This window comes from Nonomuraea sp. NPDC049421 (genome assembly GCF_040677005.1).
Taxonomy (GTDB): domain Bacteria; phylum Actinomycetota; class Actinomycetes; order Streptosporangiales; family Streptosporangiaceae; genus Nonomuraea; species Nonomuraea salmonea.
In genome coordinates this window covers 54,150-164,745 of record NZ_JBFAQA010000027.1, presented here as the reverse complement: position 1 = coordinate 164,745, position 110,596 = coordinate 54,150, and the positions used below count along the sequence as shown (strand labels likewise).

The 110,596-nt window shown below is 72.4% G+C and carries 100 protein-coding genes and 2 pseudogenes (1 of these 102 running past the window's edge); 50 read left to right on the top strand and 52 right to left on the bottom strand.

Annotated features, from left to right (window positions below):
- Window positions 1–104: 104 nt before the first annotated feature.
- The 10 genes and pseudogenes from AB0K18_RS36895 to AB0K18_RS36850 all read right to left on the bottom strand — a co-directional run.
- A pseudogene (locus tag AB0K18_RS36895) lies at window positions 105–393 on the bottom strand (UDP binding domain-containing protein); the annotation flags it as partial.
- On the bottom strand, window positions 375–680 hold the full coding sequence (locus AB0K18_RS36890) for a hypothetical protein (RefSeq protein WP_364924152.1): 306 nt from the start codon (window positions 678–680) through the stop codon (window positions 375–377). The gene AB0K18_RS36890 and the pseudogene AB0K18_RS36895, both read right to left, overlap by 19 nt.
- 21 nt (window positions 681–701) lie before the next feature.
- Window positions 702–1,151: a VOC family protein gene (locus tag AB0K18_RS36885; RefSeq protein WP_364924149.1), complete on the bottom strand. Its 450-nt coding sequence runs from the start codon at window positions 1,149–1,151 to the stop codon at window positions 702–704.
- Between the two features lie 35 nt (window positions 1,152–1,186).
- Window positions 1,187–2,137 (bottom strand): NADP-dependent oxidoreductase, encoded by a 951-nt coding sequence (locus tag AB0K18_RS36880; protein ID WP_364924146.1) that lies wholly within the window; start codon window positions 2,135–2,137, stop codon window positions 1,187–1,189.
- 80 nt (window positions 2,138–2,217) lie between these two features.
- Window positions 2,218–3,597, bottom strand: coding sequence for an alpha/beta fold hydrolase (locus AB0K18_RS36875; protein ID WP_364924143.1), 1,380 nt, complete (start codon window positions 3,595–3,597; stop codon window positions 2,218–2,220).
- Window positions 3,594–4,508, bottom strand: a complete 915-nt coding sequence (locus AB0K18_RS36870) for a hypothetical protein (RefSeq protein WP_364924139.1) — start codon at window positions 4,506–4,508, stop codon at window positions 3,594–3,596. Before AB0K18_RS36870 ends, AB0K18_RS36875 begins: the two co-directional genes overlap by 4 nt.
- A gap of 104 nt (window positions 4,509–4,612) precedes the next feature.
- Window positions 4,613–5,815: a cytochrome P450 gene (locus tag AB0K18_RS36865; RefSeq protein WP_364924136.1), complete on the bottom strand. Its 1,203-nt coding sequence runs from the start codon at window positions 5,813–5,815 to the stop codon at window positions 4,613–4,615.
- Window positions 5,816–5,851: 36 nt separating this feature from the next.
- Entirely contained in the window at window positions 5,852–7,402 is a 1,551-nt protein-coding gene (gene phnE / locus AB0K18_RS36860; protein WP_364924133.1) for a phosphonate ABC transporter, permease protein PhnE, read from the bottom strand.
- A gap of 109 nt (window positions 7,403–7,511) precedes the next feature.
- Window positions 7,512–8,345, bottom strand: coding sequence for a phosphonate ABC transporter ATP-binding protein (locus tag AB0K18_RS36855; protein WP_364924130.1), 834 nt, complete (start codon window positions 8,343–8,345; stop codon window positions 7,512–7,514).
- Complete coding sequence (locus AB0K18_RS36850; RefSeq protein WP_364924127.1) at window positions 8,338–9,330, bottom strand: phosphate/phosphite/phosphonate ABC transporter substrate-binding protein; 993 nt, start codon at window positions 9,328–9,330, stop codon at window positions 8,338–8,340. Before AB0K18_RS36850 ends, AB0K18_RS36855 begins: the two co-directional genes overlap by 8 nt.
- Window positions 9,331–9,545: 215 nt before the next feature.
- On the opposite strand from AB0K18_RS36850, the gene AB0K18_RS36845 reads away from it, so the two are divergent.
- From AB0K18_RS36845 to AB0K18_RS36795, 11 genes are all read left to right on the top strand, one after another.
- The gene (locus AB0K18_RS36845) at window positions 9,546–10,883 is read left to right on the top strand and encodes an alpha/beta hydrolase (RefSeq protein WP_364924124.1); all 1,338 of its coding nucleotides are present in this window, start codon (window positions 9,546–9,548) and stop codon (window positions 10,881–10,883) included.
- An 8-nt stretch (window positions 10,884–10,891) separates the two neighbouring features.
- Window positions 10,892–11,053, top strand: a complete 162-nt coding sequence (locus tag AB0K18_RS36840; protein WP_364924121.1) for a hypothetical protein — start codon at window positions 10,892–10,894, stop codon at window positions 11,051–11,053.
- Between the two features lie 2 nt (window positions 11,054–11,055).
- Entirely contained in the window at window positions 11,056–12,060 is a 1,005-nt protein-coding gene (locus AB0K18_RS36835) for a PaaX family transcriptional regulator C-terminal domain-containing protein (protein WP_364924118.1), read from the top strand.
- A gap of 76 nt (window positions 12,061–12,136) precedes the next feature.
- On the top strand, window positions 12,137–13,060 hold the full coding sequence (locus AB0K18_RS36830) for a PaaX family transcriptional regulator C-terminal domain-containing protein (protein ID WP_364924115.1): 924 nt from the start codon (window positions 12,137–12,139) through the stop codon (window positions 13,058–13,060).
- 110 nt (window positions 13,061–13,170) lie between these two features.
- Window positions 13,171–14,064 carry a transporter substrate-binding domain-containing protein gene (locus AB0K18_RS36825; protein ID WP_364924112.1) on the top strand — a complete coding sequence of 298 codons (894 nt, stop codon included), beginning with the start codon at window positions 13,171–13,173 and terminating at the stop codon, window positions 14,062–14,064.
- 35 nt (window positions 14,065–14,099) lie between these two features.
- Entirely contained in the window at window positions 14,100–14,924 is an 825-nt protein-coding gene (locus AB0K18_RS36820) for an amino acid ABC transporter permease (RefSeq protein WP_364924109.1), read from the top strand.
- Complete coding sequence (locus AB0K18_RS36815) at window positions 14,921–15,727, top strand: amino acid ABC transporter ATP-binding protein (RefSeq protein ID WP_364563470.1); 807 nt, start codon at window positions 14,921–14,923, stop codon at window positions 15,725–15,727. The genes AB0K18_RS36820 and AB0K18_RS36815 overlap by 4 nt, the downstream gene beginning before the upstream one ends.
- On the top strand, window positions 15,724–16,845 hold the full coding sequence (locus AB0K18_RS36810; RefSeq protein ID WP_364924105.1) for a CapA family protein: 1,122 nt from the start codon (window positions 15,724–15,726) through the stop codon (window positions 16,843–16,845). Before AB0K18_RS36815 ends, AB0K18_RS36810 begins: the two co-directional genes overlap by 4 nt.
- On the top strand, window positions 16,838–18,076 hold the full coding sequence (locus tag AB0K18_RS36805; protein WP_364924102.1) for a CoA transferase: 1,239 nt from the start codon (window positions 16,838–16,840) through the stop codon (window positions 18,074–18,076). The genes AB0K18_RS36810 and AB0K18_RS36805 overlap by 8 nt, the downstream gene beginning before the upstream one ends.
- Window position 18,077: 1 nt before the next feature.
- Window positions 18,078–19,142, top strand: coding sequence for a 2-hydroxyacyl-CoA dehydratase family protein (locus AB0K18_RS36800; protein WP_364924099.1), 1,065 nt, complete (start codon window positions 18,078–18,080; stop codon window positions 19,140–19,142).
- On the top strand, window positions 19,130–20,452 hold the full coding sequence (locus tag AB0K18_RS36795; RefSeq protein WP_364924096.1) for a 2-hydroxyacyl-CoA dehydratase family protein: 1,323 nt from the start codon (window positions 19,130–19,132) through the stop codon (window positions 20,450–20,452). Before AB0K18_RS36800 ends, AB0K18_RS36795 begins: the two co-directional genes overlap by 13 nt.
- Here AB0K18_RS36795 and AB0K18_RS36790 read toward each other — a convergent pair.
- Window positions 20,362–21,237, bottom strand: a complete 876-nt coding sequence (locus tag AB0K18_RS36790) for a PaaX family transcriptional regulator C-terminal domain-containing protein (protein ID WP_364924094.1) — start codon at window positions 21,235–21,237, stop codon at window positions 20,362–20,364. The two genes, AB0K18_RS36795 and AB0K18_RS36790, sit on opposite strands and share 91 nt — an antisense overlap.
- Window positions 21,238–21,342: 105 nt before the next feature.
- Here AB0K18_RS36790 and AB0K18_RS36785 point away from each other — a divergent pair, with 105 nt between their 5' ends.
- From AB0K18_RS36785 to AB0K18_RS36770, 4 genes are read left to right on the top strand one after another with little or no spacing between them, the layout of a single operon-like run.
- Window positions 21,343–22,269, top strand: a complete 927-nt coding sequence (locus AB0K18_RS36785; RefSeq protein ID WP_364924091.1) for an SDR family NAD(P)-dependent oxidoreductase — start codon at window positions 21,343–21,345, stop codon at window positions 22,267–22,269.
- A 10-nt stretch (window positions 22,270–22,279) separates the two neighbouring features.
- The gene (locus AB0K18_RS36780) at window positions 22,280–23,158 is read left to right on the top strand and encodes an amidohydrolase family protein (protein WP_364924169.1); all 879 of its coding nucleotides are present in this window, start codon (window positions 22,280–22,282) and stop codon (window positions 23,156–23,158) included.
- Window positions 23,155–23,613 carry a MaoC family dehydratase gene (locus tag AB0K18_RS36775; RefSeq protein WP_364924089.1) on the top strand — a complete coding sequence of 153 codons (459 nt, stop codon included), beginning with the start codon at window positions 23,155–23,157 and terminating at the stop codon, window positions 23,611–23,613. The genes AB0K18_RS36780 and AB0K18_RS36775 overlap by 4 nt, the downstream gene beginning before the upstream one ends.
- Before the next feature lie 43 nt (window positions 23,614–23,656).
- Entirely contained in the window at window positions 23,657–25,201 is a 1,545-nt protein-coding gene (locus AB0K18_RS36770) for a long-chain fatty acid--CoA ligase (protein WP_364924086.1), read from the top strand.
- On the opposite strand, the gene AB0K18_RS36765 is transcribed toward AB0K18_RS36770, so the two are convergent.
- On the bottom strand, window positions 25,161–25,733 hold the full coding sequence (locus tag AB0K18_RS36765; RefSeq protein ID WP_364924084.1) for a TetR family transcriptional regulator: 573 nt from the start codon (window positions 25,731–25,733) through the stop codon (window positions 25,161–25,163). The two genes, AB0K18_RS36770 and AB0K18_RS36765, sit on opposite strands and share 41 nt — an antisense overlap.
- A gap of 84 nt (window positions 25,734–25,817) precedes the next feature.
- Between AB0K18_RS36765 and AB0K18_RS36760 the strand changes: the two genes are divergently transcribed.
- Window positions 25,818–26,615, top strand: a complete 798-nt coding sequence (locus AB0K18_RS36760; RefSeq protein ID WP_364924081.1) for an SDR family NAD(P)-dependent oxidoreductase — start codon at window positions 25,818–25,820, stop codon at window positions 26,613–26,615.
- A gap of 6 nt (window positions 26,616–26,621) precedes the next feature.
- On the opposite strand, the gene AB0K18_RS36755 is transcribed toward AB0K18_RS36760, so the two are convergent.
- Window positions 26,622–27,581 carry a hypothetical protein gene (locus tag AB0K18_RS36755; protein WP_364924078.1) on the bottom strand — a complete coding sequence of 320 codons (960 nt, stop codon included), beginning with the start codon at window positions 27,579–27,581 and terminating at the stop codon, window positions 26,622–26,624.
- Between the two features lie 151 nt (window positions 27,582–27,732).
- Between AB0K18_RS36755 and AB0K18_RS36750 the strand changes: the two genes are divergently transcribed.
- On the top strand, window positions 27,733–28,251 hold the full coding sequence (locus AB0K18_RS36750) for a pyridoxamine 5'-phosphate oxidase family protein (protein ID WP_364924076.1): 519 nt from the start codon (window positions 27,733–27,735) through the stop codon (window positions 28,249–28,251).
- A gap of 52 nt (window positions 28,252–28,303) precedes the next feature.
- Window positions 28,304–29,242, top strand: coding sequence for a hypothetical protein (locus AB0K18_RS36745; RefSeq protein ID WP_364924073.1), 939 nt, complete (start codon window positions 28,304–28,306; stop codon window positions 29,240–29,242).
- Between the two features lie 7 nt (window positions 29,243–29,249).
- Here the strand turns inward: AB0K18_RS36745 and AB0K18_RS36740 are convergent, their stop codons facing one another.
- The 3 genes from AB0K18_RS36740 to AB0K18_RS36730 form a co-directional block, all read right to left on the bottom strand.
- Window positions 29,250–30,080 (bottom strand): ChbG/HpnK family deacetylase, encoded by an 831-nt coding sequence (locus tag AB0K18_RS36740; protein ID WP_364924070.1) that lies wholly within the window; start codon window positions 30,078–30,080, stop codon window positions 29,250–29,252.
- Window positions 30,077–31,450: an MFS transporter gene (locus AB0K18_RS36735; protein ID WP_364924067.1), complete on the bottom strand. Its 1,374-nt coding sequence runs from the start codon at window positions 31,448–31,450 to the stop codon at window positions 30,077–30,079. Before AB0K18_RS36735 ends, AB0K18_RS36740 begins: the two co-directional genes overlap by 4 nt.
- A gap of 312 nt (window positions 31,451–31,762) precedes the next feature.
- Window positions 31,763–32,158, bottom strand: a complete 396-nt coding sequence (locus tag AB0K18_RS36730; protein WP_364381526.1) for a hypothetical protein — start codon at window positions 32,156–32,158, stop codon at window positions 31,763–31,765.
- 376 nt (window positions 32,159–32,534) lie between these two features.
- Here AB0K18_RS36730 and AB0K18_RS36725 point away from each other — a divergent pair, with 376 nt between their 5' ends.
- Window positions 32,535–32,924, top strand: a complete 390-nt coding sequence (locus AB0K18_RS36725) for an STAS domain-containing protein (RefSeq protein ID WP_364924064.1) — start codon at window positions 32,535–32,537, stop codon at window positions 32,922–32,924.
- A gap of 15 nt (window positions 32,925–32,939) precedes the next feature.
- Here AB0K18_RS36725 and AB0K18_RS36720 read toward each other — a convergent pair whose 3' ends face one another.
- The gene (locus AB0K18_RS36720) at window positions 32,940–33,272 is read right to left on the bottom strand and encodes a helix-turn-helix domain-containing protein (protein WP_364924061.1); all 333 of its coding nucleotides are present in this window, start codon (window positions 33,270–33,272) and stop codon (window positions 32,940–32,942) included.
- Between the two features lie 145 nt (window positions 33,273–33,417).
- Here AB0K18_RS36720 and AB0K18_RS36715 point away from each other — a divergent pair, with 145 nt between their 5' ends.
- Entirely contained in the window at window positions 33,418–33,840 is a 423-nt protein-coding gene (locus tag AB0K18_RS36715; RefSeq protein ID WP_364924059.1) for an STAS domain-containing protein, read from the top strand.
- Between the two features lie 120 nt (window positions 33,841–33,960).
- Here AB0K18_RS36715 and AB0K18_RS36710 read toward each other — a convergent pair whose 3' ends face one another.
- Window positions 33,961–35,259, bottom strand: a complete 1,299-nt coding sequence (locus AB0K18_RS36710; protein WP_364924056.1) for a lysine N(6)-hydroxylase/L-ornithine N(5)-oxygenase family protein — start codon at window positions 35,257–35,259, stop codon at window positions 33,961–33,963.
- A 112-nt stretch (window positions 35,260–35,371) separates the two neighbouring features.
- Here AB0K18_RS36710 and AB0K18_RS36705 point away from each other — a divergent pair, with 112 nt between their 5' ends.
- The gene (locus AB0K18_RS36705; RefSeq protein ID WP_364924053.1) at window positions 35,372–36,319 is read left to right on the top strand and encodes a methionyl-tRNA formyltransferase; all 948 of its coding nucleotides are present in this window, start codon (window positions 35,372–35,374) and stop codon (window positions 36,317–36,319) included.
- On the opposite strand, the gene AB0K18_RS36700 is transcribed toward AB0K18_RS36705, so the two are convergent.
- Window positions 36,316–37,404 (bottom strand): alpha/beta hydrolase-fold protein, encoded by a 1,089-nt coding sequence (locus tag AB0K18_RS36700; protein ID WP_364924050.1) that lies wholly within the window; start codon window positions 37,402–37,404, stop codon window positions 36,316–36,318. The two genes, AB0K18_RS36705 and AB0K18_RS36700, sit on opposite strands and share 4 nt — an antisense overlap.
- Window positions 37,405–37,473: 69 nt before the next feature.
- On the opposite strand from AB0K18_RS36700, the gene AB0K18_RS36695 reads away from it, so the two are divergent.
- The 11 genes from AB0K18_RS36695 (at window position 37,474) to AB0K18_RS36645 (ending at window position 59,083) form a co-directional block, all read left to right on the top strand.
- Window positions 37,474–38,508: an iron ABC transporter permease gene (locus tag AB0K18_RS36695; protein ID WP_364924047.1), complete on the top strand. Its 1,035-nt coding sequence runs from the start codon at window positions 37,474–37,476 to the stop codon at window positions 38,506–38,508.
- A complete protein-coding gene (locus AB0K18_RS36690) occupies window positions 38,505–39,566 on the top strand; it encodes an iron chelate uptake ABC transporter family permease subunit (protein ID WP_364924044.1) in 1,062 nt (353 codons plus the stop codon). Before AB0K18_RS36695 ends, AB0K18_RS36690 begins: the two co-directional genes overlap by 4 nt.
- Window positions 39,567–39,707: 141 nt before the next feature.
- Complete coding sequence (locus AB0K18_RS36685; protein WP_364924165.1) at window positions 39,708–40,724, top strand: iron-siderophore ABC transporter substrate-binding protein; 1,017 nt, start codon at window positions 39,708–39,710, stop codon at window positions 40,722–40,724.
- 37 nt (window positions 40,725–40,761) lie between these two features.
- Window positions 40,762–42,549, top strand: a complete 1,788-nt coding sequence (locus AB0K18_RS36680; protein WP_364924041.1) for an ABC transporter ATP-binding protein — start codon at window positions 40,762–40,764, stop codon at window positions 42,547–42,549.
- 59 nt (window positions 42,550–42,608) lie between these two features.
- Window positions 42,609–53,504 carry an amino acid adenylation domain-containing protein gene (locus AB0K18_RS36675; protein ID WP_364924038.1) on the top strand — a complete coding sequence of 3,632 codons (10,896 nt, stop codon included), beginning with the start codon at window positions 42,609–42,611 and terminating at the stop codon, window positions 53,502–53,504.
- Window position 53,505: 1 nt separating this feature from the next.
- Window positions 53,506–55,200 (top strand): ABC transporter ATP-binding protein, encoded by a 1,695-nt coding sequence (locus AB0K18_RS36670; protein WP_364924036.1) that lies wholly within the window; start codon window positions 53,506–53,508, stop codon window positions 55,198–55,200.
- 21 nt (window positions 55,201–55,221) lie between these two features.
- On the top strand, window positions 55,222–55,431 hold the full coding sequence (locus tag AB0K18_RS36665; RefSeq protein ID WP_364924033.1) for an MbtH family protein: 210 nt from the start codon (window positions 55,222–55,224) through the stop codon (window positions 55,429–55,431).
- A 37-nt stretch (window positions 55,432–55,468) separates the two neighbouring features.
- Window positions 55,469–56,740, top strand: coding sequence for a cytochrome P450 (locus AB0K18_RS36660; protein ID WP_364924030.1), 1,272 nt, complete (start codon window positions 55,469–55,471; stop codon window positions 56,738–56,740).
- A 42-nt stretch (window positions 56,741–56,782) separates the two neighbouring features.
- Window positions 56,783–57,511 carry a peptidase E gene (locus AB0K18_RS36655; RefSeq protein ID WP_364924027.1) on the top strand — a complete coding sequence of 243 codons (729 nt, stop codon included), beginning with the start codon at window positions 56,783–56,785 and terminating at the stop codon, window positions 57,509–57,511.
- Window positions 57,512–57,597: 86 nt separating this feature from the next.
- Window positions 57,598–58,656 (top strand): LLM class flavin-dependent oxidoreductase, encoded by a 1,059-nt coding sequence (locus tag AB0K18_RS36650; RefSeq protein ID WP_364924024.1) that lies wholly within the window; start codon window positions 57,598–57,600, stop codon window positions 58,654–58,656.
- Between the two features lie 31 nt (window positions 58,657–58,687).
- Complete coding sequence (locus AB0K18_RS36645) at window positions 58,688–59,083, top strand: VOC family protein (RefSeq protein ID WP_364924021.1); 396 nt, start codon at window positions 58,688–58,690, stop codon at window positions 59,081–59,083.
- 4 nt (window positions 59,084–59,087) lie between these two features.
- Here the strand turns inward: AB0K18_RS36645 and AB0K18_RS36640 are convergent, their stop codons facing one another.
- A complete protein-coding gene (locus AB0K18_RS36640; RefSeq protein ID WP_364924018.1) occupies window positions 59,088–59,348 on the bottom strand; it encodes a hypothetical protein in 261 nt (86 codons plus the stop codon).
- Window positions 59,349–59,607: 259 nt separating this feature from the next.
- Here AB0K18_RS36640 and AB0K18_RS36635 point away from each other — a divergent pair, with 259 nt between their 5' ends.
- A complete protein-coding gene (locus AB0K18_RS36635; RefSeq protein ID WP_364924015.1) occupies window positions 59,608–59,874 on the top strand; it encodes a pentapeptide repeat-containing protein in 267 nt (88 codons plus the stop codon).
- Window positions 59,875–60,727: 853 nt separating this feature from the next.
- Here AB0K18_RS36635 and AB0K18_RS36630 read toward each other — a convergent pair.
- From AB0K18_RS36630 to AB0K18_RS36620, 3 genes are all read right to left on the bottom strand, one after another.
- Entirely contained in the window at window positions 60,728–62,065 is a 1,338-nt protein-coding gene (locus AB0K18_RS36630) for a hypothetical protein (RefSeq protein WP_364924013.1), read from the bottom strand.
- 170 nt (window positions 62,066–62,235) lie between these two features.
- Complete coding sequence (locus AB0K18_RS36625; protein WP_364924011.1) at window positions 62,236–63,186, bottom strand: hypothetical protein; 951 nt, start codon at window positions 63,184–63,186, stop codon at window positions 62,236–62,238.
- A gap of 417 nt (window positions 63,187–63,603) precedes the next feature.
- Entirely contained in the window at window positions 63,604–64,743 is a 1,140-nt protein-coding gene (locus AB0K18_RS36620; protein ID WP_364924009.1) for a hypothetical protein, read from the bottom strand.
- Between the two features lie 228 nt (window positions 64,744–64,971).
- On the opposite strand from AB0K18_RS36620, the gene AB0K18_RS36615 reads away from it, so the two are divergent.
- Genes AB0K18_RS36615 through AB0K18_RS36605 form a run of 3 tightly spaced genes read left to right on the top strand, consistent with a single transcriptional unit; the run spans window position 64,972 to window position 67,777 of the window.
- Window positions 64,972–65,970 (top strand): ABC transporter substrate-binding protein, encoded by a 999-nt coding sequence (locus AB0K18_RS36615; protein WP_364924007.1) that lies wholly within the window; start codon window positions 64,972–64,974, stop codon window positions 65,968–65,970.
- Window positions 65,967–67,010 carry an iron ABC transporter permease gene (locus AB0K18_RS36610; RefSeq protein WP_364924004.1) on the top strand — a complete coding sequence of 348 codons (1,044 nt, stop codon included), beginning with the start codon at window positions 65,967–65,969 and terminating at the stop codon, window positions 67,008–67,010. The genes AB0K18_RS36615 and AB0K18_RS36610 overlap by 4 nt, the downstream gene beginning before the upstream one ends.
- Complete coding sequence (locus AB0K18_RS36605) at window positions 67,007–67,777, top strand: ABC transporter ATP-binding protein (RefSeq protein ID WP_364924001.1); 771 nt, start codon at window positions 67,007–67,009, stop codon at window positions 67,775–67,777. The genes AB0K18_RS36610 and AB0K18_RS36605 overlap by 4 nt, the downstream gene beginning before the upstream one ends.
- Here the strand turns inward: AB0K18_RS36605 and AB0K18_RS36600 are convergent.
- From AB0K18_RS36600 to AB0K18_RS36580, 5 genes are all read right to left on the bottom strand, one after another.
- A complete protein-coding gene (locus AB0K18_RS36600; protein ID WP_364923999.1) occupies window positions 67,733–68,608 on the bottom strand; it encodes an alpha/beta fold hydrolase in 876 nt (291 codons plus the stop codon). The two genes, AB0K18_RS36605 and AB0K18_RS36600, sit on opposite strands and share 45 nt — an antisense overlap.
- Window positions 68,609–68,665: 57 nt before the next feature.
- Entirely contained in the window at window positions 68,666–69,175 is a 510-nt protein-coding gene (locus tag AB0K18_RS36595; RefSeq protein ID WP_364923996.1) for a hypothetical protein, read from the bottom strand.
- 46 nt (window positions 69,176–69,221) lie between these two features.
- Window positions 69,222–69,740, bottom strand: coding sequence for a hypothetical protein (locus AB0K18_RS36590; protein WP_364923993.1), 519 nt, complete (start codon window positions 69,738–69,740; stop codon window positions 69,222–69,224).
- 160 nt (window positions 69,741–69,900) lie between these two features.
- Window positions 69,901–70,227: a hypothetical protein gene (locus AB0K18_RS36585; RefSeq protein ID WP_364923991.1), complete on the bottom strand. Its 327-nt coding sequence runs from the start codon at window positions 70,225–70,227 to the stop codon at window positions 69,901–69,903.
- 14 nt (window positions 70,228–70,241) lie between these two features.
- Complete coding sequence (locus AB0K18_RS36580; RefSeq protein ID WP_364923989.1) at window positions 70,242–70,619, bottom strand: hypothetical protein; 378 nt, start codon at window positions 70,617–70,619, stop codon at window positions 70,242–70,244.
- 159 nt (window positions 70,620–70,778) lie between these two features.
- Between AB0K18_RS36580 and AB0K18_RS36575 the strand changes: the two genes are divergently transcribed.
- Entirely contained in the window at window positions 70,779–72,047 is a 1,269-nt protein-coding gene (locus AB0K18_RS36575; protein WP_364923986.1) for a hypothetical protein, read from the top strand.
- Here AB0K18_RS36575 and AB0K18_RS36570 read toward each other — a convergent pair.
- Complete coding sequence (locus AB0K18_RS36570) at window positions 72,037–72,651, bottom strand: TetR/AcrR family transcriptional regulator (protein WP_364923984.1); 615 nt, start codon at window positions 72,649–72,651, stop codon at window positions 72,037–72,039. The two genes, AB0K18_RS36575 and AB0K18_RS36570, sit on opposite strands and share 11 nt — an antisense overlap.
- Window positions 72,652–72,708: 57 nt before the next feature.
- Here AB0K18_RS36570 and AB0K18_RS36565 point away from each other — a divergent pair, with 57 nt between their 5' ends.
- On the top strand, window positions 72,709–73,365 hold the full coding sequence (locus AB0K18_RS36565) for a CatB-related O-acetyltransferase (RefSeq protein ID WP_364923981.1): 657 nt from the start codon (window positions 72,709–72,711) through the stop codon (window positions 73,363–73,365).
- Window positions 73,362–74,519 carry a macrolide family glycosyltransferase gene (locus AB0K18_RS36560; RefSeq protein WP_364923977.1) on the top strand — a complete coding sequence of 386 codons (1,158 nt, stop codon included), beginning with the start codon at window positions 73,362–73,364 and terminating at the stop codon, window positions 74,517–74,519. The genes AB0K18_RS36565 and AB0K18_RS36560 overlap by 4 nt, the downstream gene beginning before the upstream one ends.
- Before the next feature lie 7 nt (window positions 74,520–74,526).
- Here AB0K18_RS36560 and AB0K18_RS36555 read toward each other — a convergent pair whose 3' ends face one another.
- From AB0K18_RS36555 to AB0K18_RS36515, 9 genes are all read right to left on the bottom strand, one after another.
- Window positions 74,527–74,994, bottom strand: coding sequence for a VOC family protein (locus AB0K18_RS36555; RefSeq protein ID WP_364923974.1), 468 nt, complete (start codon window positions 74,992–74,994; stop codon window positions 74,527–74,529).
- Window positions 74,995–75,052: 58 nt separating this feature from the next.
- Window positions 75,053–75,832 (bottom strand): integrase, encoded by a 780-nt coding sequence (locus AB0K18_RS36550; RefSeq protein ID WP_364923971.1) that lies wholly within the window; start codon window positions 75,830–75,832, stop codon window positions 75,053–75,055.
- Between the two features lie 101 nt (window positions 75,833–75,933).
- Window positions 75,934–76,167, bottom strand: coding sequence for a hypothetical protein (locus AB0K18_RS36545; protein WP_364563614.1), 234 nt, complete (start codon window positions 76,165–76,167; stop codon window positions 75,934–75,936).
- Between the two features lie 181 nt (window positions 76,168–76,348).
- Complete coding sequence (fxsT, locus tag AB0K18_RS36540) at window positions 76,349–81,499, bottom strand: FxSxx-COOH system tetratricopeptide repeat protein (RefSeq protein WP_364923968.1); 5,151 nt, start codon at window positions 81,497–81,499, stop codon at window positions 76,349–76,351.
- A gap of 71 nt (window positions 81,500–81,570) precedes the next feature.
- On the bottom strand, window positions 81,571–81,936 hold the full coding sequence (locus tag AB0K18_RS36535; RefSeq protein ID WP_364923965.1) for a VOC family protein: 366 nt from the start codon (window positions 81,934–81,936) through the stop codon (window positions 81,571–81,573).
- Between the two features lie 40 nt (window positions 81,937–81,976).
- Window positions 81,977–82,600 carry a DUF6461 domain-containing protein gene (locus AB0K18_RS36530; RefSeq protein ID WP_364923962.1) on the bottom strand — a complete coding sequence of 208 codons (624 nt, stop codon included), beginning with the start codon at window positions 82,598–82,600 and terminating at the stop codon, window positions 81,977–81,979.
- A 6-nt stretch (window positions 82,601–82,606) separates the two neighbouring features.
- A complete protein-coding gene (locus AB0K18_RS36525; protein WP_364923960.1) occupies window positions 82,607–82,729 on the bottom strand; it encodes a hypothetical protein in 123 nt (40 codons plus the stop codon).
- A 335-nt stretch (window positions 82,730–83,064) separates the two neighbouring features.
- Window positions 83,065–84,291 carry an MFS transporter gene (locus tag AB0K18_RS36520; RefSeq protein ID WP_364923957.1) on the bottom strand — a complete coding sequence of 409 codons (1,227 nt, stop codon included), beginning with the start codon at window positions 84,289–84,291 and terminating at the stop codon, window positions 83,065–83,067.
- Window positions 84,291–85,376 carry an alkene reductase gene (locus tag AB0K18_RS36515; RefSeq protein WP_364923955.1) on the bottom strand — a complete coding sequence of 362 codons (1,086 nt, stop codon included), beginning with the start codon at window positions 85,374–85,376 and terminating at the stop codon, window positions 84,291–84,293. Before AB0K18_RS36515 ends, AB0K18_RS36520 begins: the two co-directional genes overlap by 1 nt.
- 158 nt (window positions 85,377–85,534) lie before the next feature.
- On the opposite strand from AB0K18_RS36515, the gene AB0K18_RS36510 reads away from it, so the two are divergent.
- Window positions 85,535–88,195 (top strand): AAA family ATPase, encoded by a 2,661-nt coding sequence (locus AB0K18_RS36510; protein WP_364923952.1) that lies wholly within the window; start codon window positions 85,535–85,537, stop codon window positions 88,193–88,195.
- Window positions 88,196–88,245: 50 nt separating this feature from the next.
- Here the strand turns inward: AB0K18_RS36510 and AB0K18_RS36505 are convergent, their stop codons facing one another.
- Entirely contained in the window at window positions 88,246–88,893 is a 648-nt protein-coding gene (locus AB0K18_RS36505) for a TetR family transcriptional regulator C-terminal domain-containing protein (RefSeq protein ID WP_364923949.1), read from the bottom strand.
- Between the two features lie 63 nt (window positions 88,894–88,956).
- Here AB0K18_RS36505 and AB0K18_RS36500 point away from each other — a divergent pair, with 63 nt between their 5' ends.
- Window positions 88,957–89,625, top strand: a complete 669-nt coding sequence (locus AB0K18_RS36500) for a GAP family protein (RefSeq protein ID WP_364923946.1) — start codon at window positions 88,957–88,959, stop codon at window positions 89,623–89,625.
- Here the strand turns inward: AB0K18_RS36500 and AB0K18_RS36495 are convergent.
- The 3 genes and pseudogenes from AB0K18_RS36495 to AB0K18_RS36485 all read right to left on the bottom strand — a co-directional run.
- Entirely contained in the window at window positions 89,606–90,484 is an 879-nt protein-coding gene (locus tag AB0K18_RS36495; RefSeq protein ID WP_364923943.1) for a YceI family protein, read from the bottom strand. The two genes, AB0K18_RS36500 and AB0K18_RS36495, sit on opposite strands and share 20 nt — an antisense overlap.
- Before the next feature lie 120 nt (window positions 90,485–90,604).
- A complete protein-coding gene (locus AB0K18_RS36490; RefSeq protein WP_364924162.1) occupies window positions 90,605–91,258 on the bottom strand; it encodes a carboxypeptidase-like regulatory domain-containing protein in 654 nt (217 codons plus the stop codon).
- Window positions 91,259–91,426: 168 nt separating this feature from the next.
- Window positions 91,427–92,854: pseudogene (locus tag AB0K18_RS36485) on the bottom strand (MFS transporter); the annotation flags it as partial.
- Between the two features lie 181 nt (window positions 92,855–93,035).
- Between AB0K18_RS36485 and AB0K18_RS36480 the strand changes: the two are divergent.
- From AB0K18_RS36480 to AB0K18_RS36470, 3 genes are all read left to right on the top strand, one after another.
- Window positions 93,036–93,680 carry a TetR family transcriptional regulator gene (locus tag AB0K18_RS36480; RefSeq protein ID WP_364923941.1) on the top strand — a complete coding sequence of 215 codons (645 nt, stop codon included), beginning with the start codon at window positions 93,036–93,038 and terminating at the stop codon, window positions 93,678–93,680.
- A 53-nt stretch (window positions 93,681–93,733) separates the two neighbouring features.
- Window positions 93,734–94,219 carry an Rrf2 family transcriptional regulator gene (locus tag AB0K18_RS36475; RefSeq protein WP_364923939.1) on the top strand — a complete coding sequence of 162 codons (486 nt, stop codon included), beginning with the start codon at window positions 93,734–93,736 and terminating at the stop codon, window positions 94,217–94,219.
- A gap of 66 nt (window positions 94,220–94,285) precedes the next feature.
- On the top strand, window positions 94,286–94,726 hold the full coding sequence (locus tag AB0K18_RS36470; RefSeq protein WP_364923936.1) for a carboxymuconolactone decarboxylase family protein: 441 nt from the start codon (window positions 94,286–94,288) through the stop codon (window positions 94,724–94,726).
- A gap of 9 nt (window positions 94,727–94,735) precedes the next feature.
- Here AB0K18_RS36470 and AB0K18_RS36465 read toward each other — a convergent pair whose 3' ends face one another.
- A complete protein-coding gene (locus AB0K18_RS36465) occupies window positions 94,736–95,647 on the bottom strand; it encodes an alpha/beta hydrolase (protein ID WP_364923933.1) in 912 nt (303 codons plus the stop codon).
- 150 nt (window positions 95,648–95,797) lie between these two features.
- Between AB0K18_RS36465 and AB0K18_RS36460 the strand changes: the two genes are divergently transcribed.
- Both AB0K18_RS36460 and AB0K18_RS36455 read left to right on the top strand, forming a co-directional pair.
- Complete coding sequence (locus AB0K18_RS36460; protein WP_364923930.1) at window positions 95,798–96,658, top strand: helix-turn-helix domain-containing protein; 861 nt, start codon at window positions 95,798–95,800, stop codon at window positions 96,656–96,658.
- A 65-nt stretch (window positions 96,659–96,723) separates the two neighbouring features.
- Window positions 96,724–97,023: a hypothetical protein gene (locus tag AB0K18_RS36455; protein WP_364923927.1), complete on the top strand. Its 300-nt coding sequence runs from the start codon at window positions 96,724–96,726 to the stop codon at window positions 97,021–97,023.
- A 110-nt stretch (window positions 97,024–97,133) separates the two neighbouring features.
- On the opposite strand, the gene AB0K18_RS36450 is transcribed toward AB0K18_RS36455, so the two are convergent.
- Window positions 97,134–98,099 carry an AraC family transcriptional regulator gene (locus tag AB0K18_RS36450; protein ID WP_364923924.1) on the bottom strand — a complete coding sequence of 322 codons (966 nt, stop codon included), beginning with the start codon at window positions 98,097–98,099 and terminating at the stop codon, window positions 97,134–97,136.
- A gap of 60 nt (window positions 98,100–98,159) precedes the next feature.
- Between AB0K18_RS36450 and AB0K18_RS36445 the strand changes: the two genes are divergently transcribed.
- Together AB0K18_RS36445 and AB0K18_RS36440 are read left to right on the top strand one after the other, a co-directional pair.
- Window positions 98,160–99,068, top strand: coding sequence for an SDR family NAD(P)-dependent oxidoreductase (locus AB0K18_RS36445; RefSeq protein WP_364923921.1), 909 nt, complete (start codon window positions 98,160–98,162; stop codon window positions 99,066–99,068).
- 37 nt (window positions 99,069–99,105) lie between these two features.
- A complete protein-coding gene (locus AB0K18_RS36440; RefSeq protein ID WP_364923919.1) occupies window positions 99,106–100,266 on the top strand; it encodes an erythromycin esterase family protein in 1,161 nt (386 codons plus the stop codon).
- A 1-nt stretch (window position 100,267) separates the two neighbouring features.
- Here the strand turns inward: AB0K18_RS36440 and AB0K18_RS36435 are convergent, their stop codons facing one another.
- The 4 genes from AB0K18_RS36435 to AB0K18_RS36420 all read right to left on the bottom strand — a co-directional run bounded on the left by AB0K18_RS36435 (window position 100,268) and on the right by AB0K18_RS36420 (window position 104,226).
- Window positions 100,268–101,581, bottom strand: coding sequence for a M23 family metallopeptidase (locus tag AB0K18_RS36435; RefSeq protein ID WP_364923917.1), 1,314 nt, complete (start codon window positions 101,579–101,581; stop codon window positions 100,268–100,270).
- 102 nt (window positions 101,582–101,683) lie between these two features.
- Entirely contained in the window at window positions 101,684–102,331 is a 648-nt protein-coding gene (locus tag AB0K18_RS36430; RefSeq protein ID WP_345404590.1) for a response regulator transcription factor, read from the bottom strand.
- Complete coding sequence (locus AB0K18_RS36425) at window positions 102,322–103,554, bottom strand: histidine kinase (protein ID WP_364923913.1); 1,233 nt, start codon at window positions 103,552–103,554, stop codon at window positions 102,322–102,324. The genes AB0K18_RS36430 and AB0K18_RS36425 overlap by 10 nt, the downstream gene beginning before the upstream one ends.
- A gap of 126 nt (window positions 103,555–103,680) precedes the next feature.
- A complete protein-coding gene (locus AB0K18_RS36420) occupies window positions 103,681–104,226 on the bottom strand; it encodes a TetR/AcrR family transcriptional regulator (RefSeq protein WP_364923910.1) in 546 nt (181 codons plus the stop codon).
- Window positions 104,227–104,331: 105 nt separating this feature from the next.
- Between AB0K18_RS36420 and AB0K18_RS36415 the strand changes: the two genes are divergently transcribed.
- Window positions 104,332–106,836, top strand: a complete 2,505-nt coding sequence (locus tag AB0K18_RS36415) for a molybdopterin-dependent oxidoreductase (protein WP_364924159.1) — start codon at window positions 104,332–104,334, stop codon at window positions 106,834–106,836.
- Window positions 106,837–106,894: 58 nt separating this feature from the next.
- Window positions 106,895–107,815 carry an FAD binding domain-containing protein gene (locus tag AB0K18_RS36410; RefSeq protein ID WP_364923907.1) on the top strand — a complete coding sequence of 307 codons (921 nt, stop codon included), beginning with the start codon at window positions 106,895–106,897 and terminating at the stop codon, window positions 107,813–107,815.
- A gap of 4 nt (window positions 107,816–107,819) precedes the next feature.
- On the opposite strand, the gene AB0K18_RS36405 is transcribed toward AB0K18_RS36410, so the two are convergent.
- The 4 genes from AB0K18_RS36405 to AB0K18_RS36390 all read right to left on the bottom strand — a co-directional run.
- A complete protein-coding gene (locus AB0K18_RS36405) occupies window positions 107,820–108,620 on the bottom strand; it encodes a glycerophosphodiester phosphodiesterase family protein (protein WP_364923904.1) in 801 nt (266 codons plus the stop codon).
- A 75-nt stretch (window positions 108,621–108,695) separates the two neighbouring features.
- The gene (locus AB0K18_RS36400; RefSeq protein WP_364923901.1) at window positions 108,696–109,424 is read right to left on the bottom strand and encodes a nucleotidyltransferase domain-containing protein; all 729 of its coding nucleotides are present in this window, start codon (window positions 109,422–109,424) and stop codon (window positions 108,696–108,698) included.
- Window positions 109,421–109,993: a TetR family transcriptional regulator gene (locus AB0K18_RS36395; protein ID WP_364923899.1), complete on the bottom strand. Its 573-nt coding sequence runs from the start codon at window positions 109,991–109,993 to the stop codon at window positions 109,421–109,423. The genes AB0K18_RS36400 and AB0K18_RS36395 overlap by 4 nt, the downstream gene beginning before the upstream one ends.
- Before the next feature lie 53 nt (window positions 109,994–110,046).
- On the bottom strand, window positions 110,047–110,596 hold the 3' portion of the coding sequence (locus AB0K18_RS36390) for a TetR/AcrR family transcriptional regulator (protein ID WP_364923896.1). 44 nt of this gene lie beyond the right edge of the window; 550 of the gene's 594 nt are visible here — the last part of the coding sequence; its start codon lies beyond the right edge, outside the window; the stop codon is at window positions 110,047–110,049.

Genomic DNA, 110,596 nt, shown 5'->3' with positions numbered 1-110,596 from the left:
GTCAGAAGGGCGTCCAGCTCAGTCTTCACAAACCGATCTTGGACGCCCTTCGCTGTGCCCGCAGACGATCAGCGAATTTCACATCAACGATCTAGGGGCGGCCCACGGAACTCGCGCCACTCGGTGAGCAGCAGCACGACGTCGGCGTCGCGTACCGCGTCCCGCATCGACCAGGCGTAGCCCAGGCGCGGGTGTGCGGCGGGCGTTGCCGAGCGCCGCGGGGTCGTACACGGTGACCGTTCCGCCCTGGCCGCCGAGGGTGGCGGCGACGTCCGGTGCGGGTGCGTCGCGGATGTCGTCGGAGCCTGGCTTGAACGACGCGCCGAGCACGCCGATCGCCTTGCCCGCGAGCGTGCCCCCGAGCAGCTCGTGGGTCAGGGCAACGGTGCGGGCACCGGCTCGAAGAGCTCAGGCGCCGACGCCTCGGTGAAGAAGTCGCGCAGCCCCTCATCGATGTCGACGTCGTCCCGAATCTCCAGGGCGTCGGCCCACGCGGTGACGGTGTCCGCGGTGACGGCTCCCGCCAGGTACGCCCGCAGCAGCCGGACCACGTCCTCGGCTCGCACCCGCACCAGCGGACGCTCGACGTCCCACGGGAACGAGCGGAGCGCGCCCACGACCTCATCCACCGGCCGGCGCAGCTCCACGAGGTCGGCGAGGAGCCGGCGGCGTCCGCTCACGCACGAGCCTCCCCATCGAAGCTAGACGACGTCGAACTCGTTCCCCTCGGGGTCGAGCATCGCCACCGCGTAGTGATCCATCCCGGGCTGCGCGAGCACCAACACGACGGACGCCCCCGCCTCGACGAGCCGCTCCACCTCAGCGTCCACGCGCGCCCTCCGGACCTCCAGCGGCGCCTCCGCCCGCCTGCCGCCCACCTGCACATCCAGGTGGAACCGGTTCTTGACGACCTTGCCCTCAGGCACCTGCTGGAACCAGATCCGCGGCCCGCGCCCCTCGGGATCGACGATGCTGTCGGCGCAGTCTCCCTCCCCCAGCTCTTCCTCCGGCACCCCGAGCCGGAGCCAATGCTCCCGCCACGTGCCGGCCCCACCGGGCGGCGGCTCCACGACGTACCGCAACGCCCCCGCCCAGAACCGCACCATCCGCTCAGGCTCCGCACAGTCGATGACCAGTTGGTAGGAAACCATGCCCGCCATCCTGCCGGACCCGGCCGACAATCCGGTCAGGCGACGGTGAGGACGAGTTTGCCGCGGGTGCGGCCCTGTTCGCCGTGGCGGTGGGCTTCGGCGGCCTCCGCGAGTGGGTACGTGCGTTCCACCTCGACGTGCAGGTTACCCTCGTCGATCAGGGTGGCGAGCTGGGTGAGGGCGGCGCCGTCGGGCTCTACCAGGATGCCGGTGGCTCGGATGCCTTCCTCGCGGGCGCGGCCGATCAGATCGGGGGCGACGCCTGAGGGGACCGCCACCAGCAGGCCGCCTGGGCGGAGGGTTTGCAGGGAGCGGGTGCTGGTCCGGTCAACGGCGTCGCCTATCAGGTCCAGGACCACGTCCACGTCGCGTACGGCGGTCTCGAAGCTTGTGGTGGTGTAGTCGATCAGTTCGTCGGCGCCCAGGTCCCGGAGCCAGTCGTGTTTCTCCGAGCGGGCGGTGCCGATGACGTGCGCGCCCGTGTGCTTGGCAAGCTGCACCGCCAGGTGGCCGACGCCGCCGGCCGCCGCGTGGATGAGCACGCGGTGGCCGGTGCCGATGTGGGCGGTGTCGATCAGGGCCTGCCAGGCGGTCAAGGCGGCCAGTGGGGTGGCGGCGGCGGTCTCGTGACTGGTCGAGCGGGGTTTGCGGGCGAAGTGGCGGGAGGGCGCGGTGACGTACTCGGCGTACGCGCCCGCCTGGCGCGGGAACCACGGCATGCCGAACACCTCGTCGCCCGGCTGGAAGAGGGTCACCCCGAAGCCGGTCTCCTCGACCACGCCGGAGACGTCCCAGCCCAGCACGAACGGCGGGTCGCCGAGCACCGCCGCCATGCCGGAGCCCTGGCGGGTCTTCCAGTCGACGGGGTTGACGCCGGCGGCGTGCACCCGTACCAGGATCTCGGTGGGCAGCGGCGCCGGTCGCGGCACCTCGGCCAGGCGCAGCACCTCCGGGCCGCCGAAGGTGTCCTGAATGATCGCTTGCATGGGCATGGGTCCTTGCTCGGTTCGTACGGCACCTGCCCGGAGAGGGGTAGGGGCAAGAGCAAGAACCCGTAAGCAACTGGTTACGGACGGTTGAAGCGGGGTGGGGTGAAGGGGATGTAGCGGGCGGCGGGGTCGGCGGTGCGGGCGTTCATCGCGGGCGCGGACGTCGCCGGCCACCTTCCCGTGCGCAGGCGGTCGAACATGGTGGTCAGCGCGGCGTGCTGCTCCGCCGGTGTGAAGTCGCAGTGGCCGGCGCTGCGCGTGTACGTCTGGCGCAGCAGGGACGCCGATCCCGCCCGGCGGGCCTTCTCCTCGTACGCCTGCTGCTGGGCGACGGTCGAGATCTGGTCACCGATGTTCGACAGGGTGAGGACGGGGATGCGCAGCTTGCCGTCCAGGACGATGCCGCGGGCGAATCGGTCCACGGCGTCTGGGTCGGCGGCGATGCGGGGTGCCTTGGCCAGGGTCTTCAGGTCGTCCGTCAGCTTCAGGCCCGCCTGCTCGTACAGCTTGCCGACCGCGCGCCGCAGCGCGGGGTCGGCCTCGCGAAGCTGTCCGGCGTAGTCCACGCCGGTGTTCCAGGACGGGTTGCCGCCCACCACCTGCATGATCTGGCGGCGGCTGCTCATGGCCTGCCCGACGTACGGCAGGGGGCCGCCGGCCAGCGCGAGGTAGGCGCCCTGTTCCAGGCCGGCGGCGTCGCCGGCGGCGGGAGGCGGCGGGGTGGTGCCGTCGGGGTTCCTGCCCCAGGCGGGGAGCTGGCCGATCGCGGCGGCCAGCGCTATCCGGGCCCGGCCCTCGGGGGTGCGCTGGGCGGCGGCGAGGGCGTCGATCCACGCCTGGCGGGCCGACTCGACGTCCTCCGGGATGTCGATGACCGGCAGGCCCGGCGCGACCAGGCGTTCGAGGACGAAGATCGTGTCGAGCTTCTGGTTCCACTGGGCGACGGAGCCGCTCAGACCGCCGCACATGGGGACGGCGGCGTCGAACTTCCCGGGGTGGACCTGGGCGGCGCCGGCGGAGACGAAGCCGCCCATCGACGTCCCGGAGGCGATGGCTCTGCGGGCCTTGCCGTACGCCTGCTCGAACCGGGACAGGGCCTCGGCCTGGTTGTCGATGGCGGCGCGGATGTTCCAGCCGGTGACCACCCGGCTCGTGCCGCCCCGGGCCACGCCGTCGGCCAGCAGGCGCGCGGTCAGCTGCTCGGTGCGGCCGGGGCCGGCGAAGTCGAGGGCGACGACCACGGTGCCGTTCCAGCGGGCGGGGACGACGAACTCGTACGGTGTGCCGTCCTTGAGCGTGCCGCTGATGCAGGTGGGACGGGACGGCGAGTCCGGCAGGCAGGGCGTGCCACCGGGGGCGACGGCCGGGGTGGGACCGCTCTCGGCCATGGCGGGAAGGCCGGCGGCGGCGGTCGTCACCGCGATGGCCAGGGAGACGATGGTGGCGCGGCGGATCACAGCGACAGTCCCTTCGACTCGACGGTCCAGCCGTCCTCGGCGCACAGCCCGCAGTCGGGGCCGATGAAGCGCGCCCCGGCGGTACGGTCACCGCGCAGGACGTAGTCGAACCAGTCCGCGGCCACCTGCCAGCCCTTCGTCGCCTGGAGGCCCGCGATGAGGCCGACGTGCCCGGCCGTCGCGTCGGAGGCCAGCACGGCGGGGACGTCGAGGAGGGCGTAGTTGTCGATGCTGTTCTGGTACGCCACGTCGTCCGGGCCGCCGTTCACCAGGAGCGTCGGGGTGTGCAGGCCGGCGAGGCGGTCGCGCCCGAAGCCGCCGAAGAAGGGTTCGGGGAGATAGCCGGTGTTGAAGCCGGCGACCGCATCGATCATCGGGTCGGTTCCTGCGGCGAGGGCCTCGACGCCGCCGCAGCTGTGCCCGAGCACGCCGACGCGGGTCGTGTCGGCGCGTCCGTCGAACTGCTTGCGGGCCCGCCTCGACTCGGTGGCCCAATGGGCGGCGGCGAGCAGCGCCTCCGGGTGCGCGATGGTCTGCTCAGGGGTGCTCGGGACGGGGAAGTCGGCCACGCCGCCGTTGGCCACCACGATGTATCCCTGGGAGGCCAGGCCGGTGAGGAAGGTGATGCCTTCGAGGTTGCTCGCCGCGCAGGCGCCGTTGCCGTGGACGATCACGGGGAGGCTGTCCTTACGCAGTTTCTTCAGGTCGGCGGGACGGTAGACGGTGTGGCCCGGGAGGCCGTCGGCGGCCTCGCGGACGGTGGGCAGGATGGCCGCAGCCGGGGCCGCCGGTGGTTCGGGCGGCGGCGGGTTCTCGGGGGACGAGGCCGTCGCGGTGCCGGAGCCGGCCAGGACGACCGCTCCCAGGGTCGCCGCCAGCAGGATCCGGGCGGTCTTGAAGGGGGCCGACATGGGTGGTTGCCTCCACAATCGATGGACGAAGCCGGCAAGAGGGTGCCGGAACGGGGGGTGGGAACGAAGGGCGTGGCGGACGACCGCGGGCCGGCGTGCCGGGGTCAGGTGCGGGGGACGAGGCGGAGCGGTGCGGACTTGGGGCCGAACTCGAGCCAGTTGAACATCTCCACCTCGCCATCCGGTTCGACCCGATCGGTGCCCGCGAGCAGCTCTCCGAGCGCGGCTGCCAGCTCCATGCGGGCCATCGCCGCGCCCGGGCAGCGGTGCGGGCCGCGGCCGAAGGCGAGGTGGCGGTTGGGCCGCCGGTCGAGGTCGAGCCGGTCGGCGTCATCGAAGACCGTCTCGTCCCTGTTCGCCGAGGGGAAGATCATCGCGATCGGCTCTCCTGCGCGTACCGTCCGTCCTCCCAGCTCGACGTCGCGGAGTGCGGTGCGGGCGAACACGCGGTACGGGGCGTACAGCCGCAGGAGCTCCTCCATGGCCGCCGGCAGCAGGGTGGGGTCGGCGCGCAGCCGGTCCTGGAGCTCGGGGTCGCGGGACAGGTGGACGGCGGCGCTGCCCAGCACGGCGTGCGGCGCGCCGATGCCGGCCACGACCGTCTGCCGTACGGTGGCCACGACCAGGTCGGGCGGGATCGGCCGCTCGGGGTCACCGGACGCCTCCAGCAGGCTGGACACCAGGTCCTCGTCCGGGTCCTTGGGGTCGGCGCGGCGGTCAGCGACGATGGTCCTGGCGATGGCGTACAGCTCCTCGCTGGCCGTCATGATCCGGGCCCGGTCCATCTCCTGGATGGCGAAGCTGTACTCGACGCCGATCCGGCGGATCTCCAGCACCTGCTCCACCGGCAGGCCGAGGAAGATCGCGAAGCACTGCGCCGCGTACGGCAGCGCGAACTCCTTGGCGTAGTCGCCGCCGCCACGCGCCAGCAGCGGTTCCAGCAGTTCGCGGGCCGCCTGGGCGAAGGCCGGTTCGAGGCGCCTGAGCACGGCGCGGCGCAGCACCCGGTCCATGGGGGCGCGGTAGATCCCGTGCTCGGGCGGGTCGTAGTGCAGCGGCGGCCGGCGCTGGGCGCGCGGCACGTGCGGGACGACGTTCTGCGTGGCGGTGCTGAACGTCGCGCTGTCGCGGGCCACGCGCACGACGTCCGCGTAGCGGGTGGCCGCCCAGAAGCCGCCGAAGGCGTCGCTCCACGGCACCGGGCAGCGTCGCCGCAGGTCGGCGTAGACGCCGTGGGAGCTGTCGAAGGTCTCGGGCGCGGTGGGGTCCCAGTCGGAGGCGCGTTCGGGGCCCGCGGGGGCGGTCATGGTGAGGTCCCTTCGTATGGGCTCGTCCGGGGGCGGTCACAGCAGGTGGCGGCGGGCGGTGCGGGCGAGGGTCTCGATGGCGTACACGACGACGGCGATCGCGATGATGATCGCGGCGGTGGTGTCGTAGCGGAGGGTGGCGATCGACTCCTGCATGAAGTAGCCGACGCCGCCCGCACCCGCGATGCCGAGCACGACGGACTCACGCAGCGCCAGGTCGGCGACGAACAGGCCGTTGCCGGTGAAGGCGGGCACGAACTGCGGCCACGTCCCGGCGGTGAACGCCTGCCACCTGCCGGCGCCGACCGAGGTCAGCGCCTCACGCGGCAGCGGGTCGAGCTGTTCCAGGGAGTCGGTGAAAAACTTGGCGGCCAGCGCCGTGGAGGAGATCCACAGGGCCAGGAAACCCGCGAACGGTCCCAGGCCCAGCGCGGCCACGAAGAGCAGCGCGTACACGAGGTCGGGGATGCCTCTGACGACCACGAGCAGCACTCTGAGTGCGGCGGCCGGCGGGCGCCAAGGGGCGGTGCCGGTGGCGGTGAGCAGGGCCGCCACCAGGCCGCATGCCGCGCCGGCGGCTGCCGCGCCGAGCGCCATGAGCAGGCTCTCCAGCACCGCCATGAGCAGGTCGGTGGAGAAGGCGGGCGGCCACATGCCGGTGAGGACGCTCTGCAGGTTGGGCCAGGCGCTGGACAGCCGTCCGGGGTCGGGGCTGAGGGACCACAGCGACGCCAGGAAGATCACGCCGGTGATGGTCGCGCCGGCCACGCGCAGCACGCGGGCGCGGTCCCAGCCGACGTCGTACGGGGTCCGGCCGGCGGGCAGCGCCGTGCCCTCCGTCTTTCCGCCGGATCGGCGGCGCAGGGCCACCGACAGCAGTTCGAGCAGCAGGACGAGGGCGACGATCACGCAGATGATGCCGGCCGCGCGGTGGTAGTTGAGGCTGCCGAGCGCGGTCTGCAGCGCCACGCCGATGCCGCCGGCTCCGACGATGCCGAGCACGGCGGAGGCCCTGATGTTGATGTCGAGCCGGTAGAGCACGATGGCGACCAGCGCCGGGAACACGCGGGGCAGGACGGTGGCGGCGGCCACCTGCGCCTCGCGGGCGCCGCACGCGCGGGCCGCCTCGGCGGGTGCGGGGTCGGCCTCCTCGATGGCGTCGGCGAGCAGTTTGGCGATCATGCCGACCGAGTGCACGGCGACGGCGAGCGCGCCCGCCAGGGGGCCGAGGCCGAAGATCCGTACGAACAGGATCGCGAACGCCAGCGTCGGCACGGCCCTGGTCAGCACGATCACCGCCCGGGCGACCGGCCGCAGCCACGGGGTTCCCTGGTGGGTACGTGCGGCGATGAACGCCAACGGCACCGACGCCAACGTGGCGAGCCCGGTCCCGGCGACCGCGATGAGCAACGTCTCGACGATCATCGCCGCGACGTCACCGGCGGCGGGCAGGGTGGGCGGCCACATCCGCCCCAGCAACCGCGCGGTGTCATCAAGCCCGGCGGCGAGCGTGACCGGCGACAACCCGATCCACCAGAAGGCCACCCAGGTAACGCCCACCGCCGAGGCGATCAACCCACCCGCCACGACCCCCCGGACACCAACGGGCGGCCGGAGAGGGCCGGGGTCCTTGGGGGTGGGAGAAGGCGGGACGGCGCCGGCGACCGCACTCCCCTGCGCGGACGGCGCCGATACGTCAGGCATCGTGCTCACCTGCCGGGGTGTAGATGTCGTGGAGGCGGGCTGGGGTGAGGGTGGTGGCGGGTTCGTTCAGGATCAGGTGGCCGTTGCGGAGGGCCACGATCTGGTCGGCGGTGCTGAGGGCGAGTTCTACCTGGTGCAGGCTGCACAGGACGGAGATGCCGTCCTCGGTGCCGATGCGCTTGAGGGTGTCGAGGACGAGGACGCTCGCGGCCGGGTCGAGGGAGGCGACCGGCTCGTCGGCGAGGATCAGTTCCGGGCTCTGCAGCAGGGTGCGGGCCACCGCGACGCGCTGCTGCTGGCCGCCGGAGAGCGTGTCGCAGCGTTGGAAGCGCTGGTCGGCCAGGCCGACGCGGTCGAGTTGCTCGACCGCGCGGACGCGCAGGGCACGCGGGTAGCTCATCACCCCGTAGCGGGGCAGGCGCAGCGTGGCGAGGGCGCCCATCAGGACGTTCTCCATCGCGGACAGGCGTCCGACGAGGCCGAACTGCTGGAAGACGAACCCGACCCTGGCCCGCAGCGCGCGCAGGCGGCTGCGGGAGCAGGCGGCCGGGTTCTCCCCCAGCGTGCTGACGGTGCCGCGGTCCGGCAGGTGCATGCCGTTGGCCAGCCGCAGCAGGGTGGACTTTCCGGCTCCCGAGGGGCCGGTCAGGGCGACGAAGCGGCCGCGCGGCACCTCAAGGGAGACGCCGTCGAGGACGGTGACGCCGTTGAAGCTCTTCCCGACGCCGGACAATCGGAGGACGGGCTCGCCCTTCACCGGGCCGCCGCTCACAGGGCCGGTCGCCGAGCCGGTCTCAGGGCCGTTCACAGAGATTTGCTCAGCCACCGGACGTGCACACCTCGGCCTCGGTGATCTCGCAGATGCGGGTGATCGGCTCGTACGTCGCGTCCGTGGCCTTGACGAACGTCCACGCGGTGGAGGTGCCGAGGGTGCAGGCGGGGACGCCGGCGTGCTCACCCCAGTCCTTCGACCCCTTGATCTCGCTGCCCTTGCACAGCCCGGCCGATGCGGCGCCGGTGGCGGTCAGGCCGGTCACGGCGGTGGTGATCTTGTCGCGCATGTCCTGCGGCAGCCAGGTGCCGACCACGATCGGCGGGCCGGGGATGAGGGGTGAGGTCCAGACCTTGGTCACCTGGCCGGGCTTGAGCTGCCCGCGGGCGGGGAGCAGCTGGTCGATGAAGACGTCGCCGACGAACGCGATGTCGCAGTCGCCGGCCAGCAGCGAGGCGACGGCGGTGTCGTGGCCGTGGGTGAACACGGTCTTGACGTCCTTGTCCACGTCCACGCCGGCCTCCCGCAGCGAGGCGAGGGGCTGCAGGTAGCCGGTGGTGGAGCCCGGGTCGGTGAAGCAGACGTCCTTGCCGGCGACGTCCTTGAGCGAGGCGATGCCGCTGTCGCCGCCCCGGGTGACGCCGTAGGCGTAGGCGCCGGGCTCGCCGTCGGGTGCGGCGAGCGGGACGGCGACGGGCTCGACGTCGGCGCGGGTGCGGGCCAGGTAGTAGCTGAAGGCGCCGTAGACGGCGACGTCCACCCGCTTGGCGACCTGCGCCTCGACGACGGCCGCGTTGCTGGTGACGGCCTGGAAGCGCACCGGGATGCCGAGCTCCTTGCCGAGCGCGGAGATGATCGGGGCGAACGACGCCTCCAGGTTGTCGCTCTGCTCGGAAGGGATGGCGGCGAAGACCAGCTCGGTGGGCCGGCCGCCGTCGCCGGACGCGCTGCGGGTGCTTCCGGGGCCGGCGCCGCAGGCGGGCAGGAGTGCGATCGCGGCACATGCCGCGACGGCGCCCAGAGCTGACTTGCGGAACATCGAGGCTCCTCACATGCAGGTGGTCGGGCCAAAGTAAGCAGCACCGGCACCATTGTCAACACTTATATGACGACCGTAGGATTTGTGTCTAATAACATCGGCGGCTCATTTCGGACGAGCGTCCATCGATGTGTTGTCTTTCTCGCGTTGGCAGCTTCCCACCCTTGGAGGCGGACATCAATCCCCGTACAGTGATCAAACGGGCATCTCGCGCCATGACCGTGGCCTCGGTCGCGGCGACCGCGCTCGCCCTCACGCCACCGGCGTCGGCCGAGACGGGTGCGCTCAGCCTCTCCGGCGTGCACCCGAGCGGCGCCACGTACGCCATCGAGGTCCCACGCGGCTGGAACGGCACCGTGCTGACGTTCACCCCCGGCTACGGCCAGGGCGCCGGCCCTGACCACCTGCCGGCCGACCTCGGCGGCGACGCCGCCTCGCGCTCGTGGCTGCTGGCCCACGGCTACGCGCTCGCCGGCTCCCGGCCCTACGGGGACGGCTGGGCCGTCGAGGAGACGCTCAAAGCCTCGGCCGACACCTTGGCGACGTTCGCCGAGAAGGCCGGCGACCCGGCCATCACCCTGGCATGGGGCGCCTCGATGGGCGGCGCCGTCGCGGCCGGGCTGGCCGAGCTCCGGCCCGACCTGGTCGACGGCGCGCTGCCGTACTGCGCCTCGGTCGCCGGTCCTGTGGCGATGCTCAACCAGTCGCTGGACGCGGCGTTCGCCTTCAAGACCCTGCTCGCGCCGGGCGAGGACACCATCAAGCTCGTCCGCCTGGCCTCGGCGGAGGAGGAGGCGCGCAGCACCACGGCCGCCCGCACCGTCCTGGACGCCGCCCAGCAGAGCGCGGCCGGCCGGGCCCGCATCGCGCTGGCGGCGTCCTTCGCCCAGGTCTCGCCCTGGTCGGTGACCGGCACCGACGAGCCCGCGCCGCATGACTGGGAGGCGCAGCAGGCCCAGGAGTACGCGGCGTTCATGCCGACCGTCTTCTCCCCGCGCCATCCGCTGGAGCAGCGGGCTGGCGGGAACTTCTCCTGGAACACCGGCGTGGACTACCGCAGGCAGCTGCGCGAGTCGGGGCGCCTGCGGCAGGTGCGCGCCCTCTACGACCGCGCGGGCCTGAGCCTGGACGCCGACCTCGCGGCCCTGGCCAAGGCGCCCCGCGTGGCCGCCGACCCGGCCGCCGTCGCGTACATGGAGGACTACTTCACCCCTCGCGGCCGGCTCGGCGTCCCCGTCCTGACGATGCACGAGCGCGGCGACAACTACCCCACCGTCACCCAGGCCCGCGCGTACGCCGACGTGGTCCGGCGCGCCGGGAAGAACCCGCTGCTGCGGCAGGCGTTCGTGGACCGGCCCGGCCACTGCCGCTACACCGGGGCCGAGTTCGTCGCCGCCGTCCGGACGTTGCGCGACCGGGTGGCCACCGGCCGGTGGCCGGACACCGGCGCGCACCGGCTCAACCGGCTGGCCGCCGCCTACCCGGACCTGGGCACGGCGGAGTTCACCGCCTATCGCCCTGGCCGTTTCCTGCGCCCGCACGTGCCGCGATGAAGGCCGCGATGAAGGCCGCGATGAAGGCCACGGTGAAGGCCGCGGTGAAGGCCGCGGTGAAGGCCGCGGTGAAGGGGGTGCGCGTCATCGGTGAGGCCGTAGGATTCACGCAGGCCGAGCCCGGCGAGCCCGCCCGTGGCCGGGACGGCCGTCCCGGCCGAGGAGTCTGACGATGGGGGGACACCTGGTGGCCGCGTCGCCGGAGCCCGGATCCCTGCCCAGAGCCCGCCAGGGCGCCGAGCCCCAGCGCCTGCTGACCACGCTGCTCGGCGACTACTGGTTCTGGCGGCAGGAGCACATCCCGTCGGCGGCGCTGGTGCGGCTGCTGGAGGAGTTCGGCATCACTCCGGCGGGCGCCCGCGCCGCCCTGCGGCGGGTCACCTCGCGCGGGCTGCTGACCAGCTCGCGCAACGGCCGCACGACCGCGTACGGGCTGCCGCCCAGGGCGCACGACGTGATCGTGGCGCACATGCGGCGACTGCTGACGTTCGGCGCGGCCACGCCGCTGTGGGACGGGCGGTGGACGGTCGTCATGTTCTCGGTGCCAGAGGACCAGCGCGACGTCCGCCGCCTGCTGCGCGACGGGCTGCGCCTGCTGCACTTCGGCATGGTGTTCGACGCGGTGTGGGTGTCGCCGCACGACCGGGCGGAGGACGCCGTCGCGCTGCTGGGCAGGCTGGGCGTGCGCGGGGCCGCGGTGTTCCGTGCCCGCGAGGTCGCCGGCGGCGATCTCGAGCCGGTGCTGGAGCGGGCCTTCGACGTGGGCGCGCTGCGCGAGCGCTACACGCGCTTCATCGACGCTCACCGGCCGGTCGCCGAGCGGCTGGCCGGCTCGAGCCCGGCGCCCGCCGAGGCGCTGCGGCTGCGTACGGCGATCATGACGGACTGGCGGGTGTTCCCCGCGCTCGACCCCGACCTGCCCGCCGAACTGCTGCCCGCGGGCTGGCCGCGCGACGAGGCCAGGCGGCTGTGCGTGCGGATCTACGACTCCCTGGGCAAGCCGGCGGAGGAGCGGTTCCGCGGGATCCTCGCCGGGTTCGACCCCGCTCTGGCCGGCCTGGCGGCGCATCACACCTTCGCTCAGGTCTCCGCCCTGGAGTCGCCGGCGGCCCACCGCCGCACGACCTTCGACGAGACGACCGACCGGGCTCGCCTCGACCTCCTCACCGACGGCTGACCGCATCATGCAGCAGCACAAAGCATGACAACATGGCAACGACCGCGCGCGTAAACGTTGTCAATATACTCGGGATGTGAATGACCGGAAACTGGCCGAAGCCGTAGACGTCGACTTTCCGCGCTACCAGGTGGGCGCGCCCCCGCAGCACCTGATCACCACGTTGCTCGGCGACTACTGGATCAGCCGGCCCGAGCAGCTGCCCTCGGCGGCGCTGGTGCGGCTGACCGAGGAGTTCGGCGTCTCCCCCGTGGCCGCGCGGGCCGCGCTGAGCCGCCTGACCAAGCGGGACCTGCTGGTGTCGTCGAAGTCGGGGCGGCGCACCTACTACCGGCTGACCGACCAGGCCGCCGCGGTGCTGCAGGAGGGCCGGCAGCGGATCATGTCGTTCGGCCTGGAGCAGGGGGCCTGGGACGGCAGGTGGGTGATGGCCGCGTTCTCCATCTCCGAGGAGCAGCGCGACCTGCGCCACACGCTGCGGGCGCGGCTGCGCTGGCTGGGCTTCGCCCCGCTCTACGACGGGCTGTGGGTCTCGCCCAGGGCCGACGCCGACAGCGCGGCGGCGGTGCTCAGCGAGCTGGAGATCCCCATGGCGACGGTCTTCCGCGCCGAGGCGCTCGACCTGCCCGGCATGCGGGCGCCGCGGGAGGCGTGGGACTTCGAGCAGCTGCGCCGCACGTACGAGGGTTTCGTCGCCCAGTACGCGCCCCTCCTCGACCGCGTGCGCAGGGGCACCGTCGGCGCGTCGGAGGCGCTGGTGGCGCGCTCGGGGATCATGGACACCTGGCGGACGTTCCCCAACCACGACCCCGACCTGCCCGCCGAGCTGCTGCCCGCCGACTGGCCGCGCGCGGCCGCGCGCAAGCTCTTCGTCGAGATCTACGACACCCTCGGGCCGCTCGCCGAGTTCCGCGTCAGGCAGATCGTCGCGGAGTTCGACCCGGCGCTGGCCGGCCTGGTCTCCCACCACGGGACCGGCTCCATCCTCACCCCCTCCTGACCGTCCCCGCCGCACAGTGGGCCCTTGACAGGTGTGCACCCTGAGATGTGACACTTGCCCCAACGACCGCAAAACTAACTGCATCATTAGCCGGTCGCGGAAGGACCACCATGAGACTGTCCAGGACCATGCTCGCGGGCGCGGCGGCCGTGACGCTCGCCTCCGCCTCGGCGTGCGGCGGAGGCGGCGGTGAGCCGCAGCGGCCGGCCGGCGCGACGGCTCTGTACGACGCCCTACCCGATGCCGTGAAGGAGGCGGGCGTCATCCGATTTGCCGGTGATTCGCATCCGCCCTACCGGATCGTCGCGAACGACGGCAAGACCGTCACGGGCATCGACAAGGAGCTGCAGGACGCGCTCGGCAAGGTGCTGGGAGTCCGCACCGAGATCTCGATCGTCAACGGGCTTCCCGCGGCGCTGTCCGGCATGCTGGCCTCCCGCTACGACGCCTTCAACGGCCCGGTCAAGGACACCGCCGAGCGCGAGAAGCAGTTCGACGCGATCGTGTGGATGGTCACCAGGACCTCCTACCTGATCCCCAAGTCCGGGTCCGCGGCCATCAAGAGCTCGGCCGACCTGTGCGGCAAGCGCGTCGCGGGCACCGCGGGCAGCATCGTGGAGGACCAGGCCAAGCGCCTGACCGACTGGTGCGCCAAGCAGGGCAAGCCGAAGATCGAGTTCATCGGCCTCGCCGACACCAACGGCACCATCCTCGCCGCCAGGTCGGGCCGCGCCGACGCCGCCGGCATGACCGAGAGCGCCGCGCTCGACGTGCTGGGCAAGGAGAAGGACGCCTTCACCTACGTCACCCAGACCGACGAGCAGGGCGCCGGCGTGGACCGGCTGGCGATGCTGGTGCCCAAGTCGAGCGGGCTCGGCCCGGTCATGCTCGACGCGTTCAAGGAGATCTTCAAGAACGGCGAGTACAAGAAGATCATGGACAAGTACGGGCTCCAGAACGTCGCCGTCGAGGAGCCCGCGCTGAACACGGCGGGCGCGCAGTGAGTCTCGCGCCAGCGGAGGCCCGGACGGACGCCCCCGTGGACATCGCGTCCGCCCGGCCCCGCGTCCGCCCCCTGCGCTGGGTGACCGGAGCCGTGCTGCTCGTGCTGGCCGCGCAGTTCGTCTGGTTCCTGCTCACCAACCCGCGCTTCGAGTGGGCGGTGGCCGGCGAATACCTGTTCGACCCGAACATCCTGCGCGGCCTCGGCATGTCGCTGCTGCTCACCGTGATCGGCATGACGCTGGGCAGCCTGCTCGGGGTGCTGCTCGCGGCCGGCCGGCTGAGCGGGTTCAAGCCGGTGGCCTGGGCCTGCGGGATCTATGTGGCGGTCTTCCGCGGCATCCCGCCGCTGGTGCAGCTGATCTTCTGGTTCAACCTCGGCTATCTGCTGCCGCGCATCTCGCTGGGCATCCCGTTCGGGCCGACGTTCGTCTCGTGGCCGACCAACTCCGTGATCAGCTCGCTCACCGCCGCGATCATCGGGCTCACCCTGCACGAGGCCGCGTACATGGCGGAGATCGTCAGGGCGGGCATCCTGGCCGTGGACCACGGGCAGCGTGACGCGGCCCGCGCGATGGGGTTCACCGCCGGGCAGGGGTTCGTCAAGGTCGTGCTGCCCCAGGCGATGCGGGTGATCGTGCCGCCCACCGGCAGCCAGTTCATCAGCCTGCTGAAGGGCACCTCGCTGGTCAGCGTGATCGCGATGGCCGACCTGCTGTACTCCGTGCAGGTGATCTACAACAGGACGTACGAGATCGTGCCGCTGCTGATCGTGGCCTGCGCCTGGTACCTCGCGGTGGTCACCGTGCTCTCGCTCGGCCAGCGGCGCCTGGAGCGGCACTTCGGGAAGGGGCAGCGGTGAGCGACACGCCGGTCCTGCACGTCCGTGACGTGCGCAAGCGGTTCGGCGGCCACGCGGCGCTCGACGGGGTGAGCCTCGATGTGCACGAGGGCGAGGTGGTCACCGTCATCGGCCCGTCCGGGTCGGGCAAGTCCACGCTGGTGCGCTGCGTCCACCAGCTGGAGAGCATCGACGGCGGGGCGATGTACCTCGACGGGGAGCTGCTCGGCTACGAGAGGCACCGGGGCCACCTGCGCCCGCTGCCGGACCGCAGGGTGGCCGCCCAGCGCAGCCGCATGGGCATGGTCTTCCAGCAGTTCAACCTGTTCGGTCACTGGAGCGTGCTGCGGAACGTGGTGGAGGCGCAGGTGGCGGTGCACGGCCGCGACCCCGGGCAGGCACGCGCAGAGGCGCTGCGGCTGCTGGAGCGGGTGGGGCTGGCCGGCAAGGCGGACGCCCATCCCCGGATGCTCTCCGGCGGCCAGCAGCAGCGCGTCGCCATCGCCAGGGCCCTGGCCACGAACCCCCGGATCATGCTGTTCGACGAGCCGACCAGCGCCCTGGACCCCGAGCTGGTGGACGAGGTGCTGAGCGTCGTCCGCGACCTGGCGCGCGGCGGCATGACCATGATCATCGTGACGCACGAGATGAGCTTCGCCCGCGAGGTGGCCGACCGCTGCGTCTTCATGGAGGAGGGCCGCGTGGCCGCGACCGGCACACCGAAGGAGATCTTCGACGCCCCCTCGTCGCCCCGCCTGCGCAGCTTCCTGTCGCGCTTCACCGGCCAGGCCGGAAAGACCCCTGTAGAGGAGAGCACGTCTTGAGTCTCACGGTGATGGCCGTCGGCGACCTGGTCGTCGACGAGCCCGATCCCGCGTCCTTCTTCGTCCCCGCCCGGGAGACGCTGGGCCGGGGCGGCGTGGTGATCGGCCACGTGGAGGTGCCGCACAGCACGTCCACCGCCCAGGTCAGCACCGACGTGCCGGCGCCGCCCGCCGACCCCGCCGCGCTGCGCGCGGTCGCCGAGGCCGGCTTCCACGTGGTGACGCTCGCCGGCAACCACGTCTACGACGTCGGCGACCAGGGCGTGGCCGACACCATCAAGTACGCGACGGAGGCCGGGATGGCCACCGCCGGCGCCGGGATGACGCTGGCCGAGGCCCGCCGTCCCGCGATCGTGACGCGCGACGGGCTGCGGGTCGGCGTGCTGAGCTACAACTGCGTCGGCCCCCGCGAGTCGTGGGCGACCAGCCGCAAGCCGGGCTGCGCGTACGTCAAGGTGCTCACCCACTACGAGCTCGACCACGCCAGCCCCGGCGGCCCGCCCGAGATCTACACCTTCGCCGACCCGGCGGGGCTGGAGCGGATGGCGGCCGACGTCCAGGCCCTGGCGGGCGAGGCCGACGTGGTGCTGGTGTCGCTGCACAAGGGCGTCGGGCACACGCCGGCGGTGCTCGCGATGTACGAGCGGCCGGTCGCGCACGCCGCGATCGACGCGGGCGCGCAGGCGGTGTTCGCGCACCACGCCCACATCATGCGGGGCGTCGAGATGTACCGGGGCAAGCCGATCTATCACGGGCTGGGCAACTTCGTGACCGTCACCCACGCGCTGACCCCGAAGTCGGGCGACGAGGGCGAGCGGGCCGAATGGGCGCGCCGCCGGGTCGAGCTGTACGGCTTCGCCCCCGACCCGGACATGCCGTACTACCCGTTCCATCCGGAGAGCCGCAACACCGCGATCGCGCTGTGCCGCTTCGACCGCGACGGCCTGGTCTCGGCCGGTCTGGTGCCGTGCTGGATCGACGACGCGGGCCGCCCGGTGCCGCTCGGCGACGACGAGGAGGGCCGCAAGGTGGTGGCCTACATCGAGCGCATCACGCGGCAGGCGGGCCTGAAGACGGAGTTCCGCTGGGAGGGTGACGAGGTGGTGCTGCGTGGCTGAGCGCCCGCTGGCCGGCCGTACGGTGATCGACCTGACCACCGCGCTGTCCGGCCCGTACGCGACCCTGCTGCTGGCCGGGCTCGGCGCCCGCGTCATCAAGGTGGAGAACCCGCTGACCGGCGGCGACAGCTCCCGCAACAACGCGCCGTACCTCGGCGCGGGCGGGCTGTCGCTGGCCCGCGCCGCGGACGACGACATGTCGGTGTCGATGCTCCTGCGCGGCCGCAACAAGCAGAGCGTCACGCTCAACCTCAAGCATCCCCAGGCGCGTGACGTGCTGGGCAGGCTGGTCAGGGTCTCCGACATCATGATCGACAACTACAGCGCGGGCGTGACGGCCCGGCTCGGCATCGATCACGACTGGGCGAGCGCGATCAACCCGCGCATCGTGTGCACGTCGATCAGCGGCTTCGGCGGGCAGGGCGGCCCCGGCTCCGGCAAGGCCATGGACACCATCATCCAGGCGCTGAGCGGCGTGATGATGACCGCGGGCGCGCCCGGCGAGCCGCCGGTCCGCTTCGGGCTGCCGGTGGGCGACCTGGTCGCGCCGCTGTACGCGGTGATCGGCACGCTCGCCGCGGTCCTGCGGGCCGACGCGACGGGCCAGGGCCAGCACGTGGACGTGTCCATGCTCGGGGCGCTCACCTCCCTGGTGGCGTGCGAGCCGTTCGACGCCTACGAGAAGCTGGGCCTGCCCATGCGGACGGGGGCGACCGTGCCCAGGCTGGCGCCGTTCGGCACGTTCAGGGCCGCGGACGGCTGGTTCGCCTTGTGCGGGCCCACCGACGCCTTCGCGCGCGGCCTGTTCACCGCGATGGGCCGCGACGACCTGGCCGCCGACCCGCGCTTCGCCACCCGTGACGCGCGGGTGGTCAACGCCGGGGAGCTGCACGAGCTGCTGGGCGCGTGGGCGGCGGACCACCCGCTCGCCGAGGTCCTCGACCTGCTGACGCGGCACGGGGTGCCGGCCGCCGAGGTGCGCGAGCCGGGCGACGCCGTACGCGACCCGCTGGTGCTGGAGCGCGAGGAGGTCGTGCCGCTGACGCATCCCCGGCACGGCGACCCCGGCGACCTGTACGGCACGGGCGTGCCGATCCGCTTCTCCGGCTCGGAGGCGGCGCTCGACCGGCCGGCGCCGGGGCTCGGCGAGCACAACGACGAGATCTACGGCGGGCTGCTCGGCTACTCCGCCGAGGAGCTGAAGACGCTGGCCGACGAAGGGGTGATCTGACGTGGGCGGCGCACTGGCCGCGCTGGAGGAGGCGTACGCCCGCCGCGTCCAGGAGGGCCCCGTCGTTGGTTATGTCGGCGCTGACGTGCCGGTCGAGCTGCTGACCGCCGCCGGGCTGCGCGCGACCCGGCTCACCGGCGATCCGGAGTCCGGCTCCGAGCTCGGCGACCGCTACCTGGGACGCGGGGTGGACCCCGCGGCCCGCTCGGTGCTCACCCGGCTGCTCGACGGCGCCTTCGGCGACCTGGACCGGGTGGTCGTCAGCCATGACTGCGAGGCGTCGCTGCGGCTGTTCTACGCGCTGCGCGAGCTGCGCCGCGTGGAGCCGGGCCGGGGGCTGCCGGAGGCGTACCTGGTGGACCTGCTGCACCTGCCGCACCGCACGACCGCCCGCTACAACCGGCGCAGGGTCGGCGAGTTCGCCGCCCGCCTGGAGGCGTGGACCGGCCGCGGGCTCGACCTCGCGGGGGCGGTGGCGGCGCACGACGAGCGGCGCCGGCTGCTGGCCGCCGTCGCCGAGCTGCGCAGGATCGTGCCCGCCCGGCTCACCGGCCGGCAGTTCCTCGCGGCGGCGAACGCCGCCCTGCCGGTGACCGAGCACATCGCGCTGCTGGCCAGGCTGCTGTCGGAGGCGGACCGGCTCGACGAGCACACCGGGCGGCGGGTCTTCCTGAGCGGCAGCGCCCACGACACGCCGCACGTGTACGACGCCATCGAGGCCGAGGGCCACGTGATCGTCGGCGAGGACCACTCCTTCGGCGACCTCGCCGTCACCGGCCCGGTGGGCACGGCCAGCCTCGACGCGCTGGCCGAGCACTACCATCGCGGCACCCTGACCGCGCACCGGGCCACGCCGGGCGCGCGGGCCGCGTACGCGGCGGTGGCCGTCCGCCGCTGCCGGGCCGAGCTGTTCGTCTCCTACTGCCGCGAGTCCGACGAGGCACCGGCGTGGGACTTCCCCGCGCAGCGCGCGGCGCTGGACATCCCGGCCGTGCTGCTCGAACACCAGGAGTACGGGCGCGCCGACCTGGCCGCCCTGCGGAAGGAACTCGCATGCCCCAAGTGAGCTCGCGCAGCGTGAAGTCCCTCGCCACGGCGGCGGAGGCGGGCAGGCACCAGCGCGAATGGTTCGCCGACCTGCGCCGCCGGGTCGCCGCCGGTGAGCCGTTCGCGCTGCTCAACGCGGACGTCCCGCACGAGATCTTCCGCACGATGGACATCCCGTACGCGGTCGGCCAGTGGTGGGCGTCCCTGGTGACCGCCAAGCAGCGCTCGGGGCACTACCTCGACCTCGTACGGCAGCGCGGCTACCCCGACTACTCCGAGCAGTACAACGCGGTCACCCTCGGCTCCGCGTTCGACCCCGACCCCGACGCGGGCCCGTGGGGCGGCCTGCCGAAACCGGACATCATCGTCGGCGACGCCACCGGCGACGTCACCCGCAAGATCTTCGACGTCTGGGGGCACGAGCCGGGCGTCACCTTCTTCCCCCTGGAGAGCGCGGCCGAGAACGAGATCCCGGTCAACTGGTGGGAGCTGATGCCGCACCGGTGGGAGGAGGCCGTCGGCCCGGCCCGGCTCGACCTGCTCACCGCGGAGCTGGAGAACCTCGTCAGGTTCCTGGAGACGACCACCGGCAGGCGGTTCGACGAGTCCCGCTTCCGCCAGGTGATGGCCCTGGTCAACGAGCAGGAGGAGTGGAACAGGAAGACGCGCGACCTCATCGCCCGCGCCCGCCCCGCGCCGCTCGGCGTGGTGGACAGCATCCCCAGCGTCATGCTGCCGCAGTGGCACCGCGGCACCGAGTGGGCCCGCGACCTCGCCAAGAGCTTCTACGAGGAGGTGCGCGAGCGCGTGGACGCGGGCGTCGGCGCCTGCGAGAAGGAGCGGGCCAGGCTGATGTGGATCGGCCGCGGCCTCTGGTACGACATGGGCTTCTACCAGCGCTTCCAGGACGAGTACGGCGCGGTCTTCGTCTGGTCGATGTACCTCGCCATCGCCGCCGACGGCTACATCCGCTACGGCGACGACCCCATGCGGGCGCTGGCGGCGCGCTTCGCCGCGTTCGGCGACCAGCTCTACACGCCGCCGTGGTCGAGCGAGTGGTACGTCAAGGAGGCCCGCCTGCACGGCATCGACGGCGTCGTGCATCTGGTCTCCGACGACCCGAGGGGCAGCTACTTCACGGCCAGGGCGCTGGAGTCGGCCGGGTTCCCGGTGATCGAGGTGCACGCCGACAACGTCGACACCCGCACCTTCGGCGGCGACGTCGCGGAACAGGTCGGTCAGTGGCTGGAGACCGTGGTCCTGCCGCGCTCGGGGTCGTCGGACGTCTCGACGATCTCCGACGCGAGCTTCGCCGCGGGCGGCTCATAGACGCGGGCCAGCCGGTGGAAGACCTGCTCGGCGCGGATCGCCGGCCAGCCGGGCGGCAGGTGCTCGGCGGGCAGGTGCGGATCCTGCCGGATGAGCTGCAGCCAGTCGGTGTGCAGGAGGAGCTGGCGGGCGAGGTCGTCGGCCGCCTCGGGCGCCGGGTGCTCGGTGTCCCAGCGGTCGAGGAAAGAGCGGTAGCGGCCGGCGATCTCGTCGATGGCGAACGCCTTGCCCACGATGTCGGCCGACTCCGTGGGGCCGAGCGCCCTGGCCTGCAGCACGGTGACGTGGTCGGAGACCCGCAGGCCGCTCGCCTCCAGGGAGGCGAGGATGCCGTGCACGTCCTTGGTGCCCGGCGCGATCCACATGCCGCTCTGCAGCAGGCCGAAGCCGGCCCAGATGAGCTGGGAGCGCAGGTCGTGCCGGGTGGAGCTGTCGGGCAGCGAGAACCCGACGAGCGTCCAGGTGCCGTCCCACGCGCGGTTGACCGCGCCGGTCTCCCAGACGCGCCGGCGCCCGTCCTCCAGCACCTCCTCCGCGCGTTCTGTGAGTCCGAAGTACGTCTTGCGTCCCTTGCGGTGGCGGGCCAGCAGGCCGCGCTTGGCCATGCGGGCCAGCGTGGACCTGACCGCCTCCTCGGAGACGCCGAGCCGGGCGAACACCTCGATGAGGCTGCCGGAGTAGACGGCCGTGCCCCGGCCCAGGACGTAGATGCCCAGGAAGCTCAGCAGCAGGGACTGCGGCCGCGCGGCCGCCTGTCGGGAGTCGTTCCCCTCGGTACGCGTCACAGCACGAGCGTAGGCAGGCCGCCAACGTTGGGCAAATCTTTGACGCCCGTCACAACAGTGACATATATTCGCTTTCGTCCGCCTTATCACTTCAGGGGGAATCCCATGGATCTTTCCGGCAAGGTCGCCGTTGTCACAGGTGCGGGCCGCGGGCTCGGCCGCGCGTACGCCGAGGCACTGGCCGCGGCCGGAGCGGCGGTGATCGTCAACGACGTGGACGCCTCGGCGGCGGCCGAGGTCGTCGCGGGCATCACCGCGAAGGGCGGCCGGGCCCGCGAGGTCGTCGCCCCGGTCGGCTCCGCAAAGGCGGCCGAGCAGCTGGTCGAGACCGCCGTCAGCGAGTTCGGCCGGCTGGACGTGATGGTGACCAACGCCGGCATCCTGCGCGACAAGGTGCTGTGGAAGATGTCGGACGACGACTTCGACGCCGTCATCGACGTGCACCTGCGCGGCACCTTCACCTGCGCGCGGGCCGCCGCCGTCAAGATGCGCGAGCAGGGCGAGGGCGGGCGGCTGATCCTCATCTCCTCCCCCGCCGGGCAGCGCGGCAACTTCGGCCAGACCAACTACGCCGCCGCCAAGGCCGGGATCGTGGCCATGGCCAGGACCTGGGCGATGGAGCTGGCCAGGGCGAACGTCACGGTCAACGCGGTCGTCCCGGTCGCGGCGACGGAGATGACCAAGACCATCCCCGCCTTCGCGCCCGTCATCGAGGAGGCCGAGCGGACCGGCGAGCCGTTCCCCGCCTGGCTGCGCAGGGACGAGGGCATGGGCACCGTCGAGGACGTCGCGGAGCTCATCGTCTTCCTCGCCTCGGACGCCTCCGCCGGGATCACCGGCCAGGCGATCGGGATCGGCGGCGACCGCCTCGCGCTGTGGTCGCACCCCGCCGAGAAGGCCGTCGCCTTCGCCGACGGAGGCTGGACGGCCGACGCCATCGCCGAGTCGTGGCAGGCGGGCGTCGGCGCCGAGCCCGAGACGTACGGGATCCCCGCCCCCAAGGCGCCCGCCGACTCCGGGCAGGGTGCCTGAGATGCCGGCCATGGACGTCGCCGGCCTGGTCGCGATCGACGTGCACACCCACGCCGAGATCTCCAAGGACGGCCACCGCTCGCTCAGCCCCGAGCTGTTCGGCGCCTCCGAGGAGTACTTCAAGGCCCACGGCCACCGGCAGCCGACGATCGCCGAGACGGCCGCGTACTACCGGGAGCGGAAGATGGCCGCGGTGGTGTTCACCGTGGACGCCGAGCACGCCACCGGGCACCCGCGCATCGCGAACGAGGAGGTCGCCGAGGGCTGCGCCGAGCACGCCGACGTGCTGATCCCGTTCGCCAGCGTCGATCCGTGGAAGGGCAGAGCGGGGGTGCGCGAGGCGCGGCGGCTGGTCAACGACCATGGCGTGCGCGGCTTCAAGTTCCATCCCAGCATTCAGGGCTTCTCCCCCAACGACCCCATGGCCTACCCGCTGTACGAGGCCATCGAGGAGCTGGGCGTGCCCGCCCTGTTCCACACCGGGCAGACCGGCATCGGCGCGGGCGTGCCAGGCGGAGGCGGCATCCGGCTCAGGTACAGCAACCCGCTGCTGGTGGACGACGTGGCCGTGGACTTCCCCGAGCTGCGGATCATCCTCGCCCACCCCTCGTTCCCCTGGCAGGACGAGGCGCTCGCGGTCGCCACGCACAAGCCGTACGTCTACATCGACCTGTCCGGCTGGTCGCCGAAGTACTTCCCGCCGCAGCTCGTCAGGTACGCCAACTCGCTGCTGAAGGACAAGGTGCTCTTCGGCTCCGACTACCCCGTGATCACCCCGGACCGCTGGCTGAGCGACTTCGACAAGCTCGAGATCAAGCCCGAGGTCCGCCCGAAGATCCTCAAGGACAACGCCGCCCGCCTGCTCGGCTTGAAGGAGAACGCCCAATGACGACCACCGCGCACGGACTGACGGAGCTCAAGGCCCTGGCCGGCAAGGACCTCGGCCACAGCGCCTGGCTGGACATCTCCCAGGACCGCGTCAACACCTTCGCCGACGCCACGAACGACCACCAGTGGATCCACGTCGATCCGGTCAGGGCCGCGGACGGGCCGTTCGGCGGGACGATCGCGCACGGCTATCTGACGCTGGCACTGCTCATCCCGCTGTTCACCGAGCTGCTCGACATCCAGGGCGTCAAGATGAGCATCAACTACGGCCTGGACAAGGTGCGTTTCCCCAGCCCGGTCAAGGTGGGCGCGCGGGTGCGGCTGGGCGCGGTCGTCGCCTCCGTCGAGGACGTCCCGAACGACGGCGTGCAGATGCACCTCGACTTCAAGGTCGAGATCGAGGGCTCGGACCGGCCGGCCTGCGTCGCCCGCGCCATCTACCGCCACTACGCCTGACCCGCCGATCCTCGTCGATCCCCCCTCGCCGACAGGAGGCCCCATGCGCAACACCGGACTGGGAGGCTGGCCCGCCCGCCGGGCCATGATGACGCCGGAGCGGACCGCGTTCGTCTTCGACGGCCGTTCCGTCACCTACGCCGAGGTCCACGACAGGACGACGCGGCTGGCGTCCCAGCTGCGCGCCTCAGGAGTGGGGGCGGGTGACCGGGTCGCCTACCTCGGGCGTAACCATCCGGCCTTCGTCGAGACGATGTTCGCCGCGCACCTGCTCGGCGCGATCTTCGTACCGCTGAACTTCCGGCTGGCGGCGCCCGAGGTGGCGTACATGCTGGACCATTCGGGCGCGGAGACGCTGATCTACGCGCCCGAGTGCGCCGACGTCGTCCACGCCCTGCAGGACGGGCCGCGGCGGCGGGTCGCGCTCGGCGAGGGGCAGTACGAGAGCTGGCTCGTTCAGGGCGACCCCACCCCGGTCGACACGCCCGTGGACCTCGACGACCCGGCGCTCATCCTCTACACCTCGGGCACGACGGGCCGGCCCAAGGGCGCCACGCTCACCCACGGCAACCTGGTGTGGAACTGCTTCAACCTGCTGCTCGGCGTGGACGTCACCAGCGACGAGACGACGCTGATCAGCGCGCCGCTGTTCCACGTCGCGGCCCTGAACCAGACGCTGCTGCCGACCTTCCTCAAGGGCGGCCGCTCGGTGATCATGCCGTCATGGGAGGTGGACGCGTGCTACGACCTCATCGAGAAGCACGGCGTCACCTGGATGTTCGGGGTGACCACGATGTTCGCCGCGTTCGCCGGCTCGCCCCGGTGGGCCGGGGCCGACCTGTCGTCGCTGCGGCACCTCATGGCGGGCGGGGCGTCGGTGCCGGCCGCGCTGATCCGCACGTACCAGGAGCGCGGGCTGGTGTTCTGCCAGGGCTACGGGCTCACCGAGACCGCTCCAGGCGCCACCTTCCTGGAGGCCGACCAGAGCGTGCGCAAGGTGGGGTCGGCGGGTGTGCCGGTGTTCTTCTCGGACGTCCGGGTCGTACGGCCGGACGGCACCGACGCGGCGGCCGGGGAGCCGGGCGAGGTGCTCATCCAGGGTCCGAACGTCACCCCCGGCTACTGGCGCGACCCCGAGGCGACCAGGGCCGCGTTCTCCGACGGCTGGTTCCACTCCGGCGACCTCGCCATGCTGGACGAGGACGGTCATCTGTACGTGGTGGATCGGGTGAAGGACATGTTCATCTCGGGCGGGGAGAACGTCTACCCGGCCGAGGTGGAGGCGGCGATCTTCGAGCACCCGGCGGTCGCCGAGGTGGCCGTGCTCGGCGTGCCGGACGCCAAGTGGGGCGAGGCCGGCCGCGCGTTCCTTGTGCTGCGTCCCGGGGCGCACGTCACGGCCGGTGAGCTGCGGGACTTCCTGCGCCCGCGCCTGGCCGCGTACAAGATCCCCGCCCATGTCGAGGTCGTGGACGAGCTGCCGAAGACCGGCTCCGGCAAGATCCACAAACCCCGCCTGCGCGGCTTCCCGCTGCCCGCCGGCGCCCTCAGGCCAGGACCTGGAGGAGGTCACGGATCCGGCGGGTGAGGTCGTCGGGGCCGGCGTCCTTGAGCGCGTCCGTGCCGATGACGCTGCGCATCAGCCACACCCCCGCCTGCAGGGCCAGCATCAGCTCGGCCCGCACCGCCGCCCCCTCCCCCGCCAGCTCCTCGGTGAGGTGCCTGCCGGGGTGCCGGGCGATCGCCGCCCGCATGATCTCCGCCGCCCTGGGGTCGGCCGCCGACCTCAGCATGAGCAGGAACGGCCCCAGCTCGTCCGCGCCGGGCGCGGTCCGCGCCACCAGCGTGCGCGCGGTCTCCCCCGCCAGCTCGGCACCGGTGCCGGAGATCACCGTACGCGGCGCGAAGGCCGCGTCCACCGCCTCGGCGAACAGCTGCTCCTTCGACCCGAAGTAGCGGTTGATGAGCATCGCGGTCACGCCCGCGTTCGCGGCGATGTCGCGGACGCCCACGCCGGCGTAACCGTGCGCGGTGAAGGCGGCGATGGCGGCCTCCAGGATCGCCTGCCGGGTGGCGGCGGCGTCGCGCCGGCGTTTCACGGGTGTCTCGGGAGCCATCATGTCTACAACCGTATACTATGTCGTAGTCTACGACTGTAGACATCGTGTGTGCCCTGGTCAGAAGGGCACGATCTGAGGAGCACCATGGAACTCCACCTGACAGGCAGGCGCGCCCTCGTCACCGGCTCCAGCTCGGGGCTCGGCGCGGCCATCGCCACCGCCCTGGCCGCCGAGGGCGCCGGGGTCGTCGTGCACGGGCGCGACGCGGCGCGTACCGAGGCGGTCGCCGCCACCATCAGGGCCGCGGGAGGCAGCGCCGACGTGGCCGTCGGTGACCTCGCCACCGACGAGGGGGCCGATGCCACGGCCGCCGCCGCGCTGGCGGGCGGGCCGATCGACGTCCTGGTCAACAACGCCGGCTCCTACCCGCACCGGGGCTGGGAGGCCACGGCCGAGGAGTGGCGGCGGACGTACGAGGTGAACGTCGTCTCCGGCGTCCGCATGATCCAGCGCCTGCTCCCCGGCATGCGCGAGCGCGGGTGGGGGCGGGTCGTCCAGATCGGCGGCGGGCTGGCCCTGCAGCCGGGCGCCGATCTGCCGCACTACACCGCCACTCTGGCCGCCCGCCACAACCTCGCGGTGTCGCTCGCGCGTGAGCTCGCGGGGACCGGGGTCACGTCCAACACGGTCGCGCCCGGCGCCATCCTGGTCGACTCCGTCCAGCGCCTGCTCACCGATCTCGCGCCCGCGCGGGGGTGGGGTGAGACGTGGGCGGAGATCGAACGCAACGCCATCGCCGACCTGGTGCCCAACGACGCCGGCCGCCTGGGGCGTCCCGAGGAGATCGCCGCCGCCGTGCTCTACTTGTGCGGCCCGCTCGCCGACTACGTCACGGGCACCACGCTCCGGGTGGACGGCGGCACGATCCGCGGCGTCCACTGACCCCGGTCAGGAGATCAGGCCGAAGCCCTTGATCGCGCGGGTGAAGTGCCCGCTCAGCTCGTCGTCGATGCGCCCGGATGCGTCGGCGGTGAGCAGGTCGGCTGCGGGGGCGGTGGTGGCGGTGGTGGTGGTGGCCGAGGCGCGGATCTCCGTGGCGGTGGCCCCGCGCAGGGCCGCCGCCTGGACCGGGGCGAGGTATCTGCCGTCGCGGAGCAGGTCGTCGAGGTCGGCCAGGTCGGCGTCCGTGGCGACGCGGCGTACGCGCTGGAGCTCCTCGCTCGCGGTGTCTCCACGGCTCGCCTGGACGAGGCGGGTCAGCGCCCACTCCAGGAACAGCACCGGCACGCCGATCACCCTGCCCAGCCCGCGCCCCATCGAGCCCATGCCGGAGTAGGCGCCGGACGGGGCTCCGACCGAGCCGACCGCGGCACCGATGCGGGTGTAGACGTCGGACCTGCCCGGCGCCTCCTCGCCCTGCAGCAGCGACTCGCGCCAGACGGCCAGCGTGGTGAGCGCGCCGCCGACGATCCGGCCGTCGTCGGGCTCCGAGGCGTACGCCCTGGCCAGCAGCACCACCCGCTGCCTGGCCGACGACACGAGCCACGGCGGCAGCCCGATGAGCAGCACGCGGCGGCGTCCTGCCCGCATGACCTCGGTGGTCACGGCGAGGTCCCGCACGGCCAGCACCGCAGGAGGCGTCATCCCCATCGCGCGGGCCACCCGTTCCGCGGTCGCGTACAGTTCGGGCGCGGCGGAGCGGCCGAGCGGCTCGGCGTCGGCGGGCAGGCGGCGCGCCCTGGGCAGCAGCAGCACGCCGATCCCGATCAGCACGGAGCCGACCAGCCAGAAGGCCGCGAGGTGGGCGTTCATCCAGATGATCCAGCAGCCCAGCACTATGAACGCCAGGGTCAGCGCGTGGACGAGGAGCGATAAGAGCAGCGCCGCCGCGCTGGAGACCCGCCGCATACGACCGCGCTCCCCCCTCCGGGCTGGATGGCGCGATTAGATCAGGGCTGCGATCATCACGCCGGGAAACACGACACAAGGTGTCGGCTTTTCGGGTGAACATGGTCTTATCGGTCCGCGAACCGCGGCCTTCACATAGGTAAGGACTCTCATGCGCGAAACACCGGAAGACCTTCAGCAACTCCAGGATCTGCTCGACGCCTCGCTGTCCCGCTCCACCTCGCATCTCCAGTCGATCGTCACCGACCGGACCCTCACGGCGGAGCAGCTCACCCAGGTCCTCACGGGCATGTGCACGCTGGCCCTGTCCACCGTGACGGCCAAGGGCGAGCCGCGGATCAGCGGCGCGGACGGGCACTTCCTGCGCGGCAGGTGGCACTTCGGCACGGCGCGCACCGCCGCCAAGGCACGCCACCTCGCGGCCCGCCCGACCGCCAGCGTGGCGCACATGCGGGGCGAGGACCTGGGCGTGTTCACGCACGGCACGGTGGAGATCCTCAACCCTGAGGACGGTGAGCCCGCCGCGGACTGGCCCGACCTGCTGGCGTACTTCAAGGACTTCTACGGCGCCGACGCCTTCGACTGGGAGAACGAGGTCGTCTACTACCGGCTGCACCCGCGCTGGATGACCGTCTTCGCGCCGGACTTCGGCAAGCTCACGGCGACCTGACCCGTCCGATATGTTCTCTCCGACATGTCCGTAATTTCGGATTGGGGGGCGCATGTCGGTACGCCGGACGGTGCTGGGCCTGGCCGTGGTCGCCGGCCTGGCCGGGTGCGGGACGCTGCCGCCGCCGGTCCCCGGGCTGGCCCGGCCGTCCGCCGTGGCGAAGGCCACCTCCTCGCCGGCCACCCCACCGCCCAGCCCCAGCCCCGGCCCCAGCACGCCCCCCACCCCCTCCCCCAGCAGGCCGGCGCTGACCGCCGCGCAGGCCGGGCAGGAGCTGCGGCAGTGGCTGGGCACGTACAACAAGACCATCAAGAAGGCGAAGTGGTGGCGGAAGAACAGCACGCTGGACGCGCTGTTCGTGGAGGGGGCCCTGCACGAAGGCGTGCTCGAACGCAACCACGAGGACTTCGGGCAGAAGCCGGAGCACCGGCCGATCAACGTCCAGGGCACGCCGGTGATCTACCTGCCGCGGCCGGAGAACCAGCCGGACAACGACGAGTGGTTCATGGCGCAGGCGACGTACAAGGACGTCAAGGGGCACGTCCGCGCGCACCTGCTGGCCTTCCTGCGCACCGGCGGCGAGCCCTTCAGGCTGGCCGTCGTGACCCCGGTGCACTGGGGGCAGCGCGTGCCGAAGCCGAAGCTGGACGCGGACGGCTACATCACCGACATCGGTGACGACATGGCCCGCGCGGTGGCGCTGGAGTACCAGAACTTCTGGAACCACGAGAAGAAGGAGGGCGCCTCCGGCTACCGGCTGGCCAAGGACAGCTTCAGCCGCAAGGCGTTCCCCGAGGTCTACAAGGGCCTGTACGTCGCCTTCCGCGGCCGCAGCTCGGTCTACGGCTTCCGTACGGCCGACGGCGGCTCGCTGTTCCTGTTCGCCATGCTGAACAAGCCGCAGAGCGTCAACCAGGTGCTGAGCGAGGCGCTGTTCGTGCCCAAGGGCAGCAGGACGATCCAGGAGCTGGGCGCGAACTGGTTCTCCTGAGGCCGGCTCAGCTCCACCAGCCGGGGACGACCTCGACGTCCTCGCGTTCGAGCGCCGCGTGCCAGACCGGGTCGCGCAGCAGCCGCGCCTCCCACGTGCGCACGATGCCGTCGGGGCCGGTGACGGCGTCCTCGCGGGAGGGGTGCAGGAACAGCTCGCTGGTGCCCTCCGGCAGGGCGGCGAGCCGGCGCAGGTAGTCGTCGCGGAGCCGTTCGTACGAGCCGAGGTCGGCGGCCGTGCCGCGGTTGGTGGCGATCGTCTCCGGCAGCGCGACGCCGAGCGCGTCGGCCAGCGCGATCGCGCTCTCGTGCGCGGCGGCGAGCGGCGGCGGCAGGGGCCCGCCGATGTACGGCGCGGGGTCGCGGGGCAACCGGAAGGCCAGGCCGTGGCGGGCGCACCAGTGCAGCGACTCGGCGAGGAACGACCTGCCGTGCAGGCCGTAGAGGGTGCCGGCGTGGGAGTCGGCCGCCACGGGCGCGAGGTCGTGCGCGCGCATCCAGCGCAGCTGGGCGTCGGCCTCGCGGAGCACGTCGTCGGCCTGGCCGCGGGCGGCGAAGGCGAAGGGGTCGTCGCTGAGCGTCCCGTCGGCGTCGGCGATGCTCGCGGCGCCGTTGAGCGGCCGCCAGCGCGGCACCCCGCGTTCGCTGGTCAGCGTGACGTGCAGGCGCGGCAGCACGCCCAGCTCGCGCACCCGGCACGCGGCCCGCTCGGCCTCGGGTGAGACGCAGATGAGGGTGGTGGCGCTGACGTGGCCCTCGGCGAGCAGGCCGGCGATGACCTCGGTCGTGCCGGGCTCGCGGCCGAGGTCGTCGGCGGTGATGACCAGGCGGCGGCTCATCGCGGCTGCTCCATGGCCGGCGCGCCGTCGGTGCCGGGCGGCTGCTGCTCGGCCGGCGTCTCGATCGGTACGGAGATGAAGCGGGCCGCGACCGCGCCGATGGCGGTCAGCACGAACGGATAGACGCACAGGTAGATGCGGAACGCCAGCCCGGGGTCGCCGCCCGGGTCGTCGCCCGAGTTGTAGCCGAAGAACACGCCGAGCGAGGTGAGAGCGAGCCCGGTGACGACGCCGTTGAGCCGGGAGAAGAAGCCGAACGCCGACAGGAAGAGCCCTTCGCGGTGCTCGCCGTTGCGTGCCGCGTCGGCGTCGAGGACGCGCGCGACGATGAGGTCGTTGGTGGCCAGCATGCCCGACCAGCCGGCGCCGACCAGCACGCCCGCGGCGATCGCGGTGACGAGGTCGGTGGCGAGGAAGAGACCGGCGAAGCTGACGGCGAGCACGGCGAAGGCGAGCCGCCAGGTCCACAGCGCGCCGCGCAGGGCGACGACCCGCGTCCATGCGACCAGGCCGCCCGCCGAGACGAGGATGACGATCCCTTGCAGGTAGAGCGCGTGGCCGACGGGCAGGCCGAGCGAGTAGCGCACGTACAGCTGGATGCCCGACAGCACGAGCGCCATCGCGATGCCGTAGCAGGCGCCGGTCAGGCCGACCGTCCAGAACAGCCGGTTGCGCAGGATCGACCCGACGCTGCGCAGCAGCATCGGGCGTTCGCGGGTGGCGTAGCGGGGGTTCTCGCGGGCGCCGAGCGCCATGAACACGATCACCGCGACCGCGATGACGCCGTAGATGATCGCCGTGGTACGGAAGCCCTGGGTGGAGGTCTCGGTGCCGAACACCTGCGTCGTCAGCACCGGCGTGACCGCCAGCGAGATCACCAGCGCGACGAGCTGGAAGCCCTGGCGCAGGCTGTTGGCCACGGCCCGCTCACGCTCGCGCGGGTAGAGCTCGGGCAGCAGCGCGCCGTAGTTCGCGTTGAGCATCGAGTCGAAAGCCTCGCACAAGATGGCGAACACCGCGAACCACAGCAGCAGGCCCATGCCCTCCAGCGACTCCGGCGCCGAGAAGAACGCGATCATGCAGGCCGCCAGCATCGGCGCGCCGACCAGCAGCCAGGGGCGGCGGCGGCCGAAGCGGGTGCGGGTGCGGTCGGACAGGTGGCCGAGGACCGGGTTGTCGATGGCGTCGATGACCGCGTAGATGACCATGACCACGCCGTAGGCGCGTACGTCGAGCCCGAGGATGTCGACGTAGAACAGGATCATCGATCCCTTGATCATGTTGATCGGGATGGAGGTGCCGAACATTCCGATGGCGTAGCGCCAGGCGGGAGTCCGTCCCGGGGAGGGGGCCGGGCCGGGGAGGGACACGCGATCACCTTCTCTGCCGTCGCGACTGCGGCACCGGTGCGCCGCACGGCGTCACCTTCGCAGGGCGAGGCGAACGGCGGGTGAGGCGCGGGGGTGCCGGACGTCGACGGACAGTGTCGCGCGCGGGGATCGCGGGCAGGTCACGGAATCAGCCCTGACGCTGCCGGGGCACTACCGGGGCACTACCGGGGTGCTGCCTGGGTGCTGCCTGGGTGCTGCCTGGGTGCTGCTGAGGTGCTGCCGTGATGCCGCCCGGACGCGCGAGCGCCGCCGTGGGCCCGTTGTGGGGCTCCGCGGCGGCGCGCGCTCCGGTCAGATGGCCAGCAGGTCGAATCCCCCGTTGGCGAGCTGCCCCGTGTTGGTGTCGTACACGGTGACGGTGATGGTGTTGTGCCGGTAGCACGTCGTGGACGGGTTACGGTAGGCGATGTTCGGCAGCCTCCGCGGTTCGCGCGGAGTGAGCTGGATGAGCGTGTGGGGCGCGGACACCGAGTGATCGAGCTGGACGCAGTACCTGCCAGTGCCCGCCCGCCACGACCGCACGACGTTCGTCCCGTTGTTGAGGCTGCCGTCGGAGTTGATGATGGCCGCGGCGGAGTCGTAGAAGTCCGCCGGGCTCTGGGATTCGGCGAGCGCGGGAGACGCCGCTGCCGTGATGAGACCGGCGACCGTCAGAGCGAAAGCGCCTGACACAGTACGACGGAGCATGTGTTTTCCTTTCGATCGCGTCCCGATAGGAAGCAAGAAAGAAAGTAAGTCCGCGTGTGCCGGGACGCCGCTCGCCACCCCGACAAAGATGATCAAGAAACCTTGGCGGTTCGTAAGAGAACCCGTGACCAAGCCGCGAGTGGCATCCGTTCCCCACAAGCGTCACAGGCGAATCCATGGGGAATCACGGCGACGGTAAAAGAACGTTTCCGGGTTCCCCCTTTTTGCCCCCGCGAGCCATTCGCGCCCTGATTCGGCGGCCATTCCGGCTGTCCCGGGAATTTCGTCTCCTTTACGTGTCCTCCGACCTCTGTACGCCCGTCCCCCACGCCGTTACCGTAGGGCTGCGAACTTCTCGTGGTGGGGGAGGATGCCCGTGCCGGAACTGACGTTCGCCACGCAGCGGCTTCCGGGGGTGAGCGTGATCTCCGTGGCGGGCGAGATCGACGCCGCAACGGCCGTCCTGCTCGACCGTCATCTGCGCGCCACCCGCCGGGCGCCCCATGAGCACCTGGTCATCGACCTCAGCGACGCCCACTTCCTGGGCAGCGCGGGGCTGCGGGTGCTGCTCAACACCCATGCCTTCGCCCGCCAGCACGGCGGCACCCTGCGCCTGGCGGCGCCGCATCCCCGGCTGGCGGCCATGATGCGGATCACCCGCGCGCACACGGTCCTGCACGTGCACGACACCGTCGAAGAAGCCGTACTGGCCGCCCTGCGCCTGCCCGCCCCGGTGACGCGGCCGGCCATCGAGGCGGCCCCTTGACGCCTCAGGCCGGGGTCACTCGATGACCTTCTCCGGCTCCGAGCTCACCAGGTCGTGCTGGGTGAACATGTCGATGAGGAGGCGGACGGGCAGGGCGGCCTCGGTCGGGTAGCGGAAGCGGGCTTCGGGATTGAGACTGTACTCGTTGCGCCGCCCCACGCGGTCGATGGTGACGTAGCCGGCTTGCTGGAGGTCGGAGACGATGCCCTGGACGGCGCGCTCGGTGATGCCGATGCCCGCGGCGATGTCGCGGACGCGGGCGCGCGGGTTGCGGGCGATCTCCACCAGCACGCGGGCGTGGTTGGTCAGGAAGGTCCAGGAGCCGGACCGATTGCTGGACGTGCTCACGAAAACTCAAGTTGTACCAGACAAGAGCACGTCAGGTGCGCCGGGTCAGGAAGATCACACGAAAAGTGCTTCCGGCATTGGTATTCGGGCATTATGCTTCAGCTCCAGAGAAGGACGTCAGATCGACCATGACCGGGAGGACGCCATGCACCTTCACATCGCCCACCGGCCTGGCGACGGCCTTGAACCCGCCGCGTCACCCCTGACCCTCGACTCCCGGCGGCACGACGCCGGCCTGGTGATCACCGTGCTGGGCGAGGTGGACATGACGAACGCCGCCCTGCTGGAGGAGTACGTCCGCGAGCAGGCGGCACCCGGTGAGCGCGTGGTGCTCGACGTGACCATGCTCACGTTCATGGACAGCAACGGCCTGCGCGCCTGCGAGAGCCTGCACAACGCCCTGCGCGACGGCGGCGGTTCGCTCCGCCTGACGGGCGTCCACGGCGTGCTGGTCCGGCTGCTGGAGATCACCGGCCTGTGGGAGGTCCTGGACATCCACGGGGGCCCGGCCGGCGACGCGCCGGCGACGAAGGCGCGCAGGAAACCGAGCGCGCCTGGGACGGAGTGACGCCGAGCGGGCGCAGCGCCTGAGCGAGCAGCCGGTTGCCTTCGCGCTGGGCGGTCAGGATGAGGTAGCGCAGCTCCTCAGCGGGCCGCATGCGCCACCTCGTCCACCAGGAACGCCGCGCTACACCAGTGATCGCACCCGGGCGTGGGCAGGGGCGTGGAGGTGGTCGGTCAGGGAGGCGGCGATCTCGCCTACGCGGACGGCGGTGTTCGAGAGGAGGGTCGAGGTGAGGCCGTGGGTGTGTTCGCTGGCGCCCTGGACGTAGATTCCGCAGCGCAGTTCGGGTGAGGTGGCGATGCGGTAGTCGCGGCCGAGGCGGACGCCGCCGCCGGGGAGGCGCTCGCACAGCCCGCCGGTCTCGCCGAGGAGGGTGAGCGGGTCGGTGGGGCGGTAGCCGGTGGCGTAGACGAGGACGTCGGCATCCAGCAGGGTGCGCTCGCCGGTGGGCAGGAACTCGACCGTGACGCGCAGGCCGCTGGAGTCGTTCTCGACGCCGGCCAGGCGGGAGGCGTTGAAGATCCGCAGCCGCTCCTTGCCCTGCACCCTCTCCTGGTAGTGGCGGCGGTAGAGCTCGTCGATGAGCTCCAGGTCCACGACGGAGTAGTTGGTGGAGGCGTGGTACGCGCGCAGGCGCTCCTTCACCTCGCCCGGGGCGGTGTAGAAGTGGTCGACGGCCTCGGGGTCGAAGATGCGGTTGGCGAACGAGCTGTCGTCGGCGGGCGTGTAGCCGTACTTGGCGAAGACGGCGCAGACCTCGGCGGCGGGGAAGGCTCCGTGCAGGTGGCCCGCCACCTCGGCGGCGCTCTGCCCGGCCCCCACCACGACGAACCTGCGCGGGTCGCGCAGCGTGGGCAGCTTGGCGAGCAACTCCTCGCTGTGCCAGACGCGCTCGTCGCTCACGATGCCGTCGGGCAGGACGGGCTCGAGGCCGGCGGCGAGCACGAGGTTGCGGGCGCGGCGGGTGACGAGCGTGCCGTCGCCCTGCCGGGCCACCACGTCGAGGAACTCGATGGCGCCGTCCGCTTCGACGGGGGTGACGGCGACGACTTCCGCGGCGTACTCGACCTGGCCGGTGAAACGCGCTGCTGCCCATTCGAGGTAGTCGTGGAATTCCAGCCGGGACGGGAACATCGTCTTGTGGTTGATGAAGTCGAGCAACCGGCCTTTTTCCCGCAAGTAGCACAGGAAACTGAACTCGCTGGCCGGGTTGCGCATGGTGACCAGGTCCTTCAAGAACGAGACCTGCATGGTCGTGCCTTCGATGAGCATGCCGCGATGCCAGCCGAAGGCGGGCTGTTTCTCCAGGAAGACCGCGTCGACCCCGTCACCGTGACGCTCTTTGAGCGCGATGGCCAGGGCCAGGTTGGAGGGCCCGAAGCCGATGCCAATGAGGTCGTGGACGTGCTGCTCCGCTGACATGGAGGCCTTTCTGGACGACCGAACCGGGGGTGGAGACGAGGCTCAAATTAGGTTAGCCTTGCCTAATTAAGGTCACCCTAACCGAAGCGGTTCCTCTCGACAAGGAGACACCATGCGGGTCGTGATGTTCGGCTACCAGACCTGGGGGCATCGCACGCTCCAGGCTCTTCTGGACTCCACGCACGAGGTCGTGCTGGTGGTGACGCATCCCAGGAGCGAGCACGCGTACGAGAGGATCTGGAACGACTCGGTGGCCGAGCTGGCCGAGGCCCACGGCGTGCCGGTGCTGCTGCGCAACAGGCCCGACGACAACGAGCTGATGGCCCGGCTCAAGGAGGCCGAGCCCGACCTCATCGTCGCCAACAACTGGCGGACGTGGATCCCGCCGGAGATCTTCGCGCTCCCCCGCCACGGCACGCTCAACGTGCACGACTCGCTGCTGCCCGCGTACGCCGGCTTCTCCCCGCTGATCTGGGCGCTGATCAACGGCGAGAAGGAGGTGGGGGTGACCGCCCACATGATGAACGAGGAGCTGGACGCCGGCGACATCGTCGTGCAGCGTGCCGTTCCCGTCGGGCCTCAGGACACCGCCACCGACCTGTTCCACCGCACGGTGGACCTGATCGGGCCGATCGTCACCGAGGCGCTCGACCTCATCGACTCCGGCACGGCCGTCTTCACGCCGCAGGACCGCTCGAAGGCCAGCTTCTTCCACAAGCGCTCGGTCGAGGACGGCGACATCGACTGGACCTGGCCCGCCGAGGACATCGAGCGGCTGGTACGCGCCCAGTCCGACCCGTACCCGAACGCCTTCACCTACTACAAGGGCGAGCGGATCCGCGTCACCAAGGCGTCGGTGTCGCAGGGGATCTACGGCGGCACGCCTGGCCGGGTCTTCATCCGCGAGGGCGACGGCGTGGTCATCGTGGCGGGCGCCGAGGCCCGCAAGGGGCGTGGTCACGGACTGGTGATCGAGCGGGTCCGTACGGAGGACGGCGCCGACCTGCCCGCCACCGAGGTGTTCCGCGCCATGGGCGGCTACCTGACCAGGCACCCCTAGGAACCGAGCACCCAGGCGACGTCTCTGAGCAGGGCGTGCCGCCAGCCGGCCCGGTCGTGCTCCGACGGTGAGCGCGACACGCGTACGATGGCGCCCGCCCGCTCGACCAGGCTCTCGACGCGTTCGCAGTGGGGCAGCATGCGGTGCTCGTGCTCCCCCACGTCGAACGCGACCCGCAGGCCGGACAGGTCGGGGCGGCCCCGCTCCCGCTCCAGGCGGGCGGCGACGGCGCCGCCCGCCGGGCCGCCGAGCGGGTCGGCGCGCGACTCGGCCCCCGGCTCCCACCAGAACGAGCCCGACTGGCAGGCCACGCCGGTCATGAGGCCGGGGAACTCCAGGGCGGCGTACAGGGCGGTGAGCCCGCCGAGGCTCTGCCCGGCGACCACCAGCGTGCCGGGGTCGGCGGGCACGCCGCTGCCGGTGACCAGGGGCAGCAGCTCGTCGCGGACGGCCCGCCACAGCTCGGGGCGGCAGGCGTACTCGTGGGAGCGGTCGCGGGCGGGCAGGAAGACGAGCGTGACGGGCGGCAGCGCGCCCGCGGCCACGGCGGCGTCGAACGCGGTCATGGCCGGATGCAGGTGCAGCCAGTCGTCGCCGTCGAGCAGCAGCACGACGGGCCCGCCGCCGCCCGCGGGATGCACCCGCACGGTACGCCGCCCGCCCAGCACCGCACTTGCCCACCGCAGGCGGGTGTCGGGGAGCGGCAGCACGTCGTCGGGGCCGACGGGGGGCCAGTACGGCTGCTCGGCCACGTCGGGCGTGGCCGCGATCGACCGCTCGCCACCGGCCCCGACGGGGTTGAGGGGGTCGGCGAACGCGCCGTCTCCTGTCTCCACCTGGTACGTCACCCGCAGCCGGGCGGGCATGGCGACCTCGGCGTACCAGCAGTCGGTCCTGCCGAACCGGGTGAGCGGCACCGGTTGCGACCAGCTCTCGAAGACGACGCGCGCCGGCCCGCCGCGCCACAGGAAGAGCGCCGTCCAGCCCTCGCCGTCCGATGCGACGGCGGGCGAGCGCGCGGCCCGCCAGAACTCCTCTGTGCCGGGTTCGCCGGTGAGCCCGTACCTCGCGAACGTCTCCCCCATGCGTTCCCGTACCCTTCCCTTTGACCGTCAGCTAAGGATAGCTTTACCTAAGTCGAACGATAAGGACCCATGAGCACGAGTGTGGTGAAACGTGCCCGCCGGCGGCGGATCGTCGGCGCGGGCGCGCTCGCGGTGGTCCTGGTGGTCGTGGCGGGCGCGTCACTGGCCGTCGGGGCGCGCGCGCTGAGCCCCGGCGAGGTGTGGCACGGCCTGTTCGCGGCGGCGGGCGGCGATCAGCGGCTCACCGAGATCACGCTCATCGTGCAGACCGTCCGCGTGCCGAGGACCGTGCTGGCCATCGCGGCCGGCATCGCGCTCGGCGTCGGCGGCGCGCTGATCCAGGGCTACACCCGCAACCCGATCGCCGACACGGGCCTTTTAGGAGTGAACGCGGGCGCCTCGTTCGCCGTGGTCACCGTGATCATCCTGTTCGGCCTGGCCAACCCGTACCAGTACGTGTGGTTCGCCTTCCTGGGCGCGGCGGCGGCAGGGGTGGTGGTGTTCGGGCTGGCCAGCATCGGCCAGGGCGCGGGCAACCCGCTGACGCTGGCGCTGGCCGGGCAGGGCATCGCGGTGTTCCTGGCGGCGATGACCACGGCGATCGCGCTGACGGACCAGACCTCGCTCAACGCGCTGCGGTTCTGGAACGCGGGCGGCGTCGCCGGGGTCGGGTTCGACGTGATCTGGCCGGTGGTCGTGTTCATCGGGGCGGGGCTGGTGCTGGCGGCGACCACGCTGCCCGCCGTCAACCTGCTCAACCTGGGTGACGACGTGGCCCGCGCGATGGGCGTGAACATCGCCCGCAACAGGGCCGTCGGCATCGTCGCCATCACCGTGCTGGCGGGGGCGGCGACGGCGGCGTGCGGGCCGATCGCGTTCCTCGGCCTCATGGTGGCCCACGTCGCCCGCTACGTGACCGGGCCCGACTACCGGTGGCTGGTGCCGTTCGCCGGGCTGCTCGGCGCGGTGATCCTGCTGGCCTGCGACATCCTGGGGCGCGTGGTGACGCGGCCGGGTGAGCTGCCCGCGGGCGTCGTCGTCGCCCTGGCCGGCGCCCCCTTCTTCGCGGCGCTCGTGTGGCGCGGAAAGTTCAGGAAGACGTGATCGCGACGGTGGTGCGCGGCGTGCGGGTCGGCCGCGCGTCGTTCGTGTGGCGGCCGTGGATGGTGTGCGCGACGTTGCTGCTCGCGGCGGCGGCGTTCCTGGTGTTCTGCCTGTCGATCGCGCTCGGCGACTTCCCCATCGCCCTGCCGCAGGTGGTGGCGACGCTGTTCGGGCAGGGCGAGCGGGTGGACGAGTTCGTGGTGATGGACCTGCGGATGCCGCGGGCGCTGGCCGGGCTGGTGGTCGGGGTCGCGCTCGGGGTGTCGGGGGCGATCACGCAGTCGATCGCGCGCAACCCGCTGGCCAGCCCCGACGTGCTGGGCATCACCGGCGGCGCGAGCATGGTCGCGGTGTTCCTGGTGACGGTGACGGGCGGCGCTGCCTCGGCGATCGCCGGCACGGTGGGGCTGCCGGCGGCGGCGCTGGGCGGCGGCCTCTGCACCGGCCTGCTGGTGTACTTCCTGGCCTGGCGGCGTGGCATCGACGGCATGCGGCTGATCCTCATCGGCATCTCGGTGAGCGCCGTGGCGGAGGCGATCACGGTGTGGCTGCTGGCCACGGCGGACATCCGCGACGTGGCGCGGGCACAGGCGTGGCTGGTCGGCTCGCTGGACTCGCGCACCTGGGAGGAGGTGCTGCCGGCGGCGTGGTGCCTGCTCGTGCTGCTGGCCGTGGTGGCGTACGTGGCCTTCCATCTCAAACCGCTGCACTTCGGTGACGAGGTGGCGGCGGGGCTCGGCGTGCGGTTCTCGGTGGTGCGGGGCGTGCTGCTGCTCTGCGCGGTGCTGCTGGCCGGGGTGGCGGTGAGCGCGGCGGGTCCCGTGGCGTTCGTGGCGCTGGTGGCGCCGCAGGTGGCGATGCGGCTGACGCGGTACCCGACGCCGCCGCTGGTGGCCTCCGGGCTGATGGGAGCGGTGCTGCTGATCGGCGCGGACCTGGTGGCGCGCACGGCGCTGCCGGTGGTGCTGCCCGTCGGCGTGGTGACGGCCGCGATCGGCGGCCCGTTCCTCGTGTACGTCCTGGTGCGGGCCAATCTCAGAAGAGCCAGAGGACGCTGAACAGTTAGGTTAGCCTTACCTAACCTCTTCGTGTTACGGTTTGCCTGCCCACGTCGGTGGTGCAGCCAAAGCACGACAGCAAGGGACTTGCGGATGCTCTCCCCACGAACGACAGTTGCGAAGACCCTGCGGCGGTTGACGGTGGCGTTGTCCGCCGTGTTGTCCGCCACGGCCCTCCTCGCGGGGTGCGGTTCCGGAGCCACGGAGCAGCCGGGCGCGACCACCTCCGCCACTCAGGCCGCCGGCGCGGGCGGCGCGTTCCCCGTCACCGTGGAGCACGCCTTCGGCACCACGGAGATCACCAAGGCCCCCGAGCGGGTCGTCTCCGTCGGCTACACCGACGACCAGGCCATCCTGGCGTTCGGCATCAAGCCGGTCGGCATGGTGGACCAATATCCGAACCCGCCCGGCAAGACGCCCGACATCAACACCCAGTGGCCCTGGGTGAAGGACAAGTGGGGCGACACGCAACCCGAGGTCATCATGACCAACGGCGACTCGGGCCCCAACTACGAGAAGATCGCCGCGCTGCGGCCCGATCTGATCATCGCCGTCTACTCGGAGATCGACCAGGCCGCCTACGACCGCCTGTCGAAGATCGCCCCCACGGTCGGTCGCACCAAGACCGAGAAGGAGCCGTTCAGCGCGCCCTGGCAGGACAACGCGCTGCACATCGCCAAGGCGCTCGGCAAGGCCGAGGAGGGCGCCACGATGATCGCCGACATCGACGCCAAGCTCAAGGCGGCGCGTGAGGCGCACCCCGAGTGGGCCGAGAAGACGGCGGTCGCGCTGTCCTGGTACAAGAACTCGGTCGCGCCCTTCACCACCACCGACGTGCGCGGCCGGATGGTGACGGGCATCGGCTTCAAGGGGCAGCCGGAGATCGACGAGATCGCCGGTGGCAGCTTCTACACCGTGCTGTCCCCCGAGCGCATCGACCTGGTGGACGTCGACCACATCTTCGTCATCGCCGACCAGGCCGACCAGGACGCGCTCAAGAAGTTCAAGCTGTTCGCCAACCTGCCCGCGGTCAAGGAGGGCAACGTCTCGTGGCTGCTGGACAGCGAGGGCCCGGCGATCGGCGCGGCCATGTCGCAGGGCACGCTGCTGTCGCTGCCGTACGCGATCGACGAGCTCGTCAAGTCGGTCCAGCCGTGACGGCGGCACCCCTTCCCCCGCCTGCGGCGGTCCTGGTGTGAGCACCGGCACCGCATCCGCCCCCGCCATCCTGCGCACGGCGAGCGCGCGCGAGGCCGCCCGGTGGGTCGTGGCGCACTGCCGCGACACGCCGTGGCTGACCGCCGCCACCGTCGTGACCACGGTGGCGGGGGCGGCGCTGCAGGTCCTGCCGGTGTTCCTGCTCGGCAGGGTGGTGGACGGCGTGGTCGCCGGCGCCGGGAGCGGCGAGGCGCGGGAGCTGCTCGTCACGGTCGGTGTGCTGCTCGCGGTCGCGCTGCTGCTCGGCACGGTGGCCGCGGCGGCCTCGACGTACCTGATCGGGCGGCTCGGCGCCGATCTGCTGGCGCGGCTGCGCGAGGGCGCCGTACGCGCGGTGCTCGGCCTGCCCAGCGCCAGGATCGAGCAGGTCGGGCACGGCGACGTGCTGTCGCGGGTGGGCGACGACGTGGCCGTGGTGTCCAAGGGCATCCGCACGGCCGTCCCCACGCTGTTCTCCGCGGCCGTGCTCGTCGTCATCGCCACGATCGGCATGTTCGGGCTCGACTGGCGGCTGGGGCTGGCGGGGGCGGGGGCGCTGCCCGCGTACGCGCTGGCGCTGCGCTGGTACCTGCCCCGCTCCGCGCCGCTCTACCGGCGCCAGCGCGAGACCCAGGCCGACCGGGCGCAGGCTTTCATCAGCGGCCTGAACGGGATCGAGACCGTGCGGGCCTACCGCCTCGAACCCCTCTTCCGCGAGCGGGTGGCCCGCGAGTCGTGGCGGGTGCGCGACCTCGGCATCGAGGTCTTCCGCTTCTTCGGCCGGTTCGTCGGCAGGGAGAACCGCGCCGAGTTCATCGGGCTCGTCCTCATCATCGTCGTCGGGTACGCGCTGCTGGAGACCGGCTCGATCACCCTGGGCGAGGCGTCGGTGGCGCCGCTGCTGTTCCACCGGCTGTTCAACCCGCTCGGCTCGATCATGTTCACCTTCGACGAGGCGCAGAAGTCGGGCGCCAGCCTGGCCCGCCTGGTCGGGGTGCTGGGCGAGGCCACGCAGGAGCGGCTCGCGGGCGGCGTACCCGCCGGGTCCGGCTCGTACCCGGTGACGGTGGAGGGGCTGACGTTCACCTATCCCGGCTCCGAGCGGCCCGTCCTGAAGGACGTGAACCTGACGATCCCGGCCGGCGGCTCGCTGGCGCTGGTCGGGGCCACGGGCGCGGGCAAGACGACGCTGGCGGCGCTGATCGCCGGCATCGGCACGCCGCAGGCCGGCTCGGTGCGCGTCGGCGACACCCCGGTCTCCGGCCTGGACGAGGCCGACGCGCGGGCGCTGGTGAGCATCCTGACGCAGGAGACGCACGTATTCTCCGGCCCGCTCGCCGAGGACCTGCGGCTGGCCGCGCCCGGCGCGAGCGACGCCGAGCTGATGGACGCGCTGCGCACGGTGGGCGCCGAGCCGTGGGTGACGGCGCTGCCCGGCGGGCTGGACACCCTGGTCGGCGAGGGCGGCGAGCGGCTCGACGGCACCAAGGCCGCACAGCTCGCGCTGGCCCGGCTGGTGCTGGGGCGGGCGCCGGTGGTGGTGCTGGACGAGTCGACCGCGGAGGCGGGCAGCCAGGGGGCGGCCGAGCTGGAGCGGGCGGTGCCGGCGGCGTGCCGGGGGCGTACGGCGCTGTTCGTGGCGCATCGGCTGACGCAGGCGATGACGGCCGACCGCATCGCGGTGCTGGACGCGGGCCAGGTGGTCGAGGAGGGCACCCACGAGGAGCTGGTGGCGGCGGGCGGCCGGTACGCGCGGCTCTGGCGGGCCTGGCGCGAGGCTGGTTAGCCGATCGTTGTTAGGTTAGGCTTACCTTACTAGTGTCTGAAGGGGCGGCTGAGGTCTTCATGCTGGAACCAAGCACTCGTGCGGTATCCCTCTCTCCCGAACGGCTGGCCGGCCTGCGCCGCCGTGCCGGGGACCATGCGGACGGGGTCCTGCTCGAAGCGTGCGCGATCGGGTTGGCCTTCTGGGCGGACGGGCTGAGCCCCGACGGGCTCGACCTGTCGCCGGCCACGCTCTTCGCCGACGTGGTGGCGTGGGCCGCGGGCGGCGGGCGCGCCTCCGGCGGCTGGCGGGTGGACGGCTCAGGTCTGTCCGTTCCCGGGCACGTCGACCCGGCGGACGCGCAGCTCGCGCTGGACGACCTGGCCGACTTCCCCGACCGGCCCATCGGCACCATCGCCCCGTCGAGCGTCGAAGCCCGGCTCGCGCAACTCGCCCGATGGAACGACACCCACGCGGACCGGGACAGGCCGACCCTCGTGGAGCTGTTCCACGAGCAGGTACGCACCCGTCCCGAAGCCGTCGCCATCGTGGACGAGCGCCGCACGCTCACCTACCGCGAGGCCGCCGAGCTGGCCCATCAGCTCGCCCACCACCTCCTCGAACACGGGCTCACCGCCGAGCAGACCGTCGGCGTCTCCCTGGACCGCTCGGCCGAGATGGTGATCGGCCTGCTGGCGGTGCTCATGGCGGGCGGCGCGTTCGTGCCGCTCGACCCGCGCTGGCCCGCCGAGCGGCGGGCGCTCGTCATCGCCGACGCGGGGCTCGTCGCGCAGCTCAACGGCACGGGCGAGCATGACCCCGCCGAGCCGGACGCCGTCGCCGTGGACCTCGACGCCTGGGGCTACGGCTGCTACCCCACCACCCCGACGGGGATCGAGCCGCCCGGGCCCGCGCTGGCGTACGTGATCTTCACCTCCGGCTCGACCGGGCGGCCCAAGGGCGCGATGATCCGGCACGAGGCGATCAGCGAGCGGCTACTGTGGCAGTCGCGCGAGATCCTCGGTTTCGGGCCCGACGACGCCTCGCTGTTCAAGGCGCCGCTGTCGTTCGACATCTCCATCAACGAGATCTTCCTGCCGCTGGTGTGCGGCGGGCGGCTGGTGGTGCTGCGGCCCGGCGGCGAGCGCGACCCGCACCACCTGCTCAGCGTGATCGCCGAGCAGCGGGTGACGTTCACGTATCTGGTGTCGTCGATGCTGGACGTGCTGCTGGAGATGGCCGGCGACTCCGGCCGCCTGGACAGCCTGCGGCACGTGTGGTGCGGCGGCGAGGTGCTCACCCCCGAGCTGTACGAACGCTTCCGCACCCGCCTCGGCATCCCCCTCTACCACGGCTACGGCCCCGCCGAGGCGACGATCGGCGTCTCCCACGTCATCTACCGGGGCGCGGCCGAGCGCCTGTCCACCTCGATCGGCAGGGCCAACCCCAACACCTGCCTGTACGTGCTGGACGACGAGCTGCGGCCGGTCCCCTTCGGGGTGGGCGGCGAGCTGTACGTCGGCGGTTTCCTGCTCGGGCGCGGCTACGTCAACGCGCCGGGACTGACCGCCTCCCGGTTCGTGGCCGACCCGTTCGCCTCCGACGGCTCCCGCCTCTACCGGACCGGCGACCTCGCCAGGTTCGCCCCCGACGGGTCGCTCGACTTCCTCGGCCGGGCCGACAACCAGGTCAAGATCCGCGGGATGCGGCTGGAGCTGGAGGACGTCGAGGTCGCGCTGGCCGAGCATCCCGGGGTGCGGCACACGTGCGTCGTCGCCAGGAAGCACGCCTCCGGCGGCACGTACCTCGTCGGGTATGTCATCCCGGCGGCCGGGCACGAGGACCTGCGGCCCGACGACGTCACGGCGTGGGCCGCCGAGCACCTGGTCGAGTACATGGTGCCGGCGCACGTCGTCGTCATGACCGCGTTCCCCCTGACCCCCAACGGCAAGCTCGACCGCCGCGCCCTGCCCGAGCCCGAGCGGCGTGCCTCCCGCGTCGTGGCGCCCGCCACCGACGAGGAACGCGCGGTGTGCGCGGCCGTGGCCGGGCTGCTCGGCCTGGACGAGGTCGGCGTGGACCGCAACTTCTTCCGCCTCGGCGGCGACAGCATTCTGGCGATCTCGCTGATCAGCGCGCTACGCGAACGCGGCCTCCATGTCACCGCCGCCCAGGTCTTCGCCGGCCCGACTTTGGGCGCCCTCGCCGCCGTCGCCGCCCGCGAGGGGGCGACCACGGTGGACTCCGCCGACGTCGCCACGGGCCCCATCACGGGCTCCCCGATCGTGCGCTGGCTCGGCGAGACGACCGACGCGATCGACGGCTTCGCCCAGTCCGTGGTCCTCAACACCCCGGAGGCTCTGACCCCCGATGCTCTGGACACCCTGCTCACCACCCTCGTGGACCACCACCCCATGTTGCGCGCCCGCTTGACCCGCGGCGATGCCTGGGGCTTCGACGTCCCCGGCTCCATGACTCTCCAGAAGGTGTGGGAGGAGAGCGACCGCGGGCTTGAGGAGTGTGTGGAGCGGGCCGTGGCCGCGCTGGACCCCGATCGAGGCGTCATGGTGCGCGCCGTTTGGCGGCGGGCGGAGCGGCAGCTGGTTCTCGCTGCTCACCACGTGGTGATCGATGGGGTGTCGTGGCGGATCGTCATGGAGGATCTGGCCACTGCCTGGCGGCAGCTCTCCTCAGCTGAGCCGATCGTGCTTCCGCAGGCCGGGACCTCGTTTCGGCGGTGGACGCAGGTGCTGGAGTCGGCAGCGTTCGACGGCGATCGGGCGTACTTCGCCCGGCCGCTGCCCGGTGAGGATCTGCCTCTGGGCAGGCGGGCCTTGGAGGCGTCGGACACCGTGGCGCGGGAGCGGGCGCACGTCGTCACCGCAAGCCCTGAGGTGACCGCTGCGGTGCTGGGTGAGGTGCCTGCTCGGTTCCATGCGAAGGTCAACGACGTGCTGCTGACCGCGCTGGCCGTCGCGCTGGCCCGGCGGCGGCGGGAGCTGGGGCAGGGGCAGACGTTCGCGCACGTCGAGCTGGAGGGGCACGGGCGCGAGGGGCGGTTCCTCGCCGGAGCGGCCGGGTTCGAGCCGGAGCTGTCGCGGACGGTCGGGTGGTTCACCACGTTGTTCCCGGTGACCGTGGACCCGGGCGCGGCCGGTGACTTCACCGACCCCGCGTACCTGGCGGCGGCGCTGAAGAAGGTGAAGGAGGACCTGGCCGGGGTGCCGGGCAACGGCATCGCCTACGGGGTGCTGCGCCACCTGCACGGCGTCGCGTTCGACGCGCCCGCGCCGCAGGTGCTCTTCAACTACCTCGGCAGGTACGAGGCGGGCACGCGGTCGGACTGGCAGCTCGCGGTCGCGACCGGGCAGCTGGGCGAGCGGCGCGACCCGGGGATGCGGCTGCCGCGCGCCCTGGAGTTCAACGCCATCGCCGAGCCCGGGCCGACTGGCGCGTACGAGCTGGTCACCACCATCTCCTGGCCCGACGGCGTGTTCACCGGCGAGGACGTCGAGGCGCTCGCCGGCTACTTCCGCCAGGCGCTGGAGGGCCTCGCCGCGCTCGACGGCGGCGGCCACTCCCCCAGCGACTTCCTGCCGCTCGCCCTCACCCAGGCCGACGTGGACGCCCTGGACGGCCAGAACCTGCGCGACGTCCTCCCGCTGACCCCGCTCCAGGAGGGCCTGTACTTCCACTCCGTCTTCGACGACGACTCGGCGGGCAGCTACGTCGAGCAGCAGGTGCTCACCCTGGACGGCCCGGTGGACGCCGACCGGCTCGCCACGGCGGCCACCCGGCTGCTGGCGCTCTACCCGAACCTGGCGGCGCGCTTCGTGGCGCTCGCCGACGGCCGCGTGGTGTCGGTGCTGGAGGACGGCGTGCGCGCGCCGTTCACCACGCTCGACCGGCCCGGCATCACGGACGAGGAGCTGCGCGACCTCGCCGAGCGGGACCGCCGCGCCGGGTTCGACCTGGCCGTGGGCCCGCTGATGCGGTACACGCTCATCCGCCGGGGCTCCGATCGGCACGTCCTGGTGCAGACCGTGCACCACATCGTGGCCGACGGCTGGTCGGTGCCGGTGATGCTGCGGGCGCTGCTGGCCGAGTACCACGCGCCCGGCAGCGGGTACGCGCAGGACGGCTTCGCCGCGTACGTACGGGAACTGGCCGGGCGGGACGACGCCGAGAGCGAGCGGGTGTGGCGGGACCGGCTCGCCGGGCTGCCCGGTCCTTCGCTGGTCGCCGAGGGGCACACCGCGTCAGGACACTTCGCGGACGTCAGCGAGGCGCTCGATGTCGATGACGCCCCCAGGGCCGCCGGGGTGCCGCTGAGCGTGGCCGTGCACAGCGCGTGGGCGGCCACCCTGGGCGGCATCCTGCACAGCACGGACGTGGTGTTCGGCTCCACGGTGTCGGGGCGCGAGGCGGACCTCCCTGGCGTCCAGGACATGGTGGGGCTGCTCATCAACACGATCCCCGTACGCGCCCGGTGGGAGCGCACCACCACGGCCGGCGAGCTGCTCGCCTCCGTGCACGAGCACCAGAGCGCCGTGCGGGACCACCAGCACGTCTCGCTGTCCGTGATCGGGCGGCTGGCGGGCGGCGGGCCGCTGTTCGACACGCTGGTGGTGTTCGACGTCGCCACCGACGTGGCCGGCCTGCGGCGGCCCGGGGACGAGGTGGTCATCACCGAGGTTCTGAACGAGGGCGCGCCGCACTACCCGCTGACCCTGGTGGTGGAGCGGGAGCCCGGCGGCGGGCCGCGCTTCACGCTCATCTACGACGGCGCGCTGTTGCGGGAACGCGGTGCCAAGACCATTCTCGGCACGTTCACCCGCACGCTCACCGCATTCCTCGCCCGCCCGGACACCCCGGTGGGCCGGATCTCCCCAGCGGCCGACCTCCACGAAGGCGGGCCGCTCGCGGACGCGCGGCCCCTCCAGGATGGCGGGTGGCCAGGAGCGCGCGAGACCACGCTGGGCGGGTTGTTCGATGCCGCCGCGGCGCGGTATCCGGATGCGGTCGCCGTCAACCAGTGCGGCATCGACGGGGGCGTGCGGTCGATGACGTACCGGGAGATGCGGGAGGCCAAGGAGCGGGTGGCGTCGGCGCTGCGGGCGGCCGGGGTGGGGCCGGGTGAGCGGGTCGCGGTGGCGGTGCCGCGCTCGCTGGAGCAGGTGGTCGCGCTCATCGCGGTCGTCTCGGCGGGCGGCGCGTACGTGCCGCTCGACCCGGCGTACCCGGACGAGCGGCTGGCGTACCTGCTGGCCGACTCCGCGCCCAAGGTGGTGCTGGCGGACCGGGAGCAGCGAGGCCGCATGGAGCGGCTGACCGGCGGACGGGCGCGGGTGCTCGTGCAGGACGACGACCTGCCGCTGGACGGCACCAGGCCGGCCGTCGGACCGCACGACCCCGCGTACGTGATCTACACCTCTGGCTCCACCGGCCGCCCCAAGGGCGTGGTGGTGCCGCACGCCGCGGTCCTGTCGCTGCTCGCCGGGACGTGGCCGGACCTGCGGTTCGGGCCGGACGACGTGTGGGTGCAGTTCCACTCCGCGTCCTTCGACTTCGCGGTGTGGGAGCTGTGGGGCGCGCTGGCGCACGGCGGCGAGCTGCTCGTCCCCGAGTACGCGCTGACCCGCTCCCCCACCGACTTCCACCGCGTGGTGCGCGAGCGCGGGGTGACCGTGCTGAACCAGACGCCGTCGGCGTTCTACCAGTTCGCCGAGGCCGACCGGCACGCGGCGGAGCCGGTGGAGTCGCTGCGGGTGGTCGTCTTCGGCGGTGAGGCGCTGGACCTCGGCCGGTTGCGCGGCTGGGTCGAACGGTACGGCACGCGCTCGCCCGAGCTGGTCAACATGTACGGCATCACCGAGACCACCGTGCACGTCACCCACCGGGTGCTGACCGACGAGGACTTCGCGGGGGGCTCCGTCTCCCCCATCGGGCGGGCGATCCCGGGGCTGGTCACGTACCTGCTGGACGACCGGTTGCGGCCGGTGCCGCCCGGCCGGGTCGGCGCCATCTACGTGGCCGGTGCGCAGGTGTCGCTCGGCTACCTGGGACGGCCGGGGCTGACGGCGTCCCGGTTCGTGGCGGATCCGTTCGCCGGTGACGGGTCGCGGATGTACCACACGGGCGATCTGGCGCGGCGGACGCTGGACGGCGAGCTGGAGTTCGTCGGGCGGGCCGACGATCAGGTGCAGCTCAAGGGGTTCAGGATCGAGCTCGGGGAGGTGGAGTCGGCGATGCGGGACCTGGACGGGGTGGTGGACGTGGCCGTCACCGTGGCCCCGTCGGGCGACCACCTGGTGGCGCACGTGGTCGGCCGGGTGCCGGACGGCTGGGCCGAACTGCTGGGGACGCGGCTGCCGGCGTACATGGTGCCGGGCCGGGTGGCCCCCATCGACGTGCTGCCGCTGACCGTCAACGGCAAGCTCGACCGCGCCCTGCTGACCACCCGCACCCCACGACCCTCGGCCACCACCGCGAGAGGTGGTGAGCACGCGCTGGTACAGGTGTTCGCCGAGACGCTGCCCGGTGTCGAGGTGGACGCGGACACCGACTTCTTCCGTGCCGGGGGCGACAGCATCGTGGCCATCGCGCTGGTCAACCGGGCCAGGGCGCTCGGGCTGCCGATCACGCCGCGTGAGGTGTTCCTCTACAAGACGCCGCGCGCGCTCGCCGAGCACGTGGGGACGTCCGCGGAATCCGCGCCGATCGCCCGCGCGGACGGCCCGCTGGCGCCGACCCCGATCATGTTGCGGCAGCGTGGGCTGGGCGACTCGCTCGCCAGGTTCACCCAGGCCAGGACGCTGGTGGCGCCCGAGGGCACCGGGTTCGCGGACGCCGAGCGGGCCGCGAACGCGGTCGTCGCCGCCCACCCGGCCCTGCGGCTCCGCCTGAGCACCGAGCACGGCGTGTGGACGCTGCGGACCGAGCCGCCCGGGCCGGTCACGGTCGTCCTGGCCGGCGAGGCCGACGCGGCGGCGAACGAGGCGGCCGACCGGCTCGATCCCGAGGCCGGGGAGATGGTCGCGTTCGCGTGGCTGGAGGCGAGCAGGACGCTGGTCGTCACCGCGCATCACCTCGCCGTGGACGCGGTCTCCTGGCTGGTGCTGCTCGATGACCTGGCCGCCGCGATGCGGGGTGCCGCGCTCGCGCCGGAGAGCACGTCCTTCGCGGACTATGCCGATGCCCTGGCCGCGACGGCGACCCATCACACCGGCACGCTCGACCGCTGGCTCACGACCCTGGAGGCTCCCCCGCTGCTGTCCGGCCCGCCGGGCGGGCGGCGCACGGTGACGGTGGAGGTCGAGCCGGACGTCAGTGCGGTGGTGACGCGGGATGCGCCTGCTGCGCTCGGCGTCGGCGTGACCGAGGTGCTGTGCGGGGCTTTGCGGGTCGCCCTGACCCGGGTTCAGGACGTGCCGGGTGACCTGGCCATCGACCTGGAGCGGCATGGACGGGTCCCCGTGCTGCCGCACCACGACTACACGCGGACGGTCGGCTGGTTCACCTCCATCGCGCCCGTCCGGCTCAGCCCGCACACCGACCCGGTGCAGGCGGCGCGTGAGCTGAGCGAGCGGCAGCCGGACGAGCGGGCGCACCTCGCGTACGGGCAGCTCCGCCACCTCAACCCGCAGACCGCGCCGCTGCTGACCACGAGCCCGCAGGTGCTGTTCAACTACCTCGGCCAGGGCAGCGAGTCGCAGGCGGTGCCGATCACGGGAGCGGACGCCGGCGGCCCGTACGCGGTCGAGGTGGACGTCTGGCTGGACGCGGCGACCGGGAGGTTGCGGGCCACGTTCGCGCTGGCCGGCGACATCCCCGACGAGTTGCCTGAGCGCTGGCGGGAGGCCGTGGCCGAGGTCGCGCGCAAGGCCGGGACGGCGGAGCGGACGGCGCCGGTGACGCCGCTGCAGAAGGGCCTGTTCTACCAGGCGCAGCTGGCGGGCCCGGCCGGTGACTACGTGGCGCAGAGCTGCTTCACCTTCGACCGCCGCCTCGACCCGGCGGCGCTGGCCGACGCGATGGCGTACGTGATCGCCCGGCACCCCGGCGTGGGCGCGGGGTTCACGACCGACACGGACGGCGACCCCGTCCAGGTGCTCGCGGCGGGCCGCCGGGTCGCCGTCCGCACGCTGGACGTGGCGTCGGACGCCGAGGTCGAGGCCCTGCGCACGCGGGATCGGGCGACCGGCTTCGAGCTGGAGGCGCCGCCGCTGATCAGGATGACCGTGCTCCGCCCGCCGGGCGGCGGGGACGTGCTGCTGCTGAGCTACCACCTGCTGCTGTGGGACGGCTGGTCGCGCGAGATCGTGCTGCGCGACCTGTTCACCGCCTACGAAGCCGCGCTCGCCGGGGAACCGCTCGGCCCGGAGCCGGCGACGCCGAGTTTCGAGGAGCACGCCCGCGCGCTCGACGCCAGGGATCCCGCCCCGGCCCGGCGCTTCTGGGCCGAGCGGCTCGCCGGGCTGTCGGGCCCGACGCTGCTGGCGGGTCCTGTGCCCGCGCTGCGGGAGGAGTTGCCGCGCGCGCTCGTCCGTACGCTGCCGGCCGAGCAGTCGGAGCGGCTGCGCGAGGCGGCGAAGCAGCACGGCGTCACCCTGAACACGGTGCTGACCGGCGCCTTCGGGCTGCTGCTCGGCGCGCACACCGGCCGCTCCGACGCGGTCTTCGGCGTCACCGTCTCCGGCCGCGACGGCGAAGGGCCGGGCGGCCGGGCGCTGGACGACATGGTGGGCGTGCTGCTCAACACCGTCCCGATGTGGACGCGGCCCCGCCCGGCCGGCACCGTACGCGACTACCTGGCCGGCGTGCAGGCGGCCAGGGTCGCCGCGATGGAGCACGAGCACCTGGGGCTGGGCGACATCCAGCGCGACACCGGCCACGAGACCCTGTTCGACACCCTCTTCGTGCTGCAGAACTTCCTCGGCCTGGACGCGCTCGGCGAGATCAACACCAGGCACGGCATCGTCGAGGTGCTGGCCGACGACTCGACGCACTACCCGTTCACCTGGGTCGTCACGCCGGGCGAGCGGCTGACGGTGAAGCTGGAGTACCGCGACGGCGACACCGTCCGCGCCGAGCGCCTCCTGGATGACTACCTGCGCCTGCTGGACGACCTGACCCGGGCGAGCGGCCCGGTCGGCGCGCTGCCGGGGCTGGGCGCGATGCCGGTGCCAGGTCCCCGTACGGACGTCGGCACCGACACGGTGGTGGACAGGTTCGACCGGGCGGCCGAACGCTCACCGCACAGGACGGCGCTCGTCGCGGGCGGCGCGAGCATGACGTTCGAGCAGCTCAGGGAGCGCAGCAGGGCGGTGGCAGGGGTGCTCGCCCAGCGGGGCATCGGCCCTGAGCGGACGGTCGGGCTGGCGATCCCGCGCTCGCTCGACTCGATCGTGGCGCTGTTCGCGGTGCTGCGGATCGGGGCCGCGTACGTGCCGCTGGAGCTGGACCACCCGGACGAGCGGATCGCCGCGATCGTCGAGGACGCCCGCCCCGACGTCATCCTCACCGTGAGCTCCGTCGCGCCCAGGCTGAGCGGCGAGCTGATCGCGCTGGACCGGCCGCTGCCGGAGGCGGAGCCGTACGTGACGTTCGCCCCGGACGACCCCGACCGGCTGCGGCATCCCGCGTACGTCATCCACACCTCGGGCTCGACGGGCCGGCCGAAGGGCGTGGTGACCGAGTACGCCGGGCTGACGAACATGCTCGTCAACCACCAGCGCCGCATCTTCGGGCCGGTGCTGGCCGAGCACGGGCACCGGGTGTTCAGGATCGCGCACACGGTGTCGTTCGCGTTCGACATGTCGTGGGAGGAGCTGCTGTGGCTGGCCGACGGCCACGAGGTGCACATCTGTGACGAGGAGCTGCGCAGGGACGCGCCGCGGCTGGTCGCGTACTGCCTGGAGCACGGCATCGACGTCGTCAACGTCACCCCCACCTACGCCCAGCAACTGCTGGCCGAAGGGCTGCTGGACGACCCGGCGCGGCGGCCGCCGCTGGTGCTGCTGGGCGGCGAGGCGGTGACGCCCGGCCTGTGGCGGCGGCTCGCGGAGACGGAGGGCACGTGCGGCTACAACCTGTACGGGCCCACCGAGTACACGATCAACACGCTCGGCGTCGGCACGTTCGAGTGCGCCGACCCGGTGGTGGGCGTGCCGATCGACAACACCGACGTGTACGTGCTCGATCCCTGGCTGCGCCCGGTCCCCGACGGGGTGCCCGGCGAGCTGTACGTCTCCGGCGTCGGCATCGCCCGCGGCTACCTCGGGCAGAGCGGGCAGACCGCGCACCGGTTCGTCGCCTGCCCGTTCGGCGAGCCGGGCGAGCGCATGTACCGCACGGGCGACCTGGTGCTGCGGCGGCCGGACGGCAACCTCGCCTACCTGGGACGTACCGACCAGCAGGTCAAGATCCGCGGTCACCGGGTGGAGCCGGGCGAGGTGGAGGCGGCGTTCGCGGCGCATCCCGCCGTACGGTTCGCCGCCGCGGTGGCGCAGCCCGACCCGGGGGTGGACGGGGCGTACCGGCTGGCCGCCTACCTCGTGCTCGACGGCGCCGACCTCGCGGCCGTCGCGGCCGAGGTGTGCGCCGCGCTGCCCGGCCATCTGCGGCCCACGCACTACGCTCAGGTCACCGCGATCCCGCTGACCGTGAACGGCAAGGCCGACACCAAGGCGCTGCCCGAGGCCAAGCCGCTGGGCGCGCTGACGTCGGCGGGCGAGCGCGGGCCGGCGACCGAGACGGAGGCGGTGGTGTGCGAGCTGTTCGCCGAGACGCTCGACCTGGACGACGACGAGGTGAGCGCGGTGAGCGACTTCCTCGCCATGGGCGGGCACTCGATGCTGGCGCTGCGGCTGGCCGGGCTGCTGCGCCGCGAGTTCGGCCCGATCGTCACCGTACGCGACCTGTTCACCCTGCGAACCCCGGAAGCGCTGGCCCGCCACATCGATGAGCAGTCCTGACGTGAACGACCAGCGCCCGGTCCGTACCGGCTCCGACGTGCTGCGCGCCGCCCTGCGCCGCAACGCCGGCGCGATGGCCGCGGGCACCCTGCTCATGGGGATGTACCAGGCGGCCGAGACCGCCTTCCCCATCGCGCTCGGCCTGATCGTCGAGCACACGCTGCAGGAGCGCGGCCTCGGCTCGCTGGCGCTGTCGATCGCCGCGCTGGCGGTGATCATCACGACGGTGTCGCTGTCGTGGCGGTTCGGCATGCGCATCCTGCAGAAGGCCAACACGACCGAGGCGCACCGCTGGCGGGTCAGGGTCGCCTCCTGCGCGCTCCAGCCGGTCGCCAGGGACACCGACCTCAAGTCCGGCGAGGTGCTGACCATCGCCACCGAGGACGCCGACCAGACCGCCGACATCATCGAGGTGGTGCCGCTGCTGATCAGCTCGCTGGTCGCGGTGGTGGTCGCCTCGGTCGCGCTCGGACTGGCCAGCCTGCCGCTCGGCCTGCTGGTGGTCGTCGGCACGGTCGCGATCCTGTCGGCGCTCAGCATGCTGTCCCGCCGCATCGGCTCGGGCACCCGCGAGCAGCAGGCCAGGGTGGCGCGGGCGGGCGCGAAGGTCGCCGACCTGATCAGCGGCCTGCGCCCGCTGCACGGGTTCGGCGGCGGGCACGCGGCGTTCCTGTCGTACAGGAAGGTCAGCGCGCGGGCGCGCGACCAGGCGGTCACGGTCGCGAAGGCCAATGGCGCGTACGCCGGCACCGCGCTCGCGCTCAACACGCTGCTCGCCGCCGCCGTGACGCTGACCGCGGGCTGGCTGGCCCTGGCCGGTGACATCAGCATCGGGGAGCTGGTGATGGCGGTGGGGCTGGCGCAGTTCATCATGGAGCCGCTCAAGCTGTTCTCCGAGATGCCGAAGTACGTGATGGTCGCGCGGGCCTCGGCCGACCGGATGGCGCTGGTGCTGGCCGCGCCGCCGGTGATGACGCCGGGCTCGGACCTGCCACCCGGCTCCGGCGAGCTGGAGGTGGACGGCGTCCGTCACGGGGCGCTCGACGGGCTGAAGTTCCACGTGCCGGCGGGCGCGTTCGTCGCGATCGCCGCCTACGACCAGCGCGCGGCGGCCGACCTCGTCGCGATCCTGGCGGCGCGGGTGCCGCCCGACTCCTACGAGGGCGTCGTGCGGATCGGCGGCCGGGACACCCGGGAGCTGTCGATCGACGGGATCCGCGAGCACCTGCTGGTGAACCCGTACGACGCGGAGATCTTCGCGGGCACCCTGCGCAGCAACATCGACCCGGCGGGCGCCGGCCGCGACCTGGCGGCGGCGGTCGAGGCGTCGATGCTGACCGACGTCGTCGCCCTGCACCCCGAGGGGCTCGACCATCCCGTACGCGACCGCGGCGCGAACCTGTCGGGCGGCCAGCGCCAGCGCCTGTCACTGGCCCGCGCGCTCGCCGCCGACCCCGCCGTCCTCGTGCTGCACGACCCGACCACGGCCGTGGACGCGGTCACCGAGCAGCTCATCGCCCGCAACCTGGCCACGCTGCGCCGTGGCCGCACCACGATCGTGATCACCGGCAGCCCGGCCCTGCTGGACGCCGCCGACCGCGTCCTCGTGCTGGACGGCGGCAGCGTCGCCGCCGAGGGCGCCCACCGTGACCTGCTGACCCGCGACGAGACCTACCGCCTGGCCGTCGCCAGGTGACCGGCATAGAGAGGATCGACGATGACCAACCCCTTCGACGACGCGGACGGCCGTTTCCTGGTCCTGGTCAACCCGGAGAACCAGCACTCGCTGTGGCCGTCGTTCGCCGCGGTGCCCGCCGGGTGGACGGTCGTGCTGGCCGAGACGACCCGCGCGGCCTGCCTGGAGTACATCGAGACCCACTGGACCGACCTACGGCCCCGATCGCTCGCCGAGACCGTGGACGGCTGACCCGTTTGCGGGCCGCCCGGCGGGGCAGGCACGGCGCATGCCTGTTGTCGATCAGACCTCGATGCTGTTGCTCAAGGGCTACGCCTGGCTCCCCGGCCTCCGCAGGCGGGCGGCGGGCGACGTGGTGCACACGCGGCTGCTCGGCCGCCGGGCCACCGGGCTGTGCGGGCCCGACGCCGCCCGCTTCTTCTACGACGAGCGCAACGTGGAGCGGCGCACGGCACTTCCCGGGCCGATCAAGAGCACGCTGTTCGGCCACGGCTCGGTGCACAGCCTCGACGGGGCCGCCCACCGGGTGCGTAAGGCGATGTTCACGTCGCTGTTCAGCGCGCCCGCCGTGGCCGCGCTCGTCGCGCACGTCACCACGGAATGGGACCTCGCCGTCGCCTCGTGGGAGGGGCGGCGGGTGGTGCTGTTCGACGAGACGGCCGAGGTGATCACCAGGGCGGTGTGCGACTGGGCCGGCGTGGCCGTGGACGACGACGACCTGCCCGAGCTGGCCGCCGACCTGGTGGCGATGGTGGACGGGCTGGGCTCGGCCGGGGCCCGGCACTGGCGGGCGCGGCAGGCCAGGCGGCGCCGCGAGGCGTGGCTGGAGCGGTTCGTCCGCGAGCTGCGTGACGGCAGCGAGGACGCGCCGCCCGACTCCGCGGCCGAGGTGGTGGCCGTGCACCGCGACGCCGGTGGCCGGCCGCTCCACCCGCGCGTGGCGGCGGTGGAGTTGCTCAACGTGCTGCGGCCGACCGTGGCGGTGTCGTGGTTCGTCACGTACGCGGCCCACGCGCTGCACCGGTGGCCCGAGCACCGGGCGCGGCTGGCGAGCGGCGACGCGGAGTTCGCCGAGGCGTTCGCGCATGAGCTGCGGCGCTTCTACCCGTTCGCGCCGCTGCTGGGCGGGCGGGCGGCGCGCGACCTCGACTGGCGGGGCGAGCACATCCCTGCGGGATCGCTGGTGCTGCTCGACGTGTACGGGCAGCACCACGACCCCCGGTTCTGGCGGGATCCGTACACGTTCGACCCCAGGCGGTTCCTCGGCACCGAGCCCGGCCCGTACGATCTGATCCCCCAGGGCGGCGGCGACCCGGCGAGCGGGCACCGCTGCCCCGGTGAGGCGCTCACCGTGGCGCTGCTGCGCACGCTCGCTCCGCGTCTGGCCCGGCTGGACTACGAGGTGCCGCGCCAGGATCTGAGCATCTCGCTGAGGCGCATGCCGGCCCGGCTGGCCAGCGGGTTCGTGCTCGTCCCCGCGCTCACCCCCATGCACAGGACCGCGCCGCCCGTACGGCAGGCCGAGGGCGACCCCGCCTGACCGCTTGCGGCCCGTCCCTGGCTGGCCGGAGCATGGGTGCCCATGATCAGACAACCGCAGATCCTCGCCTGCTCCGGTGTCCTGTTCCCGCCCGCCGGCTACCGCTATCCCGGCGCTCAGATCTGGCAGGCGATGCGGCTCGCGGACGTCCGCAGGCCGCGCGTCTGCCTCGTCGCCACCGCGACCGGCGACTCGCGCGAGCACATCCAGGGCTGGTACGAGCGGGCCGCCGCGTTCGGCGACGCCGAGCTGTCGCACCTCACGCTGTTCACCCAGCCGAACGTGCCCGACGTGCGCGCCCACCTGCTCGCCCAGGACGTGATCTTCGTGGCCGGCGGCAGCGTGGTCAACCTGCTGGCGGTCTGGCGCGCGCACCGGCTGGAGCCGATCCTGCGGGAGTGCTGGGAGTCGGGGGTGGTGCTGGCCGGGCAGAGCGCGGGCAGCCTGTGCTGGCATCTGGGCGGGGTGACCGACTCCTTCGGTGACCGGCTCGACGTGGTGGCCGACGGGCTGGGGTTCCTGCCGCTCTCCAACGGCGTGCACGACGACCTCGGCGACCAGCCCAGGCGGACGAGCTTCCGCCGGGCCGTGGGCGCGGGCGAGCTGCCCGCCGGGTACGCCACCGAGGACGGCGTCGCCCTGCACTACGTGGGCACCCGCTTCCACGAGGCGCTGGCCGTGCTGCCCGATCGCAACGCCTGGTTCGTCGAGCCGGATCAGGACGGGAAACACCGGGAGACGATGGTGCCCGCCCGGCTCTGGGTGCCCTGAGGACTTTCTCGTCAGACGCTTCCGTGGCGGCGTACGTTCATTTTATGCTTTTCCTATCCAAATACTAGGAATATGGAGACGCATCGATGAGCCTCGAGTTCCTCTGGTACATCCCCAACCAGAACGACCCAGGACACCGCGGCGACGACGTCATGTCCGGCCACAACAGCCTGGAGACCCTCACCGGCCACGCCCGGGCCCTGGAGCAGCACGGCTGGGCGGGCGCGCTCATCGGCACCGGCTGGGGGCGGCCCGACACCTTCACCGTCGCCACCGCGCTCGCCGCCCGCACGACCACGTTCCAGCCGCTCATCGCCGTACGGCCCGGCTACTGGCACCCCGCCAGGTTCGCCTCCGCCGCCGCCACCCTGGACCACCTGACCGGCGGGCGCGTGCTCATCAACATCGTCTCGGGCAAGGACGATCTGGCCGCGTACGGCGACAGCGAGGGCGACCAGGCGCACCGCTACGCGCGTACCAAGGAGTTCCTGCGGATCGTGCGGCGGCTCTGGACCGAGGAGGACGTCACCTTCCACGGCGAGCACTTCCAGGTCACCGGCTCGACCGTGGTGCCGCGCCCGGTCGTCAGGGACGGGCGCCGCCACCCGAGGCTCTACTTCGGCGGCGCGTCCGAGGCCGCCGAGCGGGTGGCGGCCACGGACGCCGACGTCCAGCTCTTCTGGGGCGAGCCGCTCGACGGGGTCGCCGAGCGCATCGATCGGCTCAAGACCCTCAGCGCCCGGCTCGGCCGCGAGCTGCCGCCGCTGGAGTTCGGGCTGCGGATCACCACGTTCGTCCGCGACACCACCGAGCAGGCGTGGGCCGACGCCGAGGCCAAGGTCGCCAGGATGTCCCAGGACGGCACCTTCCGCGACCCCGGCCGGAATCCCGCCGTCGGCCAGCGGCGCCTGCTCGACCTCGCCGCGCGGGGCGACGTGCTCGACGACAACCTCTACACCGCGCCGGGCAGGTACGGCGGCGGCGGAGCCGGCACCACGTGGCTGGTCGGCTCGCCCCAGGACGTCGCCAAGTCGCTGCGCCGCTACCAGGAGCTCGGCATCACCCACTTCGTGCTGTCCGACACCCCCTACCTGCCGGAGATCGAACGCCAGGGCACCCGGCTCCTCCCCCTGCTCCGCGACTGACGCTCCCGCGCTCGGCTACGGTCGGGGGATCATGACCGATCTCCTTGGCATCAACCATCTGACGCTGTCCACGACCGACCTCGACCGGCTCGTGGCGTACTACACCGATCTGCTCGGAGCGACGCTCGCCTTCGAGCGGGCCGCCACCGCCGCCGATCCGCGGGTCGCGGTCCTCGACGTGGGCGGGGCCGACCATCTCATGATCGTCGAAACCGCCGCCACGCCCGCCCCCTCCCTCGACCCGCTGAACCGGGCGGGCTGGGGGCTGCGCGTGGCCACCTACGAGCGGCTGGCCGGCCTCCGCGAACGGATCCTGGCGGCCGGGCAGCCCGTCGGGGAGATCGAGACCCTGCCGACGCAGTGGACGATGACGGCCCGCGACCCCGACGGCCGCCCCGTCGACATCCGGGCCCATCGCCCTCGCTGACATGTCACAGGCAGGCGAGGCGGACCGGACCCGCCACCACGGCCTGGTCGCCGGTCGTGTTGCCCATGCCGGTGTCGGTGATCTGCACCATCGCCAGCCCCGTGCCGATCACGACGGGGGTCGGCGCGGCGACCCACTTGCCGCGCCGCATGCGCTGGTCGAGGGTGAACTCCGCGACCGTACGGGCATCCTGGTCGAAACCGTCCTTCACCCTGTACCAGACGCGCTGCCCCGCGAACCCGGTCTGCGGGATGTAGACCCCCACGGAGCACTGGTGCTGCCCGTCGAGCCCGGTGGTGAAGCGCCACTGGAAGACGTTGCGCGGGTGCCTCTGCGCCGCCGGATCGTACGTCAGCTCCGAGAACAGGAACCCGTCCCTGCACCCCGCCCCGGTGTAGCCCGGGGCGCGGGCGTCCTTCCACCCGTCCCTACCCGGCAGACCGTCGATCCGGACGCTCCTCCTGGCGTCACGCGGACAGGAAGGCCCGGCGACCGCCAGAAAGGCCGGCTCGACCGTCCGAGCCTTGGCACCCGCCGGCGACGGACCCTCCGACGCCCGCCCCTCCGACAACCGACCCTCGGACGCCCGGCCCTCCGACAACCGGCTCTCGTATGCCCGCCCCTCGGGTGCCTGGCTCTCGGATGCCCGGCTCTCGGTTGCCCGGCTCTCGGATGCCCGGCTCTCGGATGCCCGGCTCTCGGATGCCCGGCTCTCGGATGCCCGGCCCTCGGCGGCCGGCGCCACGTCCCGGCCCCCTGCCGCCGACACGGCCGTGGACGCCTGGTTCTGATACACCAGCAACGCCCCCGGCACGGCCAACTGCGCCACGACAGCCGCTACCACCCACGGCCGGATCCTGCGCCTCCTGGCAGGAGACGGCTCAGCGGCCGAGCGCGCTCCGGCGTCCCCCGGCGGCACAGGCACGCCTCCAGCGACAGACGGCGCGGAGACCGGGTTTCCCACGGCGGGCAGCGGCCCGACCTGGCCGGGAGCCGACCGGACCGCAGCGTAAGGCGGCTCCGAAGCCGGACGGCTCGTGGCGGACGGCTGCGACGGTGCCTGGTACCCGCTGGCGGACGACTGCGGCACCTCGAACCCGGCAGCGGACGACCGCGGCACCGCCCCGTACCCGGTGGCGGACGGCTGCGACAGTGCCTGGTAACCGATGGCGGGCGGGTGCGGCGGCGCCTCGTACCCAGTGACGGGCGGGTGCGGCGGAGGCCGGCGGCTTGTCGTGGGTGGTGGTTCTGAGGTGGGGCGGGGGTAGTGGACGGTGTCGTAGGCGCGGTCGGTGTCGCCCACCTGGAGGAGGGCGTTGAGGACGTGCCACTTTCTCGTCCACTCGGCGCGGTCGCCGCCGCATGCCGCCACGTACGCGAGCGTCGTCTTCAAGGTGGGCAGTGCGTCGCCTGATGCGGCGGCGGACAGCTCGGCCACGGGGTGGCCGGTCCTGCGGCGCATGGCGCGCAGGCTCGGGCCGCCCGCCGACGCCCGCAGCTCGCGCAGGCCCCGCGCGAACTCCTGCAGCGGGTCGGGCGCCACCGGACGGGCGTGCCGTCCCCGCAGGCCGCCGCCGCGCGGCGTCCTCCTGATCGTGTCGTTCCTCGTCATCGTGCCCCCAACGATCGTGTCGGTCCCTGTGGTCACGGGCAGGAGAGCCGGACCGGGCCGGCCGCCATGGCCTGGTTGCCGGTGGTGTTGCCGTGGCCGTCATCGCTGATCTCGACCATCACCAGGCCGCCGGTGATGACCAGGGGCGCCGGCGCGGCCACCCACTGGCCCTGCCGTACGCGCTGGTCGAGCGTGAACTCCCCCACCGTGCGCGCCTCCTCGTCGAAGCCGTCGCGCACCGTGTACCAGACCCGCTGTCCGGCCAGCCCCGACTTCGGGACGTAGACCGACAGCGTGCAGTGGCGCGGCCCTGGCAGGCCGGTGGTGAAGCGCCATTGGAAGACGTTCCGCCGCGCCGGCTCGGCCAGCTCGCCGCCGCGCCGCTCGTCGCCGCGCAGCTCCGAGAACAGGAAGCCGTCCCCGCAGCCGGCGCCCCGCCAGCCGGAGGACGCGGCGTCCTTCCAGCCGTCGCGGCCGGGCAACGCCTCGATGCGGACGCTCCTGGTGGCGTCGCGCGGACAGCTCGGCCCGGCGACGGCAGTGAAGGGAGGCGCACTCTGCCGCCCCGGCTCCACCATCTGCCCCGCACCCCCACCCGCCTGGCCGACCGCACCCGCCTGGCCGACCCCGTCCGCCTGGCCGGCCCCGGCTGCCGGTCCGATCCTGCCCGATTGCCCGATCCCGCCCGTCTGCTGAGCCGACTGGCCGACCTCGCCCGTCTGCCGGCCCTCCCGCGCCGCCTCACCGGTCGCCGACAGGAAACGGAACAGCACGTCCTGACGGAACGCACCGGCCGTGGCGAGCACGGTCACGCCGAGCGCCACGAGCAGCGCCGACAGCTTGACGAACCGCTGGTACGGCCGCTGATGAGGCCGCCGCTGGGACTCCCGCCACGGCTCGGCCCCACCGGCAGCGGAAGCACCACCCTCCTGAGGCCGACCGGCACCGGCGGGAGATGCCTCGGGCTGTCCGGAGCCGGCGGGGTAAGCGTCGAGCCGCCCAGACCCAGCAGGAGAAGCGTCGCCCTCGGGACGGTCGGTGCCGGTTGCGGGAGGCTCGGTTTCCTGGGGTCTGGTGTTGTCCTGGTCGGCGCGTAGGGCGTGCCACTTCTCGCTCCAGGCGTCCTGGTCGCCGCCGCACGCCCCCACGTACGCCTGCGTCAGCGCCAGGCTCGGCAGGCGGTCGCCTGCGGCGGCGGCGGAGAGCGCCGACGACGAGTAGCCCGCCCTGCGCTCCATGGCGCGGTAGCTCGGGTTTCCCGCCGCCGCCCGCAGGTCGCGCAGCCCTTGGGCGAACTCCTGGAGCGGGCCGGGCGGGACCGGCCGTTCCCGCCTGCCCCGCGACGCGGTGGTGGTGCCTTGGTGCATCATCGTGCCCCCTGACCTATGTGAATCGCGGCCCCCGGCGATCTGACTTCGGCCCCTATTCGCGGTCACGCGGCCCGTGGACGTCCCCTTGGGCGTCGGAAAATGACGATGACCACATGACGGCGGGTGGCCCTCACGTTCAGAGGACCACCCGCCGCGCGAGAATCACCCGGCTATCGACGCCTGATCTTGCCGAGCACGTCCACGACGGGCTCGTTGCAGGTGTTGACGTAGCGGACGATCACCTTGTACGTGACGCCCCTCTTCAGGAAGCCGGTCGAGTAGCGGACGCGGTCCTCGAGGACGGTGTTGCCGGCGACCCGCGGCTGCGGGCGCAGCACCTCGGCGCCTCTGTTCGACAGGAACACGTAGTTGACCGTGCTGAACTTCTTCAGCTTGTTGCCGGACGGAGCCAGGAACGTGCTGGGCCCGACGACGAGCGTCCTGCCCAGGTTGACGCCGCCGACGAACGCCCGCGGCGTGAACCGGCCGCTGCGGACGGTCGTGCCGAAGAGACGGACGTTGCCGGGCACCCGGCACGACTGCCGCTGCAGCTCCGGCTTGAAGTAGCGGTCGGGCTGCCCGAACGAGCCGTAACCCTTACGGTCCCGTCCCGGCTGCCGCTTGACCAGCCAGTCCACGAAGTTGATGCCGGCCTCGCGCAGGACCCGCTCGACCTGCTCGGGGATGCGCTTGCCCGCGGCGGTCGTGCTGGGCAGCTGCTGGGTCAGGCCCGCGTCGGTGGACTGCTCGCCCTGCCCGCTCTGCCCGGTCGAGGTGCTGGGCGCGGACTGGCCGCTGTTGCCGCTGTTGCCGCTGTTGTTCTTGTTCTTGTCGCGGTTGAGCAGCTCGTCGAGCGCCCGGTCGCCGAGCTGCCGGCCGAGGTCCTTGCCCAGGTCCTTCAGGAAGTCGCCGAGCGAGCCTGAGGAGCTGCTCGCGGGCGGCGCCGGCTGCGGCGCGGTGAGCCCGAAGTCGAACGAGCTGCCCGAGCCGCCGGGGCTGCCGAACCCGAACGGGTCCGCCGTCTGGGCGTGCGCCGTGCCGCCGGTCAGGCCGCTGCCGACCAGCACGCCGCCGACCGCCAGGCCGGCCGCCGCGATACGAAGCTTCGAAGGTGCTTTCACGGTGGTTTCCCCTCTCATGGTGACGCCGGTACGCGGCGGGAGCGGGCTTTCGGGGAGCCGCCCCGGGCCGCCGGGTGGCGTCCGGATGTTCCCTGTCACTCCTGCTTAAGGGGCCGGGTAATGACCATCCAGGGGCGGACGATGTCCATTGCCCGCATCCATTGGCCATCGCCGGGGTTGTCCTTGTCCCACCTGCTCAGCCGGCCCGCTTGGGCCGAGCACCGCCCGGCTCAGCCTGTCTGCGGAGGGCCGGAACGCCGCCCGGCTCAGCCCGCCTGCGGAGGGCCGGAACGCCGCCCGGCTCAGCCCGCCTGCATTGGCCCGGAACGCCGCGCATGAGAAAGGGCCGTGCCCGGGCTCCGGTGAGGAGGCCCGGTCACGACCCCGGTCATGAGTGCGGTCATGGTTGTGGAGGGCTCAGCACTTGTTGCGGAGCATGGCCGCGTCCTCCGAAAAGCGGATCTTGTTGCCGGCCTGGCCGCGCTTGGCGGCGATGGCGCCGAACGTCTCCAGCCGCTTGGCGGCGGCCTCGTAGTCGGCCTCGGTCAGCGGCCGCTTCTCCGCCAGGGCCGCCTGGGTGGCCGCGTTCACCTCGTCGGCGATGTCGTTGATGTTGCCGGGCCGCATGTACGCCACGTCGATCAGCGCGGCCTGCACGGCCCGGGGCAGCTTGTCGAAGCTCTCGATGCCGCGCCGGGTGACCATGTCCTTGGCCTCCTCGTACGTGACCTCGAACAGCATCGTCACCTGCTCGTCCGTCAGCTCGGTCACCCCGGCCTTGAGGTCGTCGAACGCCTTGCCCGACTTGATGTCGGCCTGCTTCGACTGCGGGCTGGTCTCGCTGAGGATGCGGTTGATGATCGTACGGGCGTCCCCGCGGCTCATGTTGAAGCCGATGCCGATGGTGACGATGTCGCGGCTCTTGCCGCTCCTGGTCCGCTCACCGGCGTCGTACGCCTTCGTCCTGGCCCCGCCTTCCCGCTTGACCAGCATCTGCCGGACGCTGCCCTGGTACTTCACGGTGAAGGGGCAGCGGGCCGGGTCGTCGGCCGTCTGGGTGGTGGCGGTGTCCTCGACCTCCTCCGACTCGACCTCGGCGATGGTCCGCCCGGCCTTCTCCGAGGCGCCCGTCTCCTCCGCATCCTCGGTCTCGTCGGAGACCTCGGCGTCTTCGGACCCGGAGTCGGAGTCGGTGTCGGACTCGGTGCCGGTGCCGGTGCCGGTGCCGGTGCCGGTGCCGGTGCCGGTGCCGGAGTCGGAGTCGGAATCGGAGTCGGTGCCGGTCTCCGTCGTCTCCTCGGCGTCGTCGCCTTCGTCCGCGACGCTGACCTCGTCGTCAGAGTCAGCGGAGTCAGCGGAGTCGGCGGACGCGCCGGGGTCGGTGTCGTCGGCGGTGGCCAGGAGGGAGTCCTTGGTGACGGCCGCCTCCTCCACCATCGTCAGGTCGGGGTCGTCGTCGCCGAGCTGAGCCGTCGCGACCCCGACGGTGAGCCCGGTACCGCCGAGCGCGATGACCCCGGCCAGAGCGGCGTACGTCAGGCGTCGCCGTGAACGCATATTCATCGAGTGCCTCCGTGAGGGACTTGAGGTCCGTCGGACCTTCCTGAAGGCATGCCTATGGCCCCCCACATTGACCAGCCAGACCGTTATGTCCGCCCCCGTCCACTGGCCACCGTCCCGGAGCCGCCGACCGGATGTCCACCTCCGCGCCGACCAGCCAGGACATCACCGGCCACCTAGTTGCAATTTGATGGCAGTTGCGAAATAAGTGCAGAATAGGGGCCCATGAGGAGACTGCTCGTCCTGGTGGCCGCCCTGACCCTGACCGCCTGCTCTCAGACAACGCCGAAAGCGCAGGAGCAGCCCCCGGCACCGGGTTTCCCCGTCACGGTGGAGAACTGCGGCCGCAAGCTGACCTTCGACCGCCCGCCCTCCAAGGTGGTCACCGGTTACCACCCGAGCCTGGAGACACTGCTGGCGCTCGGCCTGGGCGACCGGATCGCGGGGCGCACGTACTTCGGCGAGAGCGCCTTCCTGCCAGGGCAGAAGGAGCAGTACGACAAGATCCGGCAGATCTCCGGCACGATCATGCTGCCGCAGAAGGAGGTCATGCTCTCCCAGGGCGCGGACTTCGTCCTCGACAACGCGATGGCGAGCTTCGACGCCGCCGGCGGCTACGCCACGGTGGAGGAGCTGGACGCGGCCGGCAGCCCCGTCTACATCCTGGGCGGCTGGTGCAGCCCTGAGGAGGTGCTGCGGTTCAGCATCGAGGACACCTTCACCGACCTGCGCAACCTGGGCAAGATCTTCGGCCTCCCCGACCGGGCCGAGAAGCTGGCCGGCGAGCTCCAGGCGCAACTGGCGGAGGTGAAGCAGCGGGTCGGGGGCCGTACGCCGGTCAAGGTGCTCGCCACGGACGGCGGCAAGGGCCCGGTCAACGCGTACGGCGGCGCGGGCGTCACGAACCAGATGATCACCCTGGCGGGCGGCGAGAACGTGCTGGCCGACGTCAAGGCCGACTACACCGAGGTCAGCGCTGAGCGGATCAGCGCGGCCCAGCCGGAGGCGCTGCTGGTCAGCGACTACGCCACGCTGCGCGGCGCGGACATGCCGACCTCGTCGGCCAAGGCCGAGGAGGCGTTCGCGATCGCCAGGAACAGCCCGGCCGCCAGGGACAAGCGCCATCTCGCGCTGCCGGTCGCCGCGCAGCACCCCGGCTACCGCAACCTCCTGGCCGTCGCCGACATCGCCAGGTTCCTGCACCCGGACGCGTTCGACCAGTGAACAGCAGCCGCTTCGCCGTTCTCGTGACCGTGCTCGCGGTCGCCGTCGTCGCCTCGACCTGGCTGGCGGTGAGCATCGGCGCGGTGCCGGTGGCGCTCGGGCAGGCGTGGGGCATCGTGGCCGACAAGCTCGCCTCCGGGCTGGTGCCGCGCACGTGGACGCCGGTGCAGGAGCAGATCGTGTGGGAGTTCCGGCTGCCGCGCGCGCTGCTGGCACTGCTCGTCGGGGCGGGGCTGGCGGTGGTCGGCGCGGTGCTCCAGGCGCTGGTACGCAACCCGCTGGCCGACCCGTTCCTGCTCGGCATCTCGTCGGGCGCGTCGTTCGGCGCGGTGCTCGTGGCCATCATGGGCGCCTCGGCGCTCGGCGGGCTGTCGATGTCGGCGGCCGCGTTCGCCGGCTCGCTGCTCGCGCTGGGCCTGGTCTACCTGCTGGCGCAGCGGGCCGGGCGGCTCACGCCGTCGCGGCTGGTGCTGGCCGGGGTGGCGCTGGCGTACCTGTTCCAGTCGGCCTACTCCTTCGTGCTGCAGCTCGCGCAGAGCGGGCGGGCGGCGCAGCAGGTGCTGTTCTGGCTGATGGGCAGCCTGGGCGGGGCCCGCTGGCACCTGCTGCCGGTGCCGGCCGTCGTGCTGGCGGCGGGGGTGACGTACCTGCTGATGCAGCACCGCCCGCTCAACGCGCTCGCCGCCGGCGAGGAGACGGCCGTCTCGCTCGGCGTCAACGTCGGCCGCTTCCGCCTGACGTTGTTCCTGCTGACCTCGCTGCTGGTCGGGGTGCTGGTCGCGACCAGCGGCGCGATCGCGTTCGTCGGCCTGATCGTGCCGCACGCCGCCCGGCTGCTGGTCGGCGCCGACCACCGCCGGGTGCTGCCCGTGACGGCGCTGCTCGGCGCGGTGTTCCTGCAGCTCGTGGACGTGGCGGCGCGGACCGTCAACGCGCCGCAGGAGCTGGCGCTCAGCATCGTGACGGCGCTGTTCGGGGTGCCGTTCTTCCTGTGGCTGCTGCGCCGCAGGTCCGCGGACCGGGAGGTGAGCGTCACGTGAGGCTGGCGCTGAACGGGGTGTCCGTCGCGGTCGAGGGCACGCCGATCGTGCACGAAGCCGCGCTGGAGGTGGGCGACGGCGAGTTCGTGGCGCTGGTCGGGCCGAACGGGTGCGGCAAGTCCACGCTGCTGCGCTCGATCTACCGGGCGCTGCGGCCCTCGGCGGGGCTGATCGCGGTGGACGGCGACGACGTGCACCGGCTGCCGGCCCGCGAGGCCGCGCGCAGGACCGCCGTCGTGGCGCAGGAGACGCCGGCCGACCTGGACTTCACGGTGGCGGAGATCGTCCGGATGGGGCGCACGCCGTACCGGGCCGACGCCTCTGTGGACGAGGAGCTGTGCGGGCGCGCGCTCGGCCGCGTCGGCCTGGCCGGGGCGTCCGGGCGGATCTTCGCGACGCTGTCAGGCGGCGAGAAGCAGCGCGTGCTGCTGGCCCGCGCCCTAGCGCAGGACACCCGGCTGCTCCTGCTGGACGAGCCCACCGCCCACCTCGACATCCGTCACCAGCTCGACCTCCTGCACCTGGTACGCGAGCTGGGCCTCGCCACCCTGGCGGTGCTGCACGACCTCAACCAGGCCGCCGCCTTCTGCGACCGCCTGTACGTGATGAACGCCGGCCGCATCGTCGCCGGCGGCCCGCCCGGCGAGGTGCTCACCCCCGGCCTGATCGCGCAGGTGTACGGCGTGCGCGCCGTCCGCCGCACCCAGCTCGTCTTCGAACGGTCACAGGCGGACGAGGTCGGCGACCTCCTCGGGCAGGCCAGGTGACGTCATGACGTGCCCCATGCCGGGCACGACGTGCAGGACCGCGCCGGGGATGGCCGCCGCCAGCGCCTCGGCGTGCGCGAGCGGGTAGAGCGGGTCCCGGTCGCCGTGCACGATCGAGGTCGGCGCGGTGATCGACGACAAGGGGGCCTTCAGGGTGGGGTCGTCCCGCCAGACGGCCCGGTTGTGGTTGGCCGCCGCGCCGGGATCGGTGGCCCGCGACAGCGCCAGCTCCAGCATCGCCCGGGCGGCCTGCTCGTCGAACGGCCTGACCGGCCCGTTGAACATCCGGAACAGCGCCACGTCCGACTCCACGCCCGGCGGCAGCCCGGCCGCCATGTGTGCGAGGAACTCCGGGGACGGCGGCGGCAGATCGTCCGGGTCGGCCGGCTCGCCCGCCCGCGCCCGCTCCCACACCGGCGCCGGGTCGTGCCCCATCGGCGAGCTGGACATGATGGTGAGCGACCTGACCCGGTCCGGCGCGTGCACGCCGAGCCACTGCGCGATCATGCCGCCCAGGGACGTGCCGGCCACGTGCGCCGCGTCGAGACCGTGGCCGTCCAGCACGGCCAGGCAGTCGCGTGCCATGTCGCCGATCGTGTACGGGTGCGTGTCGAAGTCGACGAGGCCGGACCTGCCGGTGTCGCGATGGTCGTACCTGATGACCTGCGCGCCCCGCTCGACCAGCCGGTGGACGAGCGCATCGGGGCAGCTGACGCCCTGCGCGGCGGACCCCATGACCATCACGACCGCGGGATCGTCAGGTTTCCCGATGCGCTCCGTCCATATCCGTACCGGTCCGGAGTCCACGTACCGCTCATGCGCTCGCGTCACGAGGGCACGCTAGCGACTCCGGGCCGCCGTCCTCCAACCCTTATCGGGCCGGGGCGCTCACTTGGCGAGGTTGTACTGGATGGTGTACTGCCGTGCGCCGCAGCAGCCGGGGTGGGGCGGGTTGGGCGTGCGGATCCACAGCTGGCCGAAGCTTCCCCTGCGTACCTTGAGGGTCCTCATCACCGAGTACGCCTTCTTGCCGCCGTCGCAGATCTTGCCGTACCGGCCTCGCTGAGCCTCCCAGTTCGAGCTCGTCACGAAGAGGTCGGGGAAGATGCAGGCGCCCTTCGGGAAGCCGGCCTCGCGGATCACGATGCTGCGCAGCTGCGCGGACGTGGACGACTTGTAGGCCCAGGTCGCGGTCACCTTGATCGGGTAGTTCCGGCCCCTGTGATCCTTGATGCTGACCGTGGTGACCACGGACTGGATCGCCTTGATGCGCTTGACGTAGCTGATCTTCTGGTCGGGGGCGGCGTGCGCGGCGGGTGACACCAGCAGACCGCCACCGAGGCCGGCGACGAGAGCCACTCCGATCGTCGAAACGCGGAGTCGCGTGAGAGGTCGCACCTGTTCTCCTTTGTCGTGCAAGGCGGTTCTGGACGGATGCCCGGTATTACCTGGCCGCGATGTTGTACTGGATCACGTACGTCCGCGCGCCGCAGCAGCCGGGGTGGGCCGGGTTGGGGGTGCGGATCCAGAGCTGCCCGAGGTTACGGGCCTGGCGCACCTTGAGGGTCCTCATGACCGTGTACGCCTTGTGCCCGCCGTCGCAGAGGATGCCGTGCTTGTTGCGCAGCGCCTTCCAGCTCGACGTCGTCAGGGCGAGGTCCGGGTAGATGCAGGTGCCCTTGGGGAAGCCGTTCTCGCGCAGCACGATGGTCCGCATCTGCGCGGTCTTCGAGTTGATGTAGCGGAAGGTGACGGACACCTTGATCGGGTAGTTCCGGCCCTTGTGATCCTTGATCCTGACCCTGGCGGTCACCGTCTGGATCGGCTTGACCCGCTTGACGTAGACCATGGCCTGGTCGGGCGGCAGAGCCTGCGCGGCGGGCGCCACCAGCAGACCGGCTCCGAGCGTGGCGGTGAGACCCGCGCCCATCGTGGCAACGCGCAGTCGCGTGAGAGGTCGCACTGATTCTCCTTCACCGTGCATGACGCTTTCCGGCCGGACGATTACCCGGCCTGACGCAGCACGGTAAAGGGCCTCGGTATACCTGCGGGATATGGCCGGAATACGTGCGCCGGACGACCGTGCACGGCGCCCGCCTCGTTGCCGGACGCCGTGGGCGATCTCAGGCGCTGCCGCCGCCCTGCTTTCCCCAGCCGGTCAGGGTGTCGGTGAGGGGGCAGGCGACCTGCGCGGTCGAGCCCGCGCTGGTCCAGGGCGATTCGAACCATTTGTCGTTGTACCACTTGCTCGTGCAGAGGGCGATCGCCTTGTAGGGGCCGGTCGTACGGCACCAGACGTGCACCTCGGGCGGTCTCCAGTCGGCATACGGGGTGATCGTGCAGTCGGCGGCGGCCACCGCGGGCGCCGAGGCGTGGGCCGCCGTGAGCGGCGCCGCGCCGAGCAGGAGAGCGGCACTGGTGAGCGCCAGCAGTTTCGTCGGTGTTCGCATCGTCATCCGACCTTTCACCAGCGAAGCCCGATGCGCGCCCAGGCGCCGATGGCCCGTCCCGCCTCAAGGGTCGGCACCCCGGCCCGTACGTTATTGCACACCCACGACCGGGGCGGGTCCTTGTGCGTGAATTCCGCCGAGCAGACTTTTCCGCCGTCGATGTAGAGATTCCAGCGGGAAAGAACGGGCGTCGTCCCGCTCACGTCGACGTCGATGGAAATGGTGCCGCCGGGAAAGCGGGTGGGGTAGAGGTACAGGGTGCACCACGGCTCGCCGCCGCTGGTCGAAGGGCAGTATTTCGTCCCGCCGGCGGCCTGGGCGGGCACGGCCAGCGTGGCCACGACGGCGGCGCTCGCCACAGCGGTGGTCGCCAATCTGCGGAGTAGTCGCATACGGCGTTCTTCCTTTCTGACTTTTCGCTGACCCGAGCATGACATTCGGAAATAGGACGGGACAGGCCACCGGCCGGACATTTGTCGGACATAATGCGCCGCATTCTCGTGCGAAACGACGTCATATCGGCGACCATGTGCTCAAGAGACCGTCGCCACGTGACCGGAACGGAGGCGGGTGCGATGCGGGTCGACGTGTTCCCCACCCTTGACGACGAGGGCGCCGCCATGGCCGAGCTGATCCGGGGGCGGCTGCACGGCGTGGACGTGCGGGAGGTGACGAGTACGCAGCCGTTCGCGGTGGCCACGTCGATGGTCGCCGCCGACGCCGTGGTGCTCGACCTCACCCCCGACTCGGCGGCGCACCGCTACACCGCGATGGCGTATCCGTGGCGGCAGGACAAGGTGCTCGCGGTGTCGCGGTCGTACCTGCCGCTGAACGTCTCACCCGCCCGGCCCGGCGGGGCCGCCCTCTACCCGGGCCGCCGCAGTGCCGAGGAGATCGCCACCTGGGTGGCGGCCCAGGTGCGGGAGCTGGCCGGGCGCGGGCGGCCGTCGTTCCTGCAGCGGGTGCGCGGCGCGGCCGGCATGAGGGCGGGTGCGCGCGCGGAGCCCGCCGACGTCTTCATCAGCTACCGGGGCCTCGACGACAAGGCCGCGCAGGCGTTGCGGGCCGCGCTGGAGAAGGGCGATCACCACGGCGGTCGCGGGCAGCGGGTGAAGATGTTCGACGCCGGGCAGCTGGCGCACCCGGAGGCCGTGCTGCCGGCGTTGATCCGCTGGAACGTCCTCGCCGTCATCAGCGACGTCGTCAAGGACGCCCGCGAGACGTGGATCGTCGACACGCCGCACTATCTCCAGTCGTGGTTCACCCAGGGCGAGCTGGTCTGCCTGCCGTACTTCGGCCGGCCCGGCACGCTGGTGGCCTACGACCCGGCGAGCGGGAGCGCCGGGCCGGCGCCCGAGAAGTACGTGGCGGCGCTCGACACGACGGCACGCGATCGCCTGGCCCGATATTTCGCGAACAGTCATCCCGACCTCATGGCCCCGGAGAGCACGGCGGCCCTGCGCGAGCTGCGCCCCACCCGGCTGCCGCTGGCGCGGGACGAGGTGTTCGCGGACGCGTTCTGGACCGTGCCACTCCTGCAGTGCACCCGGTGCAGCATCAGGGAGCCGGACCGGCCTGACATCGACGTGGCGGGCTTCCTGATCAACGCCGACCCGCGCCTGTACCCGGTCGCGCTCGACACCCTCGCCGCCTGCGCGTCGGAGCAGACGCCCTTGCGGTGCACCAACCCCGACGGCTGCCCGCAGCGCTTCACCGTGCGCGCGCTGCCGCCCTACTACCTCTGGTACGCCCTGCCGGTCGCCGACGGTTCCTTTCTCGGCACGATCCCGGCGTACGCCGCCGTGCCGATCAGCTCGTGACGAAGGCGCCGGCGCGGGCGGCCAGCACCGCGGTCCTGGCGGCGTCGGCGGGCAGGGCGGGGTCGGGCTCAGTGCGCAGGAGCACCAGGTGGTGGTAGACCGGCGCGGTCGCCGCGACCAGCAGCCGGCGCGCGTCCGTGCCCTCCGGCAGCTCACCGCGCTCGGCGGCCCGGCGGACGATGGCCTCGCAGCGGGTGTAGCGGTCCTCCCAGAGCCGCCGCACCCCGCGCGCCGCCTCCTCCGACCGGAACGAGGCGGCGAACAGGGCCATGACGAGCGGCGGCTGCGCGGTCATCGAGTCCTGGCTCTCCTGGTTGAGCGCGGTCAGGTCGCCCTCCAGCGAGCCGGTGTCGGGCGGCTGCCAGTCGTCGTCGCCCGCCGCCGCGAAGACGTCGGCGAGCAGCCCGCCGACGTCGCGCCAGCGCCGGTAGACGGTGGCGCGGTGGACGCCGGCGCGGGCCGCGACGCCGTCGATGGTCAGCTCGTCGTAGCCGCGTTCGGCCAGCTCGGCGCGTACGGCGTCGATGACCTGCGTACGGATGCGGCTCGTGCGGCCACCCGGGCGGCGGCGAGGGGTGTCGGGTTGCTGATCCGGCGGGGCCATGACAGCATCTTAATGTAGCAACTGTCGCATTAAGAGCTCCGTTTGCGAGGAACACCCATGAATTCCCTGGTGCCTGCCGATCCCGACGTGCTGCACCCCATGCCGGGACAGCCGCGGGTGGTGCAGCTCAGGCCGCTGGTCACGTCGCCGCTGATCGAGGTGGGGGCTTACTCGTACTATGATGATCCGGACGACCCGACCGCGTTCGAGACCCGCAACGTGCTCTACCACTACGGGCCGGAAAAGCTGATCATCGGGAAGTTCTGCGCGCTGGGCACGGGGACGCGGTTCATCATGAACGGCGCCAACCACCGCATGGACGGCCCCTCCACCTTCCCCTTCCCCACCCTGGGCGGCTCGTGGGCCGACCACTTCGACCTGCTCACCGGCCTGCCCGGCCGGGGTGACACGGTGGTGGGGAACGACGTGTGGTTCGGGCATGGGTCGACGGTGCTGCCCGGCGTACGGATCGGGCACGGCGCGATCATCGGCGCCGGCTCCGTGGTCACCTCCGACGTCCCCGACTACGGCATCGTCGGCGGCAACCCGGCGCGGCTCATCCGTACCCGCTACGACGCCGATGACGTCGCCCGGCTGCTGGCCGTCGCGTGGTGGGACTGGCCGGCCGAGCACATCACCCGGCACGTCCGCACGATCATGTCCGGCACGGTCGCCGGCCTCGAGGCCGCCGCGCCCTCCGGGAGCCCGTCATGACGCACATCGCGATGGTGAACGTCCCGATCGTCAGCCACGTCCTGCCCGGCTTGGAGGTCATCCGCGAGCTGGTGGCCCGTGGGCACCGGGTGACGTACGCCACCGACCCGGCCCGCGCCGACCTGGTCAAGGGGGTGGGGGCGGAGCCGGTGCCGTGCACGTCGGTGCTGCCGTTCGCCGGGAACTCCTGGCCCGACGACCCCATCGCCGCCGCGAGCCTCTTCCTCGACGACGCCGTCCAGTCGCTCCCGCAACTGCGCGCGGCGTACGCCCAGGATCCCGCCGACCTCTACCTGTACGACATCGGCGCGTACGCCGCCCGCGCGCTCGCCGAGGCGCAGGGCCGTCCCCTGCTGCAGCTCTCGCCGACCTTCGTGGCCTGGCAGGGCTACGAGGAGGACGTCGCCGTCCACCTGCGGCGGCTGCCGGGCGCCGACGCCTACCAGGAGCGGTTCGGGCGGTGGCTGGCCGAGTGCGGGGCGACCACCACCGATGTGGACGCCTTCTCCGGCCTCCCCGACCGCGTGCTGGCCCTGATCCCCCGGGCCATGCAGCCGAACGCCGAACGGGTGGACGGCGACCGGGTGACGTTCGTCGGCCCCTGCTACGGCCCCGCCGAGGACCGCTGGACCCGTCCGGTCGATGCCGAACGGGTCCTGCTCATCTCCCTCGGCACCGCCTACAACCACCGCCCCGAGTTCTACCGCTCCTGCCTGGCCGCCTTCGGCGACCTGCCCGGCTGGCACGTGGTCCTGCAGATCGGCCGCCACACCGAGGTGAGCGAGCTGGGCCCCATCCCCGCGAACGTCGACGTGCACTCCTGGGTGCCGCAGCGGGCGATCCTCGCCGAGGCGGACGCCTTCGTCACGCACGCCGGGATGGGCGGGAGCAGCGAGGGTCTGGCGGCCGGCGTGCCGATGATCGCGGTGCCGCAGGGCGCCGAGCAGTTCATGAACGCCGACCGCCTGGTGGAGCTGGGCGTCGCCCACCGCATCGACACCGACGCCGCCACCCCTGACGCGTTGCGCACCGCCCTCCTGGCCCTCGTCACGGACTCGGACGTGGCCCGCCGCCTTCGCGTGCTGAAGGCCGAGGCGCGTGCCGAGGGAGGCACCCAGCGCGCCGCCGACCTGATCGAGGGCCTGCTCGGCTAGCGGCGGGTCAGTCCATGGGCGCCACGCGGATCAGGTTGCCATCGGGATCGGTGACGACGAACGTACGCCCGGACGGCTCGTCGTGCGGTTCCTCCACGAGGGTGACCCCCTTGCCCTGCCACTCCTGGAACAGGCGGTCGATCTGCTCGCGGCCGCCGTCCAGCGCGAGGCACAGCTCACTGGTACGCGACGCGACGGCACGCTCCGCCTCCCTGTTCCCCACGGCGAACCGCACCCCGCCCGCGAGGTCGAACGCGATGAAGCCGGGGGTCTCGAAACTCGGCTTCATCGCGAACAACTCCGCATAGAAGCGCGCGGACGCGGGCGCGTCGGAGACAGCCCCGCCGCTCCTCCGCTCAGCGCCGTCGTCACCACCGACAACAGGTCCTGGTACGGACCCGCCGTCCGGGGAGCCGACCCGAGTGCTCTCATCGGCGACGTGCGCAGAGGCGTACGACTGAGCGTCCTCCGTCATCCAGCACTACTCCTGAGGGCGCGCATGAGACACGGGCGCAGCGGGAGGTGGGCAGAGGTCAGGCAGGCCGGGCGAGGGAGGTGCAGTGGGCGATGGTGGCGTCGTCCGGTGGGACCGCTTCACGTTCCTCCGCCTCCCGGACGCGGCGGATGACGTCGGCGGGGCCTTTCCGCGCCAGCTCGGCCATGAGCTCGGGCCAGTCCGCCAGCCCGAACCGGTCCACGATGCGGGAGGCGCCGTTGCTGAGCAGGGCGGCGGCGGAGGCCGGGCCGGGGACGGTGCCCGTTATCGCCTCGCGGGCCGCGTACGGGTCGTCCTTGGCCACCCAGAAGCCGCCCGGCCGGTTCCGGTGCGAACGCAGCTCACCCAGGATGCGACGGTAGTCGTCCGAGCCCGGGTCCGCGGCCTTCAGCGCGGGCTCGTACCTGCCGCTGATCACCACCTCCCGGCGATCGGTGACGACGACCGGCGCGCCCTCCTCCGAATGGTCGATCACAATGGTGGCGTCGCCCAGCACCAGGTAATCGGCGCGGTCGCCGGACAGCCGCAGCACGGCCACCGCCGCCGACGGGCTGATGGGGTCGGTGACGGCGCAGGTGTCGCGGTGATCGTCGGTGACGTGCGTGATGGCCTCGGCGAGCAGGTCGGCCAGGTCGCGGTCTTGCGGCAGCAGGCCGAGCAGGCTGCCGCCCAGATGGGTGGCGTACCAGGCCACACCATGCTGGCACGTCACCTCACCACCGGGAATGCCGGCCCCGTCCACCAGCACCGCCGCCTCCGGCAGGACCCCGACGAAGTCCTCGTTGATGCGGCCGACCCGCTTCCCGACGCTGGCCATCGCCACCCGCATACGCCGCCCCTCTCCGCCGATCAGGGCGACGACCCTACCCGACCACACAGCGCTTCCTGCGCTCACGGCGTGAAGGCCGGTGCGGACGACTAGTCAGTGGGCTCCGCGTCGGCCCGAGGCTCCTCGGCGTCGTCGGCCGCCGCCTCCCGCCGCTCCTCTTCGAGCTTCTGCTCGGGATCGGGCGGAGGTTCGACGGGCTCGGCCGGGATGGGGCGGCGGGTCTCCCTGACCTCCACACCGGCCCGCTGGGCGATGGTGTCACTCTCCCCGTTCACCTGGCCGACAGCCGGGGGCAGGGGGGCGGCTTCGTCCTGTTGACTCATGTTTGAGCACCTGCCCGAGATTCGCGCGAGCAGTCCGCACCCCTCAGGACAAAACGGACATAAGCATAGAATTAGGGCAAGCTGGGTATACGGCAAGAGGGATCGATTGCCCACCCCGCAAGGAGCGCCCCGGCTGTGGGGAAGCAGCCGGGGCGCTCCCTGCCTCGGCCTTCAAGCGAGCTCAGAGCGGGAGCGGGTCGAACTCCACGTCCACACGCTCGTTCCTGGCCGCGCGACCAGCGTCCGGATGATCCACTCCTAGAGTGTCGGCATACAACCGGAAGGTCTCCTCGAGCAGGACCTTCCGTTCATTCCGTGACGCCGTACGTGCGCGATCAAGGCGAAGGTTCGCCCCACAGGCCAGCGTTGTGGGATGCGCCGGACCGAGAACGCGACGCAGCCGTTCCTCGGTGTCCGTACCGAGCTGCGACGCCGCCTCGATATCGCCGGACTCTGCCAGGTCGGAGGCCAGATTGACGGCGACCGCCAACGCGTACGGGTGATCACGGCCAAGCCGCGTGACGAGCCCGGCCAGGGCTCTTTCATCCACACTCCTGGCCGCCGCGGGAAGTCTGCGGTAACGGTGCCGGAGCGCCAGGTTCCCCATGGCGGCGTAATAGAACGGATGCTCCGCCCCGAGCGTCTCGGCGTAACCGGCCACCACCTCTTTCGCCAAACTCATCTCGGACCTCCGCACGTGGGAGAGGGCGATGAGCGCGGCGATGGTCTCGGGATGGCGGGATCCATAACTGCGCAGGTGGGTCGCGTGCACCCTCAAGGCGAGATCCTCCGCGCTGTCGAACTCACCCACCTGCCGCAGACCGATGGCGAACTCCCGGCCCGCCCGCAACGTCCGCGGATGGTCGAAACCGAGCACCTCAGTGCTGTATTGAAACACTTCCTCGGCCGTGTCGCGGGCCTCCAGAGGGCGGCCGTTCGACCGAAGGCAGCACGCCATCACCTCCCATGCCTTCATCCGCAGCCCTACGTGCCCGTCCAGCCTGGACGCGGCGGTGAACGTCTCCTCGCTGAATCGCAGCGCCTGCTCGTAGTCACCGGTCAGGCAGACGCTCAGTGCCGTGTCGCACCGGACGAGCACCGTCAGCGGGTGGTCGTCCCCGTGTGTTCCCCGGGCCTGCGCCAGCGCTTTCACAGTCATCGACTCGGCTTCCTCGAAATCGCCTCGGGCCCGCAACGCCGCAGCAACGCCGCGGACGGCCAGTGGCATGAGGGGATGCCGCCCGCTCTCCTGATCTTCCAGGAAGGTGAGCAGCTCAAGGTCGAGCTCGTAGGTGCTCGACTGCACTCCAGCCCTTCGCGAGGCTCCGGTCAGCAGGAGCCGCGCCCGCATCACGTGCGGGTCCGCCGGGCTGGACACGGCGGTCCACGTCTCGACGAGTCGCTCAGCCAGCGATCGAGCACCTGCGTAGTCTCCGGCTGCGGAGAGGTGGTTCGCGCGACGAAGAGCCAGATCCCGCACATCAGCATCCGTGCTCTCCTCCACAGAGAGCGCCTCTAGGTGGTCGGCGACACTTCCGTACTTCTTCCACGCGGTCGGATCGTAAGGGTCCTCCCTGACGTAGGAGGCCACCAGCAGCCGCGCCTGCTCACGGATGCGCTCCTGCTCCTCCTCCGGCTCCAGATCACGCATCATGGACTGAATGAGGCGATGCACCTGAATTGTCCGGTAACCGGGGTCGTATGTGATGAGCGCGTAGCGAAGAAGCGCGCGCACCGCGTGGCTCAACCTGATCGGGTTGTGGCGCAGGTTCTCCAGCAGGGCGACAGGCCGGATGACAGGTGTGGAGAAGAGATCACGCGGCACGGGTTCGGGCCCGAAGAACGCCAGCACACGCAGCAGTTCGACCGCGTCAGGATCGTCCCGCCGGAGTGCGTCCACGGACATCGTCCACGCCACTCTCATCGACGCGGGAACAGAGGCGTCATGCCTAAGGGGATGGACCGTCGGTTCCCTCAGCAACGTCAGGTATTCCCTAATCTGCATACCGGTCGTGGCCATGAGGGACGCCGCGTGCCGCAAGGCGAGGGGAAGATCCCCGAGTTCGTCGGCGAGTTCGTCGGCCTCCTCCGCGTCAAGATGCGCACCCACCACTCGGGTGAGGAAGGCGACGCTCTCCGTCCGGTCAAAGGTGAGGCACTCCATGCGTTCGAAACGCGGCCCCCAGTCACTGCGTCGCGACGTCACCAGCACGTGGCCAGGCCCTTCCGGGACGAGACCTTCGAGATCTTTCGGATCGCCGACGTTGTCGTAGACCAGTAGCCAGCGCTGGAACGGGGTGCCGTCGCGGAGCGCGCCGAGAACGGCGTCCGCGGCACCCGCCACGCCGGCGACCTCCGCAGGCGGCAACCCGAGCCCCGGCGCCAGAGCAGCGATGCGCGCCGGGATGAGCTCAGGCTCATCGGCGGGGACCCACCAGACGACGTCGTAGTCGCCATGGTGACGGTAGCAGTACTCGATCGCTATCTCGGTCTTGCCGGCGCCACCCCACCCATGTAGCACCTGCGCAGACGCACCTTCCGCGAAGCGCTGTCCCATCAGCGACAGGAGAGTATCGCGACCGGAGAAGTGCGTACTGGGCTCCGGTATCCGGTCGGATCTGATGGGCAACCCGTGGAGACGCCGCATGGGTACTGCCCCCGCTGTCGGATCCCGCTCCGACGTGCGGGCCCCCACCTCTTCCTGCAGGGCTGCAACGAACGGGTACCTGGTCCTGAACCCTGCGCCGAAGGTGGCGGCGACCCGGTTGAGCTGGTGACGCGCCGGTTCGTCCTGTTCGGTGGCCAGCGCGGCCAGCAGCGGCACCCTGATGTCCAACGGCCGCTCCTCGTCGGCGGCGACCGCGCGCAGCCGGGTCACGATCTCCGGCTCGTCCGTGCCGTCGCCGATCTGTGCGACCGCGCGGGCCGCGTCGAGGCGTTCCTGCGGGGTGAGCTCCGCGTGCTCGATGGCCTCGACCAGGCCCGCCTCCCAGCCGGACTCGCGGCGGTAGGCGAGCATGACGAGCGCGTACAGGCGGTGGCGGGGCATGCTGTTCGGGCTGCCGGCGACCTGACGGTACCACTCGCCGGCCCGGTCGCCTGAGGTGTCGCCGTCGGGGAAGACGAGCGCGTCGCCGGCGGCGCGGGCGCGTTCGGCGTCGGTGGCCTCGCCGTAGCCGATGAGCAGGACCAGGATGCGGTGGCGCAGGCCGGCGTCGCCGGTGGCGCCGAGCACGTGGCGCAGCAGCCGTACGCCGGTCGTGCGGGCGACCCCGCACAGCGCCTCGGCGACGTCCGCCCGCACCCAGTCCGGGTTGTCCTGGTCGGTGACGAACGCCGCCAGCCGGTCCATGACGTCGGGGTCGGTGGTGAGGTCGGCGAGGACGCGTACCGCCTCTGCGGTGGTCTGGTCCTCCTGCCTGAGCCGCTGGAAAAGCTCGCCGGTCACGCGGCGACGCAGCTCCTGGCGCACGCCGATGCCGTCGGCGACGATCGCGCCGGCGATGTTGACGTCGGCGCCGCCGCGCTCGAGGAGCAGCTCCACCAGCGAGTCCGCGGTGGCCGTTCCTGGCCGGCGTTCGGCCAGCCGGGCGAGCACGAACAGGGCCAGCGACCGGCTGTCGGGGCCGCGCGCGTCGGCCAGCCACGTCTCGAGGTCGAAGGAGTCGGCGCGGGGACCGGCCGCGAGGTATTCGGCGAAGCTCGGGTGGATGAAGGCGAGGGCACCGTCGCGAAGCGTGATCAAGCTGGTGGCGGTGAGCAGCGGGGGCAGCGCCGCCTTCCAGCCGGCCACGGCGTAGAACATTCCCTTCGGCGCCTGCTCCAGGATGCACTCCACGGCGCACTCGACCACCGGCGGCGTGCCGGGAGACAGGTGGCGGTCGGCGACGTGCTCGAGGATCGTTCTGAGGTTCTCGCGCAGCCAGGTCCAGGCTCGCTCCCCCTCCTGACCGGCGGTGAACACGGTGCCGGAGACCGCCTCGTCCAGCCGCCGTGCCCCGAACAGGTGCTGGACGTAGGTGTCGTAGAGTCCGGCGCGGCCGGTCGGCAACGCCGTCTCCTGGCTCCACTCCAGCAGCAGAGCGGTGATCGTGGCGATGAGCGGCGTCCTGACCAGGGTCGTGAGCTTGGACGCCGCCACACCAGTGAGGAACCTCTCCACGGTGACCGGCCGTTCGATGCCCGGCACATGGCGCGAGCCGCGGTAGGCGGCCCACCGCTCCGCGAAGGTACGCAGGCCCTGCTCGCTGAAACGCTGCAGCGCGTACCCGTCGATGGGCGCGCTGAGCAGGCCGACCTCGCTGCCGAGCAACGGCCGCGTGGTGATCATGAAGCGGTAGTGGTCGGGAGCTCGTGCGATCCACTGCCCGAGTCGTTCGAGTACGGCGCGCCGCTCACGGGTGACGAGGATCTGGTCGAGCCCGTCGATCAGCACCAGCCACGACCGCGCCCCGGGCGGCGGCGCCTTGAACCAACGCGCTCCGAGCCCGCCGCACTCCGCGGCCATCGCGTCCGGGAGGGTCGAGCGGCCTCGCAGGTCCGCGGGCAGGGAGATCGGTATGGAAGGTCCGTACGGGGCGCGCTCCGGCCTGGCGGAACGCCGGGCGGCCAGCCACCACGCGGCCTGCTCCTGGAGCACCCTGGCCACCGCCGTGGACTTTCCGACGCCCGGGTCGGCGACGACGAGCGCGTGACGTCCGGCAGCGAGCATCTCGGCCAGCGTCATCGCTCCCGCCCTGGCCACGGGAAGGGCGGTCGGCAGGTGGTCGGCGCGCTGCTCGACGTAGATCTCCAGCAAGGGCGGCGCGCTGCCGAGCGCGTAGTCGTAGTGGTGGCGCGAGGCCGCCTCCTGGCGCTGGCGTTCGAGCAGGCCGCGCAGCGCCTCGGGCAGCGGCTTGAGCCGCCGGCGCCACCATACGTAACGGCCCCCGACAATGCCGCCCGTCGCGGTGCCGGCCACCGCCGCACCCACGAGCGAGGCGGCCTGCCACTCCCCCGGCACCCATCCCGCGGCCCGCGCCGCCACCAGCCCCGCCGCGAGCGCGCCCGCCGCGGCCACCGCCCACAACCAGGCCCGCGAACCGCCCTCCTCGGGCGCCTCCGGCTCGTTCGATTGCCGATCGCCGACCATGGCCTGCAGCAACGCCATCACGACGACCAGCGCCAGCCCCGCAAGCAGCAGGTTAGGCGCCCAGTCCCTGAACGCCTCCAGGCCGAACGGCAGCTTCTCGCCGGTGACGACGTTGCCCACCAACCCGGTGAACGCGGCGACCAGTGCGTTGACGCCGGACACGGCGAGCAGAACCCCGGACGGCCTGCCTCGCTCCCGCATCCCGGACCTTCCACTCAGCCCAGCGCCAGATCAATGGTCGCAGATGCGCGGGGTGACGTCCCCTGGACGCTTTACCGCTGGCCGAGGTGGAACTCGTGGCCCTCGTCGTCGACGAAAGTGGCCGACCAGCCCCAGTGCTCCTGCTTGGGCGGACGGGTGAAGGGGACCCCGGCCGCGTTGAGCCGCTCGTACTCCGCCTCGATGTCGTCGGCCTCGAACAGCACGTAACCGGGGCCGGCAGGTGTCTCCGGCCACTGCGGGTCGGCCTTCAGGAGGGCCAGGCGGGTGCCGCCGCCGGGAGGCTGGACCTCTATCCAGCGGTTCTCGCCATAGGCCATGTCCCTGGTGACCGTGAAGCCCACCTTCCGGCTCCAGAAGTCGACCGCCTTCTGCTGGTCGCGTACGTACAGCGAGACCTGGCTGACGCCGATGCCCATGATCTCTCCTCGTCTCGTCCGGTCGGACCCACTGTGCCACTCAGCTCCGACGATCCGGCCTCATGCGGGAGTGGCGCGCCAGGATCCAGTCGGCGGCGATGTCGGTGCCCGTGACGCGGCCGATCAGGGTCAGGGCCGAGGTGATGCTCTCCGGGTCCTCCACGCGGTCGTCGCCTCTGACGTCGTCGTCGGTGATCGTGAAGCGCAGCCCGTCCATCAGGTGGTCGAGCGCGTACGGGTCGTCCCCGAACCGGCGGCAGTCCAGCGCGAGCGGGTCGAAGGACGTAATCAGGCGGCCATCGCGGGCGTAGTCGACGGTCGCCTTGTGGTTGATGTCCATGGTGAGGCCGATTGCCTGCCGGGCACCGTACGTGCGGGTGCGCAGGGACTCGCCGTCGCCGTGGGCGGGGATGACGCCGACCCAGTCGCCGACCTCGGCCACCCACTGAGATCCGTCATCGATGGCGTGATCGAGGATCTCGCGGAGGTGGCACGGCGCCCGGGTGACCGGGTCGAGGCGGAACGACCGGGCGACGGACTCGACGTCGGCGCCCGTGATCCACATGGCGCTGAAGCCCAGCGTCCACAGGTCGCCCTCGTCATCGAGCCCTTCGGTGAAGAGCGTGTCGACCAGGAGGTCGTGTAAATGGCTCGGGGACCGCATGGCCGCCTACGCGGGGGTCTCGACGACGAAGCGCAGGAAGTTCGGTGCGTTCGTGAGCTTCTCGAAAGCCTCGTCGCCGGGGAACTGGTCGCGTACGTACAGCGAGACCTGGCTGACGCCGATGCCCATGATCTCTCCTCGTCTCGTCCGGTCGGACCCACTGTGCCACTCAGGCCCGACGATCCGGCCTCATGCTGGACCGGGTTCGGGCTGAGGTTCGACCGGATCGGTGGGGACGGGACGGCGGGTCGCCGATTGCCCACCCCGCGAGCAGCGCCCCGGCCGTAGAAAAGCAGCCGGGGCGCTGCCTGCCTCGACGCGCTCAAGCCGGCGTTGCCCCAGATGGAATCGGTGGCCCTCGTCGTCGGTGACGGTGGTCCCGTTGCCGGCGTACCGGTGAGCTGGGCGAACAGGCTTGGTCGACGTTCTTGTTCCGCCACACTCCGAGGGCCGGGCCGCCGAGGTCAGCCAACGAGCGCGGCGGCGATGGCGGGGCCGAATGCGGCGCCGAGCAGGTAGCAGAGGTTGAACTGGCCCATCGCCGTCGATCTGGCGCCGTCGGGCACCGCGGCGGCGGCGCGTGCCGCGAACGCCCCTTGTCCGGAGGCGGCGGCGAGGGAGGTAAGCGCCTGGCCTATGAGGAGGGCGGCCGGCGAGAGGCTGAGGCACGCCAGCCCCACGCCTGCCGCCGCCAGCCCGGGGAAGAGCCAGGCAACGGCCTTCACCGGCGCCTTCGCGGTGGCGGCGATCATCCCGTAGGAGGCCAACCCGCCGAACATCAGCGGCCACAGGATGGCGGCTCCCACCTGGCCGCTGGTCCAGTCCGCCGGTCCGGCGAGCAGGGCGGGCAGCAGATAGATCATGCCGAAGTTGGTCGCGGCCAGCAGGAACGCCAGGCCGGACACCAGGAGGAACACCGGAGCGCGGACGATCGAGGCGGGCACGAATCCATCGCGCCTGGACCGTAGGTGCAGCGCCAGCAGCCCACCGGCGGCCACGGCGGCCGTCCCCGCGACCGGCCATGAGTGAGGCACGAACACCAGCGCGGTGACCAACACCGTCAGCAGCACCGCACCCACCGGGTCGAAGGGCGCGTCCGGCGCCGGCCCGGCGGGTCGGTGGCGCAGCACGCCGGGAACGGCGAGCACGCTCAGCGCGGGCAGGGCCAGGCCCGCCTGCCAGGACAGCAGCTCCCCGGCCAGGTCGGCGATCAGCGGCGCGGCGGAACCGACCGTCGCCAGCGAGGCCGTGACGAGTCCCATGGAGCGCGCCGAGCGGGTGAGGCTCATGGCGATCGTGGTGAACCCGGCGGTGCCGAGCCCTTGAGCCGCGCTGCCGAGCACGAGCGACGGCAGTGAGGGCAGGCTCACCACGAGCACCGCGCCCAGGGCGACCAGCGCGGCACAGGTGAGCAGGGCCCGGCGTACGCCCTGGTGGCTCTGCAAGCCCGCCATCAAAGGGGTGCCGATCGCGATGGCCCAGCCGAAGGCGGTGACGATCCAGGTCACGGCGCCCAGAGTCAGTCCGAGGTCGCGGGCGGCGTCCGGCAGGATGAGGCTGGGCCCGGCGATCCCGAAGGAGAGCGGTCCCGCCAGCAGCGCCAGCCAGGCCGCCGGAACCCCGCGGTCCGGAGTTCCGAGCCGATCGGGCGCTCCACCGTGCATGAAGGAGGCGGGGGATGAGCTGCTCATCAGTCCTCCCCGCTCGCGGACAGCACCGGGTAGTCGGTGTAGCCGCGGTGGTCGCCGCCGTAAAAGGTCCTCGGGTCGGCTTCGGTGTACGGTCCGCCCGCCGCGATCCTGGTGGGCAGGTCGGGGTTGGCCAGCCACAGCCGGCCGAAGGAGATCGCGTCGGCCAGGCCGGAGCGCAGTGCCTCGATCCCGTCCTCGGGGTTCGCCGGCTTCTCGCCGCTCCACGGGTGCGGGTTGAGGACGAGCGGGCCCTCCCACTCGGCGCGGATGAGCTTGGTCACGTCGCGTGTGTCGTTCTCCGAGACGTGCACGTACGCCAGGTCGTACGGTGCCAGCGCGCGGGCCAGCTCCGTGTAGAGGATCTCCGTGTCGCTCTCCTTCATGCCGTTGTAGGAGATGCCGGGGGAGATCCGGATGCCGGTGCGGCCAGGCCCGATCACGTCGGTGACGGCCTGCACGACCTCCACGGCGAACCTGAGCCGTCCTGCCACCGAACCGCCGTAGGCGTCGGTGCGCCGGTTGGTGTTGTCCGACAGGAACTGGTGGATCAGATAGCCGCTGGCGCCGTGCAGTTCGACCGCGTCGAAGCCGGCCTCCATCGCCAGCCGGGCCGCGGTGGCGAAATCCTCAATGGCCTGGTCGATGTCGGCCAGCGTCATCTCCCGCGGCGTCGGATGATCCAGCAGCCCTTCGGGGGTGTAGAGCCGCTCTCCGGAGCAGATCGCCGACGGAGCGAGGGGAAGCTCTCCTCCGGGGTACAGACACGGATGGCCGATCCGCCCGGAGTGCATGATCTGGACCGCGATACGGCCGCCTCGCCGGTGCACCGCTTCCGTGACCTGCCGCCAGGCCCTCACCTGCTCCGGCGTGTGCAGTCCGGGGGTGTCGATGTAGCCCTGGCCGATCACGCATGGCTGGGTGCCCTCGGTGATGATCAGGCCGGCGGCGGCGCGCTGCGCGTAGTACTCGGCGGTCAGTGCACCGACGAGCCCGCCCCGTGCCCTGTTCCGCGTCATGGGCGCCATGACCAGGCGGTTGGAAAGATCCAGCTCGCCGATGGTCACGGGCGTGAAAAGCTCGTTCACGATCACCCTCCTCGTCACGAGATCGTCTTCATTGCCACGAGGGTATGAACGGGCTTTTACGGGCCGAATCGGTAAGGTTTCGGTACCGGACTACTGGGATCGCGTACGTATCCCGGAAGGTACGGCCATCCGTATCCCCGTACGAAAGGCTTGGTCGGTTGCTGTACGGCAGGGCGAGCGAGCAGGCCGCGATCCAAGACCTCGTGAACGCCGCGCGTACCGGCCGGAGCGGCGGCCTCGTCCTGCGCGGCGAGCCCGGCATCGGCAAATCGGCGTTGCTCGACTGGGCCGCTGAGCACTGCACCGGCATCGGAGTGCGCGTCCTGCGGGTCACCGGCATCGAGGCGGAGGCGGATCTCGCCTTCGCCGGGCTCGTCCAACTGCTCTGGCCGGTCCAGGAACACCTCGATGCCCTGCCCCCGGCACAGGCGGCCGCCTTGCGGGCGGTGCTCGGCTCGGGCGGCTCGGGCGCGCGGGACAGGTTCCTGTCCGGGCTGGCCGTGATGACCCTGCTGGCCCATCTGGCCGACGACGAGCCGCTGCTCTGCCTGGTCGACGACGCGCACTGGCTCGACCCCGCCACCGCCGAAGCACTGCTGTTCGCCGCCCGCCGTCTGACGGAGGAGAAGGTGGCGCTGCTGTTCGCCGCGCGAGAGGAGGGGTTCGCCGCCGCCGGTCTGCCCGAGATCCGTCCGTCGCGGCTGTCGCAGGAGGACGCGGAACGGGTCCTGGCCCACCGGGGCCTGACCCCCGCGGCACAGGAGCAGGTGATCGCCGAATCCGAGGGGAACCCGCTGGCGCTGATCGAGTTCTCCTCCGAACGGAGGCGCTACCACGCGGCGGCCGGCCCGATCCCGATCGCCGACCGGGTGCTCGCGTCCTTCCGCTCACGCATCGCCCTGCTGCCCGACAAGACCCGTCTCATGATGCTTATGATCGCCGCCGAGGGCCGAGGCGACCTGCCGATGCTGCTGAGCGCCGCGGACGCGCTAGGAGTCGGACCGGAGGACCTGGAGGAGGCCGAGAAGGCCGGACTGGTCGAGGTGAGTGCCGCTGCCATCGCCTTCCGCCATCCCCTGATCCGCACCGCCGCCTACCAGGCCGCGCCGCTGGCGCGGCGGATCGCCGTGCACCGGGCACTGGCGGACACGGCCACCGACGATGACTGCAGGCTCCGGCATCGGGCCGCGGCGACGACGTCACCTGACGAGGACCTGGCGGTGGCCTTGACGCGCGCCGGCGAACGGGCTCGCGGCCGGGCCGCCTTCGCCGCCGCCGCCGGGCTGTGGGAACAGGCCGCGACCTACACCCCTCGCCCGCGCGACCGGGCCGCCCGGCTGGGTCAGGCGGCGGCGCTTGCGCTGTCGTCCGGCCACGCCGACCACGCCGCCACCCTCGTCGGCCAGGCCGAGGACTTGCTGGACGATCCCACGTCGCTCGCCACGCTGACCGAGGTACGAGCGGCGGTGGAGTTCGAGCGGGGAAAGGGCCGGTCGGCCGCCCGGCTCCTGATGGAACGGTGCCCACCTGCCGACCCGGTGAGCGCCGTGCCCATGCTGCGCACGGCGGCCGGGTACGCCTGGATCTGCGGCGAGGCGGAGGTGATCCGGGGCGCGGCCGCACGGCTGACGGCCATGGGCACACAGGACCCGATGATCCAGGGCCTGGCGCACCTGGTCGACGACGACTACGCGCGCGGCCTGCCGCTGCTGGCACGATTCGTCGCGCACACCCTGCCCGACGTCACCGGCCAGGCGCCGGGCAGCCTGCTGGAGGGCGCCACCATCCGGTGGGCCGCCTTCTGCGCGATGGTCATGGCCGACGACGACGCGGCCGCCGCCCTGGCCGGCGCCGAGGTGGCGCGGTTGCGCCGGCAGAGCCTGGTGGGGGCGCTGCCGCAGGTGCTTCAGGATCTGACCGGAGTGCATGTGCAGGCCGGCAGGCACCGTGACGCCGAGGCGTGCGTCGCGGAGGCCGTCGAGCTGGCGCGCCACACCGGGATGCACCAGCGCGTGCCGCGGTTGCACTCGGTGCTGGCCAGAGTGGCGGCGATCGAGGGCGACGAGCAACGCTGCGTCCGGCTCGCCGGCGACCAGCCGGACGCCGGAGGCATGACAGGCCTCGCCGCACTCTGCCTGCTCGACCTGGGGTACGGACGCTACGACCGGGTGCTGGAGCGGCTCGAGGCCGCGGCTCGAGGACCGCTGCGTCACCTGACCACGCTGGTCACAGCCGGAGCCGAGCAGGTCGAGGCGGCCGTGCGGCTGGGCCGGCCCGAACAGGCCCAGGAGCCCCTGCGCCGCCTGGAAGCCTGGGCACGCGCCGGGAACCAGCCATGGGCCGAGGCGGTCAGTGCCCGCTGCCACGCACTGCTGAGTGACGACGAGGACGACTATCTGCGTGCCCTGGCGGCGCACCGGCGCGCGAACCGGCCTTTCGAGCAGGCACGTACCGAGCTGGTGTACGGGGAGTGGCTGCGCCGGACCCGGCGTCGCACCGACGCCCGCCCCCCGCTGCGGGCGGCGCTGCAGACCTTCGAGCGGTTGCGGGCCGCGCCGTGGCGGGCGCGGGCGGAGGCGGAGCTGAAGGCGACGGGAGAGTCCGTGCCGGCAGCCCAGCCGGCGGCCGCCGACCCGCTGGAGCGGCTCACGCCCCAGGAGCTCCAGGTAGTGCGTCTGGCCAGGGACGGGAGCACCAGCAGGGAGATCGCTGCACACCTGTTCCTCAGCCCGCGCACGATCGAGCATCACCTTTATCGGGCCTACCGCAAGCTCGGCATCCGGTCACGCCGGGAGCTGGCCCACCTCAACCTCACCTGAACCACGCCGAACTCGACCTGCCCAACCCACCCGGCGCTGTACCTGTCCGATCAGGGACGGACGGCGGGATCGGTGAACCCCGGCACGGCCTCCAGCAGGGCGCGCAGCAGCCGCCTGGCGTCGTCGCCGGAGAGCCGGTCAGGGGTGTTGACGAGCTGCGCGGCCAGCCCGTCCACGAACGTGTGCAGCACCGCCGCCCACAGCTCGACCTGCGGGTCGGGGTGTGGGCGGAGCGCCGCGCCGGGGTCGCGGTCGGGCTCGTGGCCGCGTAGCTGCGCGATGCACTGGCGGTGCAGGGCCCGCTGGTCGTTCCAGGTCTGGGAGCCGTCCTTCGGCGGGTGGCCGCGTTCCCACTCGATGACGGCCTGCCACAGCGCGTATTCCTCGCGCCGCTCGTCGTCGAGCGGGAGCAGCTCCTCCGTCAGCGAGATGATGCCCTCGACGACGGAGCTCACCGTGCGGGGGCGCATGACGCGGGGCAGGAGGCGGGCGCGCAGGGCGTCGGAGGTGGCGCCTGCGACGTAGGACTGCAGCTCGTGCTGGTTGGCGAAGTAGTGGCGCAGGGACCCGGTGGACCAGCCGGCCTCGGCGGCGACACCGCGGACGGTCACGCCGGCCAGGCCCTCGCGCAGGATCACCCGGATCGCGGCCGCGCCGATCTCCGCCCGCCGCTGCTCATGATCGACGAGTCTGGGCACTCGCCCATGGTAACACACTCGTGTTACCTTAGCTGACACGGGTGTGCTACCAAAGGGGAACTCATGTCCATCGAGATCATCGGTACGGTGCTCGGGCTCGCCCTGCTCGACATGCTCAGCCCGAGCGTCATCGGGGTGAGCCTGTACGTGCTGCTGGCCGGCCCGAGGAGGACGACGGCGCTGCTCGGCACCTACTTAGGCGCGGTCGCGGTCGCGTACTTCGCGCTGGGGGCGCTGCTCATGCTCGGTCTCGGCGTGGTCGTGCCGGTCATCGACGGCACCGCGCTGGCCTGGGGCGAGATCGTGCTGGGCGTGGCGCTGATCGTGGCGAGCTACCGCATCCCGCAGCAGGGCGCCGCGCCCGAGGCCCGCTCGTTCACCGTGGGGGCGATGCTGGTGCTGGGGCTCGGCACGTGGTTGTTCGAGTTCGCCACCGCCGTGCCGTACTTCGCCGCCATCGGCATCATGACCTCCGCCGGGCTCGCCGTGGCTCAGTGGATGGCGCTGCTCGGCGCGTACGTGCTCATCATGGTCCTGCCCGGCCTGTTGCTCTGGCCGGCCTGGCTCGCTCTGGGCGAGCGGACGCGCGGGCGGTTCGATACGTGGCGGGCGAAGCTGGCGTCCGGCTCGCGCGCCACGCTGAGCTGGATCGTCTGGATCGCCGGGTTCCTCATCGTGGCGGACGCGGCGGCCACGATCTTCCCCGAGACGGTCACCGTTCCGTGGCGGTGAAGGGCACCGACTCACCGCGTACGGCCTGGATGTCCAGCTCCACCTTCACCGTCGCGCCGATCAGCTGCACCCCGGCCCGCACGATCTGGTTGTAGGTCATCGCGAAGTCCTCGCGCCGCAGCTCGGTCTCGGCGTGGAACGACGCCCGCAGCCCGTCCCACGGGTCCCGCCCGGTGCCGAGGTAGGTCAGGTCGAGATCGACCGGCCGCTGCGTGCCGGCCAGGCTGAGCATGCCGTGCACGATCCACCGGTCGGTGCCGGCCGCGGTCAGCCCGGAGCCGCGATAGGAGATCATCGGGTACGTCGCCACGCCCAGGAAGTCCGCGGAGCGCAGGTGGTCGTCCCTGGTGGTGTTGCCCGTGTCGATCGAGGCGGCCGCGATGTCGGCGGCGACCGACGACGCCTCCGGGGTCGTCCCGATCTCGATCCGCCCGGCGAACTGCCTGAACCTCCCGTGCACCCGGCTGAACCCGAGGTGCTGGGCCGAGGCGCCGATCGTGCAGTGGGCGGGGTCGAGCGTCCAGACGCCGGGCGGGGGCAGGTCACGCCCGCCCTGCCTGGTCAGCACCACGTCGCCCAGGTCGGCCAGGCCCGAGCCGGTCACGATGGCGGTCTGCGCGGCCGGGTCGAAGCCGGCCGCCGTGACGACCGCCGTGTAGGTGCCGGGCGCGAGCGGATCGGTCGCGACGGCGCCGTGCGCGTCCGCCTCGGCCCGTGCCGCCTGCCGGCCCGCCGGGTCGGTCAGGGTGACGATCGCGTGCTGCACGGCCCAGCCGTCCCTGGTGCGGACCCGGGCATGTACGCCCCGCCGTTGGATGGGCCGTGCGGTGGGAGCCTGCTGCTCCCAGGTGGTGTCCATGGTGTTCCCGCTCTCCCCGCTCGCCGACGGCGAGCGGTCGTCCGCCCCGCCCGGGCGCGCCGGGCGAGTGCTCTGTCCTCATGAGCCCGAACGTGCCGGGCGAGTGCTCATTCCTCTTGCCTATTCCTCGTGCGCGAGCCACAGGTCGCGGCCCTCCTCGTCGGCGCCGTTCACGGTGACGGTGTCGGCGACGGGCGGGTAGCCGGTGGCGATGACGGTGTACTGGCCGCCGGTCAGGTCGGCGAAGGCGTACGCGCCGTCGTCTCCGGTGATCGTGGTGCCGACGACGTTCCCCGCCGCGTCGAGCAGCGTCACGCGGGCGTCGGTCAGCGGGACCCCGTCGCGCACCCGTACGGTGCCGCGGATCCTGGTGCCCGGCCGCAGCTCGACGTCGCAGCGGGTCCTGCCGGTGGCGGTGACCTCGGTGGGGACGGCGGCGGGGCGGTGCGATCCGGCGCTGACGGCCAGCGTGTAGGCGCCGGGGGCGACGCCGGAGAAGGAGTACGCGCCGTCCGCGTCGGTCGTGCTCGTGGCGACCACCTCGCCGCGCGTGTCGGTCAGCGCCAGCACCGCGCCGGGGATCGGCTTGCCCTCCTGGTCGCGTACGGTGCCGGCGAGCCGGCTCGATCCGGCCAGCCGCACGTTGAAGTCGAGCGGCCGCGAGCCCACCGCGAGCGTCGCCACCTGCGGGTCGCCGTGGGCGACGGAGGCGATCAGCACGTACGTGCCCCCGCCCGGCGCCCAGATGCTGTAGGCGCCGTCGGGCAGGGTCATGGCCCTGCTGAGCTGGTTACCGCGCATGTCGATCAGGGTGAGCGTGGCCTGCCCGATGGGGGCGCCGTCGTCGCCGCCGACGAAGCCGCGGATCTCGACCCCGCCGGGCGCCTGGGCGTAGGCGGGCTCGCGTGCCTCGGCGAAGGCGGAGGGAACGGCGTGCGGCTCAGGGGCGGGCGCGGCGGCTCTGGCGTGGCGCGGCAGGAAGAACGCGATCAGGAACGACACCAGCGCCGCCCCTCCCCCGATGGCCAGCACGACGCGGAACCCGTCGTCGGACGGCAGCTCGGCGGGCCCGAACCGGATCGTCATGCCCGCCAGGATGGCCCCGGCCACGGCGCTGGATACGGAGGTGCCGATGGCCCGCATGAGCGTGTTGAGGCTGTTGGCGGCGGCCGTCTCGGTGACCGGCACGGCCCCCATGACGAGGGCGGGCATGGACGCGTACGCGAACCCGATGCCGGCCCCGATGACGACGGAGACCAGCACGAGGTGCCACACCTCGGACATCAGCACGATGTTGAGCCCGTAGCCGCCCGCCACGATGATCGCCCCGATCATCAGCGTCAGCTTCGGGCCGCGGGCGGCCGACACGCGGGCCGCGATCGGCGCGAGCAGCAGCATGACCACGCCCGACGGCGCCATGACGAGGCCGGCGGCCAGCATCGACTGGCCGAGCCCGTAGCCGGTGGCCTCGGGGAGCTGCAGGAGCTGCGGCAGCACCAGCGACATCGCGAACATGGAGAAGCCGAGCATGATGGAGGCCAGGTTCGTGAGCAGCACCTGGCGCCGCGCGGTGGTGCGCAGGTCCACCATGGGCTCCCTGGTCCGCAGCTCCCACCAGCCCCACAGCAGCAGCACCACGACCGCGCCGACGAGCAGGCCGACCGTCAGCGGATCGGTCCAGCCCCAGTCGGCGCCCTTGGAGATGGCCAGCAGCAGGGCGACCAGGGCGGCCGACAGCCCGATGGCGCCGATCAGGTCGAAGTGGCCGCCGGTGCGTACCGCCGATTCCGGCACGAGCGCGATCACCAGGACGAAGGCGACGGCGCCCAGCCCTGCGGCGGTCCAGAACAGCACGTGCCAGTCGAAGTTCTCGGCGAGCAGCGCGGCGGCGGGCAGGCCGAGCGCGCCGCCGACGCCGAGCGAGGCGCTCATGGACGCGATGGCCGAGCCGAGCCGCTCGGGCGGCAGCTCGTCGCGCATGATGCTGATGCCGAGCGGGATGACGCCGGCCGCGAGGCCCTGCAGCGCCCGTCCGATGATCATGGGGGTCAGCGAGTCGCTGAGCCCGCACATGACCGAGCCGGCGATCAGCATGAACATGCTGACCAGCAGCACGCGCCGCTTGCCGTACATGTCGCCGAGCCGTCCCATCACCGGCGTCGCGGCGGCGCTGGCGAGCAGCGTCGCGGTGACCGCCCAGGCGGCGTCGGCGGCCGACGCCCCGAGCAGCGCGGGCAGCTCGGGCACCAGCGGGATCACCAGCGTCTGCATCAGCGACACCGCGATCCCGCTGAAGGCGAGCACCACGACGAACGTGGACGCCCGCGACGGGCCGGCCGCGTGGGCGGCGCGGGCGGACGGGTTGGTCATGCGGGGGCCTCTCGGTGGGACGGCAGCGCGGGGCAACAGGTTTAATTCAAGCGCTTGAGTTAAAATTACCAGTACGGATGTTTCCGACTTGTTGCGCCTCCGGGTTTGGCGATGCCCGGCGCCGGCTGAGATCATGGCGGCGGACGTCGGCGCAGGGCAGGCAAGCAGTTCCGGTGCGGTGATGAAGATGACGAGGACCATCCGGGCCGAGCGCGTCGGCGTGACCCGCGAGCAGATCCTGACGGCGGCCGAGCGGCTGTTCGCCGAAGACGGGGTGTGCGCGGCCTCCAACCGGCGCATCAGCGAGGCGGCAGGGCAGGGCAACACGGCCGCCGTGGGCTACCACTTCGGCGCGAAGGCCGATCTCGTCCGCGCGATCGTCCGCAGGCACGCCGAGCCGATCGAGGCCCGCCGGGCCCGCATGGTGAGCGCCGCCGAGGGGTCGGGCGACGTACGCGCCTGGGTCTCGTGCATGGTGCGCCCGGTCACCGAGCACCTCGCCGAGCTGGGCTCCCCCACCTGGTACGCCCGCTTCCTCGCCCAGGTCGGCACCGACCCCGCGCTGTGCGTGCTCCTCCAGGAGGAGAACCGCACGTCGCCGTCGCTGCGCCTGGCCGTCGACGGCTTCCACCAGTGCCTGCCCGAGTTGCCCACCGCCGTGCGGGCCGAGCGCGGCGAGATGATGCGCCAGCTCATCCTGCACACCTGCGCCGACCGCGAACGCGCGCTCGCACTGGGCGCGGCAACCCCGCGGGCGAGCTGGCACGACGCGGCGACCGGCCTCATCGACGCCCTCGTGGGCCTCTGGCTGGCCCCGACGTCATGAGACCCGGCGTGCCGCGTTTGCGGATCCCCATTCTGGACGTTTAATATCCAGATATGCGGATGAGCGAGGGCGTCGAGTGGGCCATGCACAGCTGCATCAACCTGTCCTGGCTCGACCCGGACGAGGCGATGACCGCGGCGCGGCTGGCGGCGTTCTACGAGCTGCCGCCCGCGTACCTGAACAAGCAGCTTCAGGCGCTGGCCAGGGCGGGCATCCTCAGTTCGACGCCGGGGCCGCGGGGCGGGTTCAGGCTGGCCCGCCCGCTCGAGCGGATCACGCTCCTCGACGTGGTGACGGCGATCGAGGGGCCGGGCGAGGCGTTCCGGTGCGAGCAGGTGCTGCGCAAGGGCCCGGTCGGGCGGGAGGACGTCGACTATCGCAAGGCGTGCTTCGTCTCGCAGGCCATGCGGCAGGCCGAGACGGCCTACCGCAAGGCGCTGGCCGCCCAGACGCTGGCCGACATCAGGGCGAAGGTGGAGCGTCACGTCCCCGACACCCCTGAGGCCACGCGGGCGTGGTTCGCGCGGCGCCGGTCCTGAGCGGCTTTCGCCGTTCGTCAAATTCTGGATATCTAGTAACCAGGTTATCGGTAAAGGAGACACATCATGCGCATGGACGTCAGTCGAGCCGCCGCCGCGGGATACAAGGGCATGTACGCCGTGGAGGCGTACATCGGCTCCGGACCGGTGCCCCGCAGCACGCTGGAGCTGCTGCGGCTGCGGATCAGCCAGATCAACGGCTGCGCCTTCTGCATCGACATGCACGTCAAGGAGGGGATCGAGGCGGGCGTGCCGGAGCGGAAGCTGCACGCGGTGGCCGCCTGGCGGGACACGCCATACTTCTCCGACGAGGAGCGGGCCGCGCTGGCGCTCGCCGAGGCCGCGACCCGGATCGCCGACAACCCCGAGGGAGTGCCGGACGACGTGTGGGACGCGGCGGCCGACCTCTACGACGAGGAGTCGCTGGCCGTGCTGGTGATGGCGATCGCCGCGATCAACACGTGGAACCGCCTCAACGTCACCGTCCGCAAGGGCCCCGCCGAGTGAACCACGTGTTCACAGGTGCTCGCCGAAGAAGGCGGTGAGCTTGGCGACGGCGGGGGTGACGTACACGTCCCGGTCGTAGAGGTCGATGTGGGTGGCGCCGTCGATGACGTGCAGCTCCTTGGGCTCGGCGGCCCGCTCCATGGCCTCGCGGCTGATGTACGCGCTCTCCGCCTCCGACCCGACGATCATCAGCAGCGGCCGGGGCGAGATCAGGTGGGCCATGGCGAAGGAGTCGTACTGGGCGATCCTGTCGATGCTGCGCAGCACCCACCCCTGGACGGCGCGGGGGTGGTGGCCGCGCGGCGTGCGGTAGTACTCCCAGGTCTCCCGGAACTGCCGGGTCTCGGTGGCGAAGCGCTGCTCGGCGTCCTCGGGGATCCACGGCACCATCCAGGGGGCCTCGCCGCGCGCCTCCGCCGTACGCGCGGCGCCGGCCTGCTGGAGCAGGGCCGGCAGCACCGCGGGGTCCTGGGTGCGTCCGAGCCCTTCGCGGAAGGCGTGGCCCAGGTCCGCGGCGCTGACGGCGGCCACGGCGCGGATGCGGTGGTCGGTCTGGGCGGCGTAGGGGACGTAGCCACCGGAGGCGCAGATGCCCAGCGCGCCGATGCGGCCGGGGTCGATGTCGTCGCGGGTGGTGAGGTGGGTGACGGCGGACTTGACGTCCTCGGCGCGCTGGAAGGGGTCCTCCAGGCCGCGCGGCTCGCCCTCGCTCTCGCCCTGGTACGCCGCGTCGAACACGAGCGCGGCGAACCCGGCATCGGCCAGGCGCCGGGCGTACAGGCTGGGGCTCTGCTCCTTCACCCCGCCTCCTGGGTGCCCGATGACGACGGCGGGCAAGGGGCCGCCGGTGTGGCCGTCGGGGGTGAACAGGATCCCGGCGAGGGCGAGCCCGTCGCTGGGGAAGGTGACGTTCGTCTGCATCGCACTTCTTCTCGGTATGGGGTGGTTCGTCACCGAGGCTCGCAGAGCCCGTACGGAAGCGGGAGAGGCGAGTCGTGTCCCAGGTCAGCGCTTGTCCTAGGACAGAATCGGCCCCCTCACGACGGCGCCGCCTGCGGCAGACTGGGTCCCATGACACACCCCACCGAGCTCGGCGCCTTCCTGCGCGCCAGGCGCATGGAGCTGAGCCCGGCCGAGGTCGGGCTGCCCGGCGGCGGCAGGCGGCGGGTCAAGGGGCTGCGCCGCGAGGAGGTGGCGCTGCTCGCGTCGATCAGCACCGACTTCTACACCCGCATCGAGCAGGGCCGCCGCCAGGCGTCGGCGCCCGTGCTCGACGGCATCGCCCGCGTGCTGCGGCTCAGCGACGACGAGCGGTCCTACCTGTACGAGCTGTCGGGCAAGGAGCCGGCGGGCCCGCGCCGGCGAGCCGCACAGAAGGTCCAGCCGCAGCTGCGGCGGCTGCTCGACGACCTGGTCACCACCCCCGCCGTGGTCCTGGGCCGGCGCACCGACCTGCTGGCCTGGAACGCGATGGCCGCCGCCCTGTTCACCGACTTCGCGCGGCTCCCTGAGGAGCAGCGGAACTTCGTGCGGCTGGTGTTCCTCCATCCCGCCTTCCACCGGCTCTACCCCGAGTGGGAACACGTCGCCAGGGCCTGCGTGGCGCAACTGCGCATGGAGGCCGCCCGCGACCCGGCCGACCCGCGGCTGGCCGCGCTGGTGGGCGAGCTGTCCGTCCGCGACGACGACTTCCGCCGGTGGTGGGGCGGCCATCACGTCGAGGTGCGCGACGTCGGCAGGAAGGTCATCGACCACCCGATCGCTGGGCGGCTGGTGCTCGACTGGTCGGCCCTGGCCTGCACCACCGACCCCGGCCAGCAGCTCATCACGCTGACGGCCGAGCCGGGCACGCCGTCGCACGACGGCCTCCGCCTGCTCGCCTCGTGGCAGGCCGGTGAGCCGAGCCGCGTGGGTGGTACCGGCCAGGTCTAGTCTGCACGGGGCCAGCCGGCGTGCCCTTTCCGCGGGTTCCGAGGCGTTCCTACAGGTGAACGCCGATGAACCGAGGAGAGGTCACCGAGATGTGCACGATGGCGCTGCCGTACGAGCTGTGCCGGTTGGGCGCGGACGCCGGTCATGCCCTGCGCACGCCCGTCGCCGCGCTGCGGGTGGAGCTGGAGGAGGCCCGACTGCATCGCGACGAGCTCGACGTGGACGCGCTGCTGTGCCGCGCCATGGACGCCGTCACCCGGCTGGAGCGGGTCGTGGAGCAGCTGCGGCTGCTCGACGACCCCTCCTACGCCGTCGAGCACGGCTGCCGGTTCGGTGACCGGCTGCGCGGCTTCCATCCCAGGTGAATGACCAGGGCTTCGCCCGCCGCCTTGCATACTGACCGTATGAGGCGGCCTGACCAGCTGCGCGAGTTCCTGCGGTCCAGGAGGTCACGCGTCTCGCCACGTGACGTCGTCTACACCCCGCCCACCGGCTCGGCGTCGGCGGAGCGGCTGGCGGCGCCGGCGGCGTTGCGGTAGTCGCGCGGCGCCAGGCCGGTCAGGCGTTTGAAGGCGTTGCTGAGGGCGCTGACCGAGGCGTAGCCGACCTCGCGGGCGATGGCCTCCATGGTCGCCTCGCCGTCGCGCAGCCGGCCGGCGGCCAGCTCGATGCGCCAGCCGGTCAGATATTCCAGCGGCCCCTTGCCGACGACCTGCTTGAACCGGGCGGCCAGCGTCGAGCGGGACACCGCGCACACGCCGGCGAGTTCGGCGACCGTCCAGGCGTGGGCGGGGTCGGCGTGCATGGCGCGCAGGGCCGGCGCCACCACGGGGTCGGCGAGGCCGGCCAGCCAGCCCGAGGTCTGGCCCGGCGCGGTGGCGACGTGCAGGCGCAGCAGGTGGATGAGCATGACGAGCGCGAGATGCTCGGTGACCAGGGTGGCGGCGGGCTGGGAGGCGCGCAGCTCGGCGGCGATGAGCTCGAGCGCCCAGCGCACGGTGGTGGCCTCGGTGGTGCTGCCGGGCACGTGGATCACCGGCGGCAGCACGTCGAACAGCAGCTCACCGGCCCGCTCGCCGAAGTGGAACCGGCCGCTCATCAGCTCGACGTCGTCGCCGTCGCCGACGCGGGCCGGGCCGCCGGCCGCCGCCCTGAACACCGGCCCGGCAGGGGCGGGCGTCACGCCGGGGCCGCTCGCCAGGGTGAAGGCGCGCGGCTGGACGAGCAGGAAGCAGTCGCCCTCGCGCAGTTCGATCGGCTCGGGCACGCCGTCCACGGTGAGCAGGCAGTGGCCGCGGCGCACGGCGTTGAACTTGACCCCGTCCGGAGGGTCGAATGCGAGCGCCCACCGGCCGCCGGCCACCAGCCCGACGGACAGGCGGCTGGTCGTGCCGACGAGCGTGAGCACGTCTTCGAGCGGATCGGCTTGCCGGACTGTCACGCAACTATCCTGGACGATTGAGGCTTCTGCGTCCAATCGCGGCTTTCTAGGGTGACGGGCATGACACGTATCAGCACCCCTTTCACCGCCAGGACCACCGCCGCCGAGGTGCTCGCCGGCGTCGATCTGACCGGCCGCCGGATCATCGTGACCGGCGGGGCCTCCGGCATCGGCCTGGAGACCGTACGCGCGCTGCGGGGTGCCGGGGCCGACGTCACCGTCGCCACCCGCGACCCGGCCGCCGGCGAGCGGCGGCTGGACCTGAGCGACCTCGGGTCCGTCCGCGCCTTCGCCGCCTCGTGGACGGGACCCCTGCACGCGATCGTGGCGAACGCCGGCATCATGGCGCTGCCCACCCGCCAGGTCACCGCCCGCGGCTGGGAGCTGCAGCTCGCCACGAACTTCCTCGGCCACTTCGCGCTGGTCACCGCCCTGCACGCGAACCTGCGGCAGGCCGGGGACGCGCGGGTGGTCATGGTCAGCTCGGGCGCGCAGCTGGGAGCGCCCTTCGACTTCGACGACCCGCACTTCGAGAAGCGCCCGTACGACCCGTGGACGGCCTACTCGCAGTCGAAGACGGCCGACGTGCTGCTCGCGGTCGGCGCGGCGCGGCGCTGGGCGGACGACGGCCTCATCGCCAACGCCCTCGAACCCGGCTACATCCACACCGGCCTGCAGCGGCACGTGGACGCCGCGACGATGCGGGCGATGGGCGCGATGGACGAGGCGGGCCGGCTGCTGACCCCCGACTACTTCAAGACCCCCGAGCAGGGGGCCGCCACGTCGGCGCTGCTGGCCGGGTCGCCGCTGGTGGCGGGCGTGACCGGCCGGTTCTTCTCCTCCGACAACCAGGAGGCCGAGGTGGTGCGGGGCGGGCCCGGCGTCATGGCGGGCGTGGCGTCGTGGGCGGTGGACCCGGAGGCGGCCGACCGGCTCTGGGCGTACGCGCTGGACGCCATCTCGGTGTAGAAGTCTCAACAGAGAGTTCAACGATACCGTCGAAGGTATGACGAACTCCCCGTACGACGGTCTCCTGCGGCTGCTGCCCGCCCGGCCGCGGCTGCTCGCGCTCGGCGAGCCGACCCACGGCGACGAGACCCTGCTCGGCCTGCGCAACGAGCTGGTCAGGCGGCTCGTCGAGCAGGAGGGCTACCGGTGCGTCGCGATCGAGAGCGACTGCGTGAAGGGGCTGGTGGTGGACGACCACGTCACCTCGGGCGCCGGGAACCTGTCCGCGGTGATGGCGGGCGGTTTCAGCCATGGGGCGGGGGCGGCGGCTGGCAACCGCGAGCTGGTGCGGTGGCTGCGGGCGTACAACAGGGGCCGTCCGGCCGCCGACCGCGTGCGCTTCGCGGGCTTCGACGCGCCCATGGAGATGACCCACGCGGCGAGCCCCCGGCAGGCGCTCACCGCCCTGCACGCCTACCTCGGCGCCCACGCGGACACCGGCGTCCTGCCGGAGACGCTCGACCGCCTGCTCGGCCCCGACGAGCGGTGGACGGACGAGCAGGCGATCTTCGATCCGTCGCGGTCGATCGGCCGGTCGGACGCGGCGAACGAGCTGCGACTGCTGGCCGACGACCTGGCCTGCCTGCTCGACGTCCACGCGCCGGGGCTCGTGGCGGCGGGCGGGCGCGACGCGTGGGAACGAGCCCGCCTGTACGCCCGCACCGCCACCGGCCTGCTGCGCTACCACGCTCAGATGGCCGGCGCCGCGCCCGGCCGGGTCAACGCGATGATGGGCCTGCGCGACGCGATGATGGCCGCCAACCTGCTCGCCCTCGCCGACCGCGGCCCCACCCTCGTCCACGCCCACAACCGCCACCTGCAGCGGCAGCGCAGCACGGTCATGCTGGGCGAGCTTCGGGTGGACTGGTGGAGCGCCGGCGCGCAGGTCGCGCGCCGGCTCGGCGATGCGTACGCCTTCGTCGCCACCGCCGTCGGCACCATCCACCACGAGGGCGTCGGCGCCCCTCCCCCTGACACCGTCGAAGGCGTGCTCCACGCGATGCCAGGAGACCGCTTCCTGATCGCGGGCCGGGAACTGGACGCCACCGGCCTCGTCCCCCGCGACTCCCCCTGGTACGGCTACCTCCCGCTCACCCCGGCCGACCTGACCGGCAGCGACGCCCTGCTCTACGTCAGGGACCTGCCGCCAGGTCCCTGACTCAGGTGACGGTGCCGGGCTGCGCGGAGAGCAGCGTCTGGGCCCAGCCGGTGGCGTCGACGGTGCCGTGACCGCTCAGGTCGTCGCCCTTGCCGTCGTAGGGGTCGCCGTCGTGGTAGCGGTAGAGCGCTCCTGCCGGGTTGTGGCCGTAGTAGACGCCTGCGCCGGGTGACAGGAGGGCGTCGAAGTTCTGCCAGGTGCTGTCACGGAGCTGGTGCCGGTCCCAGTCGTCCCTGCCCTTGATCTTGTACGACAGCAGCAGCCCGTTCGTGGTGGTCCCCAGGATCCAGTCGGGCCCCGTCGTCGTCAGCGTCTTGAGCGTGAACCCCGTACCGATGAGCGTGTTCCCGGTGATGTCACTGATGGCCGGCTTGGCTGCGGTGAGCGTGTAGCGGCGCAACGTGCCGGCCGCGATCCCGAAAAGATGACTCTTGCCGTCGTAGGCCAGCAGGTCATGCGTCCAGCCGGTGCCGAGCCGCACCGGCGTCTCGAAGATCAGCTCTTCGTTGTTCGTCCGGATGTCCACCCGATACAGCTCGCCGTCGTTGCCGGGCTTGGTCACCAGAAGCGTGTTGAAGTTCAACGTCGCGATCGCCTTCGGGGTGAAACCGAGACTCGCGGCCGAGACCACCGCCCCATGCGTCCGCTTACCCGACTCCGCATCGATCGTCGTGTAGGTGAGCCGCCCGTCCGGCAGCGCCCCATAGATCTTCGCGGTCCCCTCAGGGGACGTGGCCGAGCAGTTGTGGCTGGTGACGTTGTTCCATTCGCGGCCGTCCGCCTGCCCGTAGGTGACGCCGTTGAAGGTCGGTCTGACCCGCTCGGAGTTCTCGGTGCCCCAGGAGGCCCGTCCGTCGCCGTTGGCGTCGTAGCCGAGCTCGAAGTGCAGGTGCGGGTGGCCGTTGGCGGTCGCGCCGTCCTCGCCGACCTTGCCGATCACAGTTCCGCGCTCCACCCGGTCGCCGACCTCGGCGGCACGCGACTGCAGGTGGATGTAGGTGGTGAAGTAGCGACCGCCGTGATCGATCTGGATCATGTTGCCGGCGTTCTCGTGCCGGTACGACTGCTTCACCGTCCCGGCGGCGGGGGCGATCAGTGTCGCGCCCAGAGTGCCGTTCTGGTCAGGCTCCTTGACCATGTCCAGCGCGGGGGCGTGGCCCCAGGTGTTCAGCTGCCACTTCTGGCCGCAGGGGAAGGGGAGCTGGAGATCTGGCGCGGCCATCGTCTCGCGTGCGGACGTGGCCGTCGCCTGGCTCGCCGTGCCGGCGACGATGAGCATCGCGGCGACGACGGCGGATAAGCGGGCGAATCGCATGAATGTCCTCCCAGTACGGATGCGTGGCGTGCGGCACCACGGCCACGACCGTAGGGAGGGCAGGTATGCCGGAGGTATGTCGGAGGTATGCCAGATGATCGGCTAGGAGTCGTTCAGGTAGGTCAGGACGGCCAGGACGCGGCGGTTGGTGTCGTCGTCGTCGGTCAGGCCGAGTTTGCCGAACATCGACGTCGTGTACTTGCTGATCGCGCTCTCGCTGAGGAACAGCCGCCGTCCGATGGCCTGGTTGGACAGCCCTTCCGCCATCAGGGCGAGCACGTCGAGCTCGCGCCCGGTGAGGCCGCCGAGGCGGCGGGTGGACGCGCCGCTGGACAGCAGCTTGCCGATGACGGCGGGGTCCATCGCCGTGCCGCCGGCCGCGACCCGTTCCAGGGCGTCCACGAACTGGTCGGCGTCGAACACGCTCTCCTTGAGCAGGTAGCCGACCCCCCCGGAGCCGTCGGCCAGCAGCTCGCGCGCGTACAGCTGCTCGACGTGCTGGGAGAGGATCAGCACCGGCAGGCCGGGCACCTCGCGGCGGGCCGCGACGGCCGCTTTGAGCCCTTCGTCTGACTGTGACGGCGGCATGCGCACGTCCACGACGGACACGTCGGGCCGCCACGTCAGCAGCGCGTCGAGCGTCTCGGGGCCGGTGGTCGCGGTGGCCACCACCTCGTGCCCGAACGCCTCGATGAGCCGGACCATCCCCTCGCGCAGCAGGTAGAGGTCCTCGGCGACGACTATGCGCATGGGACCACCATCCTGGCACGGGTCGGGCCGCCCGCCGGGCTGGTGACCTCCAGGGCGCCGTCGAAGACGGCCAGGCGGCGGCGCAGCCCGTCGAGGCCGCCGCCGGCGCGCGGGGCCGCTCCTCCCCTGCCGTCGTCCTCGACCTCGACGACCAGGTCGGTGTCGGCGCGGGCGATGGAGATGCGGGCGTGGGTGGCGCGGGCGTGCTTGGCGGCGTTGGTGAGCAGCTCGGCGATGCCGAAGTAGACGGCCGACTCGATCGGCGGGTCCAGTCGCACCCGCCCCTCCGCGTTGACGGACGCTTCGAGCGGGCTGTCCAGGGCGAGGGCGCGTACGGCGTCCACGAGCCCGCGCTCGCTCAGCACCGGCGGGTTGATGCCCTGGACCAGCTCGCGCAGCTCGGTCAGCGACGAGGCGGCACCGGCCCGCGCCTCGCGCAGCAGCGCCCTGGCGCGGTCGGGGTCGGTCTCCATGAGCTTCTCCACGGTGGCCAGGGAGATGCCGAGCGCGACCAGGCGGGCCTGGGCCCCGTCGTGCAGGTCGCGCTCGATGCGGCGGATCTCGGCGGCCTGCGCGACCGTGGTGTCCGCGCGCTGGGCGGTCAGCTCCTCGACGCGGCCGGCCAGCACCATGGCGGGCGAGGGCCGCAGGAAGCGGGCGGCGACGGGTGGGGCGGCGCGCCAGGCGTACGGAGAGGTCGCGACGGCCACGACGGCGGCGAGCACGCCCGCGGCGCGCGGCAGCGGCGACGGCTGGAGGAGCCAGGCGACCGCCGCCACCAGCGCGGCGGGCGGCACGGCGGCGGCCAGGCCGGCGGTGAAGGGGACCATCGCGACGAAGCGCAGGTCACGCCAGGTCGCGGGGTCGCGCGCCCAGGTCCGCCACCGCTGGTCGCGCTCGGCGTCGCGGCGGTTGCGCTCGTAGGAGTGGCCGTTCCACCAGTAGCCGGTGGACAGGCGGGTCACCGGGGCCGCCTCGCGGTAGCCGCCGGGGATCTCGACGCCGGTCCATCGTGCGATCAGACTCCTGAACCACCCGCATATCCTGCGCGACAGCGCGACCGTCAGGAACGCCGCCCAGAACGGGCCCGCGACCCACATGCCGCCGCCCCACCACAGCCCCAGCGCCACCGCCACCGCCCACAGGGCCGGGACGAGCAGGCTCACCCCCAGGACGGCGCACGCCCGCGCGAATCCCGCCCAGGCGCCGGTCAACCATCGCATGCCCGCTCTCCACTCCTTCGGTGCCGTCGTGCTTCCACTGTGCACCCGGCCGGAGGGACTTTCGCCCAGGTGGGCCCAGGAGTGGGTCTGGCCACACCCCTCTGTGCGGCCGGACGTACCCCGGCCTCAGGGGCGGGTGGCGCGGGTGACGATGACGTCGATGATGTCGTCGGTGCTGATCCCTTTGTGGGCGAGATCACCCACGGTGACCAGCTCGGCGATGCCGTGGGCGCTGGCCAGCACGGCCGCGACCGCGGCCTTCTCGCGCGGGCCGCCGGTGCCGTCGTCCACGCTGAGCGCGGTCATGATCTCGTCGATGCCCTGCTCGATCTCGGGGTGCCGCCCGGCGACGAAGACCGAGGAGAAGACCAGCCGGTATTCCTCGTGGTGGCGTACGGCGTAGTCGATGTAGCTGCGGTAGAAGGCACGCAGCCGCTCCTCCTGGGTGCCCTGCGACAGCACGGCGGTGGCGATGTGCTGGGTGATGTCGGACATGACGCGGGCGGCGAGCGCCGCGAGCAGCGCGGTCTTGTCGGCGAAGTGGCGGTAGGGGGCCATGCGCGACAGACCGGCCATTTCGCCGACCGCGCGCAGCGTCACGGCGTCGAGCCCTTCCTCGCGCAGCAACGTCAGCGCGCTCTCTATCAGCCGGGACCTGGTGCCGTCGATCATGCCGTCACTCTCTCACGACCTCCCGTGTTGACAATGTCAGCACTGGCGCTGACACTGTCAACATACCCCAATGTTGACAACGTCAGCAGGAGCGCTATGAAGATCATGGTGAACGGCGTGCCCCACGAGGTGGACGCCGGGCGAGACGATCCGGTGGTGGACGTCCTGCGTGACGGCCTGGGCCTCACCGGGACGAAGGCCGTGTGCCGTACGGGCGTCTGCGGCGCGTGCACGATCTCCGTGGACGGCACCCCGCAGGCGAGCTGCCTGCTGCCCTGCGCGGCGGTGGAGGGCAGAGCCCTGACCACCGCCGAGGGGCTCGACCATCCCGTGCAGCGTGCGTTCGCCGCCCACGACGGGCTGCAGTGCGGTTACTGCACGCCCGGCTTCGTGGTCGAGGCGGCCGCGTTTGTGGACGCCTGGCGGGCCGAGCACGGCGACGTGACGCCGCCCCGCGAGGAGGTCGCCGCGGCCCTGGCCGGTCATCTGTGCCGCTGCGGCGCGTACGCGGGGATCTACGCCGCCGTCGCGGCCGCCTGCCGGGGCGAGCACGACACGGACACCCCCGCACCCGTCCGGGTCGAGGCGATGGAGAAGATCACCGGACGCGCCCGCTACACCACGGACGTCCGGCTGGACGGCCAGCTCGAAGGCGTGATCATCCGTTCGGCGCAGGCGCACGCGCGGGTCACCTCCGTCGAGGTGGACGGCGTCCCCGTGGTGGACCTGCTGCCCGAGGACCGGATCGTCCGCTACGCCGGCCAGCCGATCGCCGCCGTCGCCGCCGCGACCCGCCTGGAGGCACAGGCGATCGCCGAGGGCGCCAGGGTCGGGTACGAGCCGTTCCCCACCGCGCTCGACGACGGCACCGACGCCCCGCCCGTCTACGACGAGCAGAGCAGGAAGAACGCCCACAGCTCCAGCGAGGGCATGACGGTGCCCGGCGGCTGGGACGGCAACGTGCGCGGGCCGTTCAGCGGGGCGAGCAGGCGGGCGGGCAAGGCGGCCACGCTGATCGACGAGGCCCGGCGGCGCGACGACCCGCTGCTGGTGACGGGCGCGTTCAGCACCGCCGTACAGGTACACACGCCGCTGGAGCCGCACGCCTGCGTGGCGCGGTGGGACGAGCGCGGCGACCTCCACCTGCACCTGTCCACGCAGACACTGGCCATGGCCGCCGAGCAGGCCGCCAAGCGCTGGAAGCTGGACGAGAGCCGGGTGCACGTCGTCGCCGAGCACGTGGGCGGCGGGTTCGGCGCGAAGTCCGGCATCACGGTCGAGTCGGTCGCGGCGGTCGAGCTGGCGCGGGCGTACGGCGCTCCCGTACGCGTGGTGTTCAGCCGCGCCGAGGAGCTGACGGACGCCGGCAGCCGGCCGGGCAGCAGGACGAACATCGCCCTGCTCGCCGACGACAAGGGCGAACTGGCCGCGCTCGCGATCGACGTGCGGGGCCGGGGCGGCGTCTCCATCGGATCGGCCTCCGCGTCGCTGGCCCGCCTCGTGTACGGCAAGGCGCCCCGCCGGCTGCGCGACTACGACGTGGTCACCAACGAGCCGCCCGGCACGCCCTTCCGCGGCCCCGGCGCCCCGCCGATGCTGTGGGCGCTGGAGCAGGCCGTGGACGAGATGGCGCACCGGCTCGGCGAGGACCCGATCGTGCTGCGCCGCCGCTGGGACGGCAACCCCAAGCGGCACGCGCTCTACGAGCGGGCCCTGGAGCTGCCCGTCTGGCGGGACAGGCCGCGCAGCGGGTCGCAGACGGGACGCTTCCGCCGCGGCGTCGGCGTGGCCGTGGCCAACTGGATCTACCTCGTCGCCACGGCGACCCAGGTCGAGCTGGAGGTCCAGGGCGACGTGGTCGTGGCGCGCACCGCCACCCAGGACATCGGCACCGGCGTGCGCAGCGTCATCGCCGGCGTCCTGCGCGAGGAGCTGGGCCTGCCCGCGGAACGCATCCGCGTCGAGATCGGCAGCTCCGCCACCGTGCCTGGACCGCCCGCGCTGGGCAGCCGCAGCACCACCTCGGTGGCGCCGGCCGCCCGCGACGCCGCCCGCCGTCTGCTCGCCCAGGGCCTGACCGACGGCGCCAAGGTCGTCGGCAGGCGGCGGGGCGACCGGGGCGGGTACGTGACGCCGTTCTCGGTGCAGGGCATGTCGATCGGGCGCGGGTTCAGCGGCGCGGTGCACGTCACCGAGGTCGAGGTGGACACCAGGCTCGGCACGATCAGGCCGCTGAGCGTGTGGGGCGGCATCACGGCGGGCCGCATCTACGCCGAGCGCCCGGCCCGCAACCAGTGCGAGGGCGGCATCATCCAGGGCATCGGCTACGCCCTGTACGAGGAACGCCACACCGACCCCGTCACCGGCACCGTCCTCACCGCGAACCTGGAGGACTACCGCATCCCCGGCATCGGCGACACGCCGGAGATGACCATCCACTTCCACCAGGAGGGCTGGGACCACGTCAACGGCGGCGGCGTCGGGCTCGGCGAGGTCTCGACGGTCGGAGTGGCGGCCTCGGTCGCCAACGCCGTCCGCAACGCGACCGGCTGGCGCCCCCACGACCTCCCCATCCGCCCCGACCGCCTCCTCCAGGGCCTCACCCCATGACCACCCCACCCCGCAAGACGCCCCTTGGCCCCGTTTCGCATCTCGAAGGGATCCGACCTTGACCGTCTCCACCGATCTTCTTGAGGCCGCGCGGCACGGGGTGCCGCGGGCGGGTGGCACCGATGTGATGAGCCGGCCGGTGGCCGGGCCGTTCTTGGATCTGGCCGAGCTGCGTGACGTGCCCGGCATGTCGGGCATCACCTGGCAGCCGGACGGCTCCGCCCGGCTCGGTGCGCTGACCACCGTCGCCGAGGTGGCCCGCGACGAGCGGCTGCGAGCCGCGTACCCGGCGCTGGCGCTGACCGCGCGAGGGCTGGCCACGCCGCAGATCAGGGCCGTCGCCACCGTCGGCGGGAACCTGCTCCAGCGCAACCGCTGCTGGTACTACCGCAACCCGGCCTTCACCTGCCACCAGGACGGCGGCGACTCCTGCCCGGCCCGCGCCGGCCAGAGCCTGTACGCCGCCGTCATCGACACCGGCCCCTGCCTGGCACCCCACCCGTCGTCCCTGGCCATGGCGCTGCTGGCGTACGACGCGGCCGTCGAGGTGCACGGCAGGAGCCCGTTCCCTGCCGCCGACCTGTACGGCGACGGCTCCGACCCGACCCGCGACCACCTCCTCGGCCCCGGCGAGCTGCTCACCTCGGTGCACCTGCCGCCGCCGGTGGCCGGGGAGCTGGCCGCGTACCGGAGGGCCATCGCCCGCTCGGAGGGCGAATGGCCGCTGGTGGAGGCCACCGCCCGCCTGATACTGGACGGCCCGCAGGTCACCACCGCCGCGGTGGCGGCCGGCGGCATCGCCCGCGTGCCGCTACGGCTCCCCGAGGTGGAAGCCGCCCTCCTCGCCGGAGACACCTTCGAGACCGCCGCCGCCCTGGCCGCCGCCCGCTGCACCCCGACCCCGCACAACGCCTACAAGGTCACCCTCCTCACCGCCACCATCCTGGAGGTCCTGGAACAAGCGGCGGCCGGCGACTGACCGGTCAGGTGCACTTGCCGTTCAGCCAGGCGCGGTAGTCCTTGGTGTAGTTCGTCATCACGCTCTTCGGGGCCTGGGCCAGGACCTCCGTCCAGCGGGCGGTGTTGCCGTTCCAGGAGGCCGGGGGTTCCTGCCAGGCCACGCTGTCGGTCCAGCGGGCCTGGGAGCCCTTGAGGAGGGTCGGATGGCGCTTGGCGAGTTCGGCCTGGATCCAGGAGTCCTGCGAGTAGACGAGGATGCGCATCGACGCCTGGCGTTCCTTGATCGGGTCGGAGACCTCCTTCCAGGCCGCCGCCCCGTACGTCCCGTCAGAAAGGACGCGCCGGGCCTCGGGCTTGATCTCCAGCAGCGCGATCATGCCGCGCGAGCGCACGTGGTCCAGCCACTGCCGCAGCGTGTGCACCTGCTGCCCCTTGTAGGGCCCGCGGGCGATGCTGCGGTCGCGCAGGTTGTCGCTGCCCGCCGTCCACCACAGGTCGGTGATGTTGCGCCGGACGCCGGTCAGGCCGTTGGTGGAGGTGTTGTGCCACATGACGGCCTTCGTGCCGTGCTTGGTGAGCTGGACGTCACCTTCCACCCCGTCGGCGCCCCACGCCCGCTGGTCGTCGACGCCGCGGGCGTGGTTGGGCTGGCGGATCTGGTCGCGGTCCCAGGGGTTGGAGCCGCTGGGGTAGCCGCCGTGGCCGAAGACCTCGGGGCAGGCGGCGGCGCGGGCGGCCGGCCGTGCGTACGCGGCCGGTGCCGCGAGCGACATGCCGAGCGCGGTCAGCGCGGTCACCAGCGCCGCCTTCCTCATGATCGTCATGCGTGCTGACTCCCTAGGGTCGGGGGATGATCGGCACGGGCAGGCTATGCGGCGCGGGCCCGGGTGATCAACGGGTCAGCGGGAGAGTGCGTCGGCGACCAGGTCGAGGTAGGCGTGCCCGGCCGCCACGCTGTCGGGCGGTCCGAGGCCGGCGAAGTCGTCGAGCAGGCGGCGCAGGGCGGCCAGCTGCTGCTCCCAGGTGGCGTCGGGGTCGTACGAGCCGCCGATGAACGCGATGAGCCCGGCCGCGCCGGGCGAGCGGCGGGCGACGCCCTTGCCCGCGACGGGGACGAGCCCCAGCTTCAGCGCGCGTTCCTCGTCGGGCCCCTTGGGGGTGGGCGGCTCCGGCTCACCGGCCGCGAGCTGCTCGCCGAGGGTGAGCGTGCCGTGCTCGATGCCGTGCTCGATGCCGTGCTCGATGCCGTGCCGGTCGAACAGGACGGCGCAGTCGGACGGCCAGCTGGCCAGGGAGACGGGGTGGACGTACCAGTCGGCCCAGAGCGGCAGCCCGTCCCCCACGTACTGACAGCTGAAGCCACGTGTGCCGCGCGGGCCGTTGTGGCGGGCGTCGATGGTGATGACCGGCTCGACGGGCGCGGGCGGCGCGTAGCCGTCGAGGCGGGCGTCGGACACGACGACGAGCAGATCGACGTCGCTCCAGTCGTCGGCGTGGCCGGCGCCGAACGAGCCCACCAGCGCGGCCCCCGCCACGGACGGGTCGTCGCGGAGCCCGGCGGTCACGGCGTCGAGCCAGCGAGTGCGGAGCGCGGCCAGCCTGGGTGCGGATGGGGCGGCGGCCGTCACCCGGCGTCTGTGGTCAGCACGCCGTTGAGCAGGGCTTTCAGGTAGCGGGCGGCGACGGCGGGATCGTCGGGATAGGGGCTGTTCTTGACCGCGTACGCGACGCCGCACAGCAGCACCAGCAGGTCGGGCGCGTCGAGGCCGGGCCGCAGGACGCCTTCTGAGACCGCGCGGGCGAGCAGGTCGCGGATCATGCCGACCAGCTCGTCCCTGAGCTCGCGGGTGCGTTCGGTGGTCGGCGCGGGGCCGAGCGCCTCGGTGGCGAAGGCCTCGTCCTCGACGTACGCGGTGAGCGCGCGGTCGAGGAAGGTGTGCAGGGCGGCGCGGACGTCGGGCGCGGCGACACCCCGGCGGACCTCGTCGATCATCGCCTCGAACCGCTCCTCTGCGAGCGCGGCCAGCAGCGCCTCGGGGGTCGGGAAGTGGCGATAGACGGTGCCCACCCCGACGTCGGCCTCCCGGGCGACGGCGTTGAGCTGCAGCGTCGCGCCGGCGTCGACCATGGCTCTGGCCGTCTGCAGGATCTGCCGGCGGTTGCGGGCGGCGTCCTTTCTCAGCGGTGTGGCGGGCATGTCCCCCACCCTACAACCGGATAGCCGCTCGATTCGGATGATCGATCCGAGACTCAGGAGGTCGCGGACAGCGCGCGCAGCAGCACGTCGGTGAGATCGTCGAGGTAGGTGGGCCCGGCCTCGGCGGCGCGGACGGCGAGCCGCCAGTAGACGGGGGCGGCGATCAGGTCGAGCGCCAGGTCGATGTCGGTGTCGCGGGGCAGCTCGCCGCGCTCGACGGCGCGCAGGAAGATCTCCGCCGTACGCTCCCGCTTCGGCTCACCGACCAGGAGTCCCACGACCTCGCCCAGCTCGGGGTTGCGGACCATCTCGGCCACCAGGTCGGGCAGGATGCGCGCGAAGCGCGGGTGGGTCAGCCACTGGGTGAGGACGCCGAGTGAGGCGCGCAGGTCGCCGCGGAGCGTGCCGGTGTCGGGCACGCTGATCATGGCGATGCTGTACGCGCGGATCACCCCCATCGCCATCTCCTGCTTGGACGCCCAGCGGCGATACAGCGCGCTCTTGCCGACGCCGGCCCGTTTGGCGACCGCCTCCATCGACAGGCGGGCGTAGCCGTTCGCGGCCAGCTCGTCCAGCACGGCTTCGGTGATGGCCTCGGTGACC

Coding starts and splice junctions, on each gene's coding strand:
- AB0K18_RS36475 (WP_364923939.1), top strand. CDS start 93,734: ATGCGGATGAGCGAGGGCGTCGAGTGGGCCATGCACAGCTGCATCAAC.
- AB0K18_RS36760 (WP_364924081.1), top strand. CDS start 25,818: ATGGAACTCCACCTGACAGGCAGGCGCGCCCTCGTCACCGGCTCCAGC.
- fxsT (WP_364923968.1), bottom strand. CDS start 81,499: ATGCGGGAGCGAGGCAGGCCGTCCGGGGTTCTGCTCGCCGTGTCCGGC.
- AB0K18_RS36565 (WP_364923981.1), top strand. CDS start 72,709: ATGAATTCCCTGGTGCCTGCCGATCCCGACGTGCTGCACCCCATGCCG.
- AB0K18_RS36710 (WP_364924056.1), bottom strand. CDS start 35,259: ATGTCAGCGGAGCAGCACGTCCACGACCTCATTGGCATCGGCTTCGGG.
- AB0K18_RS36705 (WP_364924053.1), top strand. CDS start 35,372: ATGCGGGTCGTGATGTTCGGCTACCAGACCTGGGGGCATCGCACGCTC.
- AB0K18_RS36555 (WP_364923974.1), bottom strand. CDS start 74,994: ATGACGGAGGACGCTCAGTCGTACGCCTCTGCGCACGTCGCCGATGAG.
- AB0K18_RS36845 (WP_364924124.1), top strand. CDS start 9,546: ATGACCGTGGCCTCGGTCGCGGCGACCGCGCTCGCCCTCACGCCACCG.
- AB0K18_RS36585 (WP_364923991.1), bottom strand. CDS start 70,227: ATGCGAACACCGACGAAACTGCTGGCGCTCACCAGTGCCGCTCTCCTG.
- AB0K18_RS36615 (WP_364924007.1), top strand. CDS start 64,972: ATGAGGAGACTGCTCGTCCTGGTGGCCGCCCTGACCCTGACCGCCTGC.
- AB0K18_RS36645 (WP_364924021.1), top strand. CDS start 58,688: ATGACCGATCTCCTTGGCATCAACCATCTGACGCTGTCCACGACCGAC.
- AB0K18_RS36535 (WP_364923965.1), bottom strand. CDS start 81,936: ATGGGCATCGGCGTCAGCCAGGTCTCGCTGTACGTACGCGACCAGCAG.
- AB0K18_RS36885 (WP_364924149.1), bottom strand. CDS start 1,151: ATGGTTTCCTACCAACTGGTCATCGACTGTGCGGAGCCTGAGCGGATG.
- AB0K18_RS36445 (WP_364923921.1), top strand. CDS start 98,160: ATGACACGTATCAGCACCCCTTTCACCGCCAGGACCACCGCCGCCGAG.
- AB0K18_RS36545 (WP_364563614.1), bottom strand. CDS start 76,167: ATGAGTCAACAGGACGAAGCCGCCCCCCTGCCCCCGGCTGTCGGCCAG.
- AB0K18_RS36765 (WP_364924084.1), bottom strand. CDS start 25,733: ATGATGGCTCCCGAGACACCCGTGAAACGCCGGCGCGACGCCGCCGCC.
- AB0K18_RS36520 (WP_364923957.1), bottom strand. CDS start 84,291: ATGAGCAGCTCATCCCCCGCCTCCTTCATGCACGGTGGAGCGCCCGAT.
- AB0K18_RS36695 (WP_364924047.1), top strand. CDS start 37,474: ATGAGCACGAGTGTGGTGAAACGTGCCCGCCGGCGGCGGATCGTCGGC.
- AB0K18_RS36440 (WP_364923919.1), top strand. CDS start 99,106: ATGACGAACTCCCCGTACGACGGTCTCCTGCGGCTGCTGCCCGCCCGG.
- AB0K18_RS36430 (WP_345404590.1), bottom strand. CDS start 102,331: ATGCGCATAGTCGTCGCCGAGGACCTCTACCTGCTGCGCGAGGGGATG.
- AB0K18_RS36405 (WP_364923904.1), bottom strand. CDS start 108,620: ATGACGATCATGAGGAAGGCGGCGCTGGTGACCGCGCTGACCGCGCTC.
- AB0K18_RS36500 (WP_364923946.1), top strand. CDS start 88,957: ATGTCCATCGAGATCATCGGTACGGTGCTCGGGCTCGCCCTGCTCGAC.
- AB0K18_RS36745 (WP_364924073.1), top strand. CDS start 28,304: ATGTCGGTACGCCGGACGGTGCTGGGCCTGGCCGTGGTCGCCGGCCTG.
- AB0K18_RS36835 (WP_364924118.1), top strand. CDS start 11,056: ATGGGGGGACACCTGGTGGCCGCGTCGCCGGAGCCCGGATCCCTGCCC.
- AB0K18_RS36770 (WP_364924086.1), top strand. CDS start 23,657: ATGCGCAACACCGGACTGGGAGGCTGGCCCGCCCGCCGGGCCATGATG.
- AB0K18_RS36730 (WP_364381526.1), bottom strand. CDS start 32,158: ATGCTCCGTCGTACTGTGTCAGGCGCTTTCGCTCTGACGGTCGCCGGT.
- AB0K18_RS36455 (WP_364923927.1), top strand. CDS start 96,724: ATGAACCGAGGAGAGGTCACCGAGATGTGCACGATGGCGCTGCCGTAC.
- AB0K18_RS36530 (WP_364923962.1), bottom strand. CDS start 82,600: ATGCGGTCCCCGAGCCATTTACACGACCTCCTGGTCGACACGCTCTTC.
- AB0K18_RS36470 (WP_364923936.1), top strand. CDS start 94,286: ATGCGCATGGACGTCAGTCGAGCCGCCGCCGCGGGATACAAGGGCATG.
- AB0K18_RS36420 (WP_364923910.1), bottom strand. CDS start 104,226: ATGATCGACGGCACCAGGTCCCGGCTGATAGAGAGCGCGCTGACGTTG.
- AB0K18_RS36715 (WP_364924059.1), top strand. CDS start 33,418: ATGCACCTTCACATCGCCCACCGGCCTGGCGACGGCCTTGAACCCGCC.
- AB0K18_RS36775 (WP_364924089.1), top strand. CDS start 23,155: ATGACGACCACCGCGCACGGACTGACGGAGCTCAAGGCCCTGGCCGGC.
- AB0K18_RS36570 (WP_364923984.1), bottom strand. CDS start 72,651: ATGGCCCCGCCGGATCAGCAACCCGACACCCCTCGCCGCCGCCCGGGT.
- AB0K18_RS36650 (WP_364924024.1), top strand. CDS start 57,598: ATGAGCCTCGAGTTCCTCTGGTACATCCCCAACCAGAACGACCCAGGA.
- AB0K18_RS36460 (WP_364923930.1), top strand. CDS start 95,798: ATGACACACCCCACCGAGCTCGGCGCCTTCCTGCGCGCCAGGCGCATG.
- AB0K18_RS36525 (WP_364923960.1), bottom strand. CDS start 82,729: ATGGGCATCGGCGTCAGCCAGGTCTCGCTGTACGTACGCGACCAGTTC.
- AB0K18_RS36870 (WP_364924139.1), bottom strand. CDS start 4,508: ATGTCGGCCCCCTTCAAGACCGCCCGGATCCTGCTGGCGGCGACCCTG.
- AB0K18_RS36675 (WP_364924038.1), top strand. CDS start 42,609: ATGCTGGAACCAAGCACTCGTGCGGTATCCCTCTCTCCCGAACGGCTG.
- AB0K18_RS36495 (WP_364923943.1), bottom strand. CDS start 90,484: ATGGACACCACCTGGGAGCAGCAGGCTCCCACCGCACGGCCCATCCAA.
- AB0K18_RS36480 (WP_364923941.1), top strand. CDS start 93,036: ATGAAGATGACGAGGACCATCCGGGCCGAGCGCGTCGGCGTGACCCGC.
- AB0K18_RS36795 (WP_364924096.1), top strand. CDS start 19,130: ATGCCCCAAGTGAGCTCGCGCAGCGTGAAGTCCCTCGCCACGGCGGCG.
- AB0K18_RS36490 (WP_364924162.1), bottom strand. CDS start 91,258: ATGACCCTGCCCGACGGCGCCTACAGCATCTGGGCGCCGGGCGGGGGC.
- AB0K18_RS36865 (WP_364924136.1), bottom strand. CDS start 5,815: ATGACCGCCCCCGCGGGCCCCGAACGCGCCTCCGACTGGGACCCCACC.
- AB0K18_RS36700 (WP_364924050.1), bottom strand. CDS start 37,404: ATGGGGGAGACGTTCGCGAGGTACGGGCTCACCGGCGAACCCGGCACA.
- AB0K18_RS36665 (WP_364924033.1), top strand. CDS start 55,222: ATGACCAACCCCTTCGACGACGCGGACGGCCGTTTCCTGGTCCTGGTC.
- AB0K18_RS36415 (WP_364924159.1), top strand. CDS start 104,332: ATGGTGAACGGCGTGCCCCACGAGGTGGACGCCGGGCGAGACGATCCG.
- AB0K18_RS36785 (WP_364924091.1), top strand. CDS start 21,343: ATGGATCTTTCCGGCAAGGTCGCCGTTGTCACAGGTGCGGGCCGCGGG.
- AB0K18_RS36560 (WP_364923977.1), top strand. CDS start 73,362: ATGACGCACATCGCGATGGTGAACGTCCCGATCGTCAGCCACGTCCTG.
- AB0K18_RS36465 (WP_364923933.1), bottom strand. CDS start 95,647: ATGCAGACGAACGTCACCTTCCCCAGCGACGGGCTCGCCCTCGCCGGG.
- AB0K18_RS36425 (WP_364923913.1), bottom strand. CDS start 103,554: ATGCGATGGTTGACCGGCGCCTGGGCGGGATTCGCGCGGGCGTGCGCC.
- AB0K18_RS36395 (WP_364923899.1), bottom strand. CDS start 109,993: ATGCCCGCCACACCGCTGAGAAAGGACGCCGCCCGCAACCGCCGGCAG.
- AB0K18_RS36825 (WP_364924112.1), top strand. CDS start 13,171: ATGAGACTGTCCAGGACCATGCTCGCGGGCGCGGCGGCCGTGACGCTC.
- AB0K18_RS36850 (WP_364924127.1), bottom strand. CDS start 9,330: ATGTTCCGCAAGTCAGCTCTGGGCGCCGTCGCGGCATGTGCCGCGATC.
- AB0K18_RS36740 (WP_364924070.1), bottom strand. CDS start 30,080: ATGAGCCGCCGCCTGGTCATCACCGCCGACGACCTCGGCCGCGAGCCC.
- AB0K18_RS36620 (WP_364924009.1), bottom strand. CDS start 64,743: ATGCGTTCACGGCGACGCCTGACGTACGCCGCTCTGGCCGGGGTCATC.
- AB0K18_RS36750 (WP_364924076.1), top strand. CDS start 27,733: ATGCGCGAAACACCGGAAGACCTTCAGCAACTCCAGGATCTGCTCGAC.
- AB0K18_RS36755 (WP_364924078.1), bottom strand. CDS start 27,581: ATGCGGCGGGTCTCCAGCGCGGCGGCGCTGCTCTTATCGCTCCTCGTC.
- AB0K18_RS36630 (WP_364924013.1), bottom strand. CDS start 62,065: ATGATGCACCAAGGCACCACCACCGCGTCGCGGGGCAGGCGGGAACGG.
- AB0K18_RS36880 (WP_364924146.1), bottom strand. CDS start 2,137: ATGCAAGCGATCATTCAGGACACCTTCGGCGGCCCGGAGGTGCTGCGC.
- AB0K18_RS36550 (WP_364923971.1), bottom strand. CDS start 75,832: ATGGCCAGCGTCGGGAAGCGGGTCGGCCGCATCAACGAGGACTTCGTC.
- AB0K18_RS36580 (WP_364923989.1), bottom strand. CDS start 70,619: ATGCGACTACTCCGCAGATTGGCGACCACCGCTGTGGCGAGCGCCGCC.
- AB0K18_RS36780 (WP_364924169.1), top strand. CDS start 22,280: ATGGACGTCGCCGGCCTGGTCGCGATCGACGTGCACACCCACGCCGAG.
- AB0K18_RS36840 (WP_364924121.1), top strand. CDS start 10,892: ATGAAGGCCGCGATGAAGGCCACGGTGAAGGCCGCGGTGAAGGCCGCG.
- AB0K18_RS36655 (WP_364924027.1), top strand. CDS start 56,783: ATGATCAGACAACCGCAGATCCTCGCCTGCTCCGGTGTCCTGTTCCCG.
- AB0K18_RS36435 (WP_364923917.1), bottom strand. CDS start 101,581: ATGCGATTCGCCCGCTTATCCGCCGTCGTCGCCGCGATGCTCATCGTC.
- AB0K18_RS36660 (WP_364924030.1), top strand. CDS start 55,469: ATGCCTGTTGTCGATCAGACCTCGATGCTGTTGCTCAAGGGCTACGCC.